We start from the raw sequence: 115343 nt of genomic DNA, 5'->3' as shown, positions 1-115343 counted from the left end.
GGTCAGAACCGCGAACCATATCGCCACCGGCAAAGACTTTTTCGTTGGAAGTCTGGAATTTGTATTCCTGCTTCTCAGGCGCAACAACGCCACCCCAGTCGGCCACTTCGATATTGTGGTCACCGAACCACTCAGCAGGGCTCGGGCGGAAGCCAAAGGCCACCAGTACAATATCTGCAGGGATGATTTCTTCGGATCCGGGGACCACTTCCGGGCGACGGCGGCCGTTTTCATCGGGCTCACCCAGCTTGGTGGTTACCACCTTAACGCCTTCCACCTTGCCGTCGCCGACAATTTCTACCGGCTGGCGATTGAACAGGAAGCGAACGCCCTCTTCCTTCGCATTCGCCACCTCGCGGCGGGAACCTGGCATGTTCTCCTCGTCACGACGGTAAGCACAGGTCACGCGCTTGGCCCCCTGACGAATGGAAGTACGGTTACAGTCCATCGCAGTGTCACCACCACCCAGAACCACAACGCGCTTGTCTTCCACCGAAATGAAATCTTCCGGCTTCTTCTCAAAGCCCAGATTGCGATTCACATTGGCCACCAGGAACGGCAGCGCATCGTAAACGCCCGGTAGATCCTCACCGGGGAAACCGCCCTTCATGTAGTTGTAGGTGCCCATCGCCAGGAACACCGCATCGTAATCGGCCATCAGCTGATCGAAGGTGATGTCCTTGCCGATCTCGGTTTCCAGACAGAACTCCACGCCCATCTCGGTAAAGATCGCGCGACGCTGCTGCATCACGGATTTTTCCAGTTTGAACTCCGGGATACCGAAGGTCAGCAGGCCGCCGATTTCCGGGTACTTGTCGAATACCACAGGCTGTACGCCATTGCGCACCAGCACGTCCGCACAGGCGAGGCCCGCGGGGCCGGCACCGACCACGGCGACGCGCTTGTCGGTCTTCTTCACCGCGCTCAGATCCGGACGCCAGCCCAGGGCGAAGGCGGTATCGGTGATGTACTTCTCGGCGTTGCCGATGGTCACCGCACCAAAGCCGTCGTTCAGGGTACAGGCCCCTTCACACAGGCGATCCTGCGGGCACACGCGACCACACACTTCCGGCAGGGAGTTGGTCTGGTGACTCAACTCCGCCGCTTCCATGATGTTGCCCTCGCTGATCAGGCGTAGCCAGTTCGGGATGTAGTTGTGTACCGGGCACTTCCATTCGCAGTAAGGGTTACCGCAATCCAGGCAGCGGTGGGCCTGGCTGGCCACCTGCTTCTCGGTGTACGGCTGGTAGATCTCCACAAACTGGTTGGTGCGCGTGATGATGTCTTTCTTGGCGGGGTCCACTCGGCCCACGTCGATAAACTGAAAATCGTTGTTCAGACGCTGTGACATAAGTAAATATCCCCCTTATTCGCCGCGCTTGCGTACATCGGACAGCAGTCCGGCGAGGCTGGCAGCCTTCGGCTTCACCAACCAGAATTTGTTGAGGTAGTCGTCGAAGTTGTCCAGCAACTCCGCACCCCAGGCGCTGCCGGTCTCGGCAACGAACTCTTCGATCACTTCGCGCAGGTGACTCTGGTATTCCTCCAGGGCCTCGCTGCTGATGCGACGCAGCTCGATCAGCTCGTGGTTGCACTTGTCGAAGAAGTCACGATCCATATCCAGCACATAGGCAAAGCCACCGGTCATGCCGGCACCGAAGTTGACCCCGGTCTTACCCAGCACCGCGACCATACCGCCGGTCATGTACTCACAGCAGTGATCACCCGCGCCTTCCACGACTGCAAAGGCACCGGAGTTGCGCACACCGAAACGCTCACCGGCACAGCCGGAAGCGAACAGCTTGCCGCCGGTGGCGCCGTACAGACAGGTGTTACCGACAATGCTGGTTTCCTGGGAGGCGAACTCGCTGCCCTTGGGTGGGCGGATCACCAGCTTGCCGCCGGCCATGCCCTTGCCCACGTAATCGTTGGCGTCGCCTTCCAGGTACATCTCCAGACCACCGGCGTTCCACACGCCGAAGGACTGACCGGCAACACCGGAAAGACGCAGTTTGATCGGCGCGTCCACCATGCCCTGATTGCCGTGGCGCTTGGCGATCTCGCCGGACAGGCGCGCCCCGATGGAGCGGTCGCAGTTGGTCAGCTTGAAGCTGAACTCGCCACCGGCCAGGTTTTCGATCGCGGGCAGGGTTTCTTTCACCATGCGCTCCGCAAGCAGACCCTTGTCCCAGGGCTCGTTCTTGGCCAGCTGACAGGTTTGCGGCTTGCTGTCGAGCAGCGGATCTGAGTGCAGCAGCGGTGACAGATCCAGCGTCTTCTGCTTGGCGGTGCGGCCTTCGAGCGTCTCCAGCAGATCCACGCGGCCCACCAGCTCGTCCATGGTGCGCACACCCAGGCTCGCCATCCACTCGCGGGTTTCTTCGGCTACAAACCTGAAGAAGTTCATCGCCATTTCCACGGTGCCGATGTAGTGCTCGTCGCGCAGATCCTTGTTCTGGGTGGCAACACCGGTGGCGCAGTTGTTCAGGTGACAGATACGCAGGTATTTACAGCCCAGCGCCACCATGGGCGCGGTGCCGAAGCCGAAACTCTCGGCACCCAGCATGGCCGCCTTGACCACATCCAGACCAGACTTCAGACCGCCGTCGGTCTGTACCCGCACATTGCCGCGCAGATCGTTGGCGCGCAGGGTCTGATGGGTTTCCGCCAGGCCCAGCTCCCAGGGGGAACCGGCGTAGCGAATGGAAGTGATCGGGCTCGCCGCGGTACCGCCGTCGTAACCGGAAATGGTGATCAGGTCCGCGTAGGCCTTGGCCACACCGGCAGCGATAGTGCCAACACCGGGACGGGAAACCAGCTTCACGGAAACCAGCGCATCCGGGTTGACCTGCTTCAGGTCGTAGATCAGCTGCGCCAGATCCTCGATGGAGTAGATATCGTGATGCGGCGGCGGCGAGATCAGGGTCACACCGGGCACGGAGTAGCGCAGGCGCGCGATCAGTTCGTTGACCTTGCCGCCGGGCAGCTGGCCGCCTTCACCGGGCTTAGCGCCCTGGGCGACCTTGATCTGCAGCACTTCGGCGTTTACCAGATAGTGCGGGGTCACCCCGAAACGGCCGGAGGCGATCTGCTTGATTTTGGAGACCTTGTCGGTGCCAAAACGCACCGGATCCTCACCACCTTCACCACTGTTGGAGCGACCACCGAGGCGGTTCATGGCCTGAGCCAGGGCCTCGTGGGCTTCCGGCGACAGGGCGCCTAGGGACATGGCAGCGGAATCGAAGCGGCGCAGGATATTTTCCGCGGGCTCCACTTCTTCCAGCGGCACCGGCTGCACGTCTTTTTTTAGCCCCAGCAGGTCGCGCAGGGTGGCCACCGGGCGCTGGTTGATCAGGGTGGCGTAGTCGCGCCAGGCACCGTAGTCGCCGGTGCGTACCGCTTCCTGCAGCGCCTTCACCACGTCCGGATTGAACGCGTGGTATTCCTCGCCGTAAACAAATTTGTGCAGGCCGCCGGGCGAGACTTTCTTGCGCGGTTTCCATGCCAGTTGCGCGCGCGCGCGCATATCGTCTTCCAGCTCTTTAAAGCCGGCACCCAGAACCCGGGCGGGCGCTTCCGGGAAACACAGGTCGATCACGTCCTGGGACAGACCCACCAGTTCGTACAGCAGTGCACCGCGGTAGGAAGCGATGGTGGAGATACCCATCTTCGACAGGATCTTCAGCAGGCCCTTGATGATGCCGTTGCGGTAATTTTTCTGCGCGGTGGCAGCGTCCAGCAGCAGCTCACCAGTTTCGATCAGGTGATTGATGATGCTGTAGGAGAAGTACGGGTGCACCGCGGTGGCGCCCACACCAATCAGACATGCCAGCTGGTGAGAGTCGCGCGCGGTGGCGGTATCCACCACGATATTGGAGTCACAGCGCAGACCGTTGTGCACCAGGTGGTGGTGCACCGCGCCGGTCGCCATCAGCGCATCGATGGGCAGCTTGCCCTCTTCGATTTCGCGATCCGACAGCACCACGATCACGGTACCGTCCTTGCGCACGGAATCTGCGACATCAGTGCACAGCTTTTCAATGGCGCTCTTCAGGTCCAGCTTCGCAGGGTCGTAATTCAGATCGAAAACTTTCGCGGTGAATTCCTCGCGGCCGAGATCCAGCAGCGCGGTGTACTTCATGTGCGAAAGCACCGGGGAAGACAGGATCACGCGGTCGGCGTGTTCGACGGTCTCCTCGAAAACGGATTTTTCACGGCCCAGGCAGGTTTCCAGGGACATGACGATGGTTTCCCGCAGCGGGTCGATGGGCGGGTTGGTCACCTGCGCAAACTGCTGGCGGAAATAGTCATACAGGCAGCGGTTGCCCTCGGACAGCACTGCCATCGGGGTGTCGTCCCCCATGGAACCCACGGCTTCCTGGCCGGCTTCCGCCAGCGGGCGGATCACCTGGTCGCGCTCTTCCAGGGAGGAGCTGAACAGCTTCTGGAAAACCTTGAACTGGTCCAGGGAGAAGTTGTTGTCCACCGGTGCAGTCACCAGGGTAGAGCGGATACGGCGGGCCTTTTCCTTCAGCCACTTTTTATAGGGCTGGGCTTTTTTCAGCTCGCCATCCACCTCGGCGGTGTGGCGCAGTTCGCCCTTGAGGGTATCCACAGACAGAATCTGACCCGGCCCCAGACGCCCCTTGGCAACCACGTCCGCCGGGTCGTACTGGTAAGTACCCACTTCGGACGCAACGGTGATGAAGTCGTCCTTGGTGATGACCCAGCGGGACGGACGCAGGCCGTTGCGGTCGAGGGTACACACGGCGTGGCGACCGTCGGTCAGTACCAGTCCGGCGGGACCGTCCCAGGGCTCCATATGCATGGAGTTGTATTCATAGAAGGCGCGCAGGTCCGAGTCCATGGTGTCCACGTTCTGCCACGCCGGCGGTACCAGCATGCGGATCGCGCGGTGCATGTCGATGCCGCCCACGGTGAGCAGCTCCAGCATATTGTCCAGGCTGGAGGAGTCAGAGCCCACACGGTTCACCAGCGGCTTCAGCTCGGACAGCTCCGGTACCAGCTCGGTGATGAACTTGTTGGTGCGCGCCACGGACCAGTTGCGGTTACCGGTAATGGTGTTGATCTCACCGTTGTGCGCGAGCATGCGGAACGGCTGTGCCAGCGGCCAACGCGGCATAGTGTTGGTGGAGAAGCGCTGGTGGAACACGCAGATGGCGGTTTCCAGGGACGGGTCTGCAAGATCCGGGAAGAAGGCCGGCAGGTCTGCCGGCATCATCAGGCCTTTATAGGACAGTACCGAGGTAGACAGGCTGCCAATATAGGTAGCATCGGTCAGCTGCTGCTCGGCCTTGCGGCGCGCAACAAACAGGCGCGCATTGAACTGCTGCTGCTCCAGCGCAGATTCCGCGTTGTTAATCAGCAGGTGCTCGAAGCGCGGCAGGGACTGCTTGGCAATTGGGCCAAGGCACTCTTCATTGGTGGGCACCACGCGCCAGCCGGCGACTTGCAGGCCCTGCTCCTGTACCGCAGATTCGAGAATGGCGCGCGCGCTGGCGGCTTCCACCTCGTCCAGCGGCAACATGATGGAGCCGACCGCGTACAGGTCCGTCAGGTCCTGGCCAAATTGCGTTTTGGCCACGGTGCGCAGGAAGCCGTCCGGCTTCTGCAGCAGCAGGCCACAGCCGTCACCGGTTTTGCCATCGGCGGCAATACCGCCGCGGTGAGTCATGCAGGTCAGCGACTCAATCGCTGTCTGCAGTAACTTGTGGCTGGTTTGCCCCTTCAGGTGGGCGATCAGTCCAAAGCCACAGTTATCTTTGAACTCATCCAATCGATACAGACCGCTACCCATAGAATTCCTCAAAGTGTTATCGCTCCCCCGTACGCCCTGACCGCCCGCTTGCGCGCATTGACAATCAGTTCACAGCCGGACGGCTATCCCAGGGGGTATATTTATCTACTCTCAAGCCAAAAGTGCCGCAGATGTCACTGAATTTTCTGTACCCCAATGACAAAAAAAGCCCGCGTGAGGGGCTTGGGGTTACTCGCTTTATGCGAGCCTGCGCTTGTTGTTATCGGCTCATATCCCCGGCTTTCACCGAGGGGGCGCGCAATATTACTCGTGCCCCCCTGCAATTGCAAGATTCGTCAGTTTTTTCCGCTGTTGGCGGCAGGTTTAACCGATTTATCTTCTTTTGACACCCACTGCCGTCAAAGAATCCTCACTTTGGTAGTAAAACTACAGAACTGTCACCGTGCGCCGCAGGCGCGCAAAGCCTCTATCAGCTGCTCTTTGGGCGTATCGTCGATTATTTGCGCGTCGCCCAGCCCATGCAGCAGCACAAGACGTAACTTGCCATCCTGCACCTTTTTATCCACAGACATTGCCGTCAGATAGTCGTCGACCGTCATATCCGCAGGGGATTGTTGCGGCAAATTCGCCTGACTTAGCAGGGCACGTAAACGCTGCACCTCGTCATCATCGATCCAGCCCCGCAGGCGCGACAGCTCCGCCGCCATCACCATACCGGCGGCAACCGCCTCGCCGTGCAACCACTTGCCGTAGCCCTGGACCGCTTCAATGGCGTGACCGAAGGTATGACCAAAATTGAGAATGGCACGACGGCCGGATTCGCGCTCATCATCCGCAACCACTGCCGCCTTGTCCGCGCAGCTGCGTTCCACCGCGTAAGCGAGCGCTTCCGGATCCCGCGCCAATAGCTTGTGCATATTCTGTTCCAGCCACTGGAAAAATGGCTTGTCGCAGATCATGCCGTACTTGATAACCTCCGCGATACCCGCGGAAAGTTCGCGATCAGGGAGCGTATTCAGGGTATCGATATCGATCAGTACCAGCTGCGGCTGATAGAAAGCCCCGATCATATTTTTGCCGAGCGGGTGATTGACCCCGGTCTTTCCACCCACCGATGAATCCACCTGGGACAGCAAGGTGGTAGGCACTTGCACGAAATCCACACCGCGCTGGTAGCAGGCAGCCGCAAAACCGCTCATATCGCCAACGACACCGCCGCCGAGGGCAACAATGGTAGTGGAGCGATCGTGGCGCTTTTCCAGCAGGGAATCAAATACCCGGTTGAGCGTATCCAGGGTTTTGAACGCCTCACCATCCGGCAACTGGATGGAATCAACCTTGGTAAAACCTTTCAGCCCCTCGAGCACTTTTTCCAGATACAGCGGCGCGATGGTCTCGTTGGTGACGACGAGTACCTGCTTGCCGCGAATGGCCTGCTCAAAGTGGGATGGATTATTTAACAGCGAGGAGCCAATCAGGATCGGGTAGCTGCGCTCGCCCAGGTCGACGTTTAGACGGTGCATGGTTACTCCCTAACGTGCACGGAATAAAAGGAGGGATATTGAATTCGGGGTTTTTAGAGAAGCGTATTAACCGACAGCTTCGTCTTGCAAACGGTCTGTCACCAGTTGCGCTGCCTGCTTGGGGGTACAGTGGTCGGTATCGCACACCAGATCCGCCACTTCCGCATAAAACGCTTCGCGCTGCCGCAGAATCTCAGCGAGCTTGGCCCGCGGATCATCTACTTGTAGCAGTGGTCGGTTGCTGTTCTTTGAAGTGCGCTCTACGAGCTGATCCAAACTCGCCCGCAGATAGACCACAAAGCCCTGCCCTTTAAGCAATGCGCGATTTTCAGGCATCAGCACAATGCCGCCGCCGGTAGCAACCACCTGTGCTTCGCCGTTACACAAATCCGCCAGCACCTCGCTCTCTCGTCGGCGAAAACCGGCCTCCCCCTCCACATCAAAAATCCAGGGAATATCGGCACCGGTGCGGTCTTCAAGTACTTTATCCGAATCGGCAAAAGGCAGCCCGAGTTGGGCTGCCAGCAATTTGCCGATAGTGGACTTGCCGGCCCCCATGGGGCCGACAAGAAAGATGGGCTGGGTAATCACTTGCTGAAGGAGAGGAACTCGTCCTGCATGATGCGGGGCGTAATAAAGATCAGCAGTTCGCGCTTGTCCTCTTCGCGACTGGTCCGCTTGAACAAGTGGCCGAGGAAGGGAATATCTCCCAAAAATGGCACCTTGCTTTCACCTTCAATAGTTTGCGCCTCGAAAATACCACCCAAGACAATAGTTTCCCCGTTGGCAACCAGAACCTTGGTCTGCAGTGAGTTCACATTGATTGCCGGTATTTGCGCACCGGTAATCACATTGGTGAACAATTCACCGACACTGTTCTGATCGATGTTCAGATTCATGATGATATTGTCATCCGGTGTAATCTGCGGGGTTACGTTGAGCAGCAATACAGCTTCTTTGAAGGTTACTGACGCCGCACCAGAAGAAGTCGCCTCCAAATATGGGATTTCCACACCAGAGCGGATGCTCGCCTCCTGCTTGTCCCCGGTAACCACCTTGGGCTGGGACACGATTTCCGCCTTGCCCACATCTTCCAGCGCAGAGAGCTCCAATCCAAGCAGAAAATCATCCTTCAGAATGGCGTAGGCCACACTGCCAACTGCATTGGTGACTCCAAGATCAACCAGCATAGGGTCATGCAACGTTGTTGGAGCAGACAAATCCGGGCCATTTCCATCGCCATCAGAGATTTGACCAAACTGGCTGCCAGATCCAATACCAATGGCATCGTCGCTGATATTGTGGTCTTCCATGTAGTTCCAGCGCACGCCCACATCACGCAGGAAGCCAGTATTTGCAGTCACCAGGCGAGCCTCGATCATGACCTGGCGAATAGGGATATCAATTGCATTAATCAGGTCGCGGAACTGAGCAATTTTTTCGTCCGTATCGGTGAGAATAATCGTATTGGTACGCTCATCCACGATGGCGCTCCCCCGCGGAGACAAAATACTGCGGCCTTCCTGATCATCGCGACCTCCGGCGAAGTTACCCTGGCCAAAGCCACCGCCAGCACCCTGCCCTTGACTCATGCGGTCGCCGACAAACAAGGTGAAGATTTCACGCGCGTCGGCATAGCGTATAGAAATATATTCGGTACGCAGGGGGGCAAGCTCTTCCAGCTGCTTGCGGGTTTCGAGCTCGCGTCGCTCTCGCTCGGCAATTTCAGCGGCCGGCGCCACCATGATTACATTCCCGTCCTGACGTTTGTCGAGCCCCTTCGCTTTTAGAATAAGCTCCAGCGCCTGATCCCAGGGCACACCGTCAAGACGCAGGGTAATGCGGCCCTGCACGGTATCACTGGCCACAAGATTCAGATCGGTAAAGTCTGCAATCAACTGCAGTACCGAGCGCACTTCAATATCCTGGAAGTTCAGCGACAGCTTTTCGCCGGTAAACGCAAATTCTTTCTGCTTCTCGCGCACCTGCGCCACAGTGAGAGGCTTAACGCTCAGGACATACTCTGTATCCGCCTGATAGGCCAGGTAGTCGTACTCCCCGTCATGTGGGTCCACGGTGATCACGGTGTTGCGGCCGTCGTAGTCGACACTGATCGCATTTACCGGCGTAGCGAAGTCAGTCACATCGAGACGCTGACGCAGAGAAGCGGGCAGCTCGGCACCAAGGAAGGTCAGCACGATCTTGCCGCGGGTGCGCTCAACATCGATATTTACCGCCGGATCACTAAGGCTAACGATGACCTTGCCTTCACCGCCTTCACCACGGCGGAAATCCACATTATTGATACCGACATTACCGGCAGGCTTAAACTGCGCATTGCCACCGATGTTTGTGCTGCTGTGCACCGGTGCCGTCGCAACCGCTGCGGTGGTTGCGGTGTCTGCCCCGACCTCCAGAACAACCTGATTACCGACACGCTCACTGGTGTACACCGGGAGCTCATCCAAATTTAAAATCAGGCGAGTGCGGTCTTCACCGGACACGATCACCGCGCTACGCGCGGCACCGATATCCATCGTGTACTTTTTCTGCGGTAATACACTTTCCACACCTGAAAAGTCCATCACAATACGTGCGGGCTGTTCAATGGTGTAGCCCGTGGGCTCCGGGGGCACATCACTGAAAGTGAGGCGCAACTGCAGGCGACTGCCCGGCAGTTCGGAGAACTGGATATCATTCAACTGGCTGGCCAGGGCCGGCGCCGCCAGGGGCAGAATCAGCAGGCCCAGCAGCAACGCTTTCGCGCGCGGCAGCCTATTGGCTCCCCATGCCAATACACTGGCGAGTTGCTTGGTGATCATTTTTAGTTGTCCTTGTCTTCCAAAGTCAGAGCCCGCGGCCGTTCAATCCAGCCGCCGGTGCCGTCCGGCACAATTTCCAGTACATCGAGTTGTGACGATGAGGCGTTGACCACACGCCCGTGGTTTTTACCCATATAGTTGCCAATGGTGATGCGATGGATTCCCCCATCACCATCATTTACCAAGGCCCAGAGCTGGCCACCCCGCGATAGGGTACCCACCATGGAAAGTGCATCGAACGGGAAACGTTCCAACAGCTCTTTCTGCCGATTGATATCCGGTGCCACATCCAGCTTGCGCCCCACCAAACGTTGATCAGCCTCCAAAACCGGCCGGATAAATGGACTGCGCATAGCTGCCGCACTGTAGACGTAGGGACTGTACGGTGTGAATGTGGGGATAGGCTCTATCTGTCCTTTCGGCTTGTGTTTTACCGCGGCCATTTTCTGGCGCAGGTCACCGTGATTACCATCGAGACTACAACCGGAAAGTGCCAGCAGGGCCGCGGTCAGAGCGAAGTATTTTTTCATCCTTCCTCTCCCTGATCCTTATAGCGATAGGTCTTGGCGTTCACCACCATGTTCAGCAGCGCCGCACTGTCCTTACTCGTGTTGATATCGAAGTCATGCAGGGTCACGATTCGCGGCATACCGGCAACACCCGAAATAAAGGCACCGAACTCGTGATATCCGCCCTGCACTTCGATACGAATTGGCAGCTCCACGTAGAATTCGCCCACCTGCTCGCCCTCAAGAGCCACCTTCTGAATTGTCAGCCCACTGCCGCGACCAAATTCATCGATATCTTCGAGTAACCCGGGAACCTCGGTATCCTTAGGGAGCTGCTTCAGCAGTGCGCCAAAGGTCTCTTCCATCTCCACCAGTTGTTCGCGGTAAGCCTCAAGGTTGCTTGCTTCAAAAGATTTACGCTCGAACTGGGTAAACAGCTCGCGTTCTTTGTTTGCCGCAAAATCAAGCTGGCTGTAGCGGTCCTTGATCATGAAAAAGTAGCCGCCACCAACAAGTACCGCGGCAATCACAACTAACAACGCGATACGGCCGGCAACGGGCCAGACACCGACACGGGAGAAGTCGATGTCGTTTAAGTCCAATTCATTCAGCTGTTTTAGAGTATCTTCAAGCGCCACGATTACGCTCCATCATTGGCGCCATCAGCGCTCTCTTCTTTTTTTCGACCGCTGACATTTACCGTCATCTCAAATGCGCTGGCCTGCTCACCAAACTCGGGTTTGGCTGTCACACCGGTAAGGTTTGGGGACTGATACCACTCGGACTGATCCAGACTGCGCATAAACGAGGAAACCCGGTTGTTCGACTCCGCCACGCCAGAAATACTTATCGTTTTTCCGATGCGCTTAACGTTCGTCAACCACAGGCCTTCCGGCGTGGAGCGCACCATCTCATCGAAATAGCGCACCGCCAAAGGACGATTGCCCTGCAACTCCTGGATCACACGCATACGATCGATCAGCTCCTGGCGGCGCTTCTTGAGATCCTTGATCTCCTTGACCTGCTTGTTCAGGGCGGTGATTTCGGTGTTCAACAACTGGTTGCGCTCGTTCTGGTTGACGATCTGCGCATCCACCGTCTTCATCCACATAAACACGGAGAAGCCGGCAGCAATCACCACCAGTGCAGCAACCTGCTGGAACTCTTTCTGCTTCTGCGCCCGGAATTCCTGGCGCCAGGGGAGTAGGTTAATTTTTGCCATTGATCAGAACTCCCTTTCGCGCATCGCGAGGCCGGCGGCAATCATCAGCGACGGTGCTTCGCCCGCCAACGCCTGGCGATTGACCCGGGAGGCAACACTCATATCCCGGAAGGGATTGGCTACCAGGGTGGGCTTGTTAAGTTTTTCACCCACCAGCTCGGCGAGCCCCTCCATCGCAGCAACGCCGCCACCCAGCAGGATGTAATCAACGTCACTGTAAGAGGTGGAGGAATAGAAGAATTGCAGCGAGCGGGTAACCTGCTGCACCACCGCGTCGCGGAAAGGCTCAAGCACTTCCGGGTAGTAATCGTCTGGCAGCCCACTGCCGCCCTGGCGCTTGGCCAGTGTGGCCTCTTCCGCGGACAGACCGTAGCGCCGCTGGATCTCGTCAGTGAGCTGACGACCGCCGAACAGCTGTTCGCGGGTGTACACGGTGCGCCCGTCTACCATCACAGACAGAGCACTCATGGTGGCGCCGATATCGATCACCGCGACCACCAACTGCTCCTGCGCCGGAAACTGGTTGTCCAGCAGGGTGTAAGCGCGCTCGATGGCGTAAGCCTCAACATCCACAACTCCGGGCTGCAGATCGGCTTCGGTCAACGCGGAAATTCGCTGTTCAACATTTTCACTGCGGCAGGCAGCAAGTAGTACTTCCACCTGACCCTCACCCTTCTCGGACGGCCCCTGCACCTCAAAGTCCAGGTTGACCTCATCCAGCGGATAGGGAATGTACTGATCCGCCTCCAGCGCTATCTGGGCTTCCAGTGCGTCATCGGAGAGATCGGCAGGCATATCCAGGGTTTTGGTAATGACTGCAGAACCGGAAACAGCCACCGCAGCCTGCCGCAGGCGGGTCTTGGACCGACGCACCACCTTGCGGATAGCCTCGGCAATCGCACCCACATCATTGATATTTTTATCCACTACCGCATTCGGAGGCAGAGGCTCGGTTGCATAGCTTTCCACGCGGTATTTGTCGCCACTGCGACTCAGTTCGAGCAACTTGACCGAGGTGGAGCTAATATCGAGCCCAAGCATGGCTTTCGGGCCCTTGTTGAGAAAAGGGAGCATCCCCATTTTTCTTATCTTTTCCGTGGGTTATGGAGGTTTGATGGTATAGCACTTTAAATTACCGTCGCAACCGCCTTTTGCATAGGTATCAGTGCACATTATTCGTATAATTGTCGAACAGTGCCCGAAAAATTGATCAAGACGTATACAGAAGCATCTCAATGACCGAAAAAGCCCGCAACCGCCTGCTGTCACTGCTGTGGCTGGCTCTGGCCGGCGCCGCCGCCGGCGCAATGGCGTTTTCCAGCATCTACCTGTACCTGAAACCGGGCCTGCCCTCGGTGGAGAGCCTGCGCGACATCCGACTGCAGACGCCTCTGCGCATCTACTCCAGAGACATGAAGCTTATCGGTGAATTTGGCGAGAAGCGCCGCAGCCCTATAACCATCGATCAAACACCCGACATGTTCATCAGGGCCATACTGGCTGCGGAAGACGACGGCTTCTACTCCCACAGCGGGGTATCGATCAAAGGCCTGATGCGCGCGGTGCGCCAGCTGGTCGCCAGCGGCTCCATCCAGTCTGGCGGCAGCACCCTTACCATGCAGGTGGCGCGCAATTTCTTCTTGAGCCGGGAACAGCGCTTTATTCGCAAATTCAACGAGATCCTGCTGTCACTGCAGATCGAGCAGGAACTCAGCAAGGACGAAATTCTCGCCCTGTACATCAACAAAATATTTCTCGGCAATCGCGCCTACGGCTTCCAGGCCGCGGCCCACGTCTATTACGGCAAGGACATCAACGAACTGAACCTGGCCCAGTGGGCGATGATGGCAGGGTTGCCCAAAGCGCCCTCCACCTACAACCCCATCGCCAACCCGTCTCGCGCTCTGGTGCGCCGGAACTGGATTCTGAAACGAATGTTGGATCTGGGTCACATCGACCAGGACGACTACAAGAACTCGATTACTGCGCCGGTTACCGCCCGCTACCACGGCCGCGATCTGGATCTGAGCGCACCCTATGTGGCGGAGATGGCGCGCAAGGAAGCGGTAGACTTGTTTGGCGACGCCGCCTACACCGACGGCTATCAGGTCATTACCACCGTGGATAGCAAGCTGCAGGACGCCGCGCGCAAGGCCCTGCAACATGGCCTCGAAACCTACGACGGCCGCCATGGCTACCGGGGCCCGGAGCAACGTCTCGATATCGAGCTGCTTGCAGACAACGACCAGCTGGTAGATCTGCTGCAGGAAATTCCGGTACTGGGCGGCCTGCAGCCAGCGGTGGTGACTGTGGTAGCCCCACAGAGTCTCAGCGTTCAGTTGCGCGACCGCCGCGTAATCGAGATTCCCTGGGAGAACGGCCTCAGCAGTATCCGCCCGTATATTTCCGAAAACGCCCGCGGCGCGCGCCTCAAGTCCGCTGATGAGATGTTCGCGCCAGGCGATGTGGTGCGCCTGCGCCGGGTGCTGGTCAGCGCAGAACAGGTCGCCGAAGAGCAGAAAGCAGCCCGCGAGGCCACCCTGGCTTCCGCTGCCGATGAACGGGCAAATGCCGACGTCACCGATGACCCCTTCGCCAGCCCGCAAGGTCTCGACGAGGAAGAAGCACAGGAACAACCCCAGGCGCGAGAGGAATGGCACCTGGCTCAGATCCCGGAAGCCCAGGGCGCACTGGTTTCCCTGGAGCCGGAAGATGGTGCTATCCGCGCACTGGTGGGTGGCTACGACTTCCGCCAGAGCCACTTCAACCGAGTCACCCAGGCCGCGCGCCAGCCGGGCTCCAGCTTCAAGCCGTTTATCTACTCTGCTGCGCTGGAAAATGGCTATACAGCCGCCAGCATAATCAACGATGCGCCAATTATCTTTGAACAGACCAATCTGGAAGATGTGTGGCGACCGGAGAACGACGGCGGCACCTTTTTGGGGCCCACACGCCTGCGCAAGGCGCTGTATATGTCCCGCAACATGGTGTCCATCCGGCTCTTGCAATCGCTGGGCCTGGACCGCGCGCTGGCCTTCGCGGAAGGTTTTGGCTTCGAGCGCTCGAAACTGGCCCGCAACCTGTCGATTGCCCTGGGTAGCTCGGCACTGACACCGCTGGAGATGGTGCGCGGCTACGCAGCATTCGCCAATGGCGGTTTCCGCGTGGAGCCTTATTTGCTGGATCAGGTGCTGGATGTGCACGGCGACACCGTATATCAGGCACTGCCGCTGACCGTGTGTCGGGACTGCCCGGAAATGGGCCAAGAACGCGGTCCTGCGCCGGAGCCCATTGACCTGCAGTCGGTACAGCACGAAGCCGTTGCGAACGCCCACGAGGAAGAGCCACTGGAGCTCCGCACCCTGCCGGTGGCGCCCCTGAGTGCCGACGAGCAGGCGCGTCCGCGCGCACCTCGCGCCATGTCGGCGGAAACCGCCTTCATCATGGACTCGATGTTGAAGGACGTGGTCAAACGCGGCACCGGCCGCAAGGCACTGGCGATGAACCGCGGCGATATCGCCGGTAAGACCGGTACCACCAATGGACCTCGCGACTCCTGGTTCTCCGGCTACAGTCCACACCTCGCCACCAGTGCATGGGTCGGCTTTGATGCCAACACCCCGCTAGGACGCAATGAATATGGTGGCACCGCGGCGCTGCCAATCTGGATCGACTTTATGTCTATCGCCCTGGATGGCCTGCCGGAGCGCCACTTGCCACAACCGGACGGGATTGTGACCATGCGCATCAACCCGCGCACCGGATTGCGCACCTCCCGTGGCGGCATCTTTGAAATTTTTCGCGCCGGTCGGGCACCCGGCCGGGAGACCTATAGCAATTACCCATCCATATATTCCGACGGCCCCGACACGCCTGAAACTGGAAATGACCAGGCCCAGGAATCGCTGCCGGAAGAGCTGTTCTAAACAGGCTGCTCGCCAGAAATACAAAAACGCCGCCCCAAGGGGCGGCGTTTTTGTTTTTCTTTCAGGTCGAGAGAAAAGTCAGCGAGCGCTGCGGTAGGCAAGACATGCCTCCTCCAGGGTCGCCAGATCGGGAATCACAGCCGCTTCGCCGGACAGGGCCACGTGCATCAACTCCCCCATGGCGCACTCACCTTCGCGACCGGATAACTCTTCTGGAGTTACCCGCACCAGGCGCGGAGTGCCCTGCAGAACTACCGCAAAAAATGGCAGGTCGCCCTCGGGGTTCCCGCTGCTCAGTACCGCAATGCGGCAGTTGCTGCGCAGGGTCGGCATTGCTTTGCCGCGCATTGCCTCGAAGGAAACCAGCGGCACCCGCAGCTCACGCCAGTGCAACTCCCCCATATACCAGTCCGGCGCATCGAACGCCGAAACCGGACTCTGCAATGCAATAATTTCCGACAGTGTATCTACCGGCACCAGCAACTGACCGTCCGCCAGCGGCAGCAGCAGACTGCTGACCTCCTGGGGCATTTCGGTGGTGGGCAGGGCTTCTATGCCATTTCCGCTCATGCTGTGTGCTCTCCGCCGTTCACCGGCGTCTCAAAGTTGTACTTATTCACCGCCATCAAACATCCGACTCTGCGAGCGTGAAATCGCGAATGGCTTCCAGCAGCACCTCTTCCTGATAGGGCTTGCCCAGGTAGTGGTTTACCCCCAGTGACAGCGCGTGATCCCGGTGCTTCTTACCGGTACGGGAGGTAATCATAATGATCGGGATATCCCGCAGACGGCTACTGGAGCGAATATTGCGCGCAACTTCGAAGCCGTCCATACGCGGCATTTCGATATCCAGCAGCATCACATCGGGAATCACATCCTGCAGCTGGATGATGGCATCCTGACCGTCTTTGGCGGTAATCACACGGAACCCCTCTCGCTCGAGGAAGCGTGTGGTCACCTTGCGCACGGTAACCGAGTCATCCACCACCATAACAAGCTTTTGGGTTTCCGGCTCTTCACGTGCACTGACTTCCGGCACGTCCTGCAATAGCGGCGTATCCGGGCGCGCCAGCAGTGCAGAGTGTTTCCGCAACAACGCGTGGGCATCGAGAATCACCACAACGGTACCATCACCGGTCACAGTGGCACCGGAGACCCCCTGGACCGTCGCAAACTGGGGCCCGAGGCTCTTCACTACGATCTCGCGGCTGCCCATAATGGCATCCACCTGCAGGGCCATGGCGGTATTATCCGAGCGAACCAGCAGCACCGGCATCTGCATATCTTCCACCGCCAGGCGGGGCTGGGCGGAGGACTGCAGCAGGCTGCCAAAATAATTTACCTGATAGGGCTCACCCGCATACTCAAAGCGCGCCTCCGGCGAGCGGTAGTAGTGCTCCAGCTCAAACGGGCTCAGACGCACGATACCCTCAATGGTATTCAACGGGAGCGCAAACAGATCGTCGCCGACCTTTACCATCAAAGCGCGGTTGACCGACACGGTAAACGGCAGGCGCACCACAAACTCAGTCCCGGCACCAGCTTGGGAATCAATGGATACGGCGCCACCGATCTGCTTGATCTCGGCAGATACCACGTCCATCCCCACACCGCGACCGGAAATCTGTGTCACCTGATCGGCAGTACTGAAGCCCGCCTGCAGAATAAACTGCATGATCTCGTTGTTGGACAGCTCCGCATCGGGGCGCATCAGACCACTTTCGATGGCCTTTTCGCGCACGCGCATCAGGTTGATACCGGCACCATCATCACTGATGGTCAGCACCACCTCACTGCCTTCCCGGGCCACAGCCACGGCAATGCGACCGCGCTCATGCTTGCCTGCGTCGCGGCGTTTTTCCGGAGATTCAATACCGTGGTCCACGGCGTTGCGCAGCATATGCTCCAGCGGTGCCACCATGCGCTCCAGCATGGAACGGTCCAGCTCACCCTCCACGTTGGAGAACACCAGATCCACCTGCTTGCCCAACTCCGCGCTGACCTGGCGCACGATGCGACGCAGGCGCGGTACCAGACGGGAGAAAGGCACCATGCGGCTGCGCATCAGGCCTTCCTGCAATTCGGTATTTACCCGCGACTGCTGCAGAAGCAGTGTTTCGGTATCCCGGGCCTTGTTGCCCAGGGTCTGGCGTAATTCCAGCAAGTCCGAAGTGGACTCCAGCAGCGAGCGCGACAATTGCTGGAAGGACGAGTAACGGTCCATCTCCAGCGGGTCAAAATCAACGTCCTGCTCTGCCAACTGTTCCTGGCGGAACTGGATCTGGGCTTCGGTTTCTTTATCGAGGCGGCGCAACTGTTCGTTCAGGCGCGACAGGGTCGAGTCCATCTCGTCCAGCGCCAAACCGAACTCGCCGACCTGCTCTTCCAGTCGGCCGCGAGAAATCGAGGTCTCACCAGCCAGGTTTACCAGTTCTTCCAGCAGTTCCGATGCTACCCGCACCATCTCCTGAGGCTGGTTGCGCGGCTGGCCGCCGTCACGCTCGCCGACATTTTTCGACTTGCGCACAAACGGCAGAACATTGCTCTTGTCCGCAGCGGGAATCACCTCTGCGGGCACAGTGGGCTCCGGCTCTACCGGAACCGGAAGCTGCTCGTCCACTTCAGTCTGAACGACGTCGTCGACTACTGGCACGTCGATGACCACCTCAGCAGCCACCGGCTCCTGCTCGGCGGGCAAGCTGGCCCCGGTGTGCGCATCCGCCCACTGGGTTTCCAACAGTGCACAGAAGGCGGCCAACTCATCACCACCCATCCAGGCACGTACAGTTTCCACCCCCGCGGCCATGCGATCGTAAATACCGTGGGCGTCGGCGAAGAAGTTCGCAGATGGCGAGCTCCCGCTCTGCATGTTTTCGATATCGGTCTCGAAACGGTGAGCCACCTCACCCAGGCCCATCAAGGCGGCCATACGCGCACCACCCTTGAAAGTGTGCAGCACACGCTTCAGCGCTTCCGGCATGGCCCGGTCGTCCGGGGACTGCTCCCAGCTCTGGATCAATTCTTCCAGCTCGTCAATCAGATCGACGGCCTCTTCGAGGAACACCTCAACCACGTCCGGGTCGATGTCGGTGAGTAGCGCACGCTGGGCTTCGCTGATCTGGTCGCCGGACTGTACAGCTGAGTCTGCGCTTTCAGCCTGCACAGCAGTTGCCGGTGCAGCGTCGGTATCGTCCAGCTCTTGCGGCGCAGCACCTTCAATAGTCGCGGATTCAGCGGTTGCGCTACTGGCGGACAGCTCCGCCTCCAGCCATTCGACGGTCAGCTCTGGCGCGTCGCCCTCTGCATCAGCGGTTTCGATGACGCGCTCGTCAATCGACCCAAAGGTTTCCGGTGCTTGTTTGGAAAACTCTGGGACGACGTCTTCGACGCGGCCTTTACTGTCATCACTTTCTGAGACAACCAGATCTGCCGCCGCTTCCTCTGCAACCAGATCGTCGAATCCAAGATCCGCCAGCACCGGATTTTCGGTAGTTGCGGACTCATCGGCAACATCTTCGCGCTGATCCGCAACCGGCTCTGCAGAGACCTCGTCAACATCAGCAAAACTGAATTCGCTGCTGTCGATACCGTATTCAGAAAGGTCGATGTCTTCCTCATCGACACTGTCATCGCCTTGAGCCAGCGTGCGCAGGGCTTCGCCGACGGCGTCGCTAACCTGAGGCAGGTCGGTAGAGGCAGCCACCGCGTCCACCAGGTCCAACAACTCGTTGTGCCCCTGCTCTAACGCGGCCCACAAAGCCGGCTCTTCTTCCAGGTGACCATCAATAACCTGGCGATAGACCGCCAGCAAGAGTTGTGACAATTCCTGCAAAGTCGGCAATTGCGCCTGACCGGCAGCCTGCTGCAGTACATCCAGCTCTTCCGCCACCGGCAGTAATATCGACTTGTCGCCCGGCTGCGCGCGCCACTGGTTGAGCATCTGATCGGCGTCCAGCAGCACCTTCATACCGTCGGCCATGATCACCGCGAGCAGCTGTGGGTCGACAGCCTTTGGCTCGTTGGCCTCGCGCTCGCGGATCAGATGACCCACCGCCCGCTCCTGAAGCTCGGCAACCCGCGCCAGGAACTGACCGCTGCGCTCAACCGCCAGCGGTTCATTGCGATAAATCTGTTGCAGCACGTCGCGCACATAGCTGGCGCCATCAGCGATCAGATCGTAAATATCGCTGTCGATAGCGACCTGATAGGTGCGCAGCTCCTTGGCAAACCGCTCCAGTGGCGCCATCAGCTCAGCCACCTGAGTGACTTCCGCCATGTGCGCAGAGCCTTTCAGGGTGTGCAGTGCCCGGTGCAACGGATCGGAGGGAATTCCATACACCGGCGCCAGGCGATCCATTTCTTGGAGGAATTCCGCCACCGTTGCCAGATGGGTCTCCGCCTCCTGGGCAAAAATTTCCCACAATTGAGCGTTGTCATCGGCGTCTGACAGGCTGTCTTCGCTGAGGTTGCTCGCGGGCTCGCCAACCTGTGCCGGTGCAGACTGAATCAGCGCCTCAGGCACTTCACCATGAGAAAGCTGTTTCGCCCACCCGTCCAGCTCCGCGGTGCGCGCGGGGTCCGGGTCACCGGTACGCGTGCGGAACCCATCGATCATGGATGGCAGCTTGGCGATCACCTGTTCGATCAGCAGTACATGCGCCCGTACAGGGGAAACCGTTTCGTCGAGAACCCGGTTGAGCATGTTTTCCACGGCCCAGGACAGCTCACCGATTTCCAGCGCTTCGACCATACGGCCAGAGCCTTTCAGGGTGTGGAAGCCACGGCGGAATTCCACCAGCGCATCGCGATTGGCGAAATTCGAGGCCCACTGCGGGAAGTAGTGATTAATGGTTTCCAGTACCTCACCGGCTTCCTCGAGGAAAATTTCCACGATTTCGTCGTCGATGATGCTGGTATCGTCGTCTTCGTCCAGAACCGCGGGCGTTGCGGCAGCCGGTACCTCATCACGGGTTGGCAGGGCATCGATTTCTTCGGACGCGACAGCTGGAGCAGTCTCTTCAGACGCGGTGTTTTCTTCCGCGAACCAGCTCTCCTCGATGAGCGAAGGCTCATCGACAGACTGCTCAGGTGCAGTTTCCGCGACAGTTTCGACAACCGGCTGTGCATGCGTTATTTCAACCGTATCATCCAGCACGGATTGCGACAGGCCTGCCAGCGGATCGGCGGGTTCGACCGGTGCGGACGTCTCTTCTTCATCGAGATCAAGGGTAAATTCAAAGCTGTCCAGTGCCTGCTGTTCTTCGTCCGCATCTTTGGCGGAAGCCTGCCCGGCCTCGTCAAACAGCTCCACACCATCAATTGCGGCTGGAGAATCAAATCCGGGGGTTTCGGGGGATTCCCCGGTATCGGCCTGGTCAGTTTGCGGCAGAGCACCTTCGCCGTTGGCGACCGCATAGCCCAGGGTCGCGACACTTTCTTCCGCCAATGCAAGCAGCATATCGGCGTCTTCAATGCCGTCGGCACGGCGCTCCAGATAATATTCGACGCTGGTTACCGCATCCGCGAGGGTATCGAGGAGTTTCCAGTCCGGCTGATCACCGGCATTGATCAGGCGCTCTTCGATATAGCTGCGACAGGCGCCGACAATTTCGCCCGCACGCTGGTAACCCACCATATCCAGGCCACCGCAGACTTCCTGCAAGCGCTTGGGTACCAGTGACAGATGTCCGGCGTCCCAGTGACTGGCGATGTATTCCACCACCGCCTCTTTGACAGTCTCCAGGCCGATACGCGCTTCACGCAGTACCTGCTCGGTGGCTTCACCCATCAGCGGTGATTCACTGTCGATCTTGCGATCGCGCTCAGCGGCAGCGGCCAGGCCGGAGTCCAGCTGGACCAGTTCGGCGGCGGCCTGCATCAGCAGGTCATCGGGCACTTCACTGCGAGATGCGTCGCGGAGGTATTCGTAAATGCTGCGCGCACGAGTGCGCTGATTTTCCAGGCCAAGTACACCGAGCGTATCGGCTATACGCTTGGCAACGACCGCCGTATCAGACAGCGGCGCCCGTTCATTGGTAGTGATACTGGGGTCCAGCGCTTCCCGAACACTGGCCAGCTCTTCACGCAGTGCGGCCACTGCGGTGCCCATGGCTTCTGGCCCCATGGCCAGGGCATCTTCGGTATCCGGGCGCGGGGTGCCGGGAACCGCCTTGTCCAGTGCGTATTTCTGATACAGCGCGGTGGTGCGCGGACCGTTGGGGCCGCAGAGGTAAACATAGAACAGCAGGTTGCGGATCAGATCGCGATCCGGGCGCGCATCCAGCACACGCGCCCCCTGGCCTGCCAGCAGGCGGAATTCCACATCGATACGACGCAACAGCTGACGCAGCGCGGGCAATACATTGACTCGGTGATCGGCAATGCCTTCGAGCAGGCCCTGCAGGATTTCCCACAGGTGCTGGCGCTGGCTACCGCTGTACAGCAATGCCATTTTTTCGCTGACCTTGTTCAGGTAAGCGAGGCTCTCGCCACTGTTTACATCGCGAATCAGCGATGCGGCCGCCACGTGATACATCTTGCGCAGCTTGCCCACCAGCTCCTGTAATTTGGCATTGTTGCCGAGCAGGGGCTGGCGATTGCCGCTGGCGTGCGCCAGCGCAGACAAATCCGGCGCAAACAGGGCGCCCTCTGTAATCAGGCGCTCGCGGCGCACCGCGCGCAGATCGTTCAGCAGGGGAAGCAGCAACACCGCGTTGTCGCGGCGCTGGAAGGCAATTTTTTCAAGATAGAGAGGGAGCTCAAGCAACGCGCGCATCAGGAACTCGCGCGTTTCATCGCTGTTTTCCACCTCACCACTGGCGAGAGCGTGGACCAGTTGCTCCATTTCTTCGGCGAGCATGGCCGCGCCGGTGAGCTCCGCCATGTGCAGGCTGCCGTGGACCTGGTGGATCAGGTTGAGGCAGTTTTTCAGCAGGTTATCCGCATCACTATTCGCGGATCCGCCAGCGGCATCAGATGAGGACGAATCCGAGGCAAAAGTTTCCAACTGCTGGCGCGCCTGGGCCAACGTTTCGTTGATTTCACCGATCAGCCAGTCCAGGGCCACAAAGTTGGGATTGTCGTGACGCACGCCAAGTCCTCAGTAATTCAGTTTGCCCGCCCATACGGCGCGAACGCCGCTGCTGGGCTGCTTTTCATTTCCGCCCCCTGCCGGTAAACCTCTCACCGGCAGGGGGCGGAAATGCCCGCTATTTGTCGTTATGAATATCTGCGGTAAATCAGGCCATTGCCCGCTCTTCGCGCTCTTCTCCAGACAGTGCGGCCAGGCTGTCTTCCTCAGCCGCCACGCCTTCAACGGTCTCGTCCTCGAGCATGGGGAACTCTTCGGAAAGCTCGGCCAGATCGCCGTCGTACAGATCGCTTTCAGACTCCACTTCGTCTTCCTGCGGCAGCTTGAAGCCGGCAACGGAATCGCGCAGCGCGGAAGCGGTCTGTGCCAGGTTACCAATGGACTGTGCGGTAGCCTGAGTACCGGCAGAAGTCTGCGAGGTAATTTCCTGAATCACGTTCATCGTGTTGGAAATGTGACCCGCGGACGAGGCCTGCTGGCGTGCCGCGTTGGAGATGTTCTGAATCAAGGATGCGAGGTTGGTGGATACCGTTTCGATCTCTTCCAGGGCAACACCCGCGTCCTGGGCCAGACGGGCACCGCGCACCACCTCGGTGGTGGTGGATTCCATCGAAACAACCGCTTCGTTGGTGTCTGACTGAATCGCTTTTACCAGGCCTTCAATCTGCTTGGTTGCCGCCGCGGAGCGCTCTGCGAGGCGCTGAACCTCGTCCGCAACCACCGCGAAGCCCCGGCCTGCGTCACCGGCCATAGAGGCCTGGATCGCGGCGTTCAGTGCCAGAATGTTGGTCTGATCGGCAATGTCGTTAATCAGGCTTACGATGTCACCAATCTCCTGGGAAGATTCACCCAGTCGCTTGATTCGCTTGGAAGTGTCCTGAATCTGTTCGCGGATGGTATCCATACCCTTGATGGTGTTCTGTACCACCTTGGCACCGTTGCTCGCGATCTGTACCGAGCGTTCTGCTACCTGGGCGGATTCGGCGGCGTTCGCAGATACCTGGTCAATGGTCACGGCCATTTCGTTTACGGCTGCGGATGCGCCGGCAATTTCCTGCGCCTGGTGCTCGGAGGCCTCGGCCAGATGCAGGGCGGTCTGCTGGGTTTCCTGGGACAGGGAGGATACTTCCTGTGCCGCACCGTTGATTCGGGATACCAGCACCCGCAGCTGGTCAATGGTGTAGTTGATGGAGTCCGCGATCGCACCGGTAAAGGCCTCGGTTACCGTGGCGGAGGTGGTCAAGTCACCGTCAGCGAGGTCGGCCAGCTCGTCCAGCAGCTGCATAATCGCCTGCTGGTTACGCTCGTTGGTTTCAGTTTCTTCACGAAGGTTTCGGCGAGTACCGGAGAAGGCGGTGACCATCATGCCGAAGATCAACAGTACGAAAATACCGGCAACAATCGCGATGGTCTGGTTGTTTGGCTGACGCTCACTGGACAGACTGGCGATGCGGTCGTTCAGGGTCGACAGGGCTTCCAGCAGCTGGGGAGAAGATGCGGAGATACCGTCCGCCGCCTGACGGGTGGCGAACAGTGCGGGGGTCGCTTCGAAGATCTCGCGTACGGAGGAGCTTACGAACTCGAACAGCTCGGTAATTTCTTCCAGGGACTCGCGGGCTTCACTGTCGGTTACGCGGGAGATACCCATCACCACGTCACCGCCTTTCATGCCCTCTACCACCTTACCGAACAGGCTGGCATCGGTATTGAACTGGTCCGCCGCAGATTCCGCGTCGTCACCACCCTGCAGCATCTTGTCGATGTTCCGGCCGATACGCTCGGCGCGCCACACCTGCAGCTGGGCCTGCTCTACCTGGTTCGCCGGGGCGTTGTTGGAGAGCAGGATTTCCACGATGTTGTTGTGCTCTGCCTGCAGTTCCGGCAGCGAGTCGTTCAGGGTACTCGCCACGTCGTTCAGGAAGATAATGGAATCCTTGTTACCGATAATGGTGTCGGCCTGCTCGCGCATCTGGCGCCAGACCTGGCCATACACCGCCAGTTCCTCTTCCAGCGCACGGCGGCTGCCCGGCTCCATGCCCTGCAACTCGCTCCAGGTAGCCGTCATCTGGTTCACCACCTGCTCGAGGTTGGCGAACGCCTGTTCGTCACCCGCGGTGGCCGCCGGCGCGTAGGACACTACCTGATATGACAGTGCGCGCAGTTCCGCTACGTCTTCCAGGTACTGCTGATCCCGGTCAGCGTGGCTCTGCACCAAATAGATGCTGACGATCAGCCCCGCCAGTGTGGCGAGTACCAAGAAACCCATAAACAGCGCGGCAGGGTTACTGCGCAGCGCGGAAAATGAACTCTGGGAGCCTGTTTTCATAATTTACTCCTGGCGGACCTGTCCCTCAGGCCAATTCTTGTTATCACCACTGTTTGAGGCCGCATGGCCTCAGATCCCCGTCTGCCCACAAGGTGGACACCCCCAAAACCGGCAAATACCGACTGCGGTTTGCGCCCTGCGTTAACGGGTTGCCTCAAAGACAAATCCGCAACCGGACAATGGTTTGACGCACAGCGCACGCCAGACCTCAGCGCGAGCGCATTTGCTCCCGCCTGAACGCAGAATGCCGCAACTCAGTGAGCCGCGGCATCCGCAAATTGAAAATCGTGAATCAATGCCTGCAGATCGAACACCAGCCAGCGATCCTGCTGCAGCACGAACTGACCGCCCACCATGGGCGCGAACGGCTCTGACAAGTCGGACGGCGGCATTTGGCCATACTCCAACGCCAAGTGCTGCATCCCGTGCAACTCATCGACAATCAGGCCGGCATAAATTTTTTCGTGTTCCAGTACCAACACGCGGCGGCGCTGACGCGGGCTGACCAGATGCCCGCCAAAAAAAGCGGCCATATCAAACAGCGGCAGCAGGCGGCCACGCACATTGGCCACGCCGCGCACCCAGGGCTGACAGCCTGGAACAAAGGTGTACTGGGGCACTTCGAGCAATTCCACCACGTCTTCCATGGCGGCCACAAAGCGATGCCCAAGCAGAGAGAATCCGATGCCCGTCCAGTAGGGTTTGACTTCCTGACGGGCAGGCAGCCCCTTAGCCTGCGCCTTGGCGCGCTTGGCTATATCGACGAGTGCGAGGTAGGGGGTAAGCGTTGGTTGCACGGAGACTCAACGTCGGCCTCAGGCCAACACCTCCTCAATGGTTCCGAGCAGCTTGCCCTCATCAACCGGCTTGGTCAGGTAGGCGCGCGCGCCCTGGCGCATGCCCCAAACCCGATCGGTGTCCTGATCCTTGGTAGTGACGATGACAATCGGAATACCGGCAGTCTGGTCGCCCTTACTGAGCTGGCGGGTCGCCTGGAAGCCATTCAGGCCCGGCATCACAATGTCCATCAGAATGACATCAGGGCGCTGTTCGCGCGCCACATCCACGCCGTTCTCGCCATTGGTGGCGGTGATTACAGCGTGACCATTCTTTTCCAGAATGGTGGTCAGCTTGTGAGTTTCGGTTGGTGAATCATCGACGATTAGCACTCTGGCCATCTTGTCCCCCGAGATAGTGTTGTCCACTCCGGCCATCGCAATATTTGCCGGGTGAATGTTGTCGGCACCGATCGCCCCTCACTGGGAAGCGCGACCTTACGCTTTGTTATAAGTTACTGCGGTTACCAATGGCTCGCACTGACTTTTGTGACATTCAACCATCTAAGTGGCTGTTTCCTCACATCAGCAACGCAGGACGCCATAGTCTACGCCATTTTTGCCAAGGGTTTCACGCCCCCAGCGAGAACTTCTTCTCAGGCGGCGTGATGCGGCTTGGCGTGGGCGGAGATTGCCCCCAGCAACTCACTCTTGCTGAACGGCTTTGTCAGGTACTGATCACAGCCCACCACGCGCCCCTTGGCTTTGTCGAACAAGCCGTCCTTACTGGACAGCATGACGACTGGCGTGCTGCGAAACTCGCTGTTGTTCTTGATCAGTGCACAGGTCTGATAGCCGTCGAGACGCGGCATCATGATGTCCACAAAAATGATATCCGGACGCGAATCGGCAATTTTTGCCAGTGCGTCAAATCCATCAGTGGCAGTCACCACCGCGCAACCTGCTTTCTGCAGTAGCGTTTCCGCGGTGCGACGAATGGTTTTACTGTCGTCAATCACCATCACGGTGAGACTTTCCCAGTTGAGCTCCATAGTGTGTTCCCAAATCCCCTTTTACTTATTTTCAGGCTTGCCGGCAAAATGCGCCGGGCCTGTCTGTGCAACCTCATTACGGGGTCCGATCGTCGCTGTGGACAGCCACCTGGGGCGGGTTTCGAGCCGTCTCACAAACCCGGTGACCGGCGGGCGCAGATCAGATGCAAACTTGTATCACAGATACCAAAGTGAATCTAGCGACGTACAAGCCGGGTCGCACCCAATGGTCATTTTGTGAGCGATGCCGCACTTTGTTGGACACGCGTTTTCAAACCGCATCTTGCGAAGCGGGTCGCAGCCTCTTACCTTAGCCACTTTGCACAGGCCCCCAGGCCACCGCCCCCACCCGACACAGATCCGATTCAACATTCAGATTTACGGAATCCCTATGAGCCAGACTCTCGGCGTGGTCATGGACCCCATCGCCAATATCAGCTTCAAGAAAGACACCACCCTGGCACTGCTGCTGGCGGCCCAGCGCGCGGGCTTCGAGTTGCAGTACTTCCTGCAGACGGATCTATATCTGGACGGAGGCAAGCCCATGGGCAACGGCTCCCCGCTGCAGGTATTCGACGACCCGCAAAACTGGTTCAAACTGGGAGAGCGCAAGCCGGTAGACCTGAGGGACCTCGATGTCCTGTTGATGCGGGTGGACCCACCCTTCGACAACGAGTACATCTACTCCACCTATATCCTGGAAGCGGCAGAACGCACCGGCACCCTGGTCGCCAACAAGCCCCAGTCCCTGCGCGACTGCAACGAAAAGATCTTCGCCACTCACTTTGCCGATTGCATTCCGCCGCTGATTGTCAGCCGCGATATGCAGCAGCTGCGCGCTTTCCACAGCGAACACAAAGATGTCATTTTCAAACCCCTGGACGGCATGGGCGGTGCCGGCATCTTTCACGTCAAGCCGGATGGAGGAAACATTGGCGCGATTCTGGAAACCCTCACCGACAACGGCAAACGCCAGATCATGGGCCAGCGCTACATCCCCGAAATCAAGGACGGCGACAAGCGTATTCTGATGGTGGACGGGGAACCGGTTCCCTACTGTCTGGCGCGCATCCCCCAGGGCGGCGAGACTCGCGGTAACCTGGCTGCCGGCGGCCGCGGTGAAGCGCGCCCCCTGAACGAGCGCGATCTTGAAATCGCGCGCCGTGTCGGTCCGACCCTGAAAGAAAAGGGGCTGCTGTTTGTCGGCCTCGATGTGATCGGCGACTATCTCACCGAGGTCAATGTCACCAGCCCCACCTGCGTACGGGAAATTGACGCAGCCTACGGCACCAATATTGGCGACCAGCTGATGCACGCGATCACAGACCGATTGGCGAAAAAGGGATAAACTGGCGCCTCGAAATTTTTCTGCGGCTCCAGAACAGGCTGGAGCCAACCCAAAGTGTGCAGGTACAGGCTGCACAGACAGAAACCGCAGTAAAACAAGCCGTATCAGAACAATAAGCACAATGAACGCAGTCGCCAGCCAATCACAGAGCCCCCCACCGGCACCCGCGTCATTCCCGGGCAGCCAGCCCTCTTCGGGAGACCGCTTCACCTTTGCCCTGTTTCTGGCCTGCGCGCTGCACGCGTTGTTTATTTTTGGTGTCGCCTTTACCGCGCCTGAGGCCAGAGAGGCTCCACCGACTCTTGAGGTCACCCTCGCCCAGCACAAATCCGTCGATGCGCCGGACGACGCCGATTACCTGGCCCAGCACAACCAGCAGGCCAGCGGCACCGCCGAGACACCCAAGGAACTGTCCACCGACCGCCAGGCGGAGATCGCCGACACCAGCATTCGCCAGGTCAACCCCCTGCCCCAGCAGCAGGCCGCGCGCCCTGCGGACCAGTTGCGACAACTGATCACGACGATTGGCGATAGCCCAACCCAGGCCCCGGAACTGCCGGCGGAAGACAAGCGCTCGGAAGAGAAGCGCGGCGACGCACCTACCGACCTGCCTCCCAGCAACCCGGAAATCGCCAGCCTGCAGGCACGCCTGGACAAAATTCGCCAGACCATCGCCCAGCGCCCGCGGGTGCGCCGACTGACGTCGGTAGCCACCAAGGCCTCCGCCGATGCCGCCTACCTGCACGACTGGCGTCAGAAAGTGGAAGCCATCGGCAACGACAATTTCCCCGAAGAGGCACTGGCGCGACAGATAACCGGTGACCTGCGCATGATGGTGCGCCTGCTGCCCACCGGCGCGGTAGAGGAAGTGGTCATTCTGGAATCTTCCGGTGAGCGCATCCTCGACGATGCCGCACAGCAGATTGTGCGCCTCGCCGCGCCGTTTGCCCCCTTCCCCGCGGAAATTCGCCAGCAGGCAGACCGCCTGGAAATCATTCGCACCTGGCGCTTTGAAATGACCGGGTTCTCTACTGCCGCCAGCAAATCTCCCGGCCGCGGCTGACAGGACCTAAACTACAGCCATGCAATCAAACAGCCCCTCCCAAATCGATAGCGACCTGACCCACAACAGCTTGCGCGGCCAACTCCTGATCGCCATGCCCGGTATGCAGGATCCCCGCTTCGTTCACGCGGTCACGTTTATCTGCGAACACAGTGCCGATGGCACCATGGGCGTAGTCATCAACGCTCCCAGTCAGGTGACCTGGAAAGAGGTCTTCACCCAACTGGAGCTCGATGACGCCAGCCTGCGCGGAGAGGAGCCGGTACTGATCGGCGGGCCCGTGGCCCAGGAGCAGGGCTTTGTACTGCACGGCCGCGGCATGCAGTTCGCCTCCACCGCCGAGGTCTCAGGAGACATCAGCCTCACCGCCTCCAAAGACATCATCGAGTCCCTGGCCGCCGGCCGCGGCCCCGACGACGTACTGCTGGCCCTGGGCTATGCCGGCTGGGGGCCGGGACAACTGGAGCAGGAGATTGCGGAAAATGCCTGGCTCACATTGCCGGCGGAGCCGGAAATCCTGTTTGCCACCCCCTGGGAAAACCGCTGGCAATCTGCAGCTGCCCGCCACGGCATCGACCTGAGCGGGATCGGGTCCCAGTCGGGACACGCGTAATGAGTGCTGTCACCGCACTCGCCTTCGACTTCGGCACCTCGTCCATCGGGCTCGCCTACGGCCAGAGCCTGACCGGTAGTGCCCGCGAACTGGATCCGTTACCGGCAAAAGACGGCAAACCGGACTGGGACAGGGTGCAGCGCATCATTGATGAATGGAAACCCAAGGTACTGGTGGTGGGGCTGCCGCTGAATATGGACGGCAGTGAAAGCGAATTCGGCGCCCGCGCGCGCAAATTCGGCCAGCGACTGCACGGCCGCCTGGGCTTGCCGGTGGAATACGCGGACGAGCGCCTCAGCACGCGCGCCGCCAAAGACGAGGCCCGTGAACGCGGGCACCGCGGCAACTACGCCAGTCAGCCGGTGGACTCCATTGCCGCACGCATCTTTCTCGAAGACTGGCTGCGCGGCTATTCGGATCAATAGTCCGGCAGGGCAAAAGTACAGCGTTCGCTAATCCGCCGGGCAAACTGGTAGACTTGCGCGAAATTCAAGCTGGTCCCGTTCCTCGCATGTCCCAAACTTCCAATACCACCGACGCACCGATTACCACCATCCGCATCGCTACCCGTGAGAGCGCCCTCGCCCTGTGGCAGGCCAACTTCGTCAAGCAACAACTCGAGCTGCACCACCCGAATCTCACCGTGGAACTGCTACCGCTGACCAGCCGCGGTGATCAGCTGCTGGACATCCCCCTGAACAAGGTGGGCGGTAAAGGTCTGTTCGTTAAGGAACTGGAAAAGGCGATGCTGGAAGGCCGCGCGGATATCGCCGTGCACTCCATGAAAGATGTACCCATGGAATTCCCGGAAGGCCTGCACCTGCCGGTCATCTGCGAGCGGGAAGACCCGCGCGATGCCTTTGTGAGCAATCAGTACGCCTCCATTGAGGCCCTGCCAGAGGGCGCTGTTGTGGGCACGTCCAGCCTGCGTCGTCAGTGCCAGTTACTGGCGGTTCGCCCAGACCTGGAAGTGAAATTCCTGCGCGGCAACGTGAACACCCGACTGGCGAAAATGGACGCCGGTGAGTACGACGCGATCATCCTCGCCGCCGCCGGCCTGCTGCGCCTGGAAATGCGCGAGCGCATCGCCGACTTTATCGCACCGGAAGTCCTGTTGCCGGCGGGCGGACAGGGCGCCGTGGGTATCGAGTGCCGTTGCGATCCCGCGCTGGAAGCCCTGCTTGCTCCCCTGCACCACACCGAGACCAGTCACCGGCTGATTGCCGAGCGCTCCCTGGTGCGCCGACTGAACGGCGGCTGCCAGGTACCCATCGGTTGCTACGCAATCTTCAATGACGATGCAAAAACCCAGCTCTATCTGCGCGGTCTGGTGGGCAGTCCCGATGGCGAAACAATGCTGAGCGCCGAGGTGCACGGCAGTATCGAGGAAGCCGAAGCGCTCGGCATCCGCCTGGCGGAGCAACTCCTGCAGGCCGGTGCCGACAAGATTCTCGCGGCCATCTAAACCGGATTCGTGATCGGGCCTTTCGCCCGCCTTTCGAGCAGCCTACTTATGAATAAGCTCCTGTCTTCCGCACTGGCCGGCCGGCGCATTCTGATTACCCGCCCCGACCACCAAAGCGCAGGCTGGCGCCAGGTGCTGGAAGCACAGGGGGCGCGGGTGGACAGCATTCCGCTACTGGAAATTGCCCCGGTACAGGAGCCAGCGGCAAAACAGGCGGTGAAAAGTCTCGTCATGCACTTCGACCAGTTCGAACACGCCATTTTTGTATCCCAGAACGCCGTTCAGTTCGGCTTCGACTGGCTGGATGACTACTGGCCGCAACTGCCACAAGGCCCCCGCTATTACGCCATTGGCGCTGCCACCGCCCGCGCCATTCGCCAACGCGGGGCCGAACCCGAAGCCTGTGCCGGCGACACCATGGATTCCGAGGCCCTGCTCTCCCTTCCCTCCTTGCAGCACCCTCAAGGAGAGCGAGTGATTATTTTTCGTGGTCAGGGCGGCCGACCGCTGATCGGCAACACACTCGCAGAGCGCGGCGCACGCCTCGATTACTGTGAGCTTTATCAGCGCCTGCTGCCCGCACAGGCCGGGCAACAACTGCAGGGTTACCGGCAAGTCCCCGACGCAATCACCCTGCACAGCGGAGAGACACTGGAGAACTTCCACACGGCTCTGACGCCCCTCGCCCCCGGTCAGCGCAGCGCACTGATGGCCCAACCGGTGATCCTGCCCAGCCAGCGCGTCGCCGATCGCGCCCGCGCCCTTGGCTTCAAAGATGTTTTTGCCGCAACCAATGCCGGGGACACGGCCATGCTCGCAGCACTGCAGGATGCACTATCCGCCCACGATTGCTGAAATCTCGCCCGCAGCAGTAAAAAATTTTATTTCCGCGCCAGACTTCGTATAAAGAGCGGCTGCAGTCGCTATAATTTGGCGACAAATTTTCTATCGGTAGCCGCACCCGCGATTGACCTGACTACCGCTAGTGGTCCATGCCCCCAAACGCACTCACCCTGAGCAAGCGAGCCCATGAGCGATAAAAAAGCCCCAGCTTCCTCCAACCCCGACGGCCCCAAAAATGACGAACATAAAGACGTGCCGATGGTGACCGAAAAAGCGGAGCCCAAAAGTAACTTTGCCAAGGCCGCAGAAAGTCGTCCGGGCAGCGATAAAGCCAAGGGAAAAGCCAGCGCCAACACAGCGGCCGCCGGCGCAAAGAGCGCGCCCAGCAAGAAAAACACAGCCAAAAAGAGCCGCGGCTGGCTCTGGTTCTGGCTGTTACTGATCGCATTGGTCGCACTCGCGGTTGCCGCCTGGTACTTCATTCCCACGGTACGCACTGAAGTGAATACACGCCTGCAGGAGCTTCCCCTCGTCGGCCAGCATTTTTCCTCTGGCAGCCGAACTGGTGCTCAACGCACTGGTGACGCTGCGAGTTCCACCGCCGGTATATCGAGCGATAGCACCAGCAACCCGCAGGAAAGCAACGGCAGCACGCCCTCCACTGCCAGCAATAGCACAGCGGACTCGGATAATACGGCGGCCACACCGGACAGCACCGAAAGCGGCAGCGCATTCAATACCCAATCACCAACACCGGTACCGGAGCAGCCGATGCTGCAACCGGACGCGTCGCAGCCGAGCCAGCCATCCGCCACCTCTCCGGTTCCGCCGCAGCACCAGAACCTGGAGCAGATCAACAATCTGCGGCAACAGCTGGCCACTCAGAACCAGACCGTGGAACAGCTCAACCAGACCATTGCTCAGTTGCAGCAACAGATCGCCGGCCTGCAACGCAATGTAACCGCCCAGGGCAACCGCCTTAGCCAACTGGGCAACGCCAGCCGTGAAGACTGGCAACTGGCGGAGGCCGATTACCTGCTGCGCCTGGCCAACCAGCGCCTGATACTCGAACAGGACAACCGCGCCGCCCTCGGTCTGCTGCAAGAGGTCGACAAGATAATTCGCAACGTGGATATGCCAGATCTCTACGGTGTGCGCCAGCAGATCGCTCGTGATATCACCGCACTCAAACTGGCAGAAACCGTAGATCGCGAAGGACTCTACCTGCGCCTGCGCGCGCTGGAAGAGCAGATGGTAAAGCTCAATATTCAACCGCAGTTTGACCTCGCCAAGCGGGATGCTGCCGCGGCCGAAAACCAGGCAGAAAACACCGATACCGGCGAAGCACATTTCCGCTCCAGCTGGCAAAACTTCGTCAATTTCATCAAGGGATCCGTACGTATCCGCGATGGCGAAGTGGATCCCATCCTGCTGTCACCACAAAGCGAAACCCGCTTCCGCCAGAGCCTGCGCCTTAACATGGAACAGGCTGAGCTCGCCGTACTGCGCGCAGATGACACCGTGTATAAAGATGCCATCAACCACGCCCGCCAGCTGATGCTCGACTACGGAGTGGAAAATCAACAGCGCCAGGTCATCCTGCGAGAGCTGGACGCGCTCGGTCAGGCAAAAGTCAAAGCGGAACTGCCCGACCTCAGCGCCTCCCAAAGCGCACTGCGCAACTTTATCGACAAGATGCACAAAGTGTCGTCTGGACAGACGAGCGGCGACGAGACCGGAGGTAGCAACTGGTGAAACGCTTCCTCTTTTTTACTCTGGTATTGCTGCTGGGCGGTGCCCTGTTGGCGGAAGCCATGCGGTCCTACCCCGGCTACCTGTTATTGATGGTCGGCGGAGACAGTGGCAAACGCATTGAAATGAATCTCTGGGTTGCCGTTGGCGGCCTGGCCCTCGGCATTCTCACACTGTTCCTGCTCATTTGGCTTCTGCGCAGTCTTGCCCGCGCCATTGGCGGCAGCGTCAGCCGTATCCGATTTGGCCGCAGCCGCATGGCGCGCCGGCGCCTGACCAACGGGTTGGTGGAATATATGGAGGGCAACTGGGCCCGGGCCCGGCGTCTGCTTCTCAAAAGCGCCGCGCGTTCCGACGCACCCATCATCAATTACCTCGCCGCCGCACGCAGCGCTTTCGAGCTGGGCTACCGGGATGAAGCCAATGAGCTCCTGGCCAAAGCAGAAGCAACCGGTGATGACACGCAGCTGGCCGTCGCCATCAGTCAGGCGCGCATGCAATTACTGGATAAACACTACGAACAGTGTATCGCCAGCCTGCAACGCGCCATGCAGGAAGAGTCCAATCACCCCGCCCTGTTACAGCTGCTGCGCCAGGCTTACTACCATATCGGCGAGTGGCATGGACTGCGCGAGCTCCTCCCGCGTCTCGAGAAACACGGCACAATGCCGGAGTCCCAGTTACAGCAGCTGGAGCTCGAGGTATATCAAAATCTGTTGCGCGATGCGGCGAGTCGCAAAGACAAACAGAAACTGCGGGAAACCTGGCAAAGCCTGAACGGGCGCTGGCAACGCAATATCGAACTGCGCAACCTGTACGGAGAAATGCTGCATCAAGTCGGCGATGACCTGGAAGCAGAGAAGCATCTGCGCTGGATATTAAATCGCGAGTGGCGCGCCGACACAGTGCGCCTGTATGGCCATCTCACCGGCGCGGATGCCGGTCAGCAACTTTCCGTTGCGGACGGCTGGCAAAAAGAATACGGGGAAAATGCTGACCTGCTGACTTGCCTCGGCAGGCTCTGCCTGCGCAACGAGATCTGGGGCAAAGCGCGGCAGCACTTTGAAAAGAGCCTGCTGCTCCGTTCAGACCCCGTCACCTCTGCAGAACTGGCACGCCTGCTCTTCGCACTCGGAGAAAAAGAACAGGCCGCACGGCTTTATGAACAGGGACTGTTACAAGCGGTTTCATCGCTACCGCAGCTGCCACTACCCGGGCAACAAAGCGGCACACTAACCACGCGGGCATCCTGATCAATCAGGGCCCGCAATTCCTGTGTAACCAAAAGCTTTCAAGCAAACGAATCTGCCCTCAGCCAGACTTGCCGCCCGGACCCGCAAGAAACCAGGCGATCAACCCGATTACCGGCAGAATCAGCACCACCAGTACCCAAACCAACTTCTTGAGCCCACTGGCTGAGCTCTGCAAAATTTTGATGATCGCGTAGATATCAGCAATCAGAATAATAAGCCCTAAAACACCTTCCATTTCAGACTCCTCCCAAAAGTAGTTCAGGGTGTGTCACCCAAATCACAATAGAAATCAGAGTATAGAATCGCGCCTGCGCGCTCACTCGCCTATCGAAAGTGAATGCGAATGCAAGAACGCCAGCGCAAATCACCGCTGAACCGCCTGCGCCCAATCACGACGGGCTCGCACCAGCTAGTACGCTCGTACAGAAACTATTATCGCGATATCCATTCTCACCGGTAGTTTCAGCTAGACATAAATTCCTACCGGGGTTAATTTTTCGGAACAAATTACCAGAAAGCACCATGCGGAAAGCCATCGCAAGCGGCACGCTGGTACCACCTGCAACATAGCAAACAATACTCACCCGCTACTCGATTCTAACCAGACTCAGCTCAAGGACGGCCCATGCCTAATTCACCAACGGAAATCAGTCAGTTTCTCTACGCCCTGATCGAGGGCAATCACAGCTCGCGAATCTTCAGCCCCAACTTCCAGAGTTACGGCGATTTTTGTGGCTACTTCGACCAGCACTTTGGTCAACAGCACGATATCCACAATACCTGGAATGCCAAAGGCAACATCGCAAATAACTGGTCCGCGGTAGATTTCCACGCACTCTATATTGCATGCTGGATCTACAAACCCATGGAAAAGGGCACTTACTTCATTCGTATGACCTCAAGCGAAGCCAACAAAGTTCGCGCGGGTTTTGAAAAGCTGCCCACACGCAAAAGTAGCCACCTCAGCAAGTCCGGCAGATCAGCACACGAAGGCTGGAACTTTCTGGTGGGATACCGCGAGCTTCTGGTGCAATGGCAGCAAACAAATGACCGTACGTATTTAATGCTGAAAGCCGAAGGGCACACCACGGGGCTATCTGGGATCATCCCCCACCTACAGAGTTGGAATCACAAACGCAAAACCGGGGAGGGCCTTCGAGCCAACGAAGATCTCCATCAGTTGACCGGCGGAAACTCTCCAATCATTGCGCGCGGTGCAGAAAACTTCAGCAACTCTTATAAGGCGTTCCTGAAACAACTCGGTGCACGTCGCCGCGATGGAGCAACAACAGCCAGCAGTCTGAAAGCCGTGCGAAGCGCAAAAGCCACCTGCACCGTGCGCGATATGCTCAATGTACTCTCCATGAGCAGAACCGGTGAATGGACAACGAAAACCAACCGCGAAGTGCGGGAGAAATTGATCGCACTCGCACAGCGCCCAACAGAGACCACTTATGGCGCTTACGGCAATATCGATATTACGCCAGAGATCAAACAACAGTTCTCCCGCTTTGCTCAACTCTTCCTCGATGAAAACAGGCCCGACGCGATCTACAACCGCTACTTTGAAGAGGTACATGTAAACCCGAACCAGCTGAGTAACGCGATTCAGGAATTCATGACCTGGCATGTCCCCGACAGCCTGCGCGCACAAACCCAGCGTAGAGCACGAATGCTGAATTTCTGATTTTTAAAACAACAATGGGCGCCAGAGGCGCCCTGTGTTGATCGTCAATTACGGCTACCTACATCAGCCGCGCCGCTCTCGAATATCGGTGATCACCTGATTGACCACCTTCCACTCACCGTCTATTTTCCCCAGAACGAACGTAAAACCAATTTTACGATTTGACGAGCCGACGGAAGAGCCCCGGTTACTTTCCGTTCTACCGGTAATCACCACGGAATCTGCACCTATGTATCGACGCGACACCTCACTGTAGGAAGCCGCTTCGCCCTCAGCGATATCCATGGAAAATCCGACAAACAGCCTCTGTGCCAAAAACTCTTCCAACGCCTGAGAGCCGATAAAAGTGCGCCCAAACGCATTGGTCCACTCTGCATCCGCCGAATGCAGCTTCGCAAACGTAACAGCATCATGTTCAGACCAGGCGGACCACAAATCATCCATCAACTGATCAATCGCCTCCTTATCTTCTTCTGACGCAGGTGCTCCGAAGGTTCTGTGATCCATTACCGGATAATACTCAGCACTTACACAAAATGAAGCCGACAGAAAAAATACGACCAATAACCTTTTCATTATTTACAAGTCCGATTAACCAAAAAATTATATTTATTCAATTCAGACACTCCGTCTTCTGAAATTTATCAACGAGATCCGTACGTAGTTGATGCCGGTTAACGCCCAGCGCAGGCGCAGCCAGCGCGGAGCGCTTTTTGTGTTAATGTTTGAGCGCAGCGAGTAACACAAGAAGTGCGTAGCGTTGGCTGTCGCTCTGCCGCTGATTGTTAACCTATTCTTGCTCGTCACTACGATCAATGAGGTTTTCAGGGGAACCAAGAGTGCTATCTTTCTCAAGCTCTTCCTTAATATCTTCAGGAAGAGGCTTGAATAGTTCTTTTGCTCGCTCTTCGGCTTTTCTCTTAGCCTGCTCGTATCTTTCTCTATCGTTCATAAATCTCTCACCAGGTAATGTGGATTACCTTTCTTTGGTCCCACTAACTTGAAACCGCCGTGCGACATGTAGTATTTGATGAGTTTTTCATTCATTGGCTCCATGATCCGGATTGTTTTGGCGCCAATCAGATCACCATAAATTTCGTAAGCCAGCAAAGATATATTGAACATCTCACCAGCATACGGACAATTTTTCGGGGCTCGCTCTATGAAATCCAATCGCATTTCAGTGCCTCTAAATGTAGGACGCCCGAGAGACATAGAGCAAAGAGTATTCCCTAGCCATACCGACATATCAAATGACTTTGGATAGAAAACTTTATAGCTTCGAGAGAACGCCCAGTCCCAAGATACTTTCCTCTCGCCCGCATCTTTCCAAGCTTGAAAAGCGTTCAACGCCTTATGATCAATACCCTCAATATTAAGAACTCCCTTCAAATTTGAGGGTAAGCTCTCTTTTGCAATATCTCTTGCCTGCGCTCGAAACACGTCATACCGCTCTAACGTTTCCTTGTGTGACGGTTGCATTTTTTCTCCTTAAATATGCTGGGTTGATTCTTAGGTTAACGCCCAGCGCAGGCGCAGCCAGCGCGGAGCACATTTTGTGTTAATGTTTGAGCGACAGCGAGTAACACAAAAGGTGCGTAGCATTGGCTGTCGCTCTGCCGCTGCTTGTTACATGCTTCTAGCACGGGACCACCGAGAATGCTGAACCGACAGCGTTGGCGATACCATTAATAATCTCAGTTGTGACCCTACCCTTGTTCAATACTACATCCATTAAAAGTGAAAAAATAACAGCTACATAAATTAAGTAGCCAAAACCCATATAGTCGTTGTACAAGATTGTATAGAACCAATCCTGGCCAAGAATGTAGATTAAAGAAGATGCTGTGGTTGCCAGCACAAGCAATATTCCGGGCAAGAATAAATGCTGCATCGAACTTGGCTTTGCGAATGATACAGCCAGCAAAAGTAAAAACATTAAAAAATTTGAACCAAGGAATATTCTAAGATCAAGTTTCAGGTTACCTATAATCTCAAGATACTTCCCTTTAACTACAGAAGCCAAAGTATTCTCGGCAACTTTGATACTTTTAATTCGATCTACATAGCTGGAAGCTATTGATTTTGCTATCACCCTCTTCTTTTCGCAATCATAACCACACATGGAAGCGATTACGCTTGCAATTTTTTCGGGAAGTTCATTCTCTAAACTAGATTGAAGCTGCTCTCTTTCCAGCCCCAGTCTTTTAGCAGCTTTCAGTGCCGACTTCGTCACTGATGATTCATTAAGTTTTTTCTGACTTTCACGAATTTCATTTTCAATTTGGTACCTAACAAAACCTTTAGCTGAACTTTCAATTTTCTCCGGCGACAAAAACGTTCCAGAAAATAGGAAACCGAATAGAAGCATCCCAACGATCCCAATTGTTCTCAATGTAGAGCTCATATGCTTCTTTGCATGTAACGCCCAGCGCAGGCGCAGCCAACGCGGAGCGCCTTTTGTGTTAATATTTGAGCGACAGCGAGTAACACAAAAGGCGCGTAGTGTTGGCTGTCGCCCTGCCGCTGTTTGTTAAGTTGGCTTTGCTACTGGCTGCCCACTAAAGAAGTAAACGAGGTTTTCAACCACATTTGCCTTACCGTAATATGGATTGCTTTCTACGTTATCTAGACTACGGCCAGTGCGAAAAGCAATTTCTTCCACGATATCACATTCAAAGTCTTCATCATCAATCCTTAGATCTGTAAATATGTCATCTTTTGGAAGAACTGGAAAATTGGTACTTTGTGATTCCAAGCGGTTCTGAATTTGCTCATAGACTGCACGTATAATCCAAGTATCTATTTCCGTACAATCAAAGTGCCGTGCAAATTCACATATAGAGTAACCTTGCCTCTGAGACAGCAACTCTTGGAAATGCCTCTTTTCCCTCCGATTTTCTAAAAAAGTAAAGAGCGCTAAAAATGGGAGAGCTAGCAATAAAATTGGCGCCGACCATAATAGCCATATGAAGACACTAAAAATTCCACATAAAACCATCCAGCCCAAAACTCCTAGTTTTGAGCTGGAATATTTTGGCATGAACCTGGAAGGCTTTTTCATACTTTCTCTTGCAACTTAACGCCTTGCGAAGGGGCGAAGTGCGCAGCACTTTGTCCCGCTTGCGCAACTTGTTACATGCCGTTGCGCGATGTTCATTGTGCTGCCTTTGCTTTAGCAAGGGTTTCGGCAATTGCCGTATTAGCAATATACCTGCCGCCCGAAAACTCACAGCAGTAGAATATGCTATTACCTTGCGTTTTATCTGATACATACTGTGCTAACTCAAGTGCTTTTGCTGGGTCTTTAGCGACACCTTCACCACGTAGGTAAATGTTAGCTAGTTGATACTTAGCGATTAATGCATCGCTGTTTTGATTAAAATAGCCAGCTTTTCCGGCAGCCCCAACAAGCTGACCATTTGCCCAATTACCTTTTGACTCTTGGGATGCAGCTTTTTCGTACCACGTTATTGCAGTGGGGATATCTTTAGCTACACCAGAACCTAGCTCGTAGGCGACACCAACTCGAAGCTGTGCCCATGGTTCACCGCGCTCAGCAGCGGGCATTAAAATTTCAAAAGCAGTGTCGTAATCATACTTTTCCCAAGCCACATCAACGGTGCGCTCACCAGGATTTGGATTTGGCCCCGCACAAGCAGCAAGGCCAAGAATTATTATAGAGATATAGATGATTCTCATGATTTTCCTTCAGGCATGTAACGCCCAGCGCAGGCGCAGCCAGCGCGGAGTACCTTTTGTGTTAATGTTTGAGCGATAGCGAGTAACACAAAAGGTGCGTAGCGTTGGCTGTCGCTCTGCCGCTGATTGTTATGGGATCTACGCTCTAGCGGGTTTGGCAGAAAGTTGTTGTTCCAACTGTATTACAAAAAGTATTGCTCACGCCTCCAGAAGCACCCTGAATATTCACATTTCCTTTGGGTCTAACTCGCTCCGCAACTGTAGCTATTTTTCCACATTCCAACATAAACTGTTCCTGATACGGAGTCAGATCTTGTTGACTCAATCGCGCAACCTCTTCTTCGTACATTGCACGCAATAACTCATCATCAACAATGTATTGATGTGCATAAGTACCAAATTGAAAAGTTGCATAATGGGAGAACTGCTGGAAATCTAGATAATTTTCCTTGTAGCATAAATTTGCTAAAGCAACTCGTTTTGCAGTTCCATCGTAATCATGGAACTGCGATACACAACCTGAAATCCCTCCAGCTACCGCGATGGAAAAGAAAAATTGTTTAATCATGATTTCAACCTATTTATTTTTATTTAATTCGGAGAGCAATTTTTCCAAATCACCGATCAACTCTGGATTTACTGATTCTAGCGCTAAAGACTTAGATATGTACTCTTCAACGTTTTGGTGCTGGTCAATTGGTATTTCTGAGACTTCCGTACTTGCCAGCTCTATATTAATTTTCTGGCATGTATCAAATGGAAGGTTCCCCTCACTATCTTTAAGTGCGTATAGTTTTCTTAAATAGCTCATTTTCTGCTCATTGCCTTTATAGTCTTTCTTACTAATCTGATCTTCTTCTCTGAACTACTAACCTCCATAACGCCCGCAGCAGGGGCGACCAATGTTATGCATATTTTGTGCGAAACTGGGAGCGCAGCGACCCGCACAAAATGTGCATAGCGTTGGGCGTCCCGCGGAGGCCCGAAGGGCCGGAGCAAACTGCCTGCGATTGTTAAGAGTTCTTGGCACATGGACTCTATGGGGCAAACTCTCTGAATTTTTCCGACCATGGAATGACTAAACGATTTAATTTTTCGTAGTTATGAAGGTTTAGCTCTAGCACAGGATGCCCCAAGTAAGTGGATGATCTGTAATCAATAACAGTGCTCCAGGAGATATATCTCTTTGTGCGTCGTTTTTTTATAAAAATTCCTGATTCATTAGCAAAAACTGTGCAGACCACACTTTTTCCATTAAATGGGATAAACCCCATTAAGCAGGACTCATAGAACTCATCTGAAAGTCTACTAGTGAAATCAGAGCCGAAATTATTCAGATGCTGCGAAAACTCAGCATTTATTTTATATCGAGCGAGCTTAGCAGAAAAAACAAATATGAATAAAAATGCAGCAACACCAACCAATGCTACACCTGTAACATGATATGCAAAGTATCCACCCAGCGAAAACATCGGAAGTCGAATCGCGATTTTTTTGAAAGCTAATTTTTTAGGGATCTGAACTTTCATGACTCTTAACGCCCAGCGCAGGCGCAGCCAGCGCGGAGCGCTTTTTGTGTTAATGTTTGAGCGCCAGCGAGTAACACAAAAGGTGCGTAGCGTTGGCTGTCGCTCTGCCGCTGTTTGTTATACAGCTACGAAGTGATTAGTTTGGTATTTGTCAAAAGCAGAATACATATCCCTTACTGGTTGTTTTACACTGCACCATACCGTTGCTCGTGTTAATAAGGTAATGATTTCCACTCGTTTCATTATTCTCGGTATATTTTACAGGTGGTGGCACAAATGTGTTTTGGCTTGTAGCTGAAGCGGAATTACTCATTGCGTTGCCAAACTGCCCCAATGACGCCCCTATATTGGAGAGCTCTGCTTGACGTGCCATCGTGACGCTCCGCCTTGCGTTTGCATACTCTGACTTCATCTTTTCAGTAAATGGAGCCCACTGTGATCTAGCCTGCTCGCAACCACTTTCAATTTCATAATCAGGAACGGCAGCCGTTAGCTCGGCTAGCCTCGCATACTCACTCTTATACAACTCTTCATTAATCACAGCAAAATCAAGAAATGTTGCTGCAACGTAGTTGTACTCATAAACAAGCGAGGGGTCATAAAACCCTTTATCAACGCAGGTATTGGAAATTACATTTCTCTTCGCGTACTCCATTACAGCAAAATCATTCATTCGATAGTGTGCAAACATGGTTTCACAACCAGAGACTGCTACAACTGCAGCAAGCATTAATGTTTTCTTCATTTTTCTATTTCCTTTTATGTCAATGAATATGTATAACGCCCGCAGCAGGGGCGACCAATGCTATGCACATTTTGTGCGAAACTGGGAGCACAGCGACCAGCACAAAATGTGCATAGCGTTGGGCGTCCCGCGGAGGCCCGAAGGGCCGGAGCAAACTGCCTGCGATTGTTATGAGTGGGCGCACTGCGAACTACCAGATTTTCCACCACGGCTTTGAAATAGAAGGACTGAATTTTTTACCTTTAGGTTTCCGGCGTGATTCAAGCTCCGTAATTTCCATTTCTATAAGGCTGACAAGCTCAGGTAACTCTTCATACTCGCCACTCTCAAGAATTTTCTTGAGCTGACTAATAGCCAGCTCTAAATCTTCATCGTAAGCGTTAATTGGCCATATATAGACTCTGCCGAGCATTACAAAGAGCCCAGCTGCTGCTCGAACGACATCCGGGGACTCTACGGGGTCACTTTTGATACCAGCTAACCAATGTTTGCGAAGATTGGTAGCGTCCATAACATCTCCGTACCAATCTGCCGCCCCATCATTTCCCCACGGTTTTATATCCCACATATGCATTCCTTATGGCACTACTACTCTGACTCATAACGCCCAGCGCAGGCGCAGCCAGCGCGGAGCGCCTTTTGTGTTAATGTTTGAGCGCCAGCGAGTAACACAAAAGGTGCGTAGCGTTGGCTGTCGCTCTGCCGCTGATTGTTATGCGTTGGAGGCACCGAAGAACCGCCAACTTCCAGACGAAAGTAAAAACTTTCACTTAACCTTGTTCAGAAATTTGGTAGTGACGCTCAACATTTTTTGTGATTTCACCCCAATACGAACTTCTAACTCGACTCTGATGAAAACTGAATGCTTCTTTGCCTGAGAATTCTTCGTATACGTTGAAGCGACAACTATCACTCTGATCTTGATTCACGATGAACTTTAGGCACCCAGCCTCCTCTCTTGTAAGTTTGATGTGGCTGGGCAGTTCATTCTTAATGCTCTCAAGATCTGGCTCGGGAACAACAATGTATCCCTCTAAAATCACCTTGCTCAATGTTCGATCCTTGATGACGCATAACGCCCACGGCAGGGGCGGCTTACCCTATGCGCGTTTTGCGCGAAAATGGGAGCGAAGCGACCGCACAAAACGTGCATAGGGTAAGCCGTCCCGCGGAGGCCCGAAGGGCCGGAGCTTCACTGCCCGTGATTGTTAAGCTTATCACTCGGACCATGGGCCAGCGCCTTGAGAGCCCACACCTAAAAGAGCACTACTCACCCCGAGATCAATTCTTAGCGCCTCCTGCGAAAATTCGATAGAACTTACTTTCTGATAATACTTGTACTGCGCAGGAGATAACGCGAGGGCGTAGGCATATTCCTCATGTTCACCTTCTAGCCCCGTGATTGAAAGAGCAGTTTTTACTTGATTGAATTTCAAGTTACTACTCTTTCCATATTCATCTCTCAATTTGGAGACAAACACAGTGCGAATCTTCCGAAGCTTTCTCCTTTTTTTCCACCAGCGCTTTACTAGATTCATCGTTTCTATGCTTAACAGTTTTATTCAAAAGCCCCAGATATAGCCATAATGGCTACATATAGGCATGACATGTCTATATATGCCCATTATGTCTATATCTAGGCATGTCCTTTACAGGTTTATATGTCTATATCTAGGCATTCGTCAATCAGGCCTTCGACGATCCGATGGCTTATATTTCGACGTATCGCCATGCTACGTTTTACCACCCAGGCTTTCGCGCGGTTGCTCCATCGGCCGCCCATTCTCCGGACGGCGGCGCGCAGCTCAGTCTCATCGTAGGCAACTTTTACCGCCACCCACTCGCTGGTATGTACGGGGTGGGTTGTGTCGACGCGTTTCGATTGGTTTTTTTGGTAGGCCTCGCGCTGCGCGACGATGATTTCTACCGTGGTATATACGGTTTTCTTGCACGGCGATCGCCGATACCGTACGGCGCACAGCTGTTCGCCGTATTTGTCGTGATAGCGTTTGCTGCCATCATCGCCCGGTTTGATTGTTTTTATTATTTCCATACGCCCTCCATGGCGTTTTCATTGTCAGTTACTTAAAGGCCCAGCTCACTCCAGATATCGTCAACTTTCTTAGTGACTTCCGGATCTTTTACGATGGGGCGCCCCCACTCTCTGGTTGTCTCACCTTCCCATTTGTTGGTCGCGTCGAAGCCGATTTTCGAGCCGAGGCCGGAGACCGGAGAGGCGAAATCCAGGTAGTCGATCGGGGTATTCTCCACCATTACCGTATCGCGTGCGGGGTCCATTCTGGTGGTCATGGCCCAGATTACATCTTTCCAATCCCGGGCGTTTACGTCGTCGTCGGTGACGATGACAAATTTGGTGTACATGAACTGTCGCAGAAATGACCAGACCCCCATCATCACCCGTTTGGCGTGGCCGGCGTACTGCTTTTTCATTGTGACAACGGCGAGCCTGTAGGAGCAGCCCTCCGGGGGAAGATAGAAATCCACGATTTCGGGAAACTGCTTCCGCAGGATCGGCACGAATACTTCGTTTAGGGCTTCACCCAGTACGGCGGGCTCATCTGGTGGTCGGCCGGTGTAGGTGCTGTGATAGATGGGGTCTTTGCGGTGGGTGATCTTTTCCACGGTAAATACAGGGAAGCGATCGACTTCGTTGTAGTAACCGGTGTGATCCCCATAGGGGCCTTCGTCGGCCATATCATCCGGGTAGATGTAGCCTTCGAGCACATATTCGGCACTGGCCGGCACCTGCAGGTTACTGAGCCTGGCGTCTGCCACTTCGGTCTTACTGCCGCGCAGGAGTCCGGCAAACGCGTATTCCGAGAGGGTATCCGGCACCGGGGTGACCGCCCCGAGGATGGTCGCAGGGTCCGCACCCAACGCGACGGCGACCGGGAACGGCTCGCCCGGATACTGCTGCTGCCATTCGCGGAAGTCCAGAGCGCCCCCGCGGTGGGAGAGCCAGCGCATGATCAGGCGGTTTTTACCGATCAGCTGCATGCGATAGATACCGAGGTTCTGGCGCTTCTTTTCAGGGCCTCGGGTAATCACCAGCGGCCAGGTGACCAGAGGCGCGGCATCCCCGGGCCAACAGGTCTGTATCGGCAACCTGGTGAGATCGATATCGGCGGTGTCGATTTCAAATTGCTGGGAGTCGGCCTTGCTCACCACCTTGGGCCCCATGTTCATGACCTGCTTGAAGATGGGGAGCTTTTGCCAGGCGTCTTTGAAGCCTTCCGGGGGTTGCGGCTCCTTCAGGAAGGCGAGGAGCTCACCGACCTGACGCAATTCACTAACGGACTCTTTGCCCATTCCGAGGGCAACACGCTCAGGTGTGCCAAACAGGTTGGCAAGGACCGGGGTGTCGTAGCCGGTGGGGTTTTCAAACAGAAGGGCCGGGCCACCGGCACGCAGAACGCGGTCGGCAATTTCTGTCATTTCCAGCACGGGACTGACAGGGTGTTTGATTCGCTTGAGAAGGCCGCGCTTTTCCAATAGCTGGATAAAGTCGCGCAGGTCTTTGTATTTCATGTTTTACCGGTCGGTGACTGATAGACAGTGGCCAGTGTAAAACAGACAGAACAAAAAAATAACGCCGCGCTTGAATAAGGCGGAGAGGAAAGGGGGGAGGATATGAACAACCCGCAGCAGTTGTGCTGCGGGCTGCCGAACTTCTAAGAGATCTTAGAAGCGGGGGCGACGCGGACGGTCTTCGCGCGGCTTGGCTTCGTTAACACGGATGTTACGGCCAGACAGCGGCTGATCATTCATTTCTTCGATAGCCTTACGCGCTTCGTCGTCGTTCGGCATTTCTACGAAACCAAAACCTTTAGAACGGCCAGTTTCCCGGTCAGTGATTACAGTAGCCCGGGAGATTTCACCGAACGCACCAAATGCTTCGTGCAGTTCGTCAGAGGTTACGCCGTAGGCCAGATTTCCGATATAGATATTCACAAAAAAGTCTCACTAGAGTCAGTGGGCTGTCGAGCAATTCACAAATGGCAACCAGCTCCACCGAGTTCACCATTTGAGATTGATCCAGAGTCGCTCGACTTCCCAGCCGCGCGGGATCAATTCGGGTAGTGTTGAAATACTGCTCAACACTTTATTGATGGCCTTTATATGCCTATCGCAATGCCTTTTCAACTGAATTCGGCGTAATTTCACGCCTGTTTTATCGCATTGCAAAAATTGTCCATTCCATGCAAAAAAGGCCTGCATATTGCGCAGGCCTTTATTCTGTATCGGAATTATTTCCGTTTCATGGACAGGAAGAATTCGTCGTTGGTTTTGAAGTCCTTGAGCTTGTCGATCAGGAATTCGGTGGCGGCGAGGTCTTCCATATCGTGCAAGAGCTTGCGCAGGATCCATACGCGCTGCAGTTCGCCTTCCGGCATCAGCAGCTCTTCGCGGCGGGTGCCGGATCGGCGCACATTGATTGCGGGATATACACGTTTTTCAGCGATCTTGCGGTCCAGCTGCAGCTCCATGTTACCGGTGCCCTTGAACTCTTCGAAGATCACTTCATCCATCTTCGACCCGGTATCAACCAATGCGGTAGCGATGATGGAAAGGCTGCCGCCTTCTTCAATATTTCGCGCTGCACCAAAGAAGCGCTTGGGGCGCTCCAGAGCGTGGGCATCCACACCACCGGTGAGCACTTTACCGGAGCTCGGCACGGTGGTGTTGTACGCACGTGCCAGACGGGTAATAGAGTCCAGCAGGATCACCACGTCTTTTTTGTGTTCGACAAGGCGCTTGGCCTTTTCGATCACCATTTCTGCAACCTGTACGTGACGCGCCGGCGGCTCGTCAAAGGTGGACGCAACCACTTCACCACGCACGGAGCGCTGCATCTCGGTAACCTCTTCCGGGCGCTCGTCGATCAGCAGTACGATCAGGTGGCACTCGGGGTTGTTGCGGGTGATGGCCTGGGCCATGTTCTGCAACATGATGGTTTTACCGGCCTTGGGCGGTGCCACGATCAATCCACGCTGGCCTTTGCCGATGGGGGCAACCAGGTCGATGATACGGCCGATGAGGTCTTCGGAGGAGCCGTTACCACATTCCAGACCAAGGCGGTCGTTGGGGAACAGCGGGGTGAGGTTTTCGAAAAGAATCTTGTTACGGGCGTTTTCCGGCTTGTCGAAGTTGATCTCGCTGACTTTCAGCAGGGCAAAGTAGCGCTCACCTTCTTTGGGGGGGCGAATCTTGCCGGAGATGGAGTCGCCGGTACGCAGGTTAAAGCGTCGAATCTGGCTGGGCGATACGTAGATGTCATCGGGGCCGGCCAGATAGGAGGAATCCGCAGACCGCAGGAAACCAAAGCCATCCTGAAGTATTTCCAATACACCTTCGCCGTAGATATCTTCGCCGCTTTTGGCGTGGCGTTTCAGGATATTGAAAATGATGTCCTGCTTGCGCGAACGGGCGAGGTTTTCGAGCCCCATGCCCTTGGCAATTTCGATCAGCTCTTCAATGGGTTTGGTTTTTAATTCAGAAAGGTTCATACCAATTGCTTTATTACGGTTTCTTCTGTCGGTTGGCGCGGACGCGCCGGACGTTTCTGCGGAGGGAGTTGAAGTTTCGATGGTGATATTGCCCGGTTCGACATGCCGACGGTTTGACTGACCGCACGCAACTCTTCACAGATTAAACGACTCGTCACGAATTCAACGACTCGCTAAATACGAATGACCGCTCACAAGGGCACACCGGATGCGGCAGAAGTGCCAGGAGGGGAATCGTTCAACTTGAGGAGTTTGCGCCGGAGAGGCTGCGTCAGCAGCGGGGTTGGCGACTTGGCTCAGGTCTGGACTGAACAGTTAATTTGATTACTAGGCAGTATAACCGCAGTTCGACATCCTGCAAGGCCTAATTCTTATACATTCCGGCCCTTAAAACGGCAGGTGGGGCGCATTGGCGCCCCACTCGCGGAGATCAGATCTGGCTGTCGATGAATTCGGTCAGCTGGGCGCGGGACAGTGCGCCGACTTTGGTACCTTCCACATTGCCGCCCTTGAACAGCAGCAGGGTCGGAATACCGCGCACGTTGTACTTGGCTGCAGCTTCCTTGTTGGCATCCACGTCGACTTTAACGATCTTCAGCTTTTCGCCGTAGTGGCCCGCCAGATCTTCCAGAACAGGAGCGATCATCTTGCAGGGGCCACACCATTGTGCCCAGAAGTCCACCAGTACCGGGCCGTCCGCCTTGAGTACTTCGGCTTCAAATTCTGCATCGGTTACGTTGACGATGTTCGCGCTCATAGTGCTTTCCTGTGATTCGGTTTCTTTGGGCCCAGCGGCTGTGCCGGCAGAGATGACAGACTGCGCCGGCAGACATGAAGCGGCCGCGCCGGAAGTCATCATAAGTACCGCCCGCAGGCCTCGCAAGGCAAATGGTCTCGTTGCCACTGGCAATTCGTCCCATTGTACGGGCGCGTCATTACAACAGATTGGCATTGCGCCCTATATGAGGGCCCCGGGCGCCATTTCAAGGGGTCGGCGCCAGCCTAATCCTCCTCTGGCAGAAAGCGCTGCAGAATATCGTCCACATAGTCATATCCGAGAGCCGTCGTGGCGATGGAAGGGCCAAGCGGGAGTACCAGGTCCATGGCTTCCAGGTGACGCCATTCCCGGCCCAGACTCTCCAGGGATAACCCCGTGTAGCCGGGATATGTCTCTGACGGCACCCCGTCCTCCAGGCGCAGGGCGTTCATCAGGAACTCCAGCGGGCGCTCCTTTGTAGGCACTTCTTTGGTTTTTGGCTGGGGAAACTCGATTCCACCCTCTCCGGTCTCGCAACCGAGGGCCAGATAGTGTTTGGGCGCGCGGGTGCGCTGGGTACGCAGAATACGGCCGGACTCGGGAAGCGTGAACTTGCCGTGGGCACCGGCGCCGATGCCGATATAGTCGGCAAACGACCAGTAATTCAGGTTGTGACGGGAGGCGAGTCCGGCGCGACCATAGGCGGACACTTCATAGCGCTGATAGCCCTCGCTGGCCAGGTAGGCCCGCCCCGCCCGCTGTATAGCGGCAATCTGCTCGGAGCCCGGCGTCACCGGCGGTGCGGAATAGAACGCAGTATTGGGCTCGATGGTGAGCTGGTACCAGGAGATATGCTCGACCCCGAGGTCTACCGCCTGCTGAAGATCCCTCAGGGCATCCCGCTCACTCTGCCCCGGCAGTCCGTGCATCAGATCGATATTGATATTTTCGAAGCCCGCCGCCCGCGCCTGGCTGGCGGCGATCTGCGCCTCGTCACCGCTATGGATCCGGCCCAGGTTCTGCAGCTGCAGCGGGTCGAAGCTCTGCACGCCAATCGACAGGCGATTGACCCCGGCGCTGTGATAGCCAGCGAACTTGGCCTGCTCGAAGGTACCCGGGTTGGCCTCGAGAGTGATTTCTATCCCCTCTTCAAACCCCACCAGGGATTCCGCCAGATCCAGAATCCGCCCAATAGCGAGCGGTGAAAACAGGCTCGGCGTACCGCCGCCGAAAAAGATAGAGCCCAGTTTGCGCCCCTGAATCCACGGCAACTGGCTGCGCAGATCCCGCTCGAGCTGATCGACGTACTCGGCTTCCGGCAGATGCCGGTCACCGGCAGCCGCCCCCTTGGCATGCTCGATCGCGCCGGTGGCGACCTCGTGAGCGCCGGTGGCGACCTCGTGAGCGCCCGCGGCGATCTGGTGTGAGTTGAAATCGCAGTAGGGGCATTTGCGAACGCACCAGGGGATGTGCACGTACAGGCTCAGGGGGGGTAATTGCATTTGCGGGAGAGGGGCTCGCTGGAGAGAGGCTCGTTGAGGGCTCATCAAAAAAATCAGAAGAGCTTTTTGCCGGAATCAACCTGGCGCTGCGGCAGCACCATTTCTTCGTGCCACAGCTGTTCAAATTTTTTCACCGCCAAAGCGCGATGACTGAGCCGGTTTTTTACTTCGCGGGGCAGCTGTGCAGAAGTGAGCTTTTCGGACTCGACGTAAAAAAGCGGGTCATAGCCGAACCCCTGCTCACCTGCCGGGCGGCTGAGAATATGGCCTGCCCAGCGCGCGGTACATACCAGGGGCACCGGGTCGTCTGCCGTGCGCACAAACGCCAGGGCGCAGTGGAAACTGGCACCGCGCTTTTCCATGGGTACACCGTCCAGGGCTTCCAGTAATTTCTGATTGTTGTCGGCATCACTGGCACCGGCACCTGCATAGCGCGCGGAATAAATTCCGGGCGCACCGCCGAGCGCATCCACCGCAAGTCCAGAATCATCCGCCAGCGCCGGCAGGCCGCTGGCCTTACTGGCGTGGCGCGCCTTGATAAGGGCATTCTCAATAAAACTGAGCCCGGTCTCTTCCGCTTCTTGCTGTAGAAATTCGGACTGAGGCAGTACGGCAATCTGCCAGCCGGAAAAAAGCTGAGAAAACTCTTTCAACTTGCCGGCGTTACCACTGGCGAGAACGATTTTATCCATGAGAACTCAGTATTTTTCTGACGTTACCGCGTATCCAATATCCAGCCATCAATTCTTGTGCAACTGGCGACGGAATGTGAGTTCCTGGGTGCTGCCGTCGGGCATCACCAGGTCGATATTGAAGGTGAGGCTTTCTTCGTGCTCAAAGCGAAACGGCGCCAGGTAATACACCGCACCCTGATCGCGAATTTCCTTGAACTCAAGCGGGCGGGACTGCTGAATCAGGTTAGTGGCATTACCTGACACACCAACGCTACTGCCCTTGGTATCGCCAACCTTGCTGACCGAAATATTCACGAACGCGCGGTCTCTTGCGCGCACCAGGTTGTAATGCTGTGCAATATCCGGGGAAATAAAGTCACTGTTGAACACCGAGTACGACACCCGGTAATCACCGAAAACTTTGTGGTTTTCAATAGTTTTCGCACCCTGAGCCGCAGCGGCAGTGGCCCACAGCAACAGGGCTATGGAAATAAATGCTACAAAATAACGTTTCACGGCGTTCTCCTGTATATCGGTTTGATTCGTTTCCCGGCGGCGCCAGAAACAACCTTCTGCTACTAATATTAGCGAGTCAGATGGTAAATCGCTGTTTCACCAAACAGGTTCGGCAAAAAATCCTTCAAAACCCCGGATACTGTGGATTCTGAGACCACCTGCCGGTGCAGTATTTTCCAGCTGTGCTGGCGACAGAGCACTTCAAAGTCCTTGAAAGTACAAAAGTGAATATTGGGCGTGTCGTACCATTCATATGGTAATAAATCCGATACGGGCATACGCCCGGACACGGCCAGGTGCCAGCGCGCCTTCCACTGACCAAAGTTCGGGAAGGTGATAATACACTCCCGTCCGACCCGCAGCATTTCCTCCACCACCAGATGGGGAAAACGCAATGTCTGCAACGCCTGGGTCATTACCACGGTATCGAAGCTGTGGTCGGCAAAATTCTTCAGGCCATTGTCCAGGTTCTGCTCCACCACATTCACACCGCGCTCGACGCACTTCTGGATCTGTTGCGGGTCGATCTCCAGACCGTAACCGCTAACCTGTTTTTCGCTTTCCAGCCGCTCCAGCAGCGCACCGTCACCACAACCGAGGTCGAGCACCCGCGAATTTTCCGGTACCCAGTTGGCGATAATATCGAGGTCCTGACGAATCATGCCGCCACCTCGCTGCTCGCTTGCTGGCCGTGTTCCCGAGCCACATTGTTCATATAGGCTGCGAAAAAATTTTCGTAGCGTTCGTTGGGTAACAGAAACGCATCGTGCCCCATGGGGGATTCCACTTCGGCGTAGGTCACCGGAATATTTGCGTGTATTAGTGCATCGGCAATTTCCCGGGAACGTTCCGGGGCAAAGCGCCAGTCGGAGGTAAAAGAAACCAGCATGAATTTGCAGCGTGCGTGGGAAAACGCTTCCACCGGATCGTCGTTGTACTCTCGCGCAAGATCAAAATAGTCCAGTGCGCGGGTCATCAGGATATAGGTATTCGGGTCGAAACTGCCGGAGAAGGAATCCCCCTGATAGCGCAGATAACTCTGCACCTGAAATTCCACCAGCTCTTCCACGCCCTGCCTGAAGGTACCCGAACGCAGTTCGCGGCCAAATTTTTTGCCGAGCCCGTCGTCGGACAGATAGGTGATGTGCCCGATCATACGCGCCACGGCCAGTCCGTGGCGCGGCAGGGTTTCTTCTTCCAGATAGCGGCCGTCGCGGAAATCCGGGTCAGACGTGATGGCCTGGCGGGCGGTTTCATTAAACGCAATATTCTGCGCAGACAGTTTCATCGCCGAGGCAATCACCACGCAGTGGCGCAGACGCTCCGGATATTCCAGCGACCAGCGCATCGCCTGCATGCCGCCGAGACTACCCCCGACTACCGCGGCCCACTGCCGAATGCCGAGAAAGTCCGCCAGTTGCGCCTGGCTGTGCACCCAGTCCCGCGCGCGCAGCGGCGGGAAGTCTGGCCCCCAGGCTTTGCCGGTGGCCGGGTTGATGGACGCGGGGCCGGTAGAACCGTGGCAGCCGCCAAGATTATTGACAGCCACCACGAAAAATTTGTTGGTGTCGATGGGTTTGCCGGGGCCGATATAGTGATCCCACCAGCCGGGGCGCTTGTCGCTTTCGCTGTGGTAACCGGCGGCGTGATGGTGGCCGGAGAGCGCGTGGCAGATCAGTACGCCGTTGCTTTTGTCGGCGTTGAGGGTGCCATAGGTTTCGTACATCAGGGTGTATTCGTCGAGTACGCGGCCGCAGGCCAGTTTGAAGGGGCCGGGGAAGGTGTGGCTTTTCGGCTCGACGATGCCGACAGAGTTTGCGGGCAATCCTGCCGGTTTTCCTGATTGGGGAGTGTGCGCTTCCGTGGTCAAAATCTTTCGCATGTGGTTACTGGGCGGGGCGCCAAGTTTACGAAAGCTGGGGGCGGTAGTACACCGCCCATCCGTATTACTACTAACGCACTTAGGTGGTCGCCGGGGCTTTCAGTGGGGTCACGTTGTTCGCTACCGGCGCCGGCGGAATCGGCTGGGGGGCCGCGTGGGTGTGCTTGAGCAGGTCTTCCAGCGCACCGAGGGCGCTGTGGTTGCGCACCAGCTCTTCTTCCAGTGCGCGCAGGTCGGTGCGCTTGGTCTGGGTTTTCTGTTTGAGCTCGGTGAGCTTGATCAGGTGGCGGTTGAGCAGGTGCTTTTGGTACTGAACGTGTTGCTTCAGCGGTTCCAGCACCTGATCCAGCCAGCCGTCCACAGACGAGATCATCTGGCTGTACATGCGCCCGACTTCGTTGGCGAGGGTAGCTACGAAGCGTTCGGTGAGGCGGTTGCGGCGGGCCAGCAGCAGTTGTGGCGAGCGGCGCAATTGGGCGGCCTGGCGGTGTAGGCCGCGCAGGGCGGCGCGGAAGCCGGCGATGTCGAAGTGTTGCTCGGCGGAGATGATATTGCTCAGGGTGGAGCGGTCGTAGATGGCGTCGACGAGGCGGTTGGCCTGGTCCACTTCACGCTCGAGATTGCCCAGCTGGTGTTCCACGCCACCCATAAATCCGTCGATGGCGCGGGCGAGACCGAGGGGAGACCAGCGCTCGTTGAGCGCTCTGCGAGTTTCGTCGATCAGCTGTTGCAGCTGCTGGCTGGAGACCGGTGCCAACAGAGAGGCGCGCTGGCGGGCGAGCATGCGCTGGCTGGATTTCAGGGTCAGCAGTTCCTGGTGACAGTATTTGTGCTGTTCCTTGGCGGTGGCATGCAGTTGCTTCAGCTCTTCCACCTGGTCCGGGCTGGTAGCACCGTGGCGCTTAAGGTGCTCAAGGGTGGCGCGGCCACTGTTGAGGCGGCGCTTGAGCAGATCGCGGGTATCTGCCATCAGGGTCAGGGCCTGGTGCAGGGAGCGGTGGTTGGCGACTTTGTCGCGGTGCTCCATCAGGCGCTGTACCAGCAGCTGTTCAAAGTCGCCAAAACGGCTCTGCTGTAGCAATACCGGATCGCGCTCGGCCCGCGCCAGCAGGGCTTTTTTCGCGGACACACCAACCACATTTTCCTGCGGCAGTGCCAGCAGCTTGCTCACTTCTGCACGCATCTTGCGCAGCATCTGGTCCGCGTCTTCGTCCGGATCGTCCCACAGTACATCAATCTTGTTCAGCAGCGCCATGACCGCGGTACCGCGGTGTTCTTTCAGTGGCACCAGGTGGGTTTCCCACATATTCAGGTCGGTACCGCTGACACCGGCGTCGGCGGAGAGCAGGAAGGCCACCGCCTGGGCACCCGGCAGGGTGGACAGGGTCAGTTCCGGCTCGTTGCCGAGGGCATTCAGCCCGGGGGTGTCGATAATCCGCAGGCCCTGGGCGAGCAGCGGGTGTGGCAGGGAAATCAGCGCGTAACGCCAGGCGGGAATCTGTACCAGGTTGCCGTTGCCGTCGAGATGGCGGCGATCGAAACCGTAGCGGGCGGCCTCTTCCGGGGTGACCGCTTTGGTGGCGGCGACCTTCATCAACGCGTCGCGGGTGGCATCGGCGTCGTCCGGGTCAAAGTCGAAATTGACCCACTTCTGCGGAATGCGACGGAAGCTCTCGAGGCTGGTATTGGTGGCCAGCGTTTCGATGGGCAGCAGGCGCACGGAGGCCTGCTCGGTGCCATCGCTGAAGATTTCCGTAGGGCACATGGTGGTACGACCGGGGCGCGACGGCAGCAGGCGCTTGCCGTAAGTGTGCGACAACAGCGCGTTGATCAGCTCGGTCTTGCCACGGGAGAACTCGCCCACCAGCGCAACGGTAAACTGATCTTCCACCAGCAACTGGCGCGCCTGCTGAACCACCTGCCGGGCGCCGGCGGAGTTGGGGAAGTGTTGTTCCAACCAGTGGCTGAACCGGTTGAACTGGGTATCAAGCCCCTTCTTCCAACGGTCGTAATCGGCAATGTGCTGGCGCAAGGTCGCATCTTCCATGTTTATAAGTTCTTGTTGGTACTACTTACGGATTTGACAGCCATTTTCCAGCAAGCCGCCATGGAGTTAAACCCTGTCACCGTATTTTCGAGAACTGACGCGAACTGGATAGACAGAGAAAGAAGAAATAAAGAAGGGGAGTGAGCGGGAAGCGAAAAAGATGACAGTTAAGACAGCTGGAGAGATGTATAGGGGCGATTGAAAACGTAGCGAGCGGGTGGCTGGTGGTGGGCGCCAGCGCACAGCAAGCGGAATGTACACGCAGTACATGAGCATTGCGCGCACTGCCGACCGCCGCCAGGCGCACGCGCAGTAGTTTTCGGGCGTCCCGATTAGAAGGGGATGTGCCAGAACAGGTTGTACACCAACTGCGGCATATTCGCACTCTGCGCGAACCCAACCAGCAACTTATCCACAACTGTCAGCAGGATAAAGACAAAAATCGGGCTGATATCGATCACCCCCAGCGGCGGGATCACCTTGCGCACCGGCGCGTAGACCGGCTCCAGCAGCTGACGCAGCAACATCAGCGCGGGATGGGAGCTCTGCGGGGCAATCCAGCTGACCACGATGGAGATCAGCATGCCCACAAACAGGATCGCGATCAGCGTCATCAACACACCGAGAAATGCCCACAACAGTGCACTCAGGGGGTTGAGCATACCGGCACCGGCAAGGAATCCCGCACCGATAATCATCACCCAGGCAACCAGCAGCGCCAGTACCAGAGAGGCCATATCAATGCCAAACAGCCCCGGCACCACTTTGCGCAAAGGGCGCAGTAATGGGTTGGTGATTTTGACGATACCCTGGGAGAGTGGGTTGTAAAAATCCGCGCGCGCCAGCTGCAGCATAAAGCGCAGCAGCACCGTGAACAGAAACAGAATACCGATGGTGGCGAGAATAAATACGCCGATATTGCTGAAGGTGTTGACCATCAAACGTCCTTTCTTTGCAGTCTGTTATTTGTCGAGTTCTTTCGCCATTTCCGCGGCACGCGCCGCGCAATCGTTCATGGCCTGCTCCACCAGTTGCGGCAGGCCACCCTCCTGAAAACGCTTTACCGCGCGCTCGGTAGTGCCATTCGGCGACATGACATTGCGCTTCAACTGCGCCACATCCACATCCGCGGCCACCGCAAGTTTCGCCGCGCCCAGTGCGGTTTGCAAGGTAAGGCGCTCGGCATCCGCGCGGTCCATGCCGGCCTTCTCCGCCGCGTCGATCATGGATTCCATAAACTGAAAATAGTACGCGGGGCCGGAACCGGACACCGCGATTACCTGATCGATGCCGGACTCCTGCTCCACCCACAGGGCAATACCCACCGCATCGGCCATCTGGGTGGCCACGGACTTGTGTTCGTCGGTAACGACATCGCCGGCATACAGGCCGGTCACCCCGGTGCCCACCAGCGCCGGCGTATTGGGCATGGCGCGCACGATCGGCACACCGGCACCCAGCCAGCGTTGGTAAGCCGCCAGTGGGATCCCAGCCGCCAGGGTGATCACCAGGGGTTTGCGAGCGCTCACTGTCTCCCTAAGCGCCTCGCACATTTCCTTCATCATCTGTGGCTTGACCGACAGCACCACCACATCGGCGCCCTCAATCGCCGCCAGATTGTCGGTGCTGCCGTGGACGCCGGTGCGCTTGCAGAAGTCTTTCAGCTTCTGCTCGTTGCGGCCGGTGGCGACAATCTTGTCGGCGGGGTAACCACTGGCCACCATGCCACCAATCACCGCACCCGCCATATTGCCAGCGCCGCCGATAAAGACCATTTTGTGATCAGATGCGTTTTGTTGGTCAGCCATAAGCTCCTCTGAATTATTTCCGAGCCCCAAAAATATCGGTGCCAATCCGCACAATGGTGGCACCACTGAAGATCGCCGCCTCCATATCCCCGGACATGCCCATGGACAGGGTGTCCAGCGGCTGCTCCGGCAGCTGCGCCCTGAGATCCTCCAACAGACCGGCCAGCTGTATAAAAGGCGTGCGCTGGTCGTCCAGAGCGCTGCGGGGCGCAGGGATCACCATCAAACCGCGCAGCTGCAAATTGGGCTGCGCCGCCACCGCGGCCGCCAGTTCCGGCAACTTTTCCGGGCTGACCCCGGACTTGCTGTCCTCACCATCAATATTCACCTGCAGGCACACATTCAACGGCGGCATATGTGCCGGGCGCTGCTCAGATAATCGCCGTGCAATTTTTAACCGCTCCAGCGAGTGCAGCCAATGAAAGTGCTCCGCCACATCCCGGGTTTTGTTGGATTGCAGCGGGCCAATGAAGTGCCAGGTGATCTCGCAGTCTTCCAGCGCCTCCTGTTTCTCCAGCGCCTCCTGCAGGTAATTCTCGCCAAAGTGGCGCTGGCCGGCGTTATAGGCCGCTCGCAGGTCTTCCGCGGGGCGGGTTTTGGACACCGCCAGCAGAGTGACAGTATCGGCCTGCCGGTCACAACTACCGCAGGCTGTGACGATCCGCTCAGTGACGGAATTGAGGTTTTCGGGGATTGACCCTTTGCGCATATACTGGGACCCAACTTTTGCTCGGCGGGCATTCTATGCGCTCATTGCCCGCACGTCATATCGACGGTCATATCACAACGAGAGCAGCGTAAGAGAAGAATAAAGGGTAGCAGTATGGACATTACAGAACTCCTCGCCTTCAGCGCCAAACAGAACGCCTCCGACTTGCACCTCTCTGCGGGCCTGCCGCCGATGATCCGGGTGGACGGCGACGTGCGCCGTATCAACCTGCCGCCCATGGAGCACAAGCAGGTGCACGGCCTGATCTACGAGATCATGAACGACAAGCAGCGCAAGGACTACGAAGAGTTCCTGGAGACCGACTTCTCCTTCGAAGTCCCCGGTGTGGCCCGCTTCCGTGTGAACGCGTTCAACCACAACCGCGGTGCCGGCGCCGTATTCCGGACCATTCCCTCCAAGGTACTGACCATGGAAGACTTAGGGATGGGCCAGGTGTTCAAGCAGATCTCCGACACCCCGCGCGGCCTGGTACTGGTGACGGGCCCTACAGGCTCCGGTAAGTCCACCTCGCTCGCGGCGATGATCGACTACATCAACGACAACAAGTACGAGCACATCCTCACCGTAGAGGACCCCATCGAATTCGTGCACGAATCCAAAAAGTGTCTGGTGAACCAGCGGGAAGTGCACCGCGACACTCACGGCTTCTCCGAAGCCCTGCGCTCGGCACTGCGTGAAGACCCGGACATCATCCTCGTGGGTGAGATGCGGGACCTCGAGACCATCCGCCTGGCGCTGACCGCCGCGGAAACCGGCCACCTGGTATTCGGTACCCTGCACACCACCTCCGCGGCCAAGACCATCGACCGTGTTGTGGACGTGTTCCCCGCGGAAGAAAAAGCCATGGTGCGTTCCATGCTGTCGGAATCCCTGCAAGCGGTAATCTCCCAGACCCTGCTCAAGCGCAACGGCGGCGGCCGTGTCGCCGCCCACGAGATCATGCGCGGTACCCCGGCGATTCGTAACCTGATCCGCGAAGACAAGATCGCGCAGATGTACTCCGCCATCCAGACCGGCGCCAACGTGGGTATGCAGACCATGGACCAGTGCCTGCAGGACCTGGTAGAAAAACGCATCATCAGCCGCGAAGTCGCGCGCGAAAAAGCGAAAATGCCGGAGAATTTCTAAACCTCCGCAAGCTGGATCCCGGCTCAAGGCCGGGATGACGAAGCCTGGTCATCCCGGACTCGATCCGGGATCCAGTGCTACGAAGTAATTACATACGATTCGAAGAAAACGACTACCCCAGGCGGTAAATAAAAATGGAAATCGAACGACTCCTACAACTGGTCACCGAAAAAGGCGCGTCCGACCTGTTCATCACCGCCGGTGTACCCGCGTCCATCAAACTGCACGGCAAGATCGTGCCGGTCACCACCAGTCCTCTGAGCCCGGAAAAAGCCCGCGAAATGGTCGTGGGCATCATGAACGACCGCCAGAAAAAAGAATTCGCCGAGACCAAAGAGCTTAACTTCGCCATCTCTTTGCGCAACGTTGGCCGTTTCCGGGTGTCCGCCTTCTTTCAGCGCAATCTGGTGGGCATGGTACTGCGTCGTATCGAAACCAAGATCCCCACCATTGACGGCCTCGGCCTGCCGGAGCAGCTCAAAGAGCTGGCGATGACCAAGCGCGGCCTGATCATCTTTGTGGGTGCGACCGGTACCGGTAAATCCACTTCGCTTGCATCCATGATCGGCCACCGCAACGAGAACTCGAAAGGTCACATCATTTCTATCGAGGACCCCATCGAATTTATCCACCAGCACCGCGGCTGCATCGTCACCCAGCGCGAAGTGGGCCTGGATACCGACTCGTTTGAAACCGCCCTGAAAAATACCCTGCGTCAGGCGCCGGACGTGATCCTGATTGGTGAGGTTCGCTCCCGCGAAACCATGGACCACGCCATCGCCTTCGCCGAAACCGGCCACCTGTGCCTGTGTACCCTGCACGCCAACAACGCCAACCAGGCGCTGGACCGGATCATTCACTTCTTCCCGGCAGATCGCCACCAGCAGTTGTGGATGGACCTGTCACTCAACCTGCAGGCCATGGTAGCCCAGCAGCTGGTGCCCACCCCGGACGGCGACGGCCGCCGCGCCTGTCTTGAGATCATGATCAACACCCCGCTGATGTCGGACCTGATCCGCAAGGGTGAGGTGCATAAGATGAAGGAGTTGATGAAACGCTCCGTCGAGCAGGGCATGCAGACCTTCGACCAGGCCCTGTACGAGCTTTACGACCGCGGCGAAATCACCTACGAAGACGCCCTCGCCCACGCGGATTCCGCGAACGACCTGCGCCTGATGATCAAGCTCAAATCCGAATCCGACGCCGAGTACCTCAACAGTGCCGCCGACGGACTGAGCCTCGCCAGCGACACCGATACCGGCAGCGGCCCGCAGATCTATTGATCGATCCCCCGAAGAGGTACCGCTTTGACACTACTGAGTACCCTCGCCCTGTTCAGCGCCATGGTCGTGCTGGCGGCCATTCCCGGTCCCGGGATCTTTGCAGTAATGGCGCGCTCGGCCAGTGGTGGCATGCCGCACGGCATGGCCACCTCCGCTGGTATCGTACTGGGTGACTATATTTTTATTGCGCTGTGCCTTTCGGGCCTCGCCTATGTCGCGGATATGATGGGGAGTGTATTTACCACCATCCAGTATCTCGGCGCGGCCTACCTGATCTGGCTGGGGGTCAGCCTGCTGCGGGCGCGGTCTACAAAGGCCAGGGTCGCGCCCACGTCGACAAACTCACTGGCCTCCAGTGTGTTGATCGGGCTGACCATCACCCTCGGGAATCCCAAAGCGATTCTTTTCTACCTCAGTTTCTTCCCCGCGTTTCTGCCGCTGGCGGAAATCACGCTTACCGATATGGTGATCATTTTTGCCATCACTACGGTCAGTGTGGTCGGCGTCATGCTGATATACGCTTGGATTACGGTACACGCACACTCTCGCGTACAGCAGCGCGGCGCAGGAGAAGCGCTCAATAAGGTGGGCGGGGCGCTACTGGTGGGCAGTGGCCTGTGGATGGTATTGCGTAGCCTGTAAACCGATACCGATGGCACCCGCTTATATCAGACCATTTCTTCCAGCAGGGCTTTCACCGGCCCTAGCAGGCGACGGGATACCGGTGGTGTCTGCTCGGTGCCACCGAGCGTGACCACCGTCCCGGATGCCTGCTTGCGCAGGCCGGTAATATACTCCACCGCAACTATCGCGCCGCGATGTACCCGCACAAAGCGCTCGCCGAATTCAGCTTCCAGTTCCTTGAGGGATTCATCCAGCACCGTTTCGCCACCAGAGTGATGGGCGATAACGTATTTGTCTTCGGCGATAAAGCAGCGGATATCGTCCACATCAATTAATTGCACACCGCGGCGGCTCACCGCTTTTATCTGGCGGCGGCCGCTGCTGGCAGGTGGTGATTTCGGTTCGGCTTGCAGCAGTTGCGGTTTGCTCAGTCTTCGCGCCTGGGCAATCGCCTGTGCCAGTTGTTCCACATTGACGGGCTTGAGCAGGTAACCCGATGGAGCAACCGCAAAGGCAGGGAGCGCAAACTCGTCGTGGGCGGTGCAGAATATGATCGCAGGCGGGTTGGGTCGGTTGGTAATTTGGGTGGCGAGTTGGAGCCCGTTTTCTCCGGGCATTTCGATATCCAGTAACAACAGGTCCGGGTCGAGTGAATCCAGCTGTTGTAACGCGCTTTCCCCATCGGCAGCTTCTCCCAGCAGTTGGCAACCATGAATAGTCTGCAACTGTCGGGCCAATCTGGCCCGTGCCAGCGGCTCGTCATCGACGATCAGCACACCCAGCGGGCGTTCAGAGGTACTCATTCGACCACCTCGGTAACGACTCCGCCGGAAGGCACTGCTACTGGCTCAGTTGTTCTGGCTTCTGCACGGGCGCTTAACGGCAGCCGTATTTCTACGACATATTTTCTACCTCGCTCGCCTTCGCACTCTTGTGCAGTAAAGCGAAAGCGCTCACCGTAAAACGCACTGAGACGCTGGCGAATATTTTCCATCGCCATACCGTTGCCGACATGGGCATTGCGGTTGTTTTCCGTCGCAGTATTTCCGTCAGACTCTGCAATAGGATTATGAATCGACAATAGCAGTTCGCGAGACGCTCTGCCAATGACATTTTGACGACGACCGAATTTGTTGGGGGAAGATATTTCCTGAATAGAAATTTCGATGGCGCCGCCGCGACGCAAACGCGCGACACCGTGCAGCACCGCATTTTCCAGTAGTGGCTGCAATAGCATTGAAGGCAATTCCGCTGGCCCGGAAAAAACATCCACCTGCCACGATTGTTGCAGGCGATCACCGAGGCGCAGGGATTCAATTTCCAGGTAATGCTTCGCCAGGGCAATTTCCTGCTCCAGGGGCACCATTTTGGAGTCTGCCAGGGATGCGCGAAACAATACGCAGAGATCTTCCACCAGTTTTTCCGCGCGCTCCGGATCCACCGCGATCAGGCTGGCGAGGCTGTTCATGCTGTTGAACAGAAAGTGCGGGCGGATGCGGGACTGCAGCGCCTCGATACGCGCGCCGAGCTCCGCCTGCTGCTGGTTGTGCAACTGCTGCTGCACATAGGCGTAACGCAGTACCACTCCCGCACAGATGGCGCCGACCAGGAAATTGGCCAGTAGCGACAGCCAGGCGATCGGCATACCGGTCATATCCGCGGCCCACCAGTGCTGCGCCAACAGTACCCCCAGCAAGACCGCGAGCACAGTGGAATAGCTGAGCGCTGCGGCAACCTTGTGGGAAAGGCGCGCCAGAATGGGACGCATACGGCACAGGATCGCGGCAGACGGCAGTATCGCCCACTGCACGGTGAGGGAAACCAGCCCCAGGCGCTGCCAGTTGAAGGGCGCAAGCCCATCGGTGGCAAGCACCAGCACCAGCGCCAGCAGCTCACCCATCAGCACCAGTGCGGCCACACCAGTCGCGCTACACAGGTCGGGAAGGAAATGCGGGGATTCGTCAGCAGATGTGTTCCCGGAGTCCAGGCGCGCAGAATCTTTGCCATCGGGGGCAATTTCGCGAATTTGCTGCGCTATAATGCCCGCCGCTTGCGCGGGCCGGGAAGATGTCATACTGCGTTATCTTTATTCTGGACTCGCTCTAGGAAAGAGAAGATACCGCCATCCCGGATCGACTTCCACATCACCATTCACAAACCCAATCCACTTTCGACCAGAGGCAGCATGAGCAACGATAACTCCTCCGCAAACAATGCACAGAACCCGGCAGCCAAGCTGTGGGGCGGCCGCTTCAGTGAAGCCACCGATGCGTTCGTGGAGCGCTTTACCGCCTCGGTGATGTTCGACCAGCGTATGGCGCTGGAAGATATTCAGGGCTCTCTGGCCCACGCGCAGATGCTTTCGGAAGTGGGCGTGTTGACCGAGGACGAGTTCAAGCAGATCGAGGGCGGCCTCAAGGACATCAGTGATGAGATCAAGGCGGGCGAATTCCCCTGGTCCGTGGCACTGGAAGACGTGCACATGAACATCGAGGCGCGCCTGACCGATCGCATCGGCGCCACCGGCAAGAAGCTGCACACCGGACGCTCCCGCAATGACCAGGTGGCCACCGATATCCGCCTGTGGCTGCGGGGCCGCATCGACCAGATAGCCTCTGAGCTGACCCGCCTGCAGACCGGCCTGGTGAACCTGGCCGAGCAGCAAGCGGACACCATCATGCCCGGCTTCACCCACCTGCAATCCGCGCAGCCGGTCACCTTTGGCCATCACCTACTGGCCTGGAACGAGATGCTGACCCGGGATTACGAGCGCCTGATGGACTGCCGCAAGCGCGTTAACCGCTCGCCGCTGGGCGCGGCCGCGCTGGCCGGCACCAGCTACCCGATCAACCGCGCGCGCACCGCCGAGCTGCTGGGCTTTGACGCCCCCACCGAGAACTCCCTGGACTCCGTCAGCGACCGCGACTTCGCCATCGAATTCTGCGCCTTCAGCGCCCTGCTGCTGACGCACCTCTCCCGCGCCAGTGAAGAACTGGTGTTGTGGACCTCCAGCCAGTTCGACTTTATCGACCTGCCGGACCGCTTCTGCACCGGCTCCTCCATCATGCCGCAGAAGAAGAACCCGGACGTACCGGAGCTGGTACGCGGCAAGACCGGCCGCGTGAACGGCCACCTGATCGCCCTGCTGACTCTGATGAAGAGCCAGCCGCTGGCCTACAACAAGGACAACCAGGAAGACAAAGAGCCGCTGTTCGACGCCGCCGATACCGCACTGGACTGCCTGCGCGCCTTCGCGGATATGGCGCCGGCGCTGAAGCCGAAGAAAGAAAACATGCTCGCCGCCGCCGGCAAGGGCTTCTCCACCGCCACCGACCTGGCCGATTACCTGGTGCGCAAGGGCGTGGCCTTCCGCGATGCCCACGAGATCGTCGGCCAGTCTGTGGCCTTCGCCATCGAAAAGGACTGCGATCTGGCGGATCTGAGCCTCGCGGAACTGCAGAAGTTTTCCGATGTGATCGGGGAGGATGTATTCGACGTGCTGACCCTGGAAGGCTCCGTGGCCGCCCGGGATCATATTGGCGGCACCGCGCCCAATCAGGTCCGTGCCGCCTGTGAGCGTGCGCGCAAGTTGATTGCCTCGCGCTAAGTTTGCGTGGTTTAGGTTTCGCGGTTTAGGCCGGGCAACGCCCGGCTGCGTGGCGAAAGCCACGCGCTGGATCCCGGATCAAGTCCGGGATGACGGGGGCATTGAAACTCGTCATGCCGCACTCGATCCGGCATCCAGCACCAACCTGCAAACTGCTCCGCCTGCCACAATTCGCCATAATTCATCCCCCGACCGCCACTTTCTCCTTTCCGTGACCCGCTAGACTCCCTCCAAGCAAAAATAACCATCACAGGGAAAGTCCAGCCATGCGCAAATATCTGCTGCTCGGCGTCACCGCATTCGTCATCGCCCTCTACCTCACCAACGCCTCCTGGCTGGCGGAACAGCGCCCGGGTAAACCGACGCTGATTGCCCATCGCGGCGTCTACCAGACCTACAACCGCGAAAACCTCGGCCGCGACGACTGCACCGCGATCCGCGTGTTCGAGCCCGAACATGAATACCTGGAAAACACCATCGCCTCCATGCAGGCCGCCTTCGATGCCGGGGCGGATATCGTCGAGATCGATGTGCATCCCACCACCGACGGCGAGTTCGCGGTGTTCCACGACTGGACCATCGACTGCCGCACCGAGGGCCAGGGCACCACCCGCGACCACCCGATGAGTTACCTGAAGACCCTGGATATCGGCTACGGCTATACGCCGGACGGCGGTGAGACATTTCCGTTTCGCGGCAAGGGCGTGGGTCTGATCCCCACGCTGGAGGAGGTTTACCGGACATTCCCGGATAAAAAATTCCTGGTGAACATCAAAAGCAATCGCCCCAAGGAAGCCATAAAACTCCACAAATACCTGCGCGAACGCCAGCTGCCTCCACAGGGAAACCTGCTGGTTTATGGCGGCGAGAAAGTAATGGTGAAAATGCGCGAACTGCGCCCGGAATCCTGGAACTTCAGCCGCGACAGCGTCAAGCAGTGCACCTATCGCTACCTGATCCTCGGCTGGTCGGGGTATGTGCCCGAGGCCTGTCGCAATGGCGCCGTGGTCGCGCCGAATACATGGCACTGGGCACTGTGGGGCTGGCCAAATCGTTTTATTCAGCGCATGGAAGACGCGAACAGTCTGGTGATGGTGTTGGACTTCAAACACCGCAGTCCGGGTGGAGTGCACGGCATCTACAAAGCCGAGCAGATCGATTTTCTACCGGCGGATTATCGCGGCGCGCTGTGGGTGGAAAAAATTGAAGTGATCGGGCCCTATGCGAAGCAGAAATTCACGGGCCAGAAATAATCGCGAATAGTCGTCATGCCGGACTTGATCCGGCATCCAGGTAGCAGCGGAGTCCGCAACCTGGATCCCGTACCGGATCAAGTCCGGCATGACGGGGCCAGGATGACGAGGAAGACTTAGAGACCCAGAGAAACTGCCTCTCCCTGCTGCTCACTCAGCACCCGATCCAACAGCGTCGGCAGATCTTCACCGGTAGTGGAGCAAAGCCACCCTGGGTTCTGGAAGCTCAAGTGGAAACCGCCCGAACGCGCCGCCACCCACAACTCCTGTACCGCACTCTGGCGCGACAGAATCACCTGGGTGCCGTTGTCCTCCAGGGTGATGGTCAACACCGAATCCGCGCGTTCGTAATCCATGTCCACATCGCACTCATCGAGGGCGTCCTCGACGGCAATCAGGGTTTCTTCGATAGCGGCGTTGTAGGCCGCGTTGGAGGCCGGCTGAGTCATAATCTCGTTACTACTGTTACGGTGTTGTTGGGAAGCTGGGGTCGCTATACTAGCAGGCTTTTCCGGTCTTCTCGTCTCGCTTGAATGCGGCACTAAAACCCGAGCACCCTAGGTAGATTCCGATGCGCACGCCCCTGATTTCACTGGTTACTCTCTCGGCCGTCACCCTGGCGTTGAGTGCCTGCGGCCAGAAGGGCCCGCTCTATCTGCCCCAGGATCCAGCCGCACCCGGTGCAGCAGCCACCAGCGGCGGCCACCGTCACGGCCAAGCGGGCGGTGTCGCAGGTGGAAAAACGGCCGAGACCGAAGCACTATCCAAACAACAACCCGAACAACCAGCCGAGCAACACACGGAAGCAGAAGCAGTCACCAAATGAGCGAATTTTCCTACCAGCAGGGAAGCCTGTGGGCCGAGGGCGTAAGCCTGGAACAGATTGCCGAGCAGTTCGGCACCCCCACTTACGTCTACAGCCGCGCCCACTACGAGCGCCAGTATCAGGCCTATGCCGACGCCCTGGGCGATCACCCGGGCCTGATCTGCTACGCCATCAAGGCCAACAGCAACCTCGGTATTTTGTCCGTGCTGGCACAGCTGGGTGCAGGCTTCGATATCGTTTCCGCCGGTGAGCTGGAGCGGGTACTGATGGCCGGTGGTGACCCCGCCAAGGTGGTATTTTCCGGAGTGGGTAAGACCGCCGATGAAATGCGCCGCGCGCTGTCCGTCGGCGTGCACTGTTTCAACGTGGAATCCGAAGGCGAGCTGGACCGGCTGGAAGCCGTCGCCGCCGGGATGGGCACGCGCGCGCAGGTATCCCTGCGGGTGAATCCGGATGTGGACGCCAAGACCCACCCGTATATTTCCACCGGCCTGAAGGAAAACAAATTCGGCATCGCCATCGAGCGCGCCCGCGCGGTGTACGCGCGCATTGCCGATTCCGAGAGCCTCGACGCGGTGGGCGTGGACTGCCATATCGGCTCCCAGCTCACCGAGATTTCCCCTTTCCTCGACGCTCTCGACCGCCTGCTGGCGCTGATTGACGAGCTGGCCGAGGACGGCACCAAACTCAAGCACCTGGATCTGGGCGGCGGTTTGGGTGTGCGCTACCGCGGTGAAGAACCGCCGGAAGTGAGCGACTACCTCGGTGCGGTGAAAGAAAAACTTGCCGGCCGCGATCTGGCCCTGGTGCTGGAACCCGGCCGCTCCATCGCTGCCAACGGCGGCGCCCTGCTGACCCGGGTGGAATACCTGAAGCGCACCGACGAGCACAACTTTGCCATCGTCGACGCCGCCATGAACGACAACCTGCGCCCGGCGCTGTACCAGGCGTGGCAGGATATCGTTGCGGTTACCCCGTCCAATGGCGACACTGAGAGCTGGGATATTGTCGGCCCGGTGTGCGAGACCGGCGATTTCCTCGGCAAACACCGCCCGCTGGCACTGGAACAGGGCCAGCTGCTGGCCATGCTGTCCGCCGGCGCCTATGGCTTTACCATGAGCTCCAACTACAACTCCCGCACCCGCGCCGCGGAAGTGCTGGTGGATGGGGACAAAACCTACCTGGTGCGCGCGCGGGAAACCCTCGCGGACCTGGTGCGCGGCGAGACTACGGTACCCGCGAAGGATTAATCACTATTCGTGGGACTGTCACAGGCACCACTATGTAGCACTGGATTCCGGCCCGCGCCGGATTGACAATTCACTACGTCATCCCGGCGGCGTCATGCCGGACTTGATCCGGTACGGGATCCAGGCATGGAAGAGAAACAGAATGCGGCTTAAATTCACCAAAATGCACGGCCTCGGCAACGATTTTGTCATGGTCGACGGGATCACCCAGCGGGTGAAGCTGTCACCGGAGAAAGTCCGCCAGATCGCCGACCGCCACACCGGCATCGGTTGCGATCAGCTGTTGCTGGTGGAGGCCCCGCGCAACCCGGACGTCGACTTTCGCTACCGCATCTACAACGCGGACGGCAGCGAAGTGGAGAACTGCGGCAACGGCGCGCGCTGTTTCGCGCGCTTTGTGCGCGACCGCCGCCTGACCAGCAAGGAACAGATCCTGGTAGAGACTGCTGCCGGCATCCTCGAGCTGAAGGTACAGGAGAAAGACCAGGTCAGCGTGGATATGGGCGAGCCGATTCTGGAACCCTCCAAAGTACCGTTTCAGGCGGACATTCAGGCCGAGAGCTACCCGTTGGAAGTCGACGGCGAGATGTATAACGTCGGCGCAGTGTCCATGGGCAACCCCCACGCGGTACTGCTGGTGGAAGATGTCACCAAGGCGCCGGTAGAAACCCTCGGCGCCGTCATCGAGTGCCATCCGCGCTTCCCCGCCAAGGTCAATGTGGGCTTCCTGCAAATCGAAGATCGCGGCAAGGCACGCCTGCGGGTATTCGAACGGGGTGTGGGCGAGACCCGCGCCTGCGGCACCGGCGCCTGCGCCGCCATGGTGTCCGCGCGCCTGCGCGGTCTGGTGGACGAGGAGCTGCAGATCACCCTCCCCGGTGGCACCCTGACGATCCACTGGCCCGGACCCGGCGAGCCGGTTACCATGACCGGGCCCACCGCGGCGGTATATCACGGACAGATAATGCTCTGAGGCTCTGCTTTGCAACGACCTACCGAGCGCACCCAGATAAATCCAGATAACGACCCGGACCATGACCGATCACAGCGATGCCCCCCTGCTCGATAGCGAAGTCGAGGCCAACCTGGACCGCCAGGAAGCCGCCGACAGCGAAAACCAGCGCAACAAGAAGCTGCTTTCGCGGCAGGTGGCCCGCTACCTGATCCAGAACCCCAACTTTTTTGCCGAGAACATGGAGCTGCTGGATACCATTCAGCTGCCCAGGGAGTCTGGCAAAACCGTGTCGCTGATGACACATCAGACCAACCTGCTGCGCGAGCGCAATATCGAGATGCGCCAGCGCCTCGACCAGCTGCTGCAGGCCGCACGGGAAAACGATCAGCTGTTTACCCACAGCCGCCAGCTGGTACTGGCACTGCTGGAAGCCCGCACCGTGGCGGAAGCCGGCGATGCCTTACTGAAAAGCTTCAAAGAAGACTTCAAGGTGGAGTCCACGGCGCTGACCCTGTTCGGTCCCCTGCCCGGCTCCGGCAGCAAACTGGGCCGGGTACGCAGCAGCTCCCGCGCCAGCGCGGAAAACGCCATCGGCTCCATTCTGCGCAACGGCCGCACCGTGTGCGGCACCCTGCGCCCCACGGAAACTGCTTACCTGTTCGGCGACGGGGCGGACAAGGTGGCCTCCGCTGCGGTTGTACCGCTGGCGGGCCAGCTGGGTATCCTGGCGGTCGGCTCCAGCGATCCCAATCACTACCGATCCAGCCTCGGCACCATGTTCCTGTCGTATATCGGTGAAGTGCTGGAACGACTGCTGCCGGACCTGTTGGCACGCAGCTGATCCCGTTCGGTCTTTGTCGTCAGGCTTGAGAGTACACCCTGGAATCGGGTCTGGAGAGAAGAACTGGACCCCGGCATTCGCCGGGGTGACGGATTCCATCTGTTGGTGGCGCTCCTGACGGAGCACCGCCCTCGATTTCTTCGCCCTGCCGGCGGTGCCGGCACCCAGTGTTTTCCTTCGTTCAGCGCGCCTAGTTGTTCAAACTAGATGGGCCGGCTGCCGTACTTCGGCTGCGGCTTGCGCGGTGGGTCTGCAGTTACATCCGGCGCCACTTCGGCGATGGCACCACCTTGGGCGAGGAAAGCCTCGACTTCGGCACTCAGTTGACTGCGGGCCCGCTGGCGGGAGGAAAGCGTGCGCTCTTCTGCGAAATCCTCGGTGTCTTTCGCTCGAGCACTGGATTGGTCGTCTTTCATGTCATTTACCCTGTAACTTGATACCCCTTGTTACAGAGGGAATACCCCTGCTGCCGCAGTAACCGTCTGGCGAACATCCTGTTCCACCGGCGGCCCATTCACCATTCACGCTCACTGACACATCAGCCACTGCGAGAACGGCAAATAAAATCCGCCGGGCAGAAGATTTCCTGCGGCGAAATATTTATAGGCACTGTCCAACCAGCCTGCCAGAAAAGGTTCCCATTTCCGGTAGAGTTTTTTTGTGCGATTTTCACCCGATTTATTGCTGTTGGTTATGCTTTTTTGGGCGCCACACTTTTGGCGCCACACCCGGGACAGAGGGGGTTTTTGCGCCTTACAACCTGAGTCCACCGAGCGATTTATTCCGGGCACAAAAAAGCCCCGCAGAGCGGGGCTTAGAAAACACTGTGTCCGATTCTTTGATCAGACCGCTTCGCTGCCGGTTTCCCCGGTACGAATACGGATAACTTCTTCGAGCGCAGTGATAAAGATTTTGCCGTCACCGATTTTGCCGGTCTGAGCCGCCTTGGTGATGGCCTCAACGGCGCTGTCGACCATGCTGTCGTCCACCGCCAGTTCCAGTTTTACCTTGGGCAGAAAATCCACCACGTATTCGGCGCCACGGTACAGTTCGGTGTGACCCTTCTGACGGCCAAAGCCCTTCACCTCGGTCACGGTCATGCCCTGCACGCCGACTTCGGACAGCGCGGTGCGCACATCGTCCAGTTTGAATGGCTTAACCACAGCCGTAATCAATTTCATTCGCTTATCCCCTGATTATGGTTCTTGCGGGTACCGGCCCGAAAACCGGTACCGGAAGATTATTTTGCCGCCAGCGGGGAGTGGTCCCGACACTGGCGGCTACCTATGAGCGCTTATTTGCTCATAAATTCCGGATAAGCTTCCATTCCGCACTCGGCCAAGTCAACACCTTGCTGCTCTTCTTCCTCGGTAACACGGATACCGGTGATGAGCTTCAGGGCATACCAGACCGCGAAGGAGGCGGCGAATACCCATACGAAGATGGTGGCTGCACCGATCAGCTGGCCGCTGAAGGAGGAACCGTCGTTGGTAACCGGTACCAGCAGCAGACCCAGCAGACCAACCACACCGTGCACGGAGATGGCGCCAACAGGATCGTCGATCTTCAGCTTGTCCAGAGTCAGGATGGAGAATACCACCAGGATGCCGCCCAGGGCGCCGAACAGGGTTGCCTGCAGGGCAGTCGGGGTAGAAGGCTCAGCGGTGATCGCTACCAGGCCAGCCAGTGCGCCGTTCAGCAGCATGGTCAGGTCGGCTTTGCCGAACAGGATACGGCCGGTGATCAGAGCGGCAACAGCACCGCCCGCGGCAGCGGCGTTGGTGTTCAGGAATACCATGGCCACGGAGTGCGCGTTGGCAGCGTCGCCCAGTTTCAGCACAGAACCGCCGTTGAAACCGAACCAGCCCATCCACAGGATAAAGGTACCCAGGGTCGCCAGCGGCAGGTTGGCACCGGGGATGGCGTAGATTTCGCCGTTCGGGCCGTACTTGCCTTTACGTGCGCCCAGCAGCAGTACGCCAGCCAGGGCAGCGGCAGCACCCGCCATGTGCACAATGCCGGAACCGGCGAAGTCGGAGAAGCCCAGGTCGCCCAGGTTGTACAGGCCGAATACTTCCGCACCGCCCCAGGTCCAGGATCCTTCCATCGGATAGATGAAGCCAGTCATCACAACCGCAAACACCAGGAAGCTCCACAGGCGCATACGCTCGGCAACCGCACCGGAAACGATGGACATCGCGGTAGCGACGAACACAACCTGGAAGAAGAAGTCGGAAGCACCGGAGTAAACGGAGTCACCTTCGAAACCGTTTTCTGCAGATGCCGTGAGAACACCCTCGAGATCGAAGGCTTCGATGCCATTCAGCAACCAGCCGCCGTCGTACATGATCGCGTAGCCGCTTACCAGATACATGGTGCACGCGATCGCAAACAGCGCTACGTTTTTGGTAAGAATTTCTGTGGTGTTTTTAGAGCGCACCAGGCCAGCTTCCAGCATGGCAAAGCCCGCTGCCATCCACATAACCAGTGCACCACACACGAGGAAATAAAATGTATCAATTGCGTACTGCAATTGAAAAATTTGATTTTCCATTTTTCGCTCCGTTTAACCCAAACTATCCCGAGTCGCCCCGGTAGTTATTGTCTATTGATCAAAGAATCGTTCTGGCAATCTGTTCTATTAATTAGATCGCTTCCGCGCCGGTCTCACCGGTGCGAATGCGGATTGCCTGCTCAAGGTTTGCAACAAAAATCTTGCCGTCGCCGATCTTGCCGCTTTGCGCCGCAGTGCCGATAGCTTCCAGCACGGCATCGACCTGGCTGTCTTCAACGGCGATCTGCAACATGGTTTTGGGCAGAAAATCCACCACATACTCCGCTCCGCGATAGAGCTCGGTATGCCCTTTCTGCCGCCCAAAACCTTTGACTTCGCTCACGGTAATACCGCTGACGCCGGCTTCTGCCAGCGCATCGCGCACTGCGTCGAGCTTGAATGGTTTAATGACTGCGGTTACCAGTTTCATGGTCTCCCCCCTAAAATGAGAGCCCACGCAAAGGTGGGCTCAATGCGTTTTGCTGTTACCAGCTGTAAGAAGCACCAGCCAGTACGGTTGGCTCACACCAGTCGGTGTAGAAACACTCCTTGTCGCTTACGTCAGTTCCCACCAGAGAAGCACTCAGCGCGAGGCCACCGAACTCCTTGCCGACAGACACGGAGTAGTCGATGTAGGAATCAGAACCGTCCAGGAAAATTTCTTCGTCAAACAGATTGAGACCGGCGCTCAGGTCCAGGGAGATGTCGTTGGCCAGTCCGAAGGAGTAGCCAGCACTCAGGTAATAGAAAGCGCCGCTTTGCAGCCAGTAGTCGTCGGAGTAGGCAAAGCCTACGGAGGCATCGCCGAAGCTCAGGCTGCCGTAAACTTCCTGGTAGTCTTCGTCCCAGTCGCTGCCGTGGTACGCATAGAAAATGTAGCCAACGTCGTAGCCAACGCCACCGGCAGTTTCACCGGCGTAACCGCCGTAGAAATCCTGCTCGAATTTGGTTTCATCCGCGCCGTAGGCGAAATCAACCTGGGAAGCCCAGGTACCCAGATACACACCGTTGCCCAGGTCGAGGTCCACACCGCCCTGAATGGCCGGACCGGTGTCGGTTTGGGAAATACCGCGGAAGCGATAGTCACTTACCACGCCAACGTTTGCACTGAAACTGGGGCCGGTATCTTCCGCAGTAGCCGCACTGGAAATGGCCATCGCCAGAACGCTTCCGGATACGATCGCTGCAACTTTTTTATTGAAATTAAAATCCACTTTTTGGTTCTCCTAGATCTCTGTGTGAAGTACTCGTCTTTTTTTTATTTATCGCGGCTTCGACTTCGCCGGGGATACGGCACTCGCCGCACTCGCCCAGGCACTTCACTGAAGACCTATCCCCTGCCTGCATTGCCAGGGCGATTTGCACAGGGGTACTTGCAGAGATGGTGCCAACTTTGAAAAGGCGCTGAGAATTCAACGGTTTAGGTGGGATTTACAGGACAGAGCCCAGGCATTTCAGCGAGACCACTTCGGTCACTGCCCGATTACGGTGCGCACCAATTTGGAACCTGCACCGATAGCGGGCACAGGCATGGTGAACACCCCACGGACGCGAACCATTTCAGCGCACAGTGTTCACGCCTTGGTGGTCAAACCCGGCTGCGGTACTATTTACCGCTATTGAAATGGGTTTTCGTAGTGGAGAATTGCGCTTGGCAGCGGAAAAATTGCAACAGTTACTCGATGAACTGCAACAACAAGGGGCAGTTATCACCAGTGACCTGCGGGACGCATTGGAAGTGGCCCTGGGGAAATTGCCTCTGGTAAGCCAGCGGGAATTTGATGTCCAGGCCGCCAAGCTCGCCCGTGCGGAAGAAAAACTCGCACAGATGGAAACCCAGGTGCGCGAGCTGGAAAACAAGCTCGGCAACTGAATACCAGCGGGTCCACCGCAGGACCCAGAAAAGATCACGGAAGACGATTTTCAGGGAAGAAAATGAGCCTATCCATAACCTATGCCCGCGCCCAACTGGGAGTGCAGGCGCCACTCGTGACCGTTGAGACCCATCTGGCCAACGGATTACCCGCCTTCAATATTGTTGGCCTGCCGGAAGCCGCGGTACGTGAAAGCCGCGACCGGGTGCGCAGCGCCATCGTCAACAGCCACTTCGAATTCCCCCAGCGACGAATCACCGTCAATCTGGCCCCCGCAGACCTGCCCAAGGCCGGCGGTCGCTACGATCTCGCCATCGCCCTCGGCGTACTCGCCGCTTCCGGCCAGATTCCCGGGGAAACCCTCGAACAGTTTGAATTTATCGGCGAGCTGGCCCTGTCCGGCAGCTTGCGCCCCATCCCCGGCGCCCTGCCCGCAGCCATCGCCTGCAGTGACAGCGGCCGTACCCTGGTGATCGCCTCCGAGTCCTCTGCCGAGGCTGCACTGATCAAGGCGCCGGTGAAGTCTGCTTCCAGCCTGCTTCAGGTCTGCGCCCAGCTGCACGGGCGCGAGCCGCTGCCCGACGCGTTGATCGATGACTCTCAGGAAGAAGTTCTGTGTGCGGATCTGGCAGATGTGCGCGGCCAGCTAAAAGCCAGACGGGCGCTGGAGGTCGCCGCGGCGGGCTCGCACAATCTACTTTTTTATGGTCCACCCGGCACAGGAAAGACCATGCTCGCCAGCCGCCTGCCAGGCATACTGCCGCCACTGACCGAGCGCGAACTACTTGAAGTGGCAGCACTCTATTCCAGCGCCGGGCTCAGTCGCATTCGCCAGCGCCCATTTCGTGCACCGCACCACTCGGCATCTCCTACCGCACTGGTCGGTGGCGGCAGCAACCCGCGCCCGGGAGAGATCAGCCTCGCCCACCGCGGAGTGCTGTTTCTCGATGAGATGCCGGAGTTTCCCCGCTCCGCACTGGAGATACTGCGGGAACCGCTAGAGAACGGCGAGGTACGAATATCCCGCGCGCGCGCTCAGGTGACATTCCCCGCGAACCTTCAGTTAGTGGCGGCGATGAACCCATGCCCATGTGGCTATATGGGTGAACCCCGCTGCCGATGCACCCCGGATCAGATCGACCGCTATCGCAACAAGCTCTCCGGCCCGCTGCTGGACCGTATTGATATGCAGGTGGAAGTAGCGAGTATGAGCGCGGCGCAGTTGCAGGAATCACCGGCCGGAGAGAAATCAGACGTGGTGCGCGAACGGGTGCACAGCGCGCGGCAAATACAGCTGCAGCGGCAGGGTAAAATCAACGGCGAACTGCAGGGTAGTGAGCTGGATGAGCACTGCCAGTTGGGAAAATCCGAAAGTGCACTGCTGCGCGCATCTGTGGAAAAACTCGGCCTTTCTGCGCGTAGCTACCATCGCGTATTGAAAGTCGCGCGCACTCTTGCAGATCTGAATGAGCAGAAAGAAATTGGTACCGGCCAGATTGCCGAAGCGCTGGCTTATCGCAATCTGGACCGGAAAACTACTATGCCTGCCTAGCAACCCGGTAGTCTTGGGCACTTAACCGATACAGCACATGCTCCTGCATCGGGTGCCTCTGCGGCAGTCCGGGATGTAGAAAATTGTCGCTCTGAACCATCCCGAGCTTTTCCATTACCGCGCGCGAACGGAAATTATCGGGCACGGTAAAGGAAACTATTTCGTCCAACCCCAATTGCTCAAATCCCACCTGCAGACTCGCCTTGGCCGCCTCGCTGGCATAGCCTTTTCCCCAAGCAGAGCGAGCCAATCGCCAACCGATTTCTACCGCTGGAGCAAACGGCATATCGTCGGTGACATGTTTGATTCCAATAAAGCCGATAAACTGATTATCGGCAAGCCTCTCAACCGCCCAGAACCCCCAGCCATTTTGTTGAAAATGTACCAATTGCCGATCGATTCCCGCATCACTTTCTTCGCGGCTCAACAATGCCGGAAAAAATTCCATCACTGCAGAATCGGCATTCATTGCGGCAAAAAGCTCGCGGTCGTCATCGCACCATTGACGTAACTGCAGGCGTGCAGTTCTTGGTTCAATCACCTTGACCATTCACACCTCCTAAGCGTTCATATCTTCATTCTGGTGCACAGGGGCCACCATGTAATGGCAGATTTCCAGACTCGGCTCAGGTTCCGGGTATTCACAGGTGCGAAAACCTAGGCTTTGATACAGCTCTTGAGCCCCAGCGTTAGATTTGAGTACAAACAATGACGCACGGGTGAGCCCCAGCCGGCGAGAGCCCTCAGCAACCAATTTTACGACCAATTGCGCACCCAGCCCTTGTCGACGGTTCCTCGGAGACACGATCAGGCGCGCCAGGTGGCAACAATCCAGACGCTTGTAGTACTGCCCAAACGCTAGCATCAGCCCGTCATCGTCTCGTAGTACATAAGTCGGCATATCCTGCCACCGGCAATCACGAGAGAACGTCTGTTGATCAAATGGGTATTGAAACCAGCTTCCAGCCCAGACTCGGCAGGCCTGTTCGCTATCGATCCACGCCATCAGCTCCGGCATATCGCTTCGCTGGAAAGGGCTCAATGTGGTTTTCATCGGCTCACCAAATCACACTATCTATTGTTTACCCGCACCAACCACCGATCCAGCTGATCCGCAAACGCCTTGCGCTCCTGCTGCCCGAGCGGCGGTGGCCCGCCGGTGTGCACACCACTGGAGCGCAGGGTCTCCATAAAGTCGCGCATATTCAGGCGCGCGCGAATATTGGCTTTGGAGTACTTTTCACCGCGGGGGTTGAGCGCGGTGGCGCCCTTGTCGATCACCTCTGACGCGAGGGGAATATCCGCGGTGATGATCAGATCCCCTTCGCTGCAGCGCTGAACGATCTCGTTGTCGGCAACGTCGAAGCCGGAGGAGACCTGTAGGGCGCGAATAAACTTCGATGGGGGTACCCGCACAGGCTGGTTGGCAACGAGGGTCAATTCGGTTTCGGTGCGCTCGGCGGCGCGGAACAGGATTTCTTTGATGACGGTGGGGCAGGCATCGGCATCCACCCAGATTTTTGGCATTACTCGGGTTCTCTTGATAGTGAGGGTGGCTGGAGGTCGGCGGGCGCGCCCTGGTCACACTTTTTGCATTCGAGCTCGAAACCCAGCATTTCCCGGCGCCCCTCCACCGTGGTCACCCAGGGGCGGTTTTGCCAGGGTGGATCGTGGCGCACGTGCTGGTTGTGACCGCAGGCCAGCTGCGCCACCCAGTGGTGTTCTTCATCCCGATGATAACCGGTAATGGCCTGCCGCATGAGGTAAAGCCTCCTGTTTTGCGAGCGCTGATCGACGGTGTAGTCAATATTATCCCACAGCGCGACGCAGCCAATTTATGTTCCGGCTGATAGAATCCGCCCTTCGTCCTTTTCCGTCTCTTCCACTGCAGTTGTACCCATGACCAAACTCAATCCGCGCCAGGCGGAAGCAGTCAAATACATCGATGGTCCCTGCCTGGTACTGGCCGGCGCCGGTTCCGGCAAAACCAGCGTAATCACACGGAAAATCGCCTATCTGATCGAACAGTGCGGCTATCAGGCACGAAATATCGCGGCCCTGACGTTTACCAACAAGGCCGCGCGGGAGATGAAAGAGCGGGTGGGCAAGCTGATTACCGGCCCCGACGGCAAAAAATCCAAGGCCTCCCACGGTCTCACCGTGTCCACCTTCCACAATCTGGGCCTGAATATTCTGCGCAAGGAATACCGCGCCGCCGGCTTCAAACCCGGCTTCTCGATCTTTGACTCGGAAGACGCCCGCGGCCTGATCAAGGAGCTGATGCTGCGCGACGGCGACCTGGATACCGACCTGCTGGACCGGGTGCAGAACCAGATCTCCAACTGGAAGAACGACATGCTGCCGCCGAAGAAGGCCCTGGAAACCGCCCAGAGCCCCGGCGAGCAGGCCATGGCGGTGGCCTACGGGCGCTACTGCGACGCCCTCAAGGCCTACAACTCCGTCGACTTCGACGACCTGATCATGATCCCGGTGCAACTGTTCGACACAGATCCCGAGCTGCTGCAGCGCTGGCGCCGCAAGATCCGCTACCTGCTGGTGGATGAATACCAGGACACCAACAGCTCCCAGTATCTGCTGGTGAAAATGCTGGTGGGCACTGGCGGCGGCCTCACCGTGGTGGGTGACGACGACCAGTCCATCTACGCCTGGCGCGGTGCGCGCCCGGAGAATATGAGCCAGCTGAAGCAGGACTACCCCAACCTGCGCCTGATCAAGCTGGAACAGAACTACCGCTCCACCAGCCGTATCCTCAAGGTGGCTAACCACCTGATCGCCCACAACCCCCACGAGTTCGACAAGGCCCTGTGGTCCGACCGCGGCCTGGGTGACGAAATCCGCGTGCTCAAGGTGGCCAACGAGAACGAGGAAGCCGAGCGCGTCGCCAACGAAATCTTCCTGCAGAAGGCCCGCCGCGGCTGCCAGTTCAAGGACTTCGCGGTGCTCTACCGGGGCAACCACCAGGCGCGCCTGATCGAGATGAAACTGCAGGAAAACCAGATCCCCTACCAGCTCTCCGGCGGCACCAGCTTCTTCGCCCGCGCCGAGATCAAGGACGTGATGTCCTACCTGCGCCTGCTGGTCAACCCGGACGACGACAACGCCTTCCTGCGTATCATCAACACCCCGCGCCGACAGATCGGCACCAGCAGCCTGGAGGCGCTGGGCAACTACGCCAAGGGCCGCGAGATCTCCATGTTGAGCGCCTGCTCGGAGCTGGGCTTCAAGGAACACATCACCGAAGCGGGCTACGAGCGCCTCAACCGCTTCGCCCACTGGTTAGACGGCGTGGCACGCAACTGTCGCGACAACAGTCCGGAAAGCGCATTGCGCGAGATGCTCGACGATATCGACTACGCCGGCTGGCTGTCCCAGAACGCCAGCAGTGAGAAGGTCGCCGAGAAGCGCATGGAAAACGTTTACTGGCTGCTCGACAGCCTGATGAAAACCATGGAAGGCACCGACGACGAGCTGGAGCAGGACGTGCGCCTGGAACAGGCCATCTCCAAACTGATCCTGCGCGACATGCTCGACCGCCAGGAAGAAGAGGAAGCCACCGACAAGGTCAGCCTGATGACCCTGCACGCCTCCAAGGGCCTGGAATACCCCCATGTATTTATGATCGGCATGGAGGAAAACCTGCTGCCCCACCGCAACAGCATTGAAGACGACAACATCGAGGAAGAACGCCGCCTCACCTACGTGGGCATCACCCGCGCCCAGCGCACCCTGACCATGACCCTGGCGGGCAAGCGCAAGATGTTCGGCGAAAACCAGGACACCACTCCCAGCCGCTTTCTCGAAGAGCTGCCAGAGGAGGACTGTATTTTTGAAGGGTTTGGCAAGGCGAGCCCGGAGCAGAATCAGGCCAAGGGTGCGGAGACGCTGGGGTCGCTGCTCAGCATGTTTGACTAAACGGCAGGGCCGAAGGCGCCGTGAATACCTGGAGCGGCCGGAACGCCGTTTAGCACAGCCGAAGGCTGCCCGAAGGGCGAGGTGATGCGGCTCACCGACCAGGGACGGCCCGAGTGACTGAGCACTCACCAAAAAACACTCACCTCGTCATGCCGGACTCGATCCGGCATCCAGCCACTGGACACCGGCCTGCGCCGGTGTGACGGTAGCGGGGGAACCGACAGCGCCAAATCACGCACACAAAAAAGCCGCTCAGTGAGCGGCTTTTTCATTCAGTAAGCAAGCAGTCGCTTACTTGCTGCCTTCCACCATATGGTCAACGGCAGCCTTCACTTCATCGTCGGAACAGGTCATACACAGACCCTTCGCCGGCATGGCGTTGAAGCCGTTGATGGCGTGGGTGTAGAGCGTGTCCATACCCTTGGCTACGCGCGGGCTCCAGGCACCGGCATCGCCCATTTTCGGAGCGCCGGCCGCGCCAGTTGCGTGACAGGCTGCGCAGTGGGCGCTGTACACATCGCTGCCGCTGCGCGCGCCACCGGAAGACGCTGCCGCCGCCGGCGCTGCCGCCGCACAGGGATCGCCCTTCATGCAGGTCTCGCCCGCCGGTGCAATGCGCTGCGCAATTTCTTCATCTACAGAAGACTGGGCCACAGCCATTGCCGCGCCAGCCGCTACGGCCAGCGCCGCGATAAAACTAACTACACCTTTCATCCATTCCCCCTAAAGGCCCAAGCCGGCCCGTAGATTCCGGCGAATTCGCCATAAACCTCTTCTGAACAGCCGCGCATTATAAGCATAGCGCCGCCCCCTGCGAAGGCCCGTGCACCATAACCGGACCAATCCCCCAATTTCCTTTGCCCTGCCACGGCCCTTCTGTATAATCCGCGTCCGCGCCTAAAGTGTCTAACTCATTGATTTGGCGCCGATTTGGCTGTGAAGGCCAGAGTTTTCCGCCCCTAGCTCAGCTGGGTGAGGCAAGCGCTTGCAAGGCATCGCCTTGCGCGCAGCCGAACGACACCCATCTGTGATGGGTGGCCGGTCCCGAGCAAAGCGAGGGGAGCGTCGCTGGAAGCCGCAGGCTTCCCGCCCTGACTCAGGCACGACGCGAATTTAAAATCAGAGTTTTCCGCCCCTAGCTCAGCTGGATAGAGCGTCGCCCTCCGGAGGCGAAGGTCAGAGGTTCGAATCCTCTGGGGCGGGCCATATAAAAGAAAGGCCACCCAACGGGTGGCCTTTCTTTTATATAGTCCCAAGTCCCAGGGTTTTGCCCAATTCCCAGGTTCGACTCGCAGGCGCACAGCGCCGGAGAGCAGCGAGCCCAAAGGGCGAAGCTAATCCTCCCGCTCACTGATCCTTTCAAAACTCAGATTCCAGATAGCACAAATCTCCCCAAGTTCATCCAGTGCCCTAGCTGCACAATCATCCCCTATCGTTACCGCGACACATTGTGTACAGACCACAACTTTCTCACAGCCCGCAAGCGCCGATAGCCGTTCATAAAAAATGGCCTCTTCCTCTCTACAGCGGAAAACCGGTGCGGACAGTTCAACATTCAAAACTCACCCCCTTCTCCACTACCGCCAGCTCCACTTACTCAAATTTAAGCTTCTCAATATACTCTTTCAGAACACGCGCGTGATTATGTTCTTCATCCTTGGCACCGTAGAGCAGTACCAGCGGCTCACCGGAAACTTCTTCCAACTGCGCTTTGACTTCGTCTTTATTCTGTTTTAATTCAGAGAGATATTTTTTCCGAAAGCTTCCCCATTTCTCGGGATCGTGGTCGAACCACTGCCGGAGTTCATCGCTGGGCGCCAGGCTCTTCCAGTGATCATCCAGATTCGCCTCCTCCTTGGAGATCCCACGCGGCCACAAGCGGTCTACCAGGACGCGATAGCCTCCGGAAGTCCCGTCTTCGTATATGTGACATATTTCAACCTGCATTCTTTCGGCCTCCTCAGTGTATCGACTCCCCTACACGGCGTTGTAGCCTTTCAATGCGCTTACGGCCACCTGACTGCAGTGGCAGTCGACAGGCTGTTCAGCGACTTTCCCATCGCACTGGTCAAACAGACTGAAGATACGGGCTATTCGAAGGTAGCGAGAACCTATCCCTGCCTGCGCACACAGTTATCCACAATGAAGTTCCCCACAGTTTTCCGGGGTAGACCTGTGAATATCTGCTGGATATCTCTCACCAGCCCAACGGGGTCGTCGCCACGGGCGCGGCGATCAAAATAACGCCAGTCATCGCCCTGCCGTGGACCACGGCTACTGCGAACGAATGTCATGCTCCAGTCACAGCGCCGACGCATTTCCTCTCTAACATCCGGCTTTTGCACACTCACGAAAAAAGCCGGAGTTATCATGAATCAGCTTTTCAGGAAGAAATTTCCCGTTTCCATTCTCGCTACCCTGATCGCGGCCTCCGCCGCGCCGTCGCTGGCGCAGACTGCGCCGGAAGCAATTGAAGAAGTGATTGTCACCGCGCAAAAACGTGCGCAGTCCATTGTGGACGTGCCGGTAACCATCAGCAGCCTGGATGGCGATACCCTGGAAGCGCTGGGTATCGACCGCTTCGACACCCTGTCGGATATGGTGCCCGGCCTGGTGGTGCAGCAGCAGAGCGTCAACAACAACGGCTATGTGATCCGCGGTCTCACCTCGGACGACGGCAGCGCGCCAGGTGCCGCGCGGGTTTCGGTGTACCTGAACGGCACCGATGTGTCGCGCTCCCGCGCCTCCTACTTCGAGGTGTACGACATGGAGCGTATCGAGGTGGTGAAGGGCCCTCAGGCTACTCTGTTCGGCACCGCGGCCTCCATCGGCGCCATGAGTTTTATCACCGCAAAGCCCCAGCAGGAATTTGCCTCGTCGCTGAGTGTGGCAGCGGGCAACTTCGATATGCAAAAGGTCGAGGGCATGGTGACCGGCGGCAACGAGACAATTCAGGGGCGCGTGGCCTTTTCCAGTCGCGAGCGCGCCGGCTACGTGGAAAATACCAGCGGCGAGGCGGATCTGAACGGCTATGAACGCCAGGCGTTTCGCCCGAGCCTGCGCATCACCCCCAGCGACGATCTGACCATTGACCTGGTCTACAACCACGATAAAGCCACCGATCCCGGTACGGCGTTTGTCAGCCGCGAGCTGTTGTTCAGCGACAACGCCGCCCTCAGTGTGCCGGACAATAACGTACTGGGCATGAACGACGTGGGTGTGGACCGCACCGTAAGTGATTTCAATGCGACGATCAGCTGGGATCTGAACGATCAGCTCGCGCTCACCTATATCGGCGCGCAGCGCGATTACGACTCCCTGGAAGCCTTCGATGCTGACGGCACCGGGTTCGAGATGCTGAACTTCTCCGAAGACGCCAGCGGTGACCAGACCAGCCACGAACTGCGCCTGAATTTCAGCGGTGACAAGATCAACGGCTTTGTCGGCGCCAGCTATTTCGCAGAGAGCGCGCAACAGTCGGTGGGTTACGCCAGCGACGAAGGCACCTTCCTGAGCTGCTCCGGCGGTCTCGCCGCTGCTGGCATTCCGGAGTGTAACGCCGATACCACCGCCCTGCTCACTGGCGGCGCTGTGTCTGAGCTGCTGTATGAAAGCGAATTCACCAATACCGCCGACAACAGCAATCTCAACCTGTTCGCGGACGTCGCCTATCAGATCAACCCACGTCTCGAGGCCACCGCCGGCGTACGACTGGTGCAGGAAGAGCGCGAGTCCGGCTATGTCAGCACCCTGCCCAATTCCATGCTGCTCGCAGCTCTGGGCATCGACAGCGACCTTTTCTTCGGCCTGCTGCCCAACACCGATGGCATCCTCATTCAGGGGGATACCGACAACTCCGCCGTGCTGCCGCGCTTCAACCTGCTCTACAGCGTCAGCGACAACATGAATGTTTACGGCACCGTGTCCCGCGGCGAACGCTCTGAAATTGTGGATATGTCCTCCGGTAGCGAAAGCATTCTGCCTTCAGAGGAGATCGACAACTACGAGCTGGGTATCAAGGGGCGCCTGGGCGATACACCACTGGATTACACCCTGGCGGCTTTCTACCAGAATTACGAAAATTTTCAGGTCAACGTGGTGGATCAGGAAAGCGGCCAGAGCCGCACGGAAAATGCGGGCTCCGCGACCAACACCGGTGTGGAAGCGGAACTGCGCTGGTACCCCACCGATCAGCTGCAGGTCCTGGCCAACGCCGCGTGGATTGATGCGGGTATCGATGACGATTCCGGCAACGGGACCTATGCCGGCAACCAGTTCCGCCTGCAGCCGGAGCTGACTGCCGCACTGGGCTACGTGTATGAAAGACCGATCAATAGCGCACTGCTGTTCACCAGCAGCGGCAACTGGAGTTATCGCTCTTCCGTCTACTTCGATATTGCCAATCAATATGAGGAAGATGCGGTGGATCTGCTGAGTCTGCGCGCGGGCATTGCCGCCAGTGATCGCAACTGGGCTCTTACCCTGGCGGCCAGTAACCTGCTGGACGAGGAGTACATCATGGACGCGGGCAATACCGGCGGCGCCTTCGGCTTCCCCACCTACATCGAGGGTGCACCGCGTACGGTCAGTGTGGAATTCAACAAGCGTTTCGGCGCTTTCTGATTCCCTGCCTGGCGAAGTCCAGACGCCAGACCACAAAAAAAGCCAGCACCCCGGTGCTGGCTTTTTTCGTTTGCGACAGAATAAATTGCCGATCGGGAAGCTACACCAGTTTGTGTGTCACCCGGTGGCTGTCGACCTCGGCAAACTCGGTGCTGTCGATATTGTCGATATATTTCCACTCCGCTTCGATGCCATCGCGGCGGAAGGTGAGCGCCATAAAACCCCGCTGGTGCAGGTTGCAGTACTGTAGATCATCCACCAGCACCGACATGCCCCGCGCCAGCTCTTTCGCGGACCGTTCATCCAGTTTCAGATAGGTTTCCATACCCGGCGAAGTCACACTGGGCGTGCCGAATTCGAGGCCCACCATGCGGCCATCGTTGTCTTTCAGGTGGTTATACCAGGCGTTGTGGGTATCTCCGGCGACCACCACCAGATTCTTACCCTGCTCACGCACCTGCTGGTACAGGGTTTCCCGCTCCACCGCATAGCCGTCCCAGGCATCGAGGTTGTAAGGCACGGCGTTTTGCAGCCGTTGCTGCTGCTGTTCGCTGAGCTGCTCACCGCGCAGGCTTGCGGCTTTCAGTCCAATCAGCTCCGCGGTCAGGTTTTTGTCTCCGCCACGGTAGAAGCTGGTCATCAGCTCCACCGGCAAATGCATACGGCCCATCAGTACCTGCTGGCCCAGTACCTGCCACTGGCCCTTGGAGCGGGCCAACGTCTTGCGCAGCCACTTGCGCTGCTCCTCCCCCAACAGGGTGCGGCTTGGACTCGCCACATCCAGACTGAATGCGCGGGTATCAAAATTCCCTTTCTCGTCCATGTAGTTGGCAAACTGCAGCTGCTGATCGCGACCGATTACCCGGGTGTCCAGCATATGCAGATCCAGCAGATCACCAAACTGGAAGCTGCGGTAAATCTGGGGATTGGTCTCACCCATGGGTGGGCGGATGGGCAACCACTCGTAGTACGCCTGCACCGCGGCGGCGCGACGGGAATAGAAATCCCCCTCATCGGCACTGTGATTTTCCGCACCGTCTTTCCAGGTGTCGTTGGTCACCTCGTGGTCATCCCACACCGCAATAAACGGCGCGGCGGCGTGCAAAGCCTGCAGGCCCGCATCGGTGCGATAGAGTGCGTAGCGTTTGCGGTAGTCCGTCAGCGTCAGGATCTCACCACTGTTGTCTTGCGGCAGCGCGCGGCCGATTTTTGCGGCGTTCTGCGTGGCATAGCCGCCATCGCCGTATTCGTAGATGTAATCACCAAGGTGCAGTACCGCATCCCAGTCATCCGCCTGGGCGGCCAGCTGATACACATTGAAATAGCCCGCGGGATAGTTGGAGCAGGAGAAAATCGCCAGTTTTACCTGATCAACATCATCCTCTGGCAAGGTTTTGGTGCGACCGACCGGGCTCTGCTCACTGGCACCGCTAAAGCGATAGTAATAACGGGTATCCGGCTTCAGGCCGCGCACATCCACCTTGGCGGTATAGTCCCGGGCCAGGTTGGTTTCCACTGTGCCGGCACGCAGTACGCGGATAAAGCTCGCGTCTTCCGCCAGTTCCCAGGTAATTTTTATCGGGCCGCTGGGATTGGCATCCAGCGGTGTCGCCCGCGTCCATAAGATCACCGCGTCGTGCAGGGGATCACCACTGGCCACGCCGTAATCAAAGGAAATGTTGGACGGTAATTCCGGCCGGCTCATGGCCTGCAGTGGTGTGGATACGGCAACACTGCCGGTGGTGGCGAGCGCTGCCTTGATAAAGCTGCGGCGCTTGAGGTTGGTCACGATGACGGCTCCCTGATGATGAAATCTGGCCCGCGAGCCTAGCGCAACTTTATGACAGAAAAGGAAAAATAAAATGGAAAGCGTACCCGGATAAGGAAACTATTTGCCGATGTTCAGCACTACCTTTCCCATAGTGCGACCACTGCGCAGCTGTTCGATCGCGGCATGGGCTTGGGTAAACGCAAATTCGTGACCTATATGGGGTGCAGGTAATCCTAGCGCGGCACAACCATCTAAAAGTTCGTCAAAAAGTGTCTGTTCCTGCCACAACCAGATCAAGTTGAAAGCCAACACGGATCTGTTGCTACTGATCATGTCCATCACATCGTATCGGGGGCGCTTCATAAACAACCAGGCGGCTTTTAACCAGTTGGGTTTGTCACCCGGGGTAAATTCGGCTGCGCCGAACACCACCAGTCTGCCGGTGGGCGCGAGTGCGGCGAATGACTGTTTCTGAATTTCCCCGCCGATACCGTCAAGAACACAGTGCAATGGCCGACCATTTAATTGCCGCTTCAACTGGCCGGCGAAGTCACTGCCGCGCACGATGATTTCGTTGAACCCCTGTTCAGCGAGAAACTGCCGTTTGCTTTCCGAGCCAACCGTGCCGACAGGTTCAGCCCTCATGGCTGTCGCCATACGCATGGCCTGCAAACCGACTCCACCGGCGGCACTCTGTACCAGCACCTGCTGCCCGGGTTTTACCGCGCCCAGACTGGTCAGTGCGTAGTAGGCGGTCAGACTCTGGGCCGGAAAGGCGGCCCCCTCAGCGAAGCTCCAGTCATCTGGAATATTGCGGCAGTGTTGCGGTGGGATATCTACCACGGTGGCGTAGCCGCCGAAGCGGGTACAGCCGTAGACCCGGTCGCCGACTTGTATTTCCGTCGTCGCATCTGCACCCACGCCCGTGACAACACCCGCGAACTCGAGTCCGGGGATAAAACTGCCCTGCGGAGTTGCGGAATAGAGACCGGTCAGGGCGAAGATATCGGCGAAATTGAGGCCCACTGCACGTACCGCGACACGGATATGCTCTCCGTGCAACGGGAGCAGAGCCTCTTCCCGCAGGGTCAGGCGATTGATGGCCCCGGCCTTATCCGTGCGCCATACCTTTCTTTTTATCGTGTCTTGTTCAGCGGTCTGTGCCATGTGTAATCCTGCTTTTCGGCCAGCGCCCAGCCTACCGGGCAATCGGTATATCCACCAGCAGAAGGTGAATGTCCAGACGGTCGCATCCACGTTTGTCCCGTCACTGCCGATGCTGTATAACCATACAGCATCACGCAACGCCCCCGTCGAGTACCCCACTTCCGCTATGGCCGAACCTGCCGAACTGACACCCGATTATTACCTCGACAATTTCCGCTCACTGGTGGAGTTTGTGGTGTCGCGCTACGGGCAATTGTTGTCGGCGGAGGAGCAGTGGTTTTACCAGGCTTTCCGACGGCTGCAGCCGGATAGCCAGCGACTCTACGTGCGGCTGTTATCCCGCAAGGGTGTGCCTTCCTCTTCCGGTGCCCTGTTCAGGCAACACAAGCTTGCCTACAGCGAGATCGGTGAATTGGACGCAGCCGTCGAAGAATTGATTGAAGCCGGCCTGCTGCTGCGCAATCCGGTTTTGCCATTGCAGGAACTGCTGCCACTGTTTGCCAAAAACGAGCTGCTCGCCCACAGTCTTGAGCCGCTGACAAAATCCCTGAAGCGCCCGGCCGTGGAGCAGGCTCTGTGCAAGCAGGACGCGTCGACAATTCAACGTAGATTGACGAGGGAGCCTCTGCTGGCGGTGCAAGCGGCGGAGCACTTTGACACTTTCAAGCTGCTGTTTTTCGGCAACCTCAACCAGGATCTGACCGACTATGTGTTGCGCGACCTGGGACTTTTTCGCTACGAACACTACCCACTGGAACGAGAGCAACTGCCATTCCAGACGCGGGCGCAAGTGGAACAGCACCTGCGCTATTACCAGTGCGCGCAGCAGGCCGAGGCCGCGCTGGCGGCAGATACAGAGGCCATCACTATCCTTGCAGGCGAATTACCTCGGGGGATAGATGGTGACGGCACCCTGCAGCGGCGCCTGGACAGATTACGTCTGACACTGGCGCGCCAGCTGGAGCGGTTAGAGGCACTGGAGGAAGCCGACCAGCTATACCGGCAGTGCCATCGTCCTCCGGCACGGGAGCGGCGCGCACGAATTGCGGTGGCTCGCGGCGATATTCAGAGCGGCCTGGCACTGTGTGCGGAAATTCTCACTGCCCCGTACAACGAGGCAGAGCGAACCTTTGCCGAGAGTTTTGCTCATCGCACGGCAAAAAAGACCGACGCGGCCCATCAGTGGCCCGCGCCAAGGCGGCACAGTCCGATCACCGAAACCGTGGCACTGGCACAAACCGGCGCGCGGGCCGAACTGCTGGCCGCCGAGCACCTGGCGCAAACGGCGCCGGAGAGTCAGTGTCACTATGTGGAAAATACCCTGTTTAACGGCGTGCTCGGCCTCGCCATCTGGGATATTTTGTTCGCACCGATTTCCGGTGCCTTTTTCAATCCCTTTCAAATTGCCCCGAGTGATTTCCGCACCGCGGATTTCTATCCACAGCGTCGCGCCGCCTTCGAGCAGCGGCTCGCTGAACTTGAAAATGGCGACCTGGATAAATGGGTATGGAAGCACTTTCACCAGAAATACGGCATCGCCAACCCGCTGATACATTGGGACGCGCTGCCAGAGTCATTGCTGACACTGGCTCTGGAACGGATTCCCAGGGAACACTGGCTGGCCATCTTTCGTCGCCTGCTCGGCGATATTGCCCACCACCGCAGTGGCCTGCCGGACCTGATTCTGTTTCCCGCGTCCGCAGGTTACGAACTTGTGGAGGTGAAAGGCCCCGGTGACCGCCTGCAGCAGAACCAGCAGCGCTGGCTGGCCTACTTTGCCAAACACCAGATCCCCCACCGGGTACTGCATGTGGAGTGGCAGCCTTGAGCGCGGAAAAAACAGCCTTGAGCGAAGCGCTACCGGAAAAAATTCAGATTTCCGTGGGCGAGCTGGTGGATTTTGCCTGCCGCAATGGCGACCTGGTATCCACCCAGTCCGGAGGACCCACCGCTCAGGAAGGGATTCGTGCACACCAGAAGCTGCAGAAAAAGCGCCTCGCAGGCAGTGAAGCGGAATATCGCCTGCAGGTTGAAATCGAACAGGACGGGGTATCGGTCGTACTCAGCGGCCGTGTGGATATTCTCCATCCGCAAAGTGACCTGCACCGGCCAGTGCAACTGGATGAAATCAAAACCACCTATGTGCCGCCGCACAAGTTGCCGGAATCCACCCGCGCGCTGCACTGGGCGCAGCTGAAAATTTACGGTTTCTGCTACGGGCTGCAACAGCAGTTTTCCGCGGATACACCGGTCGCGCTGCAGATGCTCTGGCACAACCTTAAAGAGAAAAAAACCTATCCGGAGTTACAGGAATTTTCCTGGCGCGAGCTGGAAAAATTTTCCCGGGAGGCACTTGCACAATATGTGCGGTGGCTTCAACGCTGGCAGGCACATAAAAGCGCAGTGCGCGTATCGGCACAGGCTCTGGAATTTCCATTCGGCCGCTATCGCGATGGCCAGCGGCAACTTGCGGTAGCGGCCTACCGCTGTCTGCGCGATGGCGGTGAACTGGTGGCCGAGGCGCCCACCGGTATCGGCAAGACCATCAGCACCCTGTTCCCCGCGGTAAAGGCGATGGGAGAAACCGGTCTCGATCAGCTGGTATATCTCACCGCAAAAAATTCCGGCCGCCAGGTGGTGCGGGAAACCGCAGGCCGACTGCATCAGCAGGGACTGAAACTTTCCGTGCTGGAACTGCAGGCCCGCGACAAAACCTGCGCCTGCAGCCTCGGGCTTTGCAGCCGCGATGAGGACGGTGTCTGTCCGCGCACCAGGGGATTCTATGATCGCCTGCCGGAAGCCCGTCAGGCACTGCTCGCACAGCCGCTACTCACCCCCGAGGTGATCGCACAGGAAGCGGACCGGTTGCAGCTGTGTCCATTTGAACTCTCGCTGCAGATGCTGCCTTGGGCGGATCTTGTAGTGTGTGATTTCAATTATGTATTCGACCCTCTGGTGCAGATGCACAATCTGCGGGACACACTGCGGCGGCGCGCGTTGCTGGTGGACGAGGCGCACAATCTGGGGGATCGCGCGCGCGGTATGTACAGCGCAAAGCTCACGCGCAGTGACAGCCGCCGCGCGGCGGCCGAGTGCAAAAGTTCACACCCGAGCCTGCGCCGCGCGATACAGTCGCTGGTACGGGCGCTGGATAAATGGGTTGTCGAACTGCGGGAATCTCGGACAGGCCAAAACCATCCGGCCGGGCCAGCACCTGAAAAATCCGAGCTGTGGATAAGTCAGCCCAGTGACGAGACGCCACAGGCCATCAATACCGCAATACAGAAAGTGCTGACCGTGGCCAACCAGCTGTGGGAGGCCGCACAGCCGCCGCCGGACGCCATCGCCGACTGGCTGAAAAACCTGTTCCGCTTCCAGGCGATTGAACAATTGTCAGGCGAAGAACACCGCTATATCACCCGCGCGCAGCGCTCCAGCAATCCCGAGAGCCGCTGGCACGAACAGGAAATCGAATGGCTGTGCCTGAATGCCGCGGAATATTTGCAGCAGGCTTACCGACTTTTCCACAGTGTAATCGTCTTTTCCGCCACCCTGCGCCCGGCGCACTTTGTGTACCGGCAGCTTGGCCTGCAGGCGGAATCGCCGTACCTGCAACTGCCGTCGCCGTTTCATCCGGAGCAAATGGGGCTGTTTGTGTGTCCCTACGTGGATACCCGCTACCGCGCGCGCCAGGGCGCGACCAGTGCCCTGGTGGATATGATTGCGCGCACCTTTCACAGCCGGCCCGGCAACTATCTGGTCTTTTTTCCCTCCTATCGTTTTCTGCAGCAGGTGGCCGAGTCCTTCGCCGAGCGCTTTCCGGAAATTGCGCTGGTACAACAGGAGTCCGGCAGTTCCGAACAGCAGCGCGCCCGTTTCCTCGAGTGTTTTCAACCCGGCAGAGAAAGTCTGGGCTTCGCGATTATGGGCGGTATTTTTGGTGAAGGTATTGATTACGCGGGTGAGCAACTGGTGGGTACCATTGTGGTGGGCACCGGCCTGCCCCAGGTCAACGAGGAGCAGGAACTGTTGCGCAGCGCCAGTGCGGCGCGCAGAGAAAACGGTTTTGATATCGCCTACCGATACCCGGGCCTGACCCGCGTGCTGCAAACGGCCGGGCGGGTGATCCGCAGCGAGAGTGACCGCGGCGTGGTGATTTTGGCCGACTACCGTTTTACCGATCCGTTTTATCGCAGCCTGTATCCACAACACTGGCAACCCCGGATCTGCGACAATGGCGAAGCGCTCGGTGCCGCACTCAACCAATTCTGGAAAACCCGTTAATCCGCCATGGTATTAGACCGCAAATTTTATCGCCACAGCCCCCACCAGCGCACCGAGCAGGATAGCGGGCAACGCGTGAGCTTTGTCGATGTGCGCAGGCGTTTCGACTTTCGCGGTATCAAGATCGGGCGCTGGGTGACCGAGGCGGAAAACGCCCGTGCCGCAGGGTTGTTTTACGATGCGCTGGTGGACCTGATGACCATATTGCAGGGGCCGGAATTGCTGGTATCCCTGCGCGGCACCCTCGCGTTTCAGTACGGCAGCGGTGGTCGCCCGGGTATTTCAGCCCACTACGAAATCGGCTCACGCACCTTTGCCCTGGCAAAAAATGCCGGCCCCGGCGCCATTGCTCATGAGTGGTTTCACGCACTGGATCACTACCTGGCCGATAAAGCCTTCAGCGATACACCCGGCAATATGTTTGCCTCCGAAGCCTGGCTGCGCGACGCCACACCAATTCCCCACCCGATCAACGATCTGCTGTTTGCCTGCTTCCGCGCGGTGATGCTGGATGAAAGCGGGGAAAACCCCAGCGACCTGTTTCGCGCATCCAGGGCCGCAGACAGGGCCAACGGCAGCATCTATTACGCGGACCCAGCGGAAATGTGCGCCCGCGCCTTCGAGGCCTTTGTGCAGGACGCGAGTATCTCCAATAATTTTCTGGTGGCCGGCACCAAGGCAACGGAAGAGGCGAAGATGGGGCTTTACCCCGGAGGAGCACAGCGGGAGCGGATCAATGCAGCCTTCCGCCGGTATTTTTCCGCCCTGGGACGCGCACTTATCCAATCCGTGTAGAAGGCGCTAGTTTTTCCACTGCGTAAAAACCGTTTCGTCAAAGACCTTCAAACATCAGCGAACGGTGCGCGGCTACACCGGCCATGGCGCCATCCGCCATGGCAAAAGTCACATTGCCCGCGCCGCGGGCTGCATCACCACAGGCGAAGACACCTGCAACCGTTGTCGCCTGCATGGCGTCGGTCTGGATCACCGGGCCCACCGGCGTCTCCTCAAACGCACAACCGAGTTGTTCCGCCAGCGGCATCGGATGCTCTAGTCGCGAAGCGACAAACAGTCCGGCCAAATCAAACTTGCGCCCATCCGCAAGGTGTACGCTAGCTCGTTCCCCGTCAATTTTTGACACGGGCGTGCGCTCGATACACACATTGCGTTTCGCGAGTTGACGAAGCTGTTCCGCGTCCGGCTCAAACGACTCATTGATGAAAAATACCGTCGGTCCCCAGTCCGGCAACATCAGCGCGTGATGCATGGATACTTCACCAACCGCCAGCACACCGATGGGTTGCCGTTGCAGTTCATAGCCGTGGCAATAGGGGCAGTGAAAAACCGAGGTGCCCCAGCGCTCCTGTAAACCGGGCACCTCGGGTAGCACATCGCGCACTCCCGTGGCGAGAATCAGCCGCGCCGCCTGGTAGCGCTTACCTTCATGGGTGACCAGATGGAAACCGTCACCCGCTTTGTCGACGGACTCCACCGTTGCCTCCACCCAGCTGACGGTGGGGTACTCCCACAATTCCGCGCGGCCATCTTCGGCGATATCCGCCGGTGCGCGACCATCCTGACCGAGCACCCCGTGCGCATGTGCGGCAAAGCGGTTGCGTCGCTGGCCGCCATCCACCACCAGCACCTTGCGGTGCCCTCGCGCCAGTTGCATGGCTGCGCTCATGCCGGCGTAACTGCCGCCGACAATCGCTACATCAAACTCAGTCCCATCAATCGTCGCCATCACTACAGTTCCTCATATGGGCGGCCTCGCTCAGTGCCTGCCGGGTAATGCCGCGCTGATCCAGTCGCTGGTGAAAATCCCGGCTCAGTGACGCCAGGGTGATTTGCTGAAACTGCGACAGCAGCAGTGCCTCGGCCGCATCAAACGCTTCGCCCATGGCACTGTTGACCGCCTGCTCCACCAGACAACCGGGGGCTTCGGTGCGGTGCCCGAGGGCCAGAACACCGGGTGCGCCCAGCGCCAGATGGATGTCGTAGAGGGTGACGTCTTCCAGGTCTCTGGCCAGTCGCCAGCCGCCGCCGTGGCCTTTTTCCGAGCGCACCAGCCCCTCCTTGCGCAGCCCGGCCAGGATGCGGCGGATCACCACGGGATTGGTCTGCATCATGCCGGCCAGGGCCTCGGAGGTAAGCGGGCCGTCAAACTCCGCCATATGCAGGAGCACGTGCAGCACTCCACTCAATCTGCTGTCTCTTTTCATGTAACTTACAATATTACATGAAATGGGTGCGCGCAACCCGTGTCTCACGGGTCAACTTTCCAGCCGGCGCCAGCGAGGTATTCAGGTGGGCAAAGTGGGTTGCGGGAAGTAGGTGATAAGTAGGTGATCAGTACACGGGGTGATTTGGGGCCCCCGCGACACGAGGGCCTGGATGCTGAGGTTACTGTCTGCTCTGTGCAATAAATCGGTCCATCTGCCGTTCCAGCATCTCCATCGGTACGGCACCGTTCGCCAGTAGCGCGTCGTGGAAGTCTCGCAGGTCGAATTGATTACCCAGTTGCTGTTCGGTTTTTTTGCGCAGCTGACGAATTTTGATTTCGCCCATCTTGTAAGACAGCGCCTGCCCCGGCCAGGAAATATAGCGGTCCACTTCCGCGCGTACATTGCCTTCCGACAGGGAGGTATTTTCCGCGAGATAGTCCAGCGCCTGCTGGCGGCTCCAGCCCTGGGAGTGGATACCGGTGTCGATCACCAGGCGCGCCGCGCGCCACATTTCATAGCTGAGGCGTCCGAACTGCTGGTACGGAGTATCGTAAACGCCCATCTCCACACCCAGGCGCTCGCTATACAGTGCCCAACCCTCACCATACGCACTCAGATACAGGTTCTTCCGAAACTCCGGCACATTCTCCAGCTCCAGTGAAAGTGCGCCTTGCAAATGATGCCCGGGCACCGCTTCGTGGAGGGTAAGCGCGACCAGCTCGTACAGCGGTCGTTGATCCAGGGCATAGGTATTTACCCAGTAGGCACCACCGCGGGTTCCACCGATCGCCGCCGGGTTGTAGGAAGCGGTGGTGTAATTGGGGGCTATTTCGTCGGGCACCGGTACCACACCATACGGAAGACGCGGAAGTTTGCCGAAGAACTCCGGCAGGCGGTAATCAATTTTCTTCGCGATATAGGACGCTTCTTTCAGTAATTCATCCGGCGTTTTGGCATAAAACTGCGGGTCAGTACGCAGGAACTCGGTGAACTCCTCAAAGCTGCCGTCAAAGCCACTGTCTTCGATCAACTGTTGCATTTCACCGCGGATACGTTTGACCTCGGCGAGGCCGATTTTATGAATCTCCCCGGGGTTCATATCCATGGTGACGTAGGTGCGAATGGCGTGGCGGTAGTATGCCTTACCTCCAGGCAACTGCTCCGCACCAAGACTGTCGGTGGCGGCATTCAGATACTCACCCTCGAGAAAGGTCGCCACACGATCGAATGCAGGGATCGCCTGCTCACGAATCGCTTGTGCGCCCCGCTTTTGCAGTCGCTCCCTGTCCGCTTTCGAAAAACTCTCAGGGAATTTTCGCAAAGGATCGTACAGGCTGCTTCTGGTGGGATCGTCGTAGACCTGCGCGCGTACCGTGGGTGCAATTCCCTGTACCACGATCTTTGGGAGGACGAATCCATCCTCTATGCCCCTGCGCATATTTGCGATGTTTTCATCAAAAAAACGACCGGTTTGCTCAATCCGCCTGATGTACGCCTCGTAGTCCGACACCTGCGGCATATTCAGTCCACGGCTGGCACTGAGCACGGTATTCCAGAAGCTGTAAAACGTATTGACCGGTATGCGCTGCAGGTAGAGCTCATTGGATTCAATAGAGTTTTCCAGAACCCACAACAGCAGATCCCGGTTCACCCTGGCATCCGCATTCAATTTCTCACGATCGATATTCTCTAGCCGGGCAACAAATTGCTTTTCTGCCTTCAGCCGGCGGTCACGGTCTTTCCCGGATACACCCGGCAACCGGTCGTTGTAACGCTTGTCACCCATACGGCTGGCTGTGGTGGGATTTTCTTGCAGGTAGAACTGCCAGTGATCGTCGATCACCTGTTGCAACTGTTCGCTGTGTGAGGCGGCCCAAACTGGCGCGGCCAGTACGCAGAAACAGGCTATCAGAGACAGGGTACGTCCACGCCGGATGAGCGCGGGTTTCACGGTCGAATTGCTGGCCATCGAGGATCTCCCGAACGGTGGTACTTTGATAGTGATTAGCCGGCTAACCATATCACGGTATCGCACCGTCGAGATTGCACGTCACCCGGTTGATCCGTAGACCTGTCGCGTCCTGACGGTCCTCGCGCGGCTATTTCAGGGTACCGAAGTATTCTTCCCGCAGATCCATGATTATCCCCTCTTCATGGGCGCCAATAATCTCAACATTCAGGGGACGGCCGAGTGCGCTGCCCTTGGGCACGGCAAAGGCGTACTTGTCCGGATTAAACAGCTTCCCTACCAGGCGCAGTCCCAACTCGGGGTTTTGAAATGCAAAGTAGGCGAGTACCGGGCTATCTCCGACGATCGCGTCAACCTCTCCGGCGCGCAGTGCGGAGACCGTCTGCTCTGTACTTTCATAGGCGCGGTTACTGATACCATTTTCCTGGACATACTCCTCGGCGACACTGCCGGACAGCACGCCCACCGTTTTTCCCGGAAGGTCACGCAGGCCATTGATCTGACTGGTGAGCGCCAGGGATGTCATCACGCTGGTGATTGATGCGGTTACAAACGAGACAACCGCAACGCCGCATACCAGCCAGATGCCCGCCCAGATTTTTCCGACCCAACCAAACAGGTTTTTACGGTGGGTATTGCCGGAAGTGGCAATCGACATCACTGCATAAAAACTCTCGGCCAGTCCATCGCGCCAGCGTCGAGGAAAATCCGCATCAAACTTTCGATCAAACAGAGTGAATACAAGTGTGGCAAGAAGAATGACCCCAAGTATCCACAGGTAACCTGCGAGCATTCCAGTTTTTCTAAGGCCCTGCAGTATTTCGGAAATGCTGGTCCGCTGCTTTTTTCCCACCATTACCCGCAAGCCCGCGTCAAACCACGGTTGAGTAAAATCAATTTTTCGCGCACGGGCTTCGGTAATGGTCAGATTGGTCATCGCCACATCTATATCGCCCCTTTGCACAGCCTCTACCAGACTCTTAATGTCCGGATAGACCCGATACTCGGAGGCGAGATTCTGTTTACTGGATATTTCCTCCCACAGGTCAAGCGCCATACCGGAAAGTTTTTCTTCTTCCTGCATAACAAACGGCGGACTCAAATAGACACCTACATCTACCTGCCTGACTTCCGCAGCATACTGGCCGTAAGCATTGCCAGCTGCAAGTACCAACAGGAAGAGACCAATCCAACGCAAAGGCGGTTTTCGCAACAAGCTAGTTTACCCTGTACTATAAAAATCGAACCAGAACAGCATAGAACATAGAAACTCACGCCCCTTTTAAACCAGGATGTGAGATACCGGGCCGTCACCTATCAGCGCAGTGTGCCGCTGTGGAACAAATCACATGGAAACGAGCTGTTGAAAGATATAACCGTCGCTGCGCTGCAGATGATCAGCGGAGAAAACGTAAAAACAAACCTTGCTCAGGGCTTCAGGCTGGCACAGAAAGCCGCGGATAAAGGCGCCCAGATGATTGTGCTGCCGGAAAACTTCGCACATCTCGCCGATACCGGCAGCTACTCGGCGGCAGAAGCCCTCGCCAGGGGCAATGCCTGCCCCCACGACCAGCCCATACAACACGCATTACAACGCTGGGCCGCGGAGCTGGGCACTTGGGTGATCGCCGGTGCAACCCCGCTGTTGGACAGGCCAGATGGAAGTGCGACCGAGGCACAGCGCGTCCGCTCTGCCTGCCTGGTCTACGATAAGGGCGGCCACTTGCACGCGCGCTACGACAAAATTCATCTATTCGATGTGGATATTGATGACGCCGCTGGCCGTTACCGGGAATCCAGCAGTATTGAACCGGGCGATGAGATCGCTATCGCTGACACGCCATGGCTGAAACTGGGTCTCAGCATCTGCTTTGACCTTCGCTTTCCCGAGCTTTATCGCGCGCTTGCGACTGCCGGTGCCGAAGTCATCGTTGTTCCCGCGGCGTTCACCCATACGACTGGGCAGGCCCACTGGCTGACCCTGTTAAAAGCGCGGGCAATAGAGAACGGTTGTTTCGTGATCGCGGCCAACCAGGGAGGGCAGCACTCCCCCAGGCTCCGCACTTGGGGGCACTCGGTAATCATCGATCCCTGGGGGGATGTACTGGCGGAGGCCGGTGAGGGAGAAGCGGTAATTACCGCCACGCTACACGCGGAAAAACTGGAAAAAGTGCGGCGCGGCATGCCGTTATTGTCGATGCGGCGGCTATGAAAGCCATCGGCTAGGCTTCTACATTACCTTTCAGATTTTGTTGCGAAAAGGCCGGCAAAAAGGCGATAAGCACATGCAGAAACTTTCTCTACGTATCGATATTGTTTCCGATGTCGTGTGTCCCTGGTGCGTGATCGGCACCTACCGGTTACAGAGAGCGCTGGATGACTTCACAGACACGATCGTCCCGACCTTCCACTGGTTGCCCTTCGAGCTGAATCCGGATATGCCGCCGGAAGGACAGAATTTACGCGAACACATTGCCGAAAAGTACGGCACAACGCCTGCAGAGAGTATCGCCGCACGGGAGCAGCTTACTACCCTCGGGGCGGATGTGGGCTTCGCCTTCGACTACTTTGACGATATGCGCATAGTAAACACATTCCATGCCCATCAATTACTGCACTGGGCGGCAGGGGAAGGAAAACAGAACGCGCTGAGCTTGCAGCTTTTCGAGTCGTTTTTCAGCGAGCGACAGGATATCAGCCGCTTTGACATATTGATTGCCGCTGCGGGCAAGATGGGAATGAACACGTATTCAGCGCGAGATGTTCTGGCGAAGCAGGCTTTTGCCGACGATGTACGCCAACTGGAACAAGCTATTGTCGACAAAGGGGTACGCGCTGTTCCACTGTTCATCTTCAACGGCGAACACGTTATCAGTGGTGCGCAGGAAGTGGCGGTATTCAGGGGAATGCTCCAGCAATTGCTGGAATAGTTTGAGAAAAAAATCGAGAAAAATCGATCGGCGGATCAAACTTAAGCCACACAAATTAAAAAGGCCATCGTCAGATGGCCTTTTTAATTTACAAGGGGTGAGGCGGACTTACTGCTGTTCTACAACCTGCTCGATCCGTCCGAAGACAGACTTTCCATTCTCATCCAGCATTTCGATTGCAATCCTGTCGCCAAATTGCATAAACGCGGTGCTCGGCTTGCCGTCCTTAATGGTTTCGATCATGCGGATCTCGGCAATGCAGCTGTAACCCACACCGCCCTCTTTCACCGGCTTGCCGGGGCCGCCATCGAGCTTGTTCGACACGGTGCCGGAACCGATGATGGTACCGGCACCCAGCGGGCGGGTTTTGGCGGCGTGCGCAATCAACTGACCGAAGTGGAAGGTCATGTCGATGCCCGCGTTCGGCTCACCGAACTTCTCGCCATTCAGTTCGGAAACCAGCGGCAGGTGCAGCTTGCCGTCTTTCCAGTTGTCGCCCAGCTGCTCCGGGGTGACACACACCGGAGAGAAGGCGCTGGACGGCTTGGACTGATAAAAACCAAACCCCTTGGACAATTCGTTGGGAATCAGACCGCGCAGGGATACGTCGTTTACCAGCATCACCAGTTTGATGTGTTGCAGCGCATCTTCCGGAGAGACACCCATAGGCACATCATCGGTGATCACCGCGATCTCCGCTTCAAAGTCGATACCGAAGCCTTCGGACTGCGGCATTTTTACCGGCTCGCGCGGCGCCAGAAAGGTATCGGAGCCGCCCTGGTACATCAGCGGGTCGGTCCAGAAGCTTTCCGGCATTTCCGCACCTCTAGCCTTGCGCACCAGCTCCACGTGATTCACGTAGGCGGAGCCATCCGCCCAGTGGTACGCGCGCGGCAGCGGCGAGTGACACCCGGCCTGATCAAAGGTTTCGCCTTTGATGTCACCACTGTTGAGTTTTTGCTGCAGGTCTTCCAGCTGGGAAGAAACGCTCGCCCAGTTATCCAGGGCGTTTTGCAGTGTGGGCGCGACTTCGCTGGCATCCGCCATGCGGGTCAGGTCGTCACTGACCACGACGAGCTTGCCGTCGCGGCCGCTTTTCAGACTGGCTAACTTCACTGTGCCTTCCTCTTTGAAAAAATGAATTTAGGGATCTACGGCTTTGAACTCTGTTTCGCCGTGCATCCAGGCCGCGTGACGCGGTGCCTTTTTGGTGCGAGACCACTCTTCCAGCATATCTTCGGCAACGCGCTTCAGCTCTTTGTGCATACCGGGCTTGGCGGTATTGGCAGCGAGCTCGATGCGGTGGCCATTGGGGTCAAAGAAATAGATGGATTTAAAGATGGTGTGATCGGTGGGACCAAGCACATCGACACCGGCCTCTTCGAGCTTCTGTTTCATTGCCAGCAGCTCGTCCATGCTCTCCACTTCCATGGCGATATGTTGCACCCACTGCGGGGTGTTTTCATCGCGGCCCATGTCCGGAGAATTGGGCAGTTCGAAAAACGCCAGTACATTGCCCTGCCCCGCATCGAGAAACACGTGCATGTACGGATCCGGCGCCCCGGTAGAGGGCACCCGGTCTTCGGCGATGGCGAGCTGGAAATCCATGCCCAGGAGATCGCGGTAAAACTCCACGGTCTCCTTGGCATCGCGGCAGCGGTAGGCCACGTGATGAATGCGTTGAATTGCCATAGATGGCCTCCGGGCTTTAGACGCTGCGATTACGCCGCGTCTTCCTTTCCTTTGTCGCCGCCGATCACGCCGCGCTGCAGCTGGTCGCGCTCGATGGATTCAAACAGAGCCTTGAAATTACCTTCACCGAAGCCTTCGTCTTCCTTGCGCTGGATAAACTCAAAAAACACCGGGCCGAGCATATTGGCAGAGAAGATCTGCAGCAGCAGGCGCGGCTGGCCGCCTTCGGTGGTGCCGTCCAACAAAATACCGCGCTTCTGGAATTCTTCGGTGGGCTCACCGTGTCCCGGCAGGCGCTCTTCCAGCATGTCGTAGTAAGTATCCGGCGGCGGGGTCATAAACTGCATGCCCTGCTTTTTCAGACGGTCCCAACAGGCCAACAGGTCATCGCAGGCAAAGGCGATGTGCTGGATGCCCTCGCCGTTGTACTTCATCAGGTACTCTTCGATCTGGCCGCCGCCACCGGCCGCCTCTTCGTTCAGCGGGATGCGGATCTTGCCGTCCGGCGCGGTCATCGCCTTGGACAGCAGGCCGGTGTACTCGCCCTTGATGTCGAAGTAGCGGATCTCGCGGAAGTTGAACAGGTCTTCGTAGTACTTGGCCCAGTAGTCCATGCGGCCGCGATACACGTTGTGGGTCAGGTGATCCAGGGTGTGGAAGCCACAGCCTTCCGGATGACGGTCCACGCCTTCCAGCCAATGGAAGTCGATGTCGTAAATGCTCTCGCCTTCTTTATAGCGGTCGATCAGATACAGGGTGGCGCCGCCAATGCCCTTGATCGCCGGCAGGCGCAATTCCATGGGGCCGGTTTCCACTTCTACCGGCTGGGCGCCCTTCTTGATGGCTTCGTTGTAGGCGAAGGTGGCGTCCTTTACGCGGAACGCCAGGCCACAAGCCGAGGGGCCGTGCTCACGGGCGTAGTAGTCCGCGTGGCTGCCTTTCTCGTAGTTGGTGATGAAGTTGATGTCGCCCTGGCGCCACAGCTCGACTTCTTTGGTGCGGTGGCGCGCCACCTTGGTGAAGCCCATGGCCTCGAACACGGTTTCCAGGACGCCCTTCTCCGGCGCGGTGAATTCCACGAATTCAAAGCCGTCCAGGCCCATCGGGTTCTCAAATAAATCGGCCATGTGATCCTCCATTTATATTGGATTCGTTGTCGGACCTGCGACGCCGCTTGTGGCCGCGGAGGTCTGCTTGGTTTCAGGTGCAACGAATTTAGTTACGCGTGAAACTAATGTCAAGGGGCGATTGAAGCAGCTCAACTAGTGATAGATCCAGTGGGTGGATTTAGGTGGGAAATTGGTGACCGGACAGTAGAACCCGGTGCCAATACTTGCGGTATGGCGGGTGCCACCGGAAATCCGGAGGAGTCTTGAAAATTCTGCGTGAAACAGGAAAAAAGGCGGTGGAGCGGGAAATTCCGGGCCCGAGGGCCCGGAAACGGGGATAATGATGACTTAAAGCTCTGGCTCGGTCACCTTGGTCAGATCACCCACACCGGCTTCCTTTAGCAGAGAATCCACCAGCGGTGCCATGGCGCGGTGCTTCAGCGCACTGCCCACCAGTGCTTCCGGCAGGCTTTGGCTCTGACCATGAGATTCTCCATCGGCATCCATGATGCCGCCGGCGCGACCGCCAACACCGTTCAGGCCTTCCACAGAGATGATCTTCATACCCTCGATCTTCTCCAGCGGACGCACGCTCTCGCGCACAATGTTGGGCAGGTTTTCGTGCAGACTGAGTACGCGCTTGAGGGCAATCTGCGCTTCGCTCAGGCTGTTCATGGCCTCATTCATCAGGCGCTGGCCTTCCGCATCCACCGCGTACTTCTCGCGATCCGCTTCCACTTTGATACGCACCGCTTCCGCTTCCGCGGTCGCCTGCAGGCGCAGGGCTTCGGCCTTGTCTTCCGCCGCGGCTTTTTCCGCTTCGGCAGCGACCTTGATGGAGGTTGCCTGACGCTCGGCTTCCTTCTGCGCTTCGATAATCTCGATGCGCTTGTCACGCTCGGCTACTTCCACGTCTTTGGCGGTGCGCACCTGCTCTTCCGCCTTTACCGCTTCGGCGCGGGCCACGTTGGCCTGCTGATCGGCAACGGACTGCTCCTTGGATTTTTCCGCAACCGCAATGGCGCGTTCCTGTTCGGCAATTTCCACTGACTTTGTTTTGGAAATGCGCTGCTCATCCAGCACGCGCTCGCGCTCGATTTCCTGCTCCTGCAGACGCTTTTCCTTTTCGATTTCCAGCAGTCGGGTGGCCTGCTCGGCGGCGATGCGGGACTGGTCTACCTCGCGCTCCGCTTCAATCTCTGCCTGGCGAGCCGCACGACCCTGAGCGGCGGTTTCGCGAGCGATATCCGCCTTCTGAGATGCCTCGCGATTTTCCAACTCGCGCTGTTGCTCGAGGTGCGCGTAGCGCTTTTCTTTTTCGATCTCCAGGCGCTGGCGTTCCGCTTCCAGGTTTTTGGTTTCTATCTGAACCCGGGTTTCCTGCTCGACGTCGTTCACTTCCTTGCGGCGCGCTTCGATCGAGCGGGTCATGCTGGCGAGACCTTCCGCATCGAACACGTTGTCCTGGTTGAAGAATTCCTTGCCGGTCTGATCAAGACCGGTGAGGGATACAGATTCCAGTTCCAGGCCGTTTTTCAGCAGGTCTTCGGAAACCACCTGCTGCACCTTCTGTACAAACTGGCTGCGCTGTTCGTGCAGCTCGGCCATTTCCATTTCTGCGGCCACGGAGCGCAGGGCGTCGACGAACTTGCCCTCGATCATTTCTTTCAGCGCTTCCGGATCCAGGGTGCGGATACCCAGGGTCTGCGCCGCGTTGGCGATGGCGTCGGTGTCCGGTTTTACCCGCAGGTAAAATTCCGCGAGCACATCCACACGCATGCGGTCCTTGGTGATCAGCGCCTGGTGCTCCTTGCGCGATACCGCAAGGCGCAGGGTGTTCATATTGACCGGGATGATTTCGTGCAGCACCGGCAGTACCAGCGCGCCGCCATTCATGATGACCTTCTGCCCGCCCATACCGGTGCGCACAAAGGAGCGTTCTTTTGAGGCGCGGGTATACAGGCGCGCGAAAATGGTGCCGATGACCATCAGGCCGACAAGCACGGCCCCCGCCATAATCGCAATACTGTGAAGATTCTGAATCACTATTTTTTTCTCCGGGGTGTTTTTTGTTTTGCTGTTTCGTTACGTACTGAAATTGAAAATTCTGAATACTCAGGTAGTTGGTACCTGGCCCGCGGGCAGGATCGCGCGGAAGCTGCCCCCCTGCTCCTCCACCAGCACCACCTCCTGGCCCTGAACAAAGCGCTCGGCCTCATCATAGGGTTCGACCATGACGTAATGGGTAGTACCAAACTCGTCTTTGAAGCGGGCCTCTGCCGGCGAACCGGTAACCGCCTCACCGATCGTGATCACCGCGGTGCGGCCGGCAAATGAATCGCGACTCACAGCCTGGGTTTCGTCGCGCATGGCAAAGTGACCGAGGAGTTTGCCAAACAGGCGAACCTGGGGAAGCGCGATCAACAGAACCGGTATGGCCAGCCACACGCCGGGCAGGAGCGTACCCAGCAGGGCGTCTGCCAGCATCTGGAGCAATAGTCCGCTCACCCCAAACGCCACCAGAAATGCAACCAGCAGTATCAAGGCCGGCACTTCACCGAAGCGCAGCCAGCTCAGCAATTTGGTCAGCCCGCCGCTGGCACCCGCGTCGGGGGCATCGGCACTGAGCTCTATATCCGGCAGGAGGTTATCGAGAAAGTCCGAAAGGCCGACGCCAACCAGCATCATCACGGCTTCCAGAAGTGCGATCATCAGCATCAGTACCAGCGCACCGGTATACAGCTGATTGCCGTCCTGAAGTAGAAATTCCATCCGTCCCTCCTTCAGGACTACCTTTGTTGTTCTATTCGTGTGCTCCATCAATCCTGCCGCGCTACCGTGGTGTGGTCAACCTCAGGCAATTACAGTCGGCGAATACTCACTCACTGACCTGTCCATTTTCAATGGACGAAAAAAAACCACCCGTTGGGTGGTTATCAATACAGGGTTAAACCCTTTCACTGGTAGGCGCTGCCGTTCAATCGGCAGGGCACCGGGGTCGACACTTTGAAGTGCAGAATGCCATTTCTGTCCTTGCGCAATCCTTCACGCGACCACCTCCAAGTACCGACGCCGCTGCCCTGCCCGGGCGTCAGGCAATATCCGCGTACTTTTTACTTACTTTTCAACAAAGGCCCGTTCGATCACATATTCGCGAGGCACACCCGCGCGGGTTTCCTTGAAGCCCCAGTCGTCGAGGATATTGGTGAGATCCTTGAGCATGGCGGGGGAGCCGCACAGCATAAAGCGATCTTCTTCCACATTCGGCTGGGGTACTCCCAGGTCACTGAACATCTTGCCAGACAGCATCAGGTCGGTGAGGCGACCGTTGTTGCGGTAGGGTTCGCGGGTTACCGTGGGGTAATACAGCAGGCCATCGCGTACCATCTCGCCGAAGTACTCGTGCTCCGGCAGCTCCTTCTCGATGTAATCCTGATAGGCCAGCTCGGACTTGAAGCGCACACCGTGGGTAAGAATGACCTGGTCAAAGCGCTCGTAGACATCCGGGTCCTTGATGATGCTCATAAACGGCGCCAGGCCGGTGCCGGTGGACAGCAGCCACAGGCGTTTGCCCGGCAGCAGGTGGTCGGCCACCAGGGTACCGGTAGGCTTGCGGCTGACGAAGATCTCGTCGCCGGGTTTGATCTTTTGCAGCTGGGAAGTCAGCGGACCATCCTGAACCTTGATACTGAAGAACTCCAGCTCGTCCTCGTAGTTGGCGCTGGCGATGGAGTAGGCGCGCAGCAGCGGGCGACCGTTGGGCTGCTCCAGGCCGATCATGGTGAAGTGGCCGTTTTCGAAGCGGAAACCGGGGTCACGGCTGGTCTTGAAACTAAACAGGGTCTCGTTCCAGTGATGGACCTCGAGCACCGTTTCCTTATTCAAATTTGACATAACAATAGAACCACTTATTCCTGACCTTTTTGCTGGGTGAATTCTAGCGCTGGCATATCTATTGGCAAAATGGGATATTTCGATACTCGTTATCTATTATCTGGATATTTGCCATGCGCTATTCCCTGCGCCAGCTGGAGGTGTTCCTGGCCTGTGCCCACTTCCAGAATGTGAGCCGTGCGGCCGAGAGCCTGAATATGTCCCAATCCGCCGCGTCCACAGCGCTCAAGGAGTTTGAGCAGCAGTTCGACCTGCGCCTGTTCGAGCGCACCGGCAAGCGCCTGCGCCTGAATGAACTGGGGCGACAGTTGTGGCCGCGGGCAGAGGAGTTGCTGGAGCGGGCGCGGGAGCTGGAGGCCACCTTACTGGTGCACGGTGATCTGGGCCGCCTGAAGATCGGTGCCACCCTGACCATCGGCAACTATATGGCAGCGGGCATCATGGCCCGCTATATGGAGGAACAGCCGGGGGCGCGGGTGGAACTGGAAGTGGCCAATACCGCGGCCATCGCCCAGGGCGTACTCAACTTCGAACTGGACCTGGGGCTGATCGAGGGCGAACTCAATCACCCGGACCTGGAAATGATTCCCTGGCGGGACGACGAGCAGGTGGTTTTCTGCGCGCCGGATCACCCGCTGGCAAAGCGCGCGCAGCTGGGTGATGAAGACCTGCGCGAGGCCACATGGATTCTGCGGGAAACCGGCTCCGGTACCCGCCAGACGTTTGAGCGGGCACTGGCAGGTCTGTTGCCGGAGCTGAATATAAGACTGGAGTTGCAGCACACCGAGGCGATCAAGCGCGCGGTGGAAGCCGGGCTCGGCATCAGCTGTCTGTCCCGGGTATCACTGACAGACGCCTTCCGCCGCGGCGCCCTGGTGGAGTTACCAGTGCCGCAGCGGGATTTTAGCCGCGAGTTTTATTTTGCCCTGCACCGGCAGAAATACCGCAGCGCGGGGATCGAGCGCTGGCTGGAACTTTGTCGGCAAGCGCCCTAGTGGTCCATGCGGAAAGTTGTGTAACTGTTCGCTTCGCCAAAGCGCCCAGCTCTGCGTTGAGAAAGCTTGAAATAGAACCACTATTCCTGCGCTTTCTCGCCTTGATCTGAACACTTTGGCTGTGCTCCATAGTTACCGAACTTTCCGCATTGACCACTAGCGAACATACGCAAACCGGCGGGTTATTCCTGGCCCGCCTTGCGCGCATCCAGGCGACGGATAAATTCCTGCAGGATCAAACGGTACAGTTCCTTGCCCAGGTATTTATCTTCCACGCCGCTATCGATGGACGGGTTGTCATTCACTTCGATTACATATCCTTTACCTGCCGACTCCTTTACATCCACACCATAGAATCCGCGCCCGATGGGCTTGGTGGCTTTCATTGCGGCCTGCAGTACCGGCTTCGGCACTTCAAAGGTCGGCAGTGTGGTAAAGCCACCGCTCACGGTTTTCTTGTTGCCGTGGTTGTAGATCTGCCAGTGGTTCTTCGCCATATAGTAACGGCAGGCATACAAGGGTTTGTTATCCAGCACACCGATGCGCCAGTCGAATTCCGTGTACAGAAATTCCTGAGCCAGCAGCAGGCTGGATTCCGCAAACAGCTCTTCCAGTTTGCGGTGCAACTCGTCTTCCGAATTGACCTTCACCACACCGCGGGAGAAGGAACCGTCGGGGATTTTTACCACCATCGGCAGCCCCAGCTCTTCCATCGCCTGCTTCAGGCTGTCCTCGTCACCGCGGCGCAGAATGCGCGTGCGCGGTGCCGGTACCTTGTGGGTGTTGAACAGGTCCGCCAGATAAATCTTGTTGGTACAGCGCAGGATACTGGTCGGATCGTCCAGTACTACCAGGCCTTCGGCTTCGGCTTTTTTGGCAAAGCGGTAGGTGTGGTGATCGATCGCCGTGGTCTCGCGGATAAACAGGCCGTCGAATTCCGACAGGCGCATATAGTCCCCGGGACCGATCAACTCCACTGACAGGCCCAACTCGCGCCCGGCGCTGACAAACTTCTTGATCGCGGCACCGTCCGACGGCGGCAGTTTTTCTTCCGGGTTCACCAGAATCGCCAGGTCGTAGCGACTGTTGCTGGGCTTCTTGTGCTGGCGCCACACCTTGTTGCTGAAGTTGTCCAGCGCCTCGGCAAATTCGGTCTCCTCCGCTTCACCCAGATCCCGGTGCGAACACACCTTCAGCTCGACGATTTCCCACTGGGGGTTCGCCCGCAGGTGAATCTCCAGTACCGGACAGGCGAAGCGGTCAAACAGCGCACGCGCCAGCGGCTGCAGTGCCGGATCCGAACAGCGACCGAAATAGGATTTCACCACCCGCCCGGTACCCGGTTCCGGCAGCGACAATTTGGCCAGGGCGGGAATCGCCTGGGACAGCTGCAGTTTGTACAGCTGCGGCAGCGCCAGGTCGTTCAGGGTACGCACGCTGGGCAGCACATTGTGGTTGCGCGCCTCCGCCAGCAGGGAACAGTAATAGCCCTCACTGCGGTAGTCGTAATCCGCGCACAGGTTGATCACCCGCACCCGCTGGGAACGGGCCGGCAGTGCCAGGTAGTCGGCAAAAGTGATTACCCGCTCGCTGGGGTAATAGGGGGCCCAGTCGTCGGGCTCATCGATCACGATCAGGATCTGTGACATCGGTTGGGGGTCTGCCTCAATAAAAGGTGGGCGGCGTCGGGAGACGAAAATGCACTATCTCGGGAGGGCCTGGATAGCGGGTCAGAATTGGCCCGCTGAATGTGCGAAAGATAGAAGAAAAGCGGGGTTCTGCCTAATACTTTTTCAACAGCTATTCGGCTATTTTCTGGCGGTTATTGCGGCCCTGTTTCCGGCAGCCCACGCGATGGAGAATCCAAGCTGTCACGACCAGCCATCATACCAATAAACATTGCCTGTAAGACCAATTGTGGTAGACTCAAGAGTGACTTTCGGCCCCTCTATTTGAGGTGAAGCCCACATAACAACGATAGAAATGAGTGCCATGAAAAGCGATTATGTTGGAACTGGCCGCCGCATTTATCAGCAGGTGGTAGAAAAAATGTTGACCCTTCTCGACAGCGGCGAGTACCCACCCGGGGTGCGCCTGCCGTCTGAGCGGGAACTGTCGGAAATGTTTGACGTGAGCCGCCCCAGCATCCGCGAGGCGATTATCGCCCTGGAAGTAATGGGCCGGGTTGCGGTGCGCACCGGATCCGGTGTTTACGTCATCGAACCGGTGAACTCCTTTACCGATACCAAGGATTTCAGCCCGTTTGAGCTCACCGAGGCGCGGGTGCTGATCGAGGGTGAACTGGCGGCGCTGGCGGCGACCATGATCACCGAAGAGCAGCTCGAAGACCTGCGTCTCGCCTACCGGGATATGGTGCGCGAGAACGAGGAAGGCAACCTCACCTCCGAGCGCGCCGACCGCAAGTTTCACGAAGTGATTTCCCGCGCGACCAACAATCGCGTGCTGATGAGCACCATCGACAAACTGTGGGATATTCAGGAACACTCACCGGATATCCAGACGGTGCACAAAAATGTGTGCAAGAAAGATGGCCAGAAGCGTCTGGCCGAGCACAAAGCCATTTTGCAGGCACTGGAAAGTCACGACCCCTGTGCCGCGCGCAAAGCCATGCGCCTGCATTTCAACCGCTCGCTGAATGCATTGCACGACGCATCGGAAGCGAAAGCGGTAGAAGTGGTACGCCGTGAAGTCTCCGAGCGCCGCAAGCGCTTCTCCATCGACCGTCTGGGGGAAACCGCCGGATTCTGATCCGTCAATTTAATCGCTGATTTTCAGAGGCCATACCGCTAAGCGGTATGGCCTTTTTTAATGCGCGATGAATTCGCGCAACGAAATTGAACAGAAAATTCCAGGCATAAAAAAGCCCGCACAAAGGCGGGCGAATAAACTCCGACAGGCGGCACCTTATCGGATGGAGAAGAGACAACCAATCAAACAAACCGAAGTTCCTGCAGCCCCTCCGAGGGGTTGGGTTACAGGCCCTTCTGTGCCATGGATCCCGAGCCCAAAACCAAAGGCTCGGGGATAGCACCTTAGAACTTGGCTTTCAGGCCAAGGAATACACGCGGTCCGTAGCTGTTCACTTCACCCAGGTTATCGCGGGTGAAGAAGTACTGCTTCTTCGGCTCATCAAACAGGTTGATAGCTTCAAGGCTCAGTTTTACAGCGTCGGTCAGCTGGTAGGACGCTTTCATTTCCCACACACCGGTGTCGCCGACATAACGCAGGCGGGTACCGTTACCGGTGTACGGCTGGAAGTACTCGCTGCGGTACTTGTAGATCAGACTGGTGTCGAGATCACCAATTTGATAGTACAGCTGACCGGAGAATACGTTCTCGGAGAAGCCGGGCAGGTTGCCTGGGGCAATAATGCCCTGCTTCTCGGAAGTCACGTTGCCACTTTCGTCGAGCACAACAGAGTCACCATACAGGCTGTCTTCGAATTCGAAGTCAGAGTCGGCGTAGTTGTAGCTCGCCTTCACACCCAGACCACTCAGGTAGCCCGGCAGGTAGGAGAAACGGTGAGTACCAGTAATCTCGATACCGCTCAGAGCGCTGGTGTCTTCGGTTGTGCGAGTAATATCGAAAGAAGCAGGGATCTGCTGACCGTCAACCGACAGCATTTCTGTTACGTGTGCGGTTTCGAAACCACCCTGGAAACGCTTGTGGTAAATACCGAAGGTCAGCATGGAATCGTCGTTAGGATACCATTCCAGTGCGGTATCGAAGCTCCAGGACATCAGCGGCTGCATATTCGGGTTGCCATCGCCGTTCACATCTTCCAGCAGATCTGCGATATCGGTGATTTCGTCGGAACCGTTGGTTTCAAAAGTGCGCGAATAGCCGAGGTTGGATGGATCGGGACGGGACATACCGCGATAAACCGCACCGCGCCACATCAGATCGTCACGAATGTCTGCGATAACATTCAGGCTGGGCAACACTTCGGTGTAGTCACCTCCGGCGGATACGCGCTCAAGCTCTGCACCTTCCACGTCGTCGATTGACAGAGTGCCATCGTCGTTGGTGGTAATGGTATAAGGAGTTCGGTATGCCACTGACTCGACTTCAGTCTGTACAACACGCACACCGAAGTTACCGCGTACCGGCAGGCTGGAGACGGAAGTATCGAAGTCTGCCATTACATACGCGGCGGTCGTGGTTTCGGTCACATCAGTGGTACCACCGCTCTGCTGCTCAAGTTCCGGGTAAGCGAAGTCTTCACCAAGATGTCCAAGCAGCATATCCGCCACACAGTTGGTATCAAAGGTCGCCCAGGAATTGGACCCGCCAATTACATTGCCATTTTCATCAACGTTGGTAATCAGGTTGCCGCTACCTTCTTTGGCCAGGAAATCGCTTTCAGCGAATTCAAGCGCACACGCCTGGTTGATCTCGGCAATTTTTTCCTGGTCGCTGCCCAGGCTGATGCTGAACTCATCGCGAGCCGACCCCAGATCCACGTACTCGAGCTCGGAGAAACGCAGACCACCTTTCACACCGGTGATAAAACTGTGATCCAGCGCCAGATCGAAGTCAGTGCGGAACGCTTCGTTGGTGTTGCGACGATCCACATCGTTGTCCACACGGATACGGTAGGAATCGGAGAACAGCGTGTGATCGGTCACATCGAAGTCGGTAACGGTGTACTGACGGATTCCCGAGTCAAAGTCCCAGGAAACCAGAGGGCGGTAGTTAGAACTTTCGCCATAGATGTCTTTGCTGTCCGACTGGGTACGTAGCAGCACCTGGTTTTCGGTACGGGTCGTTTCGGAGAAGGAGTAATCTGCAGATACGGTCAGCTTGTCGGTAAATTCATAGGAAACATTCAGACCATAGCCAAGGTAGTCTTCGGCACGCTCGTATGTTTCGCTGTTGGATTCAATCGCAGTCTCACCAGCCCAGCTCGTTACGGCACCGGTATCAGTAACTACCAGGCTGTCACCGGTGACGTCCGGAGTGGCACGCTTCATGTTCGCGAAGTTCAGGTCGTGACGCTGCTCGGCCTGAATACGCTCGGACTGCTGCAGATCAAAGTTGATGTCGGTCTTGTCATTCGGCTGAAATTGCAGCGCTACAAATACCGCGTCGCGCTCGTCAGAAGTATCGTTCTGACGATAACCGTTGGAGCTGCCAACGAATGCAAACGGAGTGCCGTCACTAATGGCTTTGCCAGTTTCCGGATCAACAGCGGTCTGATAGCCCTGGTTACTGGAACCGTCAATCTGGTCTTCACAGTCACCCGCAGACCCACGGTAGAAACCTTCATTAGTGTTGCTGGGGTCGTTCAGACACGCCCACAGTGAAGTGCCACTCGGGCTGGAAGAGCGCATCTCTGATTCCGGCTGCGAAATATCACTTCTTTCCACACCCAGAGACACACCGAACGCCATGCCGTTGTCGAATTCGAACTGGTCTACATAGCTGGCACTACCGCGGAAACCCATATCGCCAGCCATGGAATCTTCGACGTTAAACTGGTTCGGGTTGATATTCGCTTTGGCGTCGATCTGGATACGCTGTTCGCCGTATTCCAGCGGCTTCAGGGTTTCCAGCGCGATCAGACCAGCAACACCACCTTCGATCAGGCTGGCGTCCTGGGTTTTGTAAATCGCGATTTTGTTCATCAGTTCGGAGGGGAACTGGGAGAAGTTTACCGAGCGGTCACCGCTACCGTTGGAAGCGGAGCGTCCGTTAATGGTAGTTGCGCTCAGGTAAGGGCCCATGCCACGGATGGAGATCTCGGTAGCACCGCCGTTTTCGCGGTGAGAAGAAGCACCGGTGACGTTTTCGAGTGCTTCACCGATGGACAGCGCAGGCAGGTCACCAATTTCGTTCGCAGACATGCCGTCTACGATGGTGGTGGAGTTACGCTTGATATCGATAGTGGTCTGGATGGTGGCGCGGGTGCCGGTTACGACAACCTCTTCCAGTGCCTGGTCGGATTCTGCGATTGCAGCTTCCTGTGCTTGAACAGAACCTACATAACCAACATAAGTTACTGCGGCGATTGCGCTTACAAGAAGCGACTTCTTAAACGTTCTCTCGTTAGCCATTACATCTCTCGCGTCTTTATTATTATCACGCATGATTACCCCCAAGGAAGTCTGCGCTAGTTGATAGTAACAAGGGCGCCCTGTTCTGGCGCCTTATTCATCGCTCATATCGCGGTTTTTATTATCAGCCTCTTGACCAGTGACAACCGCTTTCGGTCGGCTGTCCGCGATCTGGCCAGCACAAATTCTCACCTGCCTACAAGCTAGTCAACCAATTTTCAGAAAAACTTCACATTTTGGACTGACCCCTGCCTGCTTTTTGTGCACTTTACCGGAATATTTTGCGAGACGCACCAATTCTGCACAAAATTTCGAGGCGAACTGGTTAGCCCGATTGGTTGACAATTATTTTTGACCAATTTAGTCTGGCCCCATAATAACTCCGCGATGCCCAAAGACGCCCCGATATGGTGCAGCTCGGCAAGAGGCCATAGAGCTTCAGGTTGGCAACCGCGATAACGAAAACTCAGAAAAACTATTCAGGTGATCATGAGAACTTCAGCAATCAAACCACTGCTGGCCGCCGCCTTGCTGACTGCCGGGCAGGCTTCCCTGTTCTGTGTTCAGGCTTCCGCCGAGGAATACCTGGTACACAATCAGACGGAGTACGCTAAGGTCGCCAAGAGCCTTGAAGCTGGCGATACCGTGGTGCTGGCAAATGGCGTCTGGAAAGATTTTGAAATTCTATTCACCGGAAACGGGGAAAAAGAGAACCCGATTACGCTGACTGCGCAGGAAAAAGGAAAAGTGGTTCTGAGCGGCCAGTCCAACCTGCGCCTTGCGGGCGAGCATCTACTGGTTTCCGGCCTCGTGTTTAAAGACGGCTACACGCCGAGCAGCGAGGTAATCTCCTTTCGCCGTAACAAAGACCACCTGGCCAACAATTCCCGCGTGACTGAAGTGGTGATCGAAGACTTCAGCAAGCCGGAGCGTATGGACTCCGATTACTGGGTGAGTATCTACGGCAAGAACAACCGCTTCGATCACAGTCACCTGGCGGGCAAACGCAACAAGGGTGTGACCATGGCGGTGCGCCTGAACACCGAAGCGAGCCAGGAAAACCGCCACCGTATCGACCACAACTATTTTGGCCCGCGCCCTGTTCTGGGTTCCAACGGCGGTGAGACCCTGCGTATCGGCACCAGCCACTACTCTCTGACCGATTCCCTGACAGTGGTCGAAAACAACTTCTTCGACCGTGCCGACGGCGAGGTGGAAATCATCTCCGTCAAATCCGGCAAAAATATTCTGCGCAACAACACCTTTTTCGAATCCCGCGGCACCCTGACCATGCGTCACGGCAACGGTAACCTGATCGAAGGCAACGTGTTCCTGGGCAATGGCGTGGACCACACCGGCGGTATTCGTGTGATCAATGCGGACCAGGTCATTCGCAACAATTATCTCGAAGGTCTCACAGGCTATCGGTTTGGGAGTGGGTTCACCGTGATGAACGGTGTTCCCAACTCTCCCATCAATCGCTACCACCAAGTGGTAAACGCGAAGATCGAGAACAACAGTTTCATCAATGTGGAGCACATCCACCTGGCTGCAGGTAGTGACCAGGAGCGCAGCGCGACGCCGCAGGACTCCACGATTGCCGACAATATTTTCTATACCGAGAGTGGTAAGTCTCCCTTCTCTATTTTTGACGATATCTCCGGTATTACCTTTGCCAACAACGTCTCCAACGGCTTTGTGGACAAGAAGATTCACGAAGGCATCGATAAAGGCGTGGGCAAACTGAAGCGTGCCGACAATGGCCTGCTCTACCCGACCGATAAGTCCGTAGCGAATAAGGGCGCGAGCAAAGACCTGGTAGTTACCACCAAGGAAATGACCGGCGCTTCCTGGTATCCCAAATCAGAACCGGTTACCCCGTTCGACAGTGGCAAGTCCATCAGCGTGCGCCCCGGTGAAAATGCTCTGTTCGACGCCATCGCCAGTGCGGCGGACGGCGACACCCTGGTTCTGGAAAACGGCGTCTACAACGCGACCAAGCGCCTGGATATCAACAAGACGCTGACCATCAAAGCGAAAAAACAGGGCAAAGTAACCCTGACCAGCGGCCGCCCGGTGATGTTCGAGATACAGGATGGCGGTAGCCTGTCGCTGGATGGCTTGGTGATTTCCGGCTCCAACAGCCCGGACAACGCAGGCAATATCCTTATCCGCACCGCGGTGTGGGGCATGCTGAAAAACTACCGTTTTTCCATGACCAACAGCCGTGTGGAAAACCTGGATATCAACCACTCCTACCACGTTTTCGATTCCGGCCTGCGCGCCTTTGCCGACACCATTACCCTCGCGAACAACACGTTCGAGAACATCACCGGCGATCTGCTCAAGCTGAATAAAGAGACCGATGACCTCGGTGTGTACAACGCGGAATATGTGATTGTGACCGGCAATACCTTCAAAAACGTTCAGGGCGCTCTGGTAGACCTGTACCGCGGTG

The 115343-nt window shown here is 57.5% G+C and carries 102 protein-coding genes and 1 tRNA gene (2 of these 103 running past the window's edge); 32 read left to right on the top strand and 71 right to left on the bottom strand.

All coding sequences use genetic code 11. The features are described from left to right. The 9 genes from ACXAG1_RS09640 to ACXAG1_RS09600 form a co-directional block, all read right to left on the bottom strand. Positions 1–1351, bottom strand: partial view of an FAD-dependent oxidoreductase gene (locus ACXAG1_RS09640; RefSeq protein WP_475091479.1) — the 5' portion only. It extends 68 nt beyond the left edge of the window; the window shows 1351 of its 1419 coding nt (coding positions 1–1351); it begins with the start codon at positions 1349–1351; its stop codon lies off the left edge, out of view. 15 nt (positions 1352–1366) lie between these two features. Then, entirely contained in the window at positions 1367–5818 is a 4452-nt protein-coding gene (gene gltB, locus ACXAG1_RS09635) for a glutamate synthase large subunit (RefSeq protein WP_475119593.1), read from the bottom strand. A 398-nt stretch (positions 5819–6216) separates the two neighbouring features. After that, entirely contained in the window at positions 6217–7302 is a 1086-nt protein-coding gene (gene aroB / locus ACXAG1_RS09630; protein WP_475119592.1) for a 3-dehydroquinate synthase, read from the bottom strand. Between the two features lie 66 nt (positions 7303–7368). Then, positions 7369–7893, bottom strand: coding sequence for a shikimate kinase AroK (gene aroK / locus ACXAG1_RS09625; RefSeq protein WP_475091476.1), 525 nt, complete (start codon positions 7891–7893; stop codon positions 7369–7371). Continuing rightward, entirely contained in the window at positions 7890–10124 is a 2235-nt protein-coding gene (locus ACXAG1_RS09620) for a type IV pilus secretin PilQ (protein WP_475091475.1), read from the bottom strand. The genes aroK and ACXAG1_RS09620 overlap by 4 nt, the downstream gene beginning before the upstream one ends. 2 nt (positions 10125–10126) lie before the next feature. Further along, on the bottom strand, positions 10127–10654 hold the full coding sequence (locus ACXAG1_RS09615; RefSeq protein WP_475091474.1) for a pilus assembly protein PilP: 528 nt from the start codon (positions 10652–10654) through the stop codon (positions 10127–10129). Continuing rightward, a complete protein-coding gene (locus tag ACXAG1_RS09610) occupies positions 10651–11271 on the bottom strand; it encodes a type IV pilus inner membrane component PilO (RefSeq protein ID WP_475091473.1) in 621 nt (206 codons plus the stop codon). The genes ACXAG1_RS09615 and ACXAG1_RS09610 overlap by 4 nt, the downstream gene beginning before the upstream one ends. A gap of 2 nt (positions 11272–11273) precedes the next feature. Next, positions 11274–11855 (bottom strand): PilN domain-containing protein, encoded by a 582-nt coding sequence (locus ACXAG1_RS09605; protein WP_475091472.1) that lies wholly within the window; start codon positions 11853–11855, stop codon positions 11274–11276. 3 nt (positions 11856–11858) lie between these two features. Then, a complete protein-coding gene (locus ACXAG1_RS09600) occupies positions 11859–12935 on the bottom strand; it encodes a pilus assembly protein PilM (RefSeq protein WP_475119591.1) in 1077 nt (358 codons plus the stop codon). A gap of 155 nt (positions 12936–13090) precedes the next feature. Here ACXAG1_RS09600 and ACXAG1_RS09595 point away from each other — a divergent pair, with 155 nt between their 5' ends. Further along, positions 13091–15781, top strand: a complete 2691-nt coding sequence (locus ACXAG1_RS09595) for a penicillin-binding protein 1A (RefSeq protein WP_475119590.1) — start codon at positions 13091–13093, stop codon at positions 15779–15781. Positions 15782–15859: 78 nt separating this feature from the next. Here ACXAG1_RS09595 and ACXAG1_RS09590 read toward each other — a convergent pair whose 3' ends face one another. The 6 genes from ACXAG1_RS09590 to pilG form a co-directional block, all read right to left on the bottom strand. Then, a complete protein-coding gene (locus ACXAG1_RS09590) occupies positions 15860–16351 on the bottom strand; it encodes a chemotaxis protein CheW (RefSeq protein WP_475091469.1) in 492 nt (163 codons plus the stop codon). A gap of 55 nt (positions 16352–16406) precedes the next feature. Continuing rightward, on the bottom strand, positions 16407–22871 hold the full coding sequence (locus tag ACXAG1_RS09585) for a hybrid sensor histidine kinase/response regulator (protein WP_475119589.1): 6465 nt from the start codon (positions 22869–22871) through the stop codon (positions 16407–16409). Positions 22872–23019: 148 nt separating this feature from the next. Next, positions 23020–25197: a methyl-accepting chemotaxis protein gene (locus ACXAG1_RS09580; protein WP_475091467.1), complete on the bottom strand. Its 2178-nt coding sequence runs from the start codon at positions 25195–25197 to the stop codon at positions 23020–23022. A gap of 254 nt (positions 25198–25451) precedes the next feature. Further along, positions 25452–25994 (bottom strand): chemotaxis protein CheW, encoded by a 543-nt coding sequence (locus ACXAG1_RS09575; RefSeq protein ID WP_043319720.1) that lies wholly within the window; start codon positions 25992–25994, stop codon positions 25452–25454. Positions 25995–26012: 18 nt separating this feature from the next. After that, the gene (gene pilH, locus ACXAG1_RS09570; protein ID WP_043320499.1) at positions 26013–26375 is read right to left on the bottom strand and encodes a twitching motility response regulator PilH; all 363 of its coding nucleotides are present in this window, start codon (positions 26373–26375) and stop codon (positions 26013–26015) included. A gap of 254 nt (positions 26376–26629) precedes the next feature. Beyond that, the gene (pilG, locus tag ACXAG1_RS09565) at positions 26630–27025 is read right to left on the bottom strand and encodes a twitching motility response regulator PilG (RefSeq protein ID WP_010132439.1); all 396 of its coding nucleotides are present in this window, start codon (positions 27023–27025) and stop codon (positions 26630–26632) included. A gap of 391 nt (positions 27026–27416) precedes the next feature. Here pilG and gshB point away from each other — a divergent pair, with 391 nt between their 5' ends. The 8 genes from gshB (at position 27417) to ACXAG1_RS09525 (ending at position 35362) form a co-directional block, all read left to right on the top strand. Then, entirely contained in the window at positions 27417–28373 is a 957-nt protein-coding gene (gene gshB, locus ACXAG1_RS09560) for a glutathione synthase (protein WP_475119588.1), read from the top strand. Positions 28374–28494: 121 nt separating this feature from the next. Further along, a complete protein-coding gene (locus ACXAG1_RS09555) occupies positions 28495–29436 on the top strand; it encodes an energy transducer TonB (RefSeq protein WP_475119587.1) in 942 nt (313 codons plus the stop codon). 19 nt (positions 29437–29455) lie between these two features. Beyond that, positions 29456–30049 carry a YqgE/AlgH family protein gene (locus ACXAG1_RS09550; protein ID WP_475091463.1) on the top strand — a complete coding sequence of 198 codons (594 nt, stop codon included), beginning with the start codon at positions 29456–29458 and terminating at the stop codon, positions 30047–30049. Continuing rightward, entirely contained in the window at positions 30049–30474 is a 426-nt protein-coding gene (gene ruvX, locus ACXAG1_RS09545) for a Holliday junction resolvase RuvX (RefSeq protein WP_475119586.1), read from the top strand. Before ACXAG1_RS09550 ends, ruvX begins: the two co-directional genes overlap by 1 nt. Before the next feature lie 86 nt (positions 30475–30560). Continuing rightward, on the top strand, positions 30561–31514 hold the full coding sequence (hemC, locus tag ACXAG1_RS09540; RefSeq protein ID WP_475119585.1) for a hydroxymethylbilane synthase: 954 nt from the start codon (positions 30561–30563) through the stop codon (positions 31512–31514). 48 nt (positions 31515–31562) lie between these two features. After that, positions 31563–32369, top strand: a complete 807-nt coding sequence (locus ACXAG1_RS09535; RefSeq protein ID WP_475091460.1) for a uroporphyrinogen-III synthase — start codon at positions 31563–31565, stop codon at positions 32367–32369. Between the two features lie 174 nt (positions 32370–32543). Then, complete coding sequence (locus tag ACXAG1_RS09530; RefSeq protein WP_475119584.1) at positions 32544–34112, top strand: uroporphyrinogen-III C-methyltransferase; 1569 nt, start codon at positions 32544–32546, stop codon at positions 34110–34112. Beyond that, positions 34109–35362 (top strand): heme biosynthesis HemY N-terminal domain-containing protein, encoded by a 1254-nt coding sequence (locus tag ACXAG1_RS09525; RefSeq protein ID WP_475119583.1) that lies wholly within the window; start codon positions 34109–34111, stop codon positions 35360–35362. The genes ACXAG1_RS09530 and ACXAG1_RS09525 overlap by 4 nt, the downstream gene beginning before the upstream one ends. 58 nt (positions 35363–35420) lie before the next feature. Here the strand turns inward: ACXAG1_RS09525 and ACXAG1_RS09520 are convergent, their stop codons facing one another. After that, complete coding sequence (locus tag ACXAG1_RS09520; protein WP_475091457.1) at positions 35421–35597, bottom strand: PLDc N-terminal domain-containing protein; 177 nt, start codon at positions 35595–35597, stop codon at positions 35421–35423. A 390-nt stretch (positions 35598–35987) separates the two neighbouring features. Here ACXAG1_RS09520 and ACXAG1_RS09515 point away from each other — a divergent pair, with 390 nt between their 5' ends. Further along, complete coding sequence (locus tag ACXAG1_RS09515) at positions 35988–37049, top strand: hypothetical protein (RefSeq protein ID WP_475119582.1); 1062 nt, start codon at positions 35988–35990, stop codon at positions 37047–37049. Positions 37050–37112: 63 nt separating this feature from the next. Here the strand turns inward: ACXAG1_RS09515 and ACXAG1_RS09510 are convergent, their stop codons facing one another. From ACXAG1_RS09510 to ACXAG1_RS09380, 27 genes are all read right to left on the bottom strand, one after another. Beyond that, positions 37113–37625 carry a YybH family protein gene (locus ACXAG1_RS09510; RefSeq protein ID WP_475119581.1) on the bottom strand — a complete coding sequence of 171 codons (513 nt, stop codon included), beginning with the start codon at positions 37623–37625 and terminating at the stop codon, positions 37113–37115. A 214-nt stretch (positions 37626–37839) separates the two neighbouring features. Next, positions 37840–38001 carry a hypothetical protein gene (locus ACXAG1_RS09505; protein WP_475119580.1) on the bottom strand — a complete coding sequence of 54 codons (162 nt, stop codon included), beginning with the start codon at positions 37999–38001 and terminating at the stop codon, positions 37840–37842. Next, on the bottom strand, positions 37998–38531 hold the full coding sequence (locus tag ACXAG1_RS09500; protein WP_475119579.1) for a hypothetical protein: 534 nt from the start codon (positions 38529–38531) through the stop codon (positions 37998–38000). The genes ACXAG1_RS09505 and ACXAG1_RS09500 overlap by 4 nt, the downstream gene beginning before the upstream one ends. Before the next feature lie 157 nt (positions 38532–38688). Then, complete coding sequence (locus ACXAG1_RS09495) at positions 38689–39456, bottom strand: hypothetical protein (protein ID WP_475119578.1); 768 nt, start codon at positions 39454–39456, stop codon at positions 38689–38691. Positions 39457–39582: 126 nt separating this feature from the next. Beyond that, the gene (locus ACXAG1_RS09490) at positions 39583–40113 is read right to left on the bottom strand and encodes a hypothetical protein (protein WP_475119577.1); all 531 of its coding nucleotides are present in this window, start codon (positions 40111–40113) and stop codon (positions 39583–39585) included. Positions 40114–40205: 92 nt separating this feature from the next. Next, positions 40206–40751, bottom strand: a complete 546-nt coding sequence (locus ACXAG1_RS09485; RefSeq protein ID WP_475119576.1) for a tetratricopeptide repeat protein — start codon at positions 40749–40751, stop codon at positions 40206–40208. Positions 40752–40896: 145 nt separating this feature from the next. After that, entirely contained in the window at positions 40897–41319 is a 423-nt protein-coding gene (locus ACXAG1_RS09480) for a hypothetical protein (protein WP_475119575.1), read from the bottom strand. A gap of 9 nt (positions 41320–41328) precedes the next feature. Beyond that, positions 41329–41562 carry a hypothetical protein gene (locus tag ACXAG1_RS09475; protein ID WP_475119574.1) on the bottom strand — a complete coding sequence of 78 codons (234 nt, stop codon included), beginning with the start codon at positions 41560–41562 and terminating at the stop codon, positions 41329–41331. A 226-nt stretch (positions 41563–41788) separates the two neighbouring features. After that, positions 41789–42280, bottom strand: a complete 492-nt coding sequence (locus tag ACXAG1_RS09470; protein ID WP_475119573.1) for a hypothetical protein — start codon at positions 42278–42280, stop codon at positions 41789–41791. Positions 42281–42431: 151 nt separating this feature from the next. After that, positions 42432–43025 (bottom strand): hypothetical protein, encoded by a 594-nt coding sequence (locus ACXAG1_RS09465; RefSeq protein WP_475119572.1) that lies wholly within the window; start codon positions 43023–43025, stop codon positions 42432–42434. A gap of 190 nt (positions 43026–43215) precedes the next feature. After that, positions 43216–43593, bottom strand: a complete 378-nt coding sequence (locus ACXAG1_RS09460) for a hypothetical protein (RefSeq protein WP_475119571.1) — start codon at positions 43591–43593, stop codon at positions 43216–43218. Positions 43594–43795: 202 nt separating this feature from the next. Beyond that, complete coding sequence (locus ACXAG1_RS09455) at positions 43796–44068, bottom strand: putative quinol monooxygenase (RefSeq protein ID WP_475119628.1); 273 nt, start codon at positions 44066–44068, stop codon at positions 43796–43798. A gap of 174 nt (positions 44069–44242) precedes the next feature. Then, the gene (locus ACXAG1_RS09450; protein ID WP_475119570.1) at positions 44243–44563 is read right to left on the bottom strand and encodes a hypothetical protein; all 321 of its coding nucleotides are present in this window, start codon (positions 44561–44563) and stop codon (positions 44243–44245) included. Between the two features lie 119 nt (positions 44564–44682). Beyond that, positions 44683–45078: a hypothetical protein gene (locus ACXAG1_RS09445; RefSeq protein WP_475119569.1), complete on the bottom strand. Its 396-nt coding sequence runs from the start codon at positions 45076–45078 to the stop codon at positions 44683–44685. Positions 45079–45110: 32 nt separating this feature from the next. Further along, positions 45111–46574: a 4-hydroxy-3-polyprenylbenzoate decarboxylase gene (gene ubiD, locus ACXAG1_RS09440; protein WP_475119568.1), complete on the bottom strand. Its 1464-nt coding sequence runs from the start codon at positions 46572–46574 to the stop codon at positions 45111–45113. Positions 46575–46727: 153 nt separating this feature from the next. Next, positions 46728–46997, bottom strand: coding sequence for an RNA recognition motif domain-containing protein (locus ACXAG1_RS09435; RefSeq protein ID WP_010133764.1), 270 nt, complete (start codon positions 46995–46997; stop codon positions 46728–46730). A gap of 296 nt (positions 46998–47293) precedes the next feature. Continuing rightward, on the bottom strand, positions 47294–48553 hold the full coding sequence (rho, locus tag ACXAG1_RS09430; protein ID WP_043319751.1) for a transcription termination factor Rho: 1260 nt from the start codon (positions 48551–48553) through the stop codon (positions 47294–47296). Positions 48554–48983: 430 nt separating this feature from the next. Beyond that, the gene (trxA, locus tag ACXAG1_RS09425) at positions 48984–49310 is read right to left on the bottom strand and encodes a thioredoxin TrxA (RefSeq protein WP_475091436.1); all 327 of its coding nucleotides are present in this window, start codon (positions 49308–49310) and stop codon (positions 48984–48986) included. 245 nt (positions 49311–49555) lie between these two features. After that, positions 49556–50857: a radical SAM family heme chaperone HemW gene (gene hemW / locus ACXAG1_RS09420; protein WP_475119567.1), complete on the bottom strand. Its 1302-nt coding sequence runs from the start codon at positions 50855–50857 to the stop codon at positions 49556–49558. Between the two features lie 8 nt (positions 50858–50865). Then, positions 50866–51504 (bottom strand): RdgB/HAM1 family non-canonical purine NTP pyrophosphatase, encoded by a 639-nt coding sequence (gene rdgB / locus ACXAG1_RS09415; protein WP_475119566.1) that lies wholly within the window; start codon positions 51502–51504, stop codon positions 50866–50868. A gap of 48 nt (positions 51505–51552) precedes the next feature. Next, positions 51553–52002 (bottom strand): DUF4426 domain-containing protein, encoded by a 450-nt coding sequence (locus ACXAG1_RS09410; protein ID WP_475119565.1) that lies wholly within the window; start codon positions 52000–52002, stop codon positions 51553–51555. 68 nt (positions 52003–52070) lie between these two features. Next, positions 52071–52661, bottom strand: a complete 591-nt coding sequence (gene metW / locus ACXAG1_RS09405) for a methionine biosynthesis protein MetW (RefSeq protein WP_475093911.1) — start codon at positions 52659–52661, stop codon at positions 52071–52073. Further along, on the bottom strand, positions 52661–53884 hold the full coding sequence (metX, locus tag ACXAG1_RS09400; RefSeq protein ID WP_475119564.1) for a homoserine O-succinyltransferase MetX: 1224 nt from the start codon (positions 53882–53884) through the stop codon (positions 52661–52663). Before metX ends, metW begins: the two co-directional genes overlap by 1 nt. Positions 53885–53963: 79 nt before the next feature. After that, the gene (locus tag ACXAG1_RS09395; protein ID WP_475119563.1) at positions 53964–55931 is read right to left on the bottom strand and encodes a dynamin family protein; all 1968 of its coding nucleotides are present in this window, start codon (positions 55929–55931) and stop codon (positions 53964–53966) included. Between the two features lie 332 nt (positions 55932–56263). Then, the gene (locus ACXAG1_RS09390) at positions 56264–56869 is read right to left on the bottom strand and encodes a YggT family protein (protein ID WP_475091430.1); all 606 of its coding nucleotides are present in this window, start codon (positions 56867–56869) and stop codon (positions 56264–56266) included. A gap of 24 nt (positions 56870–56893) precedes the next feature. Continuing rightward, complete coding sequence (gene proC, locus ACXAG1_RS09385) at positions 56894–57739, bottom strand: pyrroline-5-carboxylate reductase (RefSeq protein ID WP_475119562.1); 846 nt, start codon at positions 57737–57739, stop codon at positions 56894–56896. 13 nt (positions 57740–57752) lie between these two features. Next, positions 57753–58448: a YggS family pyridoxal phosphate-dependent enzyme gene (locus tag ACXAG1_RS09380; protein ID WP_475119561.1), complete on the bottom strand. Its 696-nt coding sequence runs from the start codon at positions 58446–58448 to the stop codon at positions 57753–57755. Between the two features lie 114 nt (positions 58449–58562). Between ACXAG1_RS09380 and ACXAG1_RS09375 the strand changes: the two genes are divergently transcribed. The 3 genes from ACXAG1_RS09375 to ACXAG1_RS09365 all read left to right on the top strand — a co-directional run bounded on the left by ACXAG1_RS09375 (position 58563) and on the right by ACXAG1_RS09365 (position 61522). Continuing rightward, on the top strand, positions 58563–59597 hold the full coding sequence (locus tag ACXAG1_RS09375) for a type IV pilus twitching motility protein PilT (protein ID WP_043319757.1): 1035 nt from the start codon (positions 58563–58565) through the stop codon (positions 59595–59597). A gap of 134 nt (positions 59598–59731) precedes the next feature. After that, complete coding sequence (locus ACXAG1_RS09370) at positions 59732–60880, top strand: PilT/PilU family type 4a pilus ATPase (RefSeq protein ID WP_475091427.1); 1149 nt, start codon at positions 59732–59734, stop codon at positions 60878–60880. 24 nt (positions 60881–60904) lie between these two features. Next, complete coding sequence (locus ACXAG1_RS09365; RefSeq protein ID WP_475119560.1) at positions 60905–61522, top strand: LysE family translocator; 618 nt, start codon at positions 60905–60907, stop codon at positions 61520–61522. 26 nt (positions 61523–61548) lie between these two features. Here the strand turns inward: ACXAG1_RS09365 and ACXAG1_RS09360 are convergent, their stop codons facing one another. After that, entirely contained in the window at positions 61549–62307 is a 759-nt protein-coding gene (locus tag ACXAG1_RS09360; RefSeq protein ID WP_475091426.1) for a LytR/AlgR family response regulator transcription factor, read from the bottom strand. Then, positions 62304–63578: a sensor histidine kinase gene (locus ACXAG1_RS09355; protein ID WP_475119559.1), complete on the bottom strand. Its 1275-nt coding sequence runs from the start codon at positions 63576–63578 to the stop codon at positions 62304–62306. Before ACXAG1_RS09355 ends, ACXAG1_RS09360 begins: the two co-directional genes overlap by 4 nt. A gap of 111 nt (positions 63579–63689) precedes the next feature. Between ACXAG1_RS09355 and argH the strand changes: the two genes are divergently transcribed. Then, complete coding sequence (gene argH / locus ACXAG1_RS09350) at positions 63690–65111, top strand: argininosuccinate lyase (RefSeq protein ID WP_475119558.1); 1422 nt, start codon at positions 63690–63692, stop codon at positions 65109–65111. 266 nt (positions 65112–65377) lie between these two features. Further along, positions 65378–66364 (top strand): glycerophosphodiester phosphodiesterase family protein, encoded by a 987-nt coding sequence (locus ACXAG1_RS09345; protein ID WP_475119557.1) that lies wholly within the window; start codon positions 65378–65380, stop codon positions 66362–66364. A gap of 116 nt (positions 66365–66480) precedes the next feature. On the opposite strand, the gene cyaY is transcribed toward ACXAG1_RS09345, so the two are convergent. After that, entirely contained in the window at positions 66481–66813 is a 333-nt protein-coding gene (cyaY, locus tag ACXAG1_RS09340) for an iron donor protein CyaY (RefSeq protein ID WP_475091422.1), read from the bottom strand. Between the two features lie 122 nt (positions 66814–66935). Between cyaY and lptM the strand changes: the two genes are divergently transcribed. The 4 genes from lptM (at position 66936) to ACXAG1_RS09320 (ending at position 70236) form a co-directional block, all read left to right on the top strand. After that, positions 66936–67190: an LPS translocon maturation chaperone LptM gene (gene lptM, locus ACXAG1_RS09335; RefSeq protein WP_475091421.1), complete on the top strand. Its 255-nt coding sequence runs from the start codon at positions 66936–66938 to the stop codon at positions 67188–67190. After that, a complete protein-coding gene (gene lysA / locus ACXAG1_RS09330) occupies positions 67187–68440 on the top strand; it encodes a diaminopimelate decarboxylase (protein ID WP_475091420.1) in 1254 nt (417 codons plus the stop codon). Before lptM ends, lysA begins: the two co-directional genes overlap by 4 nt. A 142-nt stretch (positions 68441–68582) precedes the next feature. After that, complete coding sequence (gene dapF, locus ACXAG1_RS09325) at positions 68583–69413, top strand: diaminopimelate epimerase (RefSeq protein ID WP_475091419.1); 831 nt, start codon at positions 68583–68585, stop codon at positions 69411–69413. Positions 69414–69474: 61 nt separating this feature from the next. After that, on the top strand, positions 69475–70236 hold the full coding sequence (locus ACXAG1_RS09320) for a DUF484 family protein (RefSeq protein ID WP_475091418.1): 762 nt from the start codon (positions 69475–69477) through the stop codon (positions 70234–70236). A gap of 203 nt (positions 70237–70439) precedes the next feature. Here the strand turns inward: ACXAG1_RS09320 and ACXAG1_RS09315 are convergent, their stop codons facing one another. From ACXAG1_RS09315 to ACXAG1_RS09295, 5 genes are all read right to left on the bottom strand, one after another. Next, on the bottom strand, positions 70440–70652 hold the full coding sequence (locus ACXAG1_RS09315; RefSeq protein WP_475091417.1) for a hypothetical protein: 213 nt from the start codon (positions 70650–70652) through the stop codon (positions 70440–70442). Between the two features lie 426 nt (positions 70653–71078). Then, the gene (locus ACXAG1_RS09310; protein ID WP_043319767.1) at positions 71079–71417 is read right to left on the bottom strand and encodes a P-II family nitrogen regulator; all 339 of its coding nucleotides are present in this window, start codon (positions 71415–71417) and stop codon (positions 71079–71081) included. Positions 71418–71530: 113 nt separating this feature from the next. Continuing rightward, positions 71531–72790 carry an ammonium transporter gene (locus ACXAG1_RS09305; protein ID WP_475091416.1) on the bottom strand — a complete coding sequence of 420 codons (1260 nt, stop codon included), beginning with the start codon at positions 72788–72790 and terminating at the stop codon, positions 71531–71533. Between the two features lie 91 nt (positions 72791–72881). Next, positions 72882–73220, bottom strand: a complete 339-nt coding sequence (locus ACXAG1_RS09300) for a P-II family nitrogen regulator (protein WP_043319769.1) — start codon at positions 73218–73220, stop codon at positions 72882–72884. Between the two features lie 55 nt (positions 73221–73275). Continuing rightward, positions 73276–74004: a TorF family putative porin gene (locus tag ACXAG1_RS09295; protein WP_475091415.1), complete on the bottom strand. Its 729-nt coding sequence runs from the start codon at positions 74002–74004 to the stop codon at positions 73276–73278. A gap of 437 nt (positions 74005–74441) precedes the next feature. On the opposite strand from ACXAG1_RS09295, the gene ACXAG1_RS09290 reads away from it, so the two are divergent. Both ACXAG1_RS09290 and ACXAG1_RS09285 read left to right on the top strand, forming a co-directional pair. Next, complete coding sequence (locus ACXAG1_RS09290; protein ID WP_475119556.1) at positions 74442–74663, top strand: accessory factor UbiK family protein; 222 nt, start codon at positions 74442–74444, stop codon at positions 74661–74663. Between the two features lie 62 nt (positions 74664–74725). After that, positions 74726–76216: a YifB family Mg chelatase-like AAA ATPase gene (locus ACXAG1_RS09285; RefSeq protein ID WP_475119555.1), complete on the top strand. Its 1491-nt coding sequence runs from the start codon at positions 74726–74728 to the stop codon at positions 76214–76216. Here the strand turns inward: ACXAG1_RS09285 and ACXAG1_RS09280 are convergent. Genes ACXAG1_RS09280 through ACXAG1_RS09265 form a run of 4 tightly spaced genes read right to left on the bottom strand, consistent with a single transcriptional unit; the run spans position 76203 to position 77976 of the window. Next, on the bottom strand, positions 76203–76766 hold the full coding sequence (locus ACXAG1_RS09280) for a GNAT family N-acetyltransferase (protein ID WP_475091412.1): 564 nt from the start codon (positions 76764–76766) through the stop codon (positions 76203–76205). The genes ACXAG1_RS09285 and ACXAG1_RS09280 overlap by 14 nt on opposite strands. 9 nt (positions 76767–76775) lie before the next feature. Then, positions 76776–77270 carry a GNAT family N-acetyltransferase gene (locus ACXAG1_RS09275; RefSeq protein WP_475091411.1) on the bottom strand — a complete coding sequence of 165 codons (495 nt, stop codon included), beginning with the start codon at positions 77268–77270 and terminating at the stop codon, positions 76776–76778. Positions 77271–77287: 17 nt separating this feature from the next. Continuing rightward, on the bottom strand, positions 77288–77743 hold the full coding sequence (locus ACXAG1_RS09270; protein WP_231758836.1) for a YaiI/YqxD family protein: 456 nt from the start codon (positions 77741–77743) through the stop codon (positions 77288–77290). Then, positions 77743–77976 carry a DUF3565 domain-containing protein gene (locus ACXAG1_RS09265; protein WP_475119554.1) on the bottom strand — a complete coding sequence of 78 codons (234 nt, stop codon included), beginning with the start codon at positions 77974–77976 and terminating at the stop codon, positions 77743–77745. Before ACXAG1_RS09265 ends, ACXAG1_RS09270 begins: the two co-directional genes overlap by 1 nt. Before the next feature lie 139 nt (positions 77977–78115). Between ACXAG1_RS09265 and rep the strand changes: the two genes are divergently transcribed. Continuing rightward, positions 78116–80149, top strand: coding sequence for a DNA helicase Rep (rep, locus tag ACXAG1_RS09260; protein WP_475119553.1), 2034 nt, complete (start codon positions 78116–78118; stop codon positions 80147–80149). Positions 80150–80440: 291 nt separating this feature from the next. Here rep and ACXAG1_RS09255 read toward each other — a convergent pair whose 3' ends face one another. Then, complete coding sequence (locus ACXAG1_RS09255) at positions 80441–80863, bottom strand: c-type cytochrome (protein WP_475091409.1); 423 nt, start codon at positions 80861–80863, stop codon at positions 80441–80443. A 415-nt stretch (positions 80864–81278) separates the two neighbouring features. Here ACXAG1_RS09255 and ACXAG1_RS09250 point away from each other — a divergent pair. Next, positions 81279–81355, top strand: a tRNA-Arg gene (locus tag ACXAG1_RS09250). 387 nt (positions 81356–81742) lie between these two features. Here ACXAG1_RS09250 and ACXAG1_RS09245 read toward each other — a convergent pair. Further along, positions 81743–82096 (bottom strand): DUF488 domain-containing protein, encoded by a 354-nt coding sequence (locus tag ACXAG1_RS09245; protein ID WP_475119552.1) that lies wholly within the window; start codon positions 82094–82096, stop codon positions 81743–81745. A gap of 423 nt (positions 82097–82519) precedes the next feature. On the opposite strand from ACXAG1_RS09245, the gene ACXAG1_RS09240 reads away from it, so the two are divergent. Beyond that, entirely contained in the window at positions 82520–84772 is a 2253-nt protein-coding gene (locus tag ACXAG1_RS09240) for a TonB-dependent receptor (protein ID WP_475119551.1), read from the top strand. Positions 84773–84872: 100 nt separating this feature from the next. Here ACXAG1_RS09240 and ACXAG1_RS09235 read toward each other — a convergent pair whose 3' ends face one another. Then, positions 84873–86561 (bottom strand): alkaline phosphatase D family protein, encoded by a 1689-nt coding sequence (locus tag ACXAG1_RS09235; protein WP_475119550.1) that lies wholly within the window; start codon positions 86559–86561, stop codon positions 84873–84875. A gap of 99 nt (positions 86562–86660) precedes the next feature. Beyond that, positions 86661–87710, bottom strand: coding sequence for a zinc-binding dehydrogenase (locus ACXAG1_RS09230; RefSeq protein WP_475119549.1), 1050 nt, complete (start codon positions 87708–87710; stop codon positions 86661–86663). On the opposite strand from ACXAG1_RS09230, the gene ACXAG1_RS09225 reads away from it, so the two are divergent. From ACXAG1_RS09225 to ACXAG1_RS09215, 3 genes are read left to right on the top strand one after another with little or no spacing between them, the layout of a single operon-like run. Then, positions 87709–89538 (top strand): VRR-NUC domain-containing protein, encoded by a 1830-nt coding sequence (locus tag ACXAG1_RS09225; protein ID WP_475119548.1) that lies wholly within the window; start codon positions 87709–87711, stop codon positions 89536–89538. The two genes, ACXAG1_RS09230 and ACXAG1_RS09225, sit on opposite strands and share 2 nt — an antisense overlap. A gap of 17 nt (positions 89539–89555) precedes the next feature. Beyond that, entirely contained in the window at positions 89556–91994 is a 2439-nt protein-coding gene (locus tag ACXAG1_RS09220) for an ATP-dependent DNA helicase (protein ID WP_475119547.1), read from the top strand. A gap of 6 nt (positions 91995–92000) precedes the next feature. Further along, positions 92001–92789 carry a CLCA_X family protein gene (locus ACXAG1_RS09215; protein ID WP_475119546.1) on the top strand — a complete coding sequence of 263 codons (789 nt, stop codon included), beginning with the start codon at positions 92001–92003 and terminating at the stop codon, positions 92787–92789. A gap of 37 nt (positions 92790–92826) precedes the next feature. On the opposite strand, the gene ACXAG1_RS09210 is transcribed toward ACXAG1_RS09215, so the two are convergent. The 4 genes from ACXAG1_RS09210 to ACXAG1_RS09195 form a co-directional block, all read right to left on the bottom strand. Continuing rightward, a complete protein-coding gene (locus tag ACXAG1_RS09210) occupies positions 92827–93738 on the bottom strand; it encodes an NAD(P)/FAD-dependent oxidoreductase (protein ID WP_475119545.1) in 912 nt (303 codons plus the stop codon). Further along, entirely contained in the window at positions 93725–94198 is a 474-nt protein-coding gene (locus ACXAG1_RS09205) for an Rrf2 family transcriptional regulator (protein WP_475119544.1), read from the bottom strand. Before ACXAG1_RS09205 ends, ACXAG1_RS09210 begins: the two co-directional genes overlap by 14 nt. Before the next feature lie 199 nt (positions 94199–94397). Then, complete coding sequence (locus ACXAG1_RS09200) at positions 94398–96188, bottom strand: DUF885 domain-containing protein (protein ID WP_475119543.1); 1791 nt, start codon at positions 96186–96188, stop codon at positions 94398–94400. A 130-nt stretch (positions 96189–96318) separates the two neighbouring features. Beyond that, complete coding sequence (locus ACXAG1_RS09195; protein ID WP_475091399.1) at positions 96319–97386, bottom strand: transporter substrate-binding domain-containing protein; 1068 nt, start codon at positions 97384–97386, stop codon at positions 96319–96321. 165 nt (positions 97387–97551) lie between these two features. Between ACXAG1_RS09195 and ACXAG1_RS09190 the strand changes: the two genes are divergently transcribed. Beyond that, positions 97552–98400: a carbon-nitrogen hydrolase family protein gene (locus ACXAG1_RS09190; protein WP_475119542.1), complete on the top strand. Its 849-nt coding sequence runs from the start codon at positions 97552–97554 to the stop codon at positions 98398–98400. A 73-nt stretch (positions 98401–98473) separates the two neighbouring features. Further along, positions 98474–99118 carry a DsbA family oxidoreductase gene (locus ACXAG1_RS09185; RefSeq protein ID WP_475091397.1) on the top strand — a complete coding sequence of 215 codons (645 nt, stop codon included), beginning with the start codon at positions 98474–98476 and terminating at the stop codon, positions 99116–99118. Between the two features lie 108 nt (positions 99119–99226). On the opposite strand, the gene ACXAG1_RS09180 is transcribed toward ACXAG1_RS09185, so the two are convergent. From ACXAG1_RS09180 to ACXAG1_RS09155, 6 genes are all read right to left on the bottom strand, one after another. Further along, positions 99227–100234: a fumarylacetoacetate hydrolase family protein gene (locus tag ACXAG1_RS09180; RefSeq protein WP_475091396.1), complete on the bottom strand. Its 1008-nt coding sequence runs from the start codon at positions 100232–100234 to the stop codon at positions 99227–99229. Between the two features lie 27 nt (positions 100235–100261). Beyond that, positions 100262–100810 carry a VOC family protein gene (locus tag ACXAG1_RS09175; protein ID WP_475091395.1) on the bottom strand — a complete coding sequence of 183 codons (549 nt, stop codon included), beginning with the start codon at positions 100808–100810 and terminating at the stop codon, positions 100262–100264. A 29-nt stretch (positions 100811–100839) separates the two neighbouring features. Continuing rightward, positions 100840–101937, bottom strand: coding sequence for a 4-hydroxyphenylpyruvate dioxygenase (gene hppD, locus ACXAG1_RS09170; RefSeq protein WP_475091394.1), 1098 nt, complete (start codon positions 101935–101937; stop codon positions 100840–100842). A gap of 330 nt (positions 101938–102267) precedes the next feature. Beyond that, positions 102268–103965, bottom strand: coding sequence for a flotillin family protein (locus tag ACXAG1_RS09165; RefSeq protein WP_475119541.1), 1698 nt, complete (start codon positions 103963–103965; stop codon positions 102268–102270). Positions 103966–104034: 69 nt separating this feature from the next. Beyond that, complete coding sequence (locus ACXAG1_RS09160; protein ID WP_475119540.1) at positions 104035–104691, bottom strand: YqiJ family protein; 657 nt, start codon at positions 104689–104691, stop codon at positions 104035–104037. Positions 104692–105036: 345 nt separating this feature from the next. Then, on the bottom strand, positions 105037–105813 hold the full coding sequence (locus tag ACXAG1_RS09155) for a ferredoxin--NADP reductase (protein WP_475119539.1): 777 nt from the start codon (positions 105811–105813) through the stop codon (positions 105037–105039). Positions 105814–105926: 113 nt separating this feature from the next. On the opposite strand from ACXAG1_RS09155, the gene ACXAG1_RS09150 reads away from it, so the two are divergent. After that, a complete protein-coding gene (locus tag ACXAG1_RS09150; protein ID WP_475091390.1) occupies positions 105927–106808 on the top strand; it encodes a LysR family transcriptional regulator in 882 nt (293 codons plus the stop codon). A 182-nt stretch (positions 106809–106990) separates the two neighbouring features. On the opposite strand, the gene ACXAG1_RS09145 is transcribed toward ACXAG1_RS09150, so the two are convergent. Continuing rightward, entirely contained in the window at positions 106991–108457 is a 1467-nt protein-coding gene (locus tag ACXAG1_RS09145; protein ID WP_475119538.1) for a RimK family protein, read from the bottom strand. 343 nt (positions 108458–108800) lie between these two features. Between ACXAG1_RS09145 and ACXAG1_RS09140 the strand changes: the two genes are divergently transcribed. Next, entirely contained in the window at positions 108801–109577 is a 777-nt protein-coding gene (locus ACXAG1_RS09140; protein ID WP_475091388.1) for a FadR/GntR family transcriptional regulator, read from the top strand. 284 nt (positions 109578–109861) lie between these two features. On the opposite strand, the gene ACXAG1_RS09135 is transcribed toward ACXAG1_RS09140, so the two are convergent. Then, a complete protein-coding gene (locus ACXAG1_RS09135) occupies positions 109862–112885 on the bottom strand; it encodes a TonB-dependent receptor (protein ID WP_475119537.1) in 3024 nt (1007 codons plus the stop codon). A gap of 489 nt (positions 112886–113374) precedes the next feature. Here ACXAG1_RS09135 and ACXAG1_RS09130 point away from each other — a divergent pair, with 489 nt between their 5' ends. Continuing rightward, positions 113375–115343, top strand: the 5' portion of a protein-coding gene (locus tag ACXAG1_RS09130; RefSeq protein ID WP_475119536.1) for a chondroitinase-B domain-containing protein. It continues 302 nt past the right edge of the window; the window shows 1969 of its 2271 coding nt (coding positions 1–1969); its start codon is at positions 113375–113377; its stop codon lies off the right edge, out of view.

The sequence above is a fragment of the Microbulbifer sp. ABE4_465 genome, from assembly GCF_056160765.1.
This window is presented reverse-complemented; position numbering and strand designations above follow the sequence as displayed.

What these genes read in the sequence shown, in the direction of transcription:
- gltB (WP_475119593.1), bottom strand. Translation starts at nt 5,818, where the DNA reads ATGGGTAGCGGTCTGTATCGATTGGATGAGTTCAAAGATAACTGTGGC.
- aroB (WP_475119592.1), bottom strand. Translation starts at nt 7,302, where the DNA reads ATGCACCGTCTAAACGTCGACCTGGGCGAGCGCAGCTACCCGATCCTG.
- ACXAG1_RS09620 (WP_475091475.1), bottom strand. Translation starts at nt 10,124, where the DNA reads ATGATCACCAAGCAACTCGCCAGTGTATTGGCATGGGGAGCCAATAGG.
- ACXAG1_RS09615 (WP_475091474.1), bottom strand. Translation starts at nt 10,654, where the DNA reads ATGAAAAAATACTTCGCTCTGACCGCGGCCCTGCTGGCACTTTCCGGT.
- ACXAG1_RS09605 (WP_475091472.1), bottom strand. Translation starts at nt 11,855, where the DNA reads ATGGCAAAAATTAACCTACTCCCCTGGCGCCAGGAATTCCGGGCGCAG.
- ACXAG1_RS09600 (WP_475119591.1), bottom strand. Translation starts at nt 12,935, where the DNA reads ATGGGGATGCTCCCTTTTCTCAACAAGGGCCCGAAAGCCATGCTTGGG.
- ACXAG1_RS09595 (WP_475119590.1), top strand. Translation starts at nt 13,091, where the DNA reads ATGACCGAAAAAGCCCGCAACCGCCTGCTGTCACTGCTGTGGCTGGCT.
- ACXAG1_RS09590 (WP_475091469.1), bottom strand. Translation starts at nt 16,351, where the DNA reads ATGAGCGGAAATGGCATAGAAGCCCTGCCCACCACCGAAATGCCCCAG.
- ACXAG1_RS09580 (WP_475091467.1), bottom strand. Translation starts at nt 25,197, where the DNA reads ATGAAAACAGGCTCCCAGAGTTCATTTTCCGCGCTGCGCAGTAACCCT.
- pilH (WP_043320499.1), bottom strand. Translation starts at nt 26,375, where the DNA reads ATGGCCAGAGTGCTAATCGTCGATGATTCACCAACCGAAACTCACAAG.
- pilG (WP_010132439.1), bottom strand. Translation starts at nt 27,025, where the DNA reads ATGGAGCTCAACTGGGAAAGTCTCACCGTGATGGTGATTGACGACAGT.
- gshB (WP_475119588.1), top strand. Translation starts at nt 27,417, where the DNA reads ATGAGCCAGACTCTCGGCGTGGTCATGGACCCCATCGCCAATATCAGC.
- ACXAG1_RS09555 (WP_475119587.1), top strand. Translation starts at nt 28,495, where the DNA reads ATGAACGCAGTCGCCAGCCAATCACAGAGCCCCCCACCGGCACCCGCG.
- ACXAG1_RS09550 (WP_475091463.1), top strand. Translation starts at nt 29,456, where the DNA reads ATGCAATCAAACAGCCCCTCCCAAATCGATAGCGACCTGACCCACAAC.
- ruvX (WP_475119586.1), top strand. Translation starts at nt 30,049, where the DNA reads ATGAGTGCTGTCACCGCACTCGCCTTCGACTTCGGCACCTCGTCCATC.
- hemC (WP_475119585.1), top strand. Translation starts at nt 30,561, where the DNA reads ATGTCCCAAACTTCCAATACCACCGACGCACCGATTACCACCATCCGC.
- ACXAG1_RS09535 (WP_475091460.1), top strand. Translation starts at nt 31,563, where the DNA reads ATGAATAAGCTCCTGTCTTCCGCACTGGCCGGCCGGCGCATTCTGATT.
- ACXAG1_RS09530 (WP_475119584.1), top strand. Translation starts at nt 32,544, where the DNA reads ATGAGCGATAAAAAAGCCCCAGCTTCCTCCAACCCCGACGGCCCCAAA.
- ACXAG1_RS09520 (WP_475091457.1), bottom strand. Translation starts at nt 35,597, where the DNA reads ATGGAAGGTGTTTTAGGGCTTATTATTCTGATTGCTGATATCTACGCG.
- ACXAG1_RS09515 (WP_475119582.1), top strand. Translation starts at nt 35,988, where the DNA reads ATGCCTAATTCACCAACGGAAATCAGTCAGTTTCTCTACGCCCTGATC.
- ACXAG1_RS09510 (WP_475119581.1), bottom strand. Translation starts at nt 37,625, where the DNA reads ATGAAAAGGTTATTGGTCGTATTTTTTCTGTCGGCTTCATTTTGTGTA.
- ACXAG1_RS09505 (WP_475119580.1), bottom strand. Translation starts at nt 38,001, where the DNA reads ATGAACGATAGAGAAAGATACGAGCAGGCTAAGAGAAAAGCCGAAGAG.
- ACXAG1_RS09500 (WP_475119579.1), bottom strand. Translation starts at nt 38,531, where the DNA reads ATGCAACCGTCACACAAGGAAACGTTAGAGCGGTATGACGTGTTTCGA.
- ACXAG1_RS09495 (WP_475119578.1), bottom strand. Translation starts at nt 39,456, where the DNA reads ATGAGCTCTACATTGAGAACAATTGGGATCGTTGGGATGCTTCTATTC.
- ACXAG1_RS09490 (WP_475119577.1), bottom strand. Translation starts at nt 40,113, where the DNA reads ATGAAAAAGCCTTCCAGGTTCATGCCAAAATATTCCAGCTCAAAACTA.
- ACXAG1_RS09485 (WP_475119576.1), bottom strand. Translation starts at nt 40,751, where the DNA reads ATGAGAATCATCTATATCTCTATAATAATTCTTGGCCTTGCTGCTTGT.
- ACXAG1_RS09480 (WP_475119575.1), bottom strand. Translation starts at nt 41,319, where the DNA reads ATGATTAAACAATTTTTCTTTTCCATCGCGGTAGCTGGAGGGATTTCA.
- ACXAG1_RS09475 (WP_475119574.1), bottom strand. Translation starts at nt 41,562, where the DNA reads ATGAGCTATTTAAGAAAACTATACGCACTTAAAGATAGTGAGGGGAAC.
- ACXAG1_RS09470 (WP_475119573.1), bottom strand. Translation starts at nt 42,280, where the DNA reads ATGAAAGTTCAGATCCCTAAAAAATTAGCTTTCAAAAAAATCGCGATT.
- ACXAG1_RS09465 (WP_475119572.1), bottom strand. Translation starts at nt 43,025, where the DNA reads ATGAAGAAAACATTAATGCTTGCTGCAGTTGTAGCAGTCTCTGGTTGT.
- ACXAG1_RS09460 (WP_475119571.1), bottom strand. Translation starts at nt 43,593, where the DNA reads ATGTGGGATATAAAACCGTGGGGAAATGATGGGGCGGCAGATTGGTAC.
- ACXAG1_RS09450 (WP_475119570.1), bottom strand. Translation starts at nt 44,563, where the DNA reads ATGAATCTAGTAAAGCGCTGGTGGAAAAAAAGGAGAAAGCTTCGGAAG.
- ACXAG1_RS09445 (WP_475119569.1), bottom strand. Translation starts at nt 45,078, where the DNA reads ATGGAAATAATAAAAACAATCAAACCGGGCGATGATGGCAGCAAACGC.
- ubiD (WP_475119568.1), bottom strand. Translation starts at nt 46,574, where the DNA reads ATGAAATACAAAGACCTGCGCGACTTTATCCAGCTATTGGAAAAGCGC.
- rho (WP_043319751.1), bottom strand. Translation starts at nt 48,553, where the DNA reads ATGAACCTTTCTGAATTAAAAACCAAACCCATTGAAGAGCTGATCGAA.
- trxA (WP_475091436.1), bottom strand. Translation starts at nt 49,310, where the DNA reads ATGAGCGCGAACATCGTCAACGTAACCGATGCAGAATTTGAAGCCGAA.
- hemW (WP_475119567.1), bottom strand. Translation starts at nt 50,857, where the DNA reads ATGAGCCCTCAACGAGCCTCTCTCCAGCGAGCCCCTCTCCCGCAAATG.
- rdgB (WP_475119566.1), bottom strand. Translation starts at nt 51,504, where the DNA reads ATGGATAAAATCGTTCTCGCCAGTGGTAACGCCGGCAAGTTGAAAGAG.
- metX (WP_475119564.1), bottom strand. Translation starts at nt 53,884, where the DNA reads ATGCGAAAGATTTTGACCACGGAAGCGCACACTCCCCAATCAGGAAAA.
- ACXAG1_RS09395 (WP_475119563.1), bottom strand. Translation starts at nt 55,931, where the DNA reads ATGGAAGATGCGACCTTGCGCCAGCACATTGCCGATTACGACCGTTGG.
- ACXAG1_RS09390 (WP_475091430.1), bottom strand. Translation starts at nt 56,869, where the DNA reads ATGGTCAACACCTTCAGCAATATCGGCGTATTTATTCTCGCCACCATC.
- proC (WP_475119562.1), bottom strand. Translation starts at nt 57,739, where the DNA reads ATGGCTGACCAACAAAACGCATCTGATCACAAAATGGTCTTTATCGGC.
- ACXAG1_RS09380 (WP_475119561.1), bottom strand. Translation starts at nt 58,448, where the DNA reads ATGCGCAAAGGGTCAATCCCCGAAAACCTCAATTCCGTCACTGAGCGG.
- ACXAG1_RS09375 (WP_043319757.1), top strand. Translation starts at nt 58,563, where the DNA reads ATGGACATTACAGAACTCCTCGCCTTCAGCGCCAAACAGAACGCCTCC.
- ACXAG1_RS09370 (WP_475091427.1), top strand. Translation starts at nt 59,732, where the DNA reads ATGGAAATCGAACGACTCCTACAACTGGTCACCGAAAAAGGCGCGTCC.
- ACXAG1_RS09360 (WP_475091426.1), bottom strand. Translation starts at nt 62,307, where the DNA reads ATGAGTACCTCTGAACGCCCGCTGGGTGTGCTGATCGTCGATGACGAG.
- ACXAG1_RS09355 (WP_475119559.1), bottom strand. Translation starts at nt 63,578, where the DNA reads ATGACATCTTCCCGGCCCGCGCAAGCGGCGGGCATTATAGCGCAGCAA.
- argH (WP_475119558.1), top strand. Translation starts at nt 63,690, where the DNA reads ATGAGCAACGATAACTCCTCCGCAAACAATGCACAGAACCCGGCAGCC.
- ACXAG1_RS09345 (WP_475119557.1), top strand. Translation starts at nt 65,378, where the DNA reads ATGCGCAAATATCTGCTGCTCGGCGTCACCGCATTCGTCATCGCCCTC.
- cyaY (WP_475091422.1), bottom strand. Translation starts at nt 66,813, where the DNA reads ATGACTCAGCCGGCCTCCAACGCGGCCTACAACGCCGCTATCGAAGAA.
- lptM (WP_475091421.1), top strand. Translation starts at nt 66,936, where the DNA reads ATGCGCACGCCCCTGATTTCACTGGTTACTCTCTCGGCCGTCACCCTG.
- lysA (WP_475091420.1), top strand. Translation starts at nt 67,187, where the DNA reads ATGAGCGAATTTTCCTACCAGCAGGGAAGCCTGTGGGCCGAGGGCGTA.
- dapF (WP_475091419.1), top strand. Translation starts at nt 68,583, where the DNA reads ATGCGGCTTAAATTCACCAAAATGCACGGCCTCGGCAACGATTTTGTC.
- ACXAG1_RS09320 (WP_475091418.1), top strand. Translation starts at nt 69,475, where the DNA reads ATGACCGATCACAGCGATGCCCCCCTGCTCGATAGCGAAGTCGAGGCC.
- ACXAG1_RS09315 (WP_475091417.1), bottom strand. Translation starts at nt 70,652, where the DNA reads ATGAAAGACGACCAATCCAGTGCTCGAGCGAAAGACACCGAGGATTTC.
- ACXAG1_RS09310 (WP_043319767.1), bottom strand. Translation starts at nt 71,417, where the DNA reads ATGAAATTGATTACGGCTGTGGTTAAGCCATTCAAACTGGACGATGTG.
- ACXAG1_RS09305 (WP_475091416.1), bottom strand. Translation starts at nt 72,790, where the DNA reads ATGGAAAATCAAATTTTTCAATTGCAGTACGCAATTGATACATTTTAT.
- ACXAG1_RS09300 (WP_043319769.1), bottom strand. Translation starts at nt 73,220, where the DNA reads ATGAAACTGGTAACCGCAGTCATTAAACCATTCAAGCTCGACGCAGTG.
- ACXAG1_RS09285 (WP_475119555.1), top strand. Translation starts at nt 74,726, where the DNA reads ATGAGCCTATCCATAACCTATGCCCGCGCCCAACTGGGAGTGCAGGCG.
- ACXAG1_RS09280 (WP_475091412.1), bottom strand. Translation starts at nt 76,766, where the DNA reads ATGGTCAAGGTGATTGAACCAAGAACTGCACGCCTGCAGTTACGTCAA.
- ACXAG1_RS09275 (WP_475091411.1), bottom strand. Translation starts at nt 77,270, where the DNA reads ATGAAAACCACATTGAGCCCTTTCCAGCGAAGCGATATGCCGGAGCTG.
- ACXAG1_RS09270 (WP_231758836.1), bottom strand. Translation starts at nt 77,743, where the DNA reads ATGCCAAAAATCTGGGTGGATGCCGATGCCTGCCCCACCGTCATCAAA.
- ACXAG1_RS09265 (WP_475119554.1), bottom strand. Translation starts at nt 77,976, where the DNA reads ATGCGGCAGGCCATTACCGGTTATCATCGGGATGAAGAACACCACTGG.
- rep (WP_475119553.1), top strand. Translation starts at nt 78,116, where the DNA reads ATGACCAAACTCAATCCGCGCCAGGCGGAAGCAGTCAAATACATCGAT.
- ACXAG1_RS09255 (WP_475091409.1), bottom strand. Translation starts at nt 80,863, where the DNA reads ATGAAAGGTGTAGTTAGTTTTATCGCGGCGCTGGCCGTAGCGGCTGGC.
- ACXAG1_RS09245 (WP_475119552.1), bottom strand. Translation starts at nt 82,096, where the DNA reads ATGCAGGTTGAAATATGTCACATATACGAAGACGGGACTTCCGGAGGC.
- ACXAG1_RS09240 (WP_475119551.1), top strand. Translation starts at nt 82,520, where the DNA reads ATGAATCAGCTTTTCAGGAAGAAATTTCCCGTTTCCATTCTCGCTACC.
- ACXAG1_RS09225 (WP_475119548.1), top strand. Translation starts at nt 87,709, where the DNA reads ATGTGTAATCCTGCTTTTCGGCCAGCGCCCAGCCTACCGGGCAATCGG.
- ACXAG1_RS09230 (WP_475119549.1), bottom strand. Translation starts at nt 87,710, where the DNA reads ATGGCACAGACCGCTGAACAAGACACGATAAAAAGAAAGGTATGGCGC.
- ACXAG1_RS09215 (WP_475119546.1), top strand. Translation starts at nt 92,001, where the DNA reads ATGGTATTAGACCGCAAATTTTATCGCCACAGCCCCCACCAGCGCACC.
- ACXAG1_RS09210 (WP_475119545.1), bottom strand. Translation starts at nt 93,738, where the DNA reads ATGGCGACGATTGATGGGACTGAGTTTGATGTAGCGATTGTCGGCGGC.
- ACXAG1_RS09200 (WP_475119543.1), bottom strand. Translation starts at nt 96,188, where the DNA reads ATGGCCAGCAATTCGACCGTGAAACCCGCGCTCATCCGGCGTGGACGT.
- ACXAG1_RS09185 (WP_475091397.1), top strand. Translation starts at nt 98,474, where the DNA reads ATGCAGAAACTTTCTCTACGTATCGATATTGTTTCCGATGTCGTGTGT.
- ACXAG1_RS09175 (WP_475091395.1), bottom strand. Translation starts at nt 100,810, where the DNA reads ATGGCAATTCAACGCATTCATCACGTGGCCTACCGCTGCCGCGATGCC.
- hppD (WP_475091394.1), bottom strand. Translation starts at nt 101,937, where the DNA reads ATGGCCGATTTATTTGAGAACCCGATGGGCCTGGACGGCTTTGAATTC.
- ACXAG1_RS09160 (WP_475119540.1), bottom strand. Translation starts at nt 104,691, where the DNA reads ATGGAATTTCTACTTCAGGACGGCAATCAGCTGTATACCGGTGCGCTG.
- ACXAG1_RS09155 (WP_475119539.1), bottom strand. Translation starts at nt 105,813, where the DNA reads ATGTCAAATTTGAATAAGGAAACGGTGCTCGAGGTCCATCACTGGAAC.
- ACXAG1_RS09150 (WP_475091390.1), top strand. Translation starts at nt 105,927, where the DNA reads ATGCGCTATTCCCTGCGCCAGCTGGAGGTGTTCCTGGCCTGTGCCCAC.
- ACXAG1_RS09145 (WP_475119538.1), bottom strand. Translation starts at nt 108,457, where the DNA reads ATGTCACAGATCCTGATCGTGATCGATGAGCCCGACGACTGGGCCCCC.
- ACXAG1_RS09140 (WP_475091388.1), top strand. Translation starts at nt 108,801, where the DNA reads ATGAAAAGCGATTATGTTGGAACTGGCCGCCGCATTTATCAGCAGGTG.
- ACXAG1_RS09135 (WP_475119537.1), bottom strand. Translation starts at nt 112,885, where the DNA reads ATGGCTAACGAGAGAACGTTTAAGAAGTCGCTTCTTGTAAGCGCAATC.